The organism is Streptomyces sp. JJ36 (assembly GCF_021696945.1).
Lineage (GTDB): Bacteria > Actinomycetota > Actinomycetes > Streptomycetales > Streptomycetaceae > Streptomyces.
On sequence record NZ_JACYHE010000009.1, the window covers coordinates 1 to 114,809 of the forward strand.

Sequence of the window (114,809 nt, forward strand, 5' to 3'; positions counted from 1 at the left end):
ACCCGGCCGGCGTCGCCTGGGCGCTGCACGCCGGCGGCGCCCCGGGCGGCGGCACCGGTGCGGGCGGACCCGGGCCGGGAGGCCCCGGTGCGGGCGGACCCGGTCCGGGCGGTCAAGGTGCGGGCGGCCATGGTGCGGGCGGCCATGGTGCGGGAGGCCCCGCTCCGGGAGGCCCCGGTCCGGCGGGCCACGGGCGAGGCCCCGCCGGAGGCGCGCAGGGCGCCGAGGGGGCGGACGGTCCGTATGGTGCCCCCGGCCCGGACGCCCCGCACGATGCCGGCGCACCGTACGCCCCCGCCGCCCCGGACGAGGCGGACGAGGTGGTCGCCACCCTGGTCTCGCTGGGCTGGCTGGAGGAGGACGCCGGCCGGCTGACCGTCGCCCACGACGTGGTGGCCGACCAGCTCGTGGAGTCCGTGATGCTGCCCGAGCGCGGCCGGGAACCGGACGCCGCGGGTACGGCGGCACTGCTCGCCGGCGGGCTCACCACGCCCCGCACCTTCGGCCGCTTCGCGGTCAACCTGGGCCGTCTCGTCTACGACCTGACGCTGGCGCAGCGCGCCGGGCCGGTCTCGCCGCTGCTGGACGCCTGGTTCGGGGAGCACGCAGCGGAGCTGGGCAGCCTGGTCGTCGGGGGCGAGCCGGACACCGGCGGCTACGCGCTCGGGGCGGTGTGCAGCGGTCCGCCCTGGTCCGGGGCCGCGGTGCGGCACTGGCACGCGGTGGTCACCCCCTGGCTGACGGAGCACGGCTCCGACGCGAGCGCCCGCCACCTGCTCTACCGCGGCCTGCGCCACCTCTCCGACGAGGGCGCCGCCCGGCTGGTCCCCACCGCGCTGCACTGGCTGGCCCGCCATGTGGGGGCGCTGGACGCCAGCTTCGTGCTGGGTCCGCTGCTGCAACGTACGGAACTGACGGCCGAGCAGGCCGAGGTGGCCGTGGACGCCGCGCTGACGTGGCTGGAGGGGCACGGGCGGGCTGTGGTGGCGCAGTTCGTGCTGGGGCCGGTCCTGCAGCGTGCCCAAACGGAGCGTCAGTCCCGCGAGGCCGTACGGGCCGCGGTCGACTGGCTGACCGAGCACGACACCACGGACGCGGCACAGTACGTCCTCGGACCGCTGCTGTACCGCCCGGAGCTGGCGGGCGAGCAGTACGCCGTGGTGGTGCGTGCCGCCCTCGCCTGGCTCCGCGGACGCGCGGGGATGGCGACGGCCGGTCATGTGCTGGGCCCGCTGCTGCTGCGCGCCGACCTGTCCCCGGAGCAGACGCGCGAGGCGACCGGGGCGACGCTGCGGTGGCTGGCGGATCACGCCCCGCAGAGCGCCGCGCGCTACGTCCTCGGCCCGCTGCTGCAACGCGCGCTACCGTCCGCGGCGGCGGCGGAGGCCGTACGGGCGGCCCTGTGCTGGACGGCCGAGCACGAGGGCGAGGTGGCGGCGCAGTTCGTGCTCGGGCCGCTGCTGGGCCGGGACGACCTGCCGCCCGAGCCGGCGCGGGAGGCCGCGGCCCTGGCCTTCCGCTGGTGCGCCGAACACGGGACGCTCGCCACCGCCGACTTCGTGCTCATCCCGCTGCTGCAGCGGCCCGAACTGCCGGCGGCGGAGGCGTCCGAGGCGCTGGAGCGCGCGCTGCGCTGGCTCGCCGCCCACCGGGACTCGGTGCAGGCGCAGTTCATGCTCGGGCGACTGCTCGGGCACCAGGGGCTCACCCCGGAGCAGGGACGGCGCACCGTCCGGGAGGCGTTGCGCTGGCTCCAGGAGCACGGCGGCACCATGGACGCCAGCTTCGTGCTGCCGCCGCTGCTCGGCCGCCCGGACCTGACCGCGACTCAGGAGGAGCAGGCCGTCGAGACCGCACTGGCCTGGCTGCGGGCCGACCCGGCGCGGCAGGACGCCGACTTCGTGCTGGGATCCCTCATCAAGCGGCTGCCCCGGGAACGCATACCGGAGGACGCCACCGCGCTCGCCGACGCCTGGATCGGCAGCCACTCCACCACCCGGGACTTCACCTACCTGGGCAAGTGGATCCTGCGCAAACGGCTGATGAGCGAGACGATCTTCGGCGCGCTGATGGAGTGGGCGCGGGCGAACCCGCACGACGAGGACCTGCACTTCCGGCTGGCTGCCGCCGCGCCCCAGGTCTTCGCGCACGTCCTGGACGCGGCGAACGCCGACCGCTGGCTGGACTGCGTCGAGCGTGCCGTGGCCCGCGCGGAGCAGGAGGGGGAGTCCTGCAACGTCAACGGTTCCCTGGACGTGCTGGTCTCCGAGCTGCCGGTGCAGTTCCGTACGGGCGTGGCCGCCGCCCGCGCCGACGACCTGATCCAGCGCTGGGCGGTGCTGCCCTGCGCGATGAACCCGGAGGCCTTCCGCTACCGCGAGGCCGTCATCCCGCGCTGCCTGGCGCTGGCGCTCTCCGGACGCTTCGGGCGGGCGGAGGCGCGGGAGATCGCCGACCGGCTGGCGGCCTGGGTGGAGGCATGGGACTCCCCGGAGCGGCTGGCCCGTGCCCAGGCCCTGCTCGCGGACTTCCGGGCACGGATCGGGGAGTTGCCGGAGCGGGCGGGGGAGGCGGGTTCCCGGCCGGGGGCCTCTCCGGAGGCGGGGGCCGGTCCGAGGTCGGGGGGCTCTCCGAGGCCCGGAGCCGGTCCGAGGCCGGGGCCTCCGAAGCCGGAGCCTCCTCCGAGGCCGGAGCGCTCACCGCGTCTCGGGCCCTCTTCGAGGCCGGGGGCCGGTCGGCCCGCGGGGCCGGATTCCGCGTCGGGGCCCGGGCCGGGATCCGGGGAGGCCACGGGGCCCGTACCCGGGCCGCGCCCGGGGGCCGCTTCGGGGCGGCCACCCCGGCCGGGGCCACCGCCGGACCCGCGGCGGGACGCGCGGTCGGGCCCCGCACCGGGGGCGGACGCGGTTCCCGGGCCGCGCCCCGCTGCGGCTCCTCGGCCGGGAGCGGCGCCTGCGCCTGCTGCCCGTCCGGACGCGGGAGCGACGTCCCCGCCGGCGCCGGGGCCGGCTCCCCGGCCCGGGCCACCGTTGCCGGGGCCGCCATGCGGGTCCTCCGGACGCCCGCGGCCTCGGCCGTAAGGCGCTTACGGTCGCGGGCAGCAGCACAGCAGCACAGCAGCACAGCAGCACAGCAGCACAACAGCACGGCAGCACGCGAGCGGGTGCCCGGGCCCGGACCGGGTGCCCGGAGGCGCGGCACGCGGCCCGCCGGGCGGAATGCAGTGGGCGGCCCGGGCGGCTTGCTGGCAGACTCGGGTGCCATGACCACGCTCAAGTCCCGGCTGCAGGACGACCTGACCGCAGCGATCAGGGAGCGCGACGAACTGCGCTCCGCCACCCTCCGGATGACCCTCTCCGCGATCACCAAGGAGGAGGTCGCCGGCACCGCCGCGCGCGAACTCTCCGACGACGAGGTGCAGAAGGTGATCACGCGCGAGGCGAAGAAGCGGCGGGAGGCCGCCGACGCCTTCGCCAAGGGTGGTCGTACGGAGCAGGCCGAGCGCGAGCGCGCCGAGGGCGAGGTGCTCGCGGACTACCTGCCGCGGCAGCTCACGGACGAGGAGCTGGAGGCGCTGGTCGCCGAGGCGGTGGCGGAGGCGCGGGAGACGGGCGCCGAGGGCCCCAGGGCCATGGGCGCCGTGATGAAGCTGGTGAACCCGAAGGTCGCGGGCCGCGCCGAGGGCGGCCGGGTCGCCGCGGCCGTGAAGAAGCGCCTGGCGCAGGGCTGAGGCTCCTGCGGTGCCCGGGGTGGCCGGGGATCCGCCCGGCCACCCCGGGTACGGGGCCGGGCCGTCTCGGGGCTGCCCCCGCCCTACGCCGGGCTCCGCGCCCCGGGTGCCGGAGCAGCGGGAACGCCGTTCCGCAGCTTCGGCCCGGGCCCCTGGTGCGAAAGCTGCAGCGTGAGAGGGGCGTCACTCGGCGGTGACCCCCCGGGGTCACCAGGCGCGACGCCGTACGTGTCTCCCCGGCAGTCCGGCGTGCCGCCTCCGCGGAGGGCACGACGGGGGCGTCCTGAGCGGTCGTCAGACCCGCGGACGCGGGGCCGGTGCCGGCCGTGCCCGGGTCATTCGCGGCGGCCCCAGTCGCCGCCGTCGCCCCAGCCGCCGTTGCCCCCGCCTCCGTTGCCGTCGCCGCCGCTGCCGCCGTTACCGGTACCGCCGTTCTCACCGCCGCCGATGAGGTCCGGCGGGATGGAGATCTCGGGCCAGGGCTCGCCGCCTCCGTTGCCGCCGGGCCGGCCCTCGTCCTCGTCGCGGTCCTCGTCCTCCTTCTTGTCCTTCTCCTTGTCGGTGTCGCCGCGCGGCACCTGCACGTCCTGGAAGGGTGTGGGCGGCACGCCGCTCAGGGCGCCGGTCATCACGTCCCGCCAGATCGGGCCGGGGAGACAGCCACCGCAGACCTTGGGGTAGTACTGGCCGCCGACGGTGATGTCGTACATCGACACCTTCTCGGCGCCGTCGCCGCCGACCCAGACGGCCGTCGCGACGTCCGGGGTGTAGCCGACGAACCAGGCGTTGTGCAGTTCGTCCGTGGTGCCGGTCTTGCCCGCGTTGTCCCGGTCGGTGAGGCCGGCTCGCTTGCCGGTGCCGTCCTCGACGACGCCGGAGAGCATCGTGTTGAGGCTGTCCGCGGTGTGCTCGTCCATGGCCCGCTCGCACCGGGTCTCCGGCACCTTCATCTTCTTGCCCTTGGCATCGGTGACCGACTCGATCGCGATGGGCGTGCAGTGCACGCCGCGGTTGGCGAAGGCGGCGTAGGCGCTTGCCATGGTGAGCGGGGTCATCTCCAGCGACCCGAGGGTCATGGAGGGGGTGGCGGGGAGCGGCTTGCCGTTGCCGTGGCGCATCTTCAGCTTCTTCGCCATGGCCGCCGTCTCGCAGATGCCGGCCTTCTCCTCCAGCAGGACGAAGTAGGTGTTGATCGACTTGGCGAGGGCGCTGGACATGTCCCAGGTGCCCTTCTCGCTCTCCAGCTCGTTCTGCACGTCCCAGGGCTCCTCGCCGTACGTGCCGCCGTCGCAGGTGCGGAACCGGTCCTGGTCGATCGTCATCTTGTAGTCGGTCGAGAAGGTCTGCGCCGGGCTGATGCCCTTCTCCATGGCCGCCGCCGCGGTGACGGGCTTGAAGGTGGAGCCGACCTGGAAGCCGTAGGTGGAGCCGCTCATCTTCTTGCCGACCGACAGGTTGATGGTCGTCTGGTTCTTGCCGAAGCCGTACGGGCGGGACTGGCCCATGCCGAGGATGCGGCCGGTGCCGGGCTCGACGACGGTGACGGCGGTGGCGACCGAGTCCGTCTCGTGGACATGGGTCTGCACGGCCTTGCCCAGGGACTCCTGGGTCTTCGGGTCCAGGGTGGTGCGGATGGTCATGCCGCCCTGGTCCCAGCGCTCGGCGCGCTCCTTCGGGGTCTTGCCGAAGGCCGGGCTGGCGTGGAAGACCTCCTTGACGTAGTCGCAGAAGAAGGCTGCGCCGTCGACGGCGGTGATGCAGCCGTTCTGCGGCTGGCTCACGTTCAGCCCGAGGGGCTTGGCCCGGGCCTTCTCGGCCTCCTCCCGGCTGATGTCGCCGACGTCGGCCATGCGGTCCAGCACCACGTTCCGCCGCTTCTCGGCGGTCTTCGGGTTGCGCACGGGGTCGTAGCGGCTGGGGGACTGCACGAGGCCGGCGAGCAGGGCGGCCTGCTCGAGGCTGAGTTCCTTGGCCGGGATGGAGAAGTACCGCTGGGAGGCGGCCTCGATGCCGTACGCCGCCTGCCCGAAATAGGTGATGTTGAGGTAGTTCTCCAGGATCTGCTTCTTGGAGAGCTCCTCCTCGACCTTGATGGCGTACTTCAGTTCGCGGATCTTCCGGCCGACGCTCTGCCGGATGGCGGCGGCGATCTTCTCCTGGTCGTTGCGCGCCTCCTCCACGAAGACGTTCTTGACGTACTGCTGGGTCAGCGTGGAGGCGCCCTGGGTGACCTCGCCGGACTGCGCGTTGCGGTTCAGGGCCCGGAGCACGCCCTTGAGGTCGATGGCGCCGTGCTCGTAGAAGCGGGAGTCCTCGATGGCCACGATGGCCTGTTGCATCACCGGCGCGATGTCCTCGAGGTCCACCACCGTGCGGTCCCGGGAGTAGACCTTGGCGATCTCGTTGCCGTCGGCGTCCAGGATGAGGGTGCGCTGGCTCAGCGGGGGCCGCTTGAGATTGGTGGGGAGTTCGTCGAAGCCCTCCACCGAGCCCTTGGCGGCGAGGCCGAGCAGCCCGGCGGCCGGCAGCGCCAGGCCGGCCAGTACCGCTCCGGCGAGAACGCTCACCCCGAGGAACCGGGCGACCTGTTGTGTGGTCGAGAGCCCACCGCCCGCGCGCTTCGTAGCCATGAGGGGAAGCCTAGCCCGCGTCCCGGCAATGCCCGAAGGCCCGGGGGCGCGTACGAGCCGGGTGGCCGGTGCGGCGCCGAGCGCCCGGCGGGTGCGTACGGCTCGCCCGCACGCGGCCTCGGGCTCGGTCTCCGGCGCGGTGCGGGCCCCGGGTGCGCCGGGCGTTCGCCGGGGCGCGGGCCGCGCCGGCGGTGCTCACATGGCGCAGCCCTGGCTGTCGACCTGGCGCTCGGCGCCCCGCCCGCGCCGTATGTCCTGCCGCACCTCGTCGGCGGTCAGGGCGTACCCCGTGCGGTCGTCCTCCAGGGACTTGGCGAAGATCACCCCGTAGACCTCCCCCTGGGGGGTCAGCAGCGGGCCGCCGGAGTTGCCCTGCCGGATCATGGTGTAGAGGGAGTAGACGTCCCGGGAGACGGTCCCGCGGTGGTAGATGTCCGGCCCGTTGGCCTCGAGACGGCCGCGCACCCGGGCGGCCCGTACGTCGAACGCGCCGTTCTCCGGGAAGCCGGCGACGATCGCGCTGTCGCCGCTGGAGGCGTCGGAGTCCGCGAACTCCAGAGCCGGGGCGTCCAGGCCCGGCACCTCCAGTACGGCGATGTCCCGCTCCCAGTCGTAGAGCACCACCTCGGCGTCGTGCAGCGGGCCCTCGCCGCCGACCTGCACGGTCGGCTCGTCGACGCCGCCGACCACGTGCGCGTTGGTCATCACCCGCTCGTCGGCGAAGACGAACCCGGTGCCCTCCAGCACCTTGCCGCAGCTCGGCGCGGTGCCCACCACCTTCACGATGGACCTCTTCGCCTGCGTCACCACGGGGCTGTTGGTCAGCTCCGGGTCGGGGGGCGGCACGGAGGTGATGGGCTCCTTGGAGAACGGCGAGAAGACCTGCGGCAGGCCGTTCTGCGCGAGGACCGAGGAGAAGTCGGTGAACCAGGTGTCCGCCCCCGCCGGCAGCGCCCGGGACACCCCGAGCAGCACCTGCGAGTTGCGGACCTCCTTGCTGAGGGTGGGCAGCGCCGTGCCGGCCAGCGCGGAGCCGATCAGCCAGGCGACCAGCAGCATCGCCAGGACGTTGACCAGGGCGCCGCCGGTGGCGTCCAGCACCCGTGCCGGGGACCAGGTGATGTGCTGACGCAGCCGGTTGCCCAGGTGGGTGGTGAAGGCCTGGCCGACCGAGGCGCAGACGATCACGACGGCGACCGCCGCCACCACACCGACGGTGCCGGGCGAGGCACCGTCCGTGAGCTCGTTCCAGAGCACCGGCAGCACGAAGATGGCGGCGAGCCCGCCGCCGAGGAAGCCGATCACCGACAGGATGCCGACCACGAAGCCCTGGCGGTACCCCACGAAGGCGAACCACACGGCCGCGACCAGGAGCAGGATGTCGAGCACGTTCACCGGGTCACCGTCTCATGCGCGCCAGTCGAGGGTGACGAGCTTTCCCCGGTCCCAGGGGCGCTCCCAGCCCGCGTGGTGCAGGATGCGGTCGATCACGCCGGCGGTGAAACCCCAGACCAGCGCGTCCCCGACGGTGAACGCCGGGCCGCGGTAACCGCTGGGGTGGACCGTGGTCGCGCGGTGTGCGGGGTCCGTGAGGTCGGCCACCGGCACCGTGAAGACCCGGGCCGTCTCGGCCGGGTCCACCGGCGCCACCGGGCTCGGCCGGTGCCACCAGCCGAGCACCGGGGTGACCACGAAGTCGCTCACCGGGATGTAGAGCGCGGGCAGGGTGGCGAAGAGCTGCACGCCCCCGGGGTCGAGCCCGGTCTCCTCCTCCGCCTCGCGGAGCGCGGCACGCAGCGGCCCGTCGCCCTCCGGATCGCCGTCCTCCGGGTCCAGCGCGCCGCCGGGGAAGGAGGGCTGCCCGGCGTGCGAGCGCAGACTGCCGGCGCGCTCCATCAGCAGCAGCTCCGGGCCGCGGGTGCCCTCGCCGAAGAGGATCAGCACCGCCGACGGGCGGCCCCCGTCGGGCGGCGGCAGGAAGCGGCTGAGCTGCTCGGGAGCGACCGTCCGCGCGGCCCGCGCCACCGGGGCGAGCCAGTCCGGCAGGTCCCGGTCGCTGACGGTGACGGGCGGCGGCGTCCCCGTCGTGTCGCCGTGCCGGGGGTTCGTACGGGTCACGCCGGCCTCCCGCGATACGTACGGGACACGCCGGGGCCGGGAACGCCGCGGGCGGAGCCGCCGGGGCCGGAGGCCCGGCGGCCGGCCGCCCTGCACGGGAACGCCGCCGGGAGGCGGACGGGGACGCCGCGGGTGCCGGGGGCGGGCGCCGCGCCCGCCGGGGCGCCGCTCACGAGGCGCCCAGCGGGGGAGCGGGCTCGCCCGGATAACCGGCCGGGGGTTTCAGACGCTGCCCCGGGGCACCGCCCATCTCGTACTTGAGCAGCTTCTTCGCCTTCTCCGGGTCCAGCTCCCCCTCGCCGTAGGAAGGGCAGAGCGCGGCGACCGGGCAGGCGCCGCACGCGGGCTTGCGGGAGTGGCAGACCCGGCGGCCGTGGAAGATCAGCCGGTGCGAGAGCATCGTCCACTCGCTGCGCGGGAAGAGATCGGCGATCTCCGCCTCGACCTTCTCCGGGTCCTGCTGCTCGGTCCAGCCGAAGCGGCGGACCAGGCGGCCGAAGTGGGTGTCCACGGTCAGGCCGGGGACGCCGAAGGCGTTGCCGAGGACGACGTTGGCCGTCTTCCGGCCGACGCCCGGGAGCGTCACCAGGTCCTCCAGGCGTCCGGGGACCTCGCCGCCGAAGCGGTCCCGCAGCGCCGCCGAGAGGCCGAGCAGCGACTTCGCCTTCGCCCGGAAGAAGCCGGTGGGTCGGATCAGCTCCTCCAGGGCCTCGGGCTCGGCGGCCGCCATGTCCTCCGGAGCCGGATAGGCGGCGAAGAGGGCGGGGGTCGTCTGGTTGACCCGGAGGTCGGTGGTCTGTGCGGAGAGCACCGTGGCGACCAGCAATTCGAATGGATTCTCGAAATCCAGCTCGGGGTGGGCGTACGGATACACCTCGGCCAGTTCGCGGTTCATCCGGCGGGCCCGGCGCACCAGCGCGAGCCGCGACTCCGGCTTGCCCGCTCTCCGCGACCGCGACCGTGTGGTCTGCGCCGGTTTCGCGGCACCCGCTCGTGGCGCGGGCGTGTGTTCGCCCACAGCGGAATTCTCCGACGCCGTCACCCGCCCGGCCCCCTTTCTCCGTGCTCTACCGGGGTATTGGACACACGGGCAGCCTAAAGGGGACGGCCGACATTCGCCCCGCTCGTGGGCAATCGCCGGGCCAATCGGCCCCCTGCCGTAGGGACAGCCGGGTGGGTACGTCAAACTTGTGACTGATCGCACTGCTTTACCGTCCGGCATCATGGGGGCCACGGTCCCCATGGGCAGGTCGACAAGGAGAGAACTCGTGGACGACGTTCTGCGGCGCGCCCCGCTCTTCGCGGCGCTCGATGAGGAGCAGGCCGCTGAGCTGCGCGCCTCCATGACCGAGACGACGCTCGCCCGCGGCGATGCCCTCTTCCACGAAGGAGACCCCGGCGACCGCCTCTACGTGGTCACCGAGGGCAAGGTGAAGCTGCACCGCACCTCGCCCGACGGCCGGGAGAACATGCTGGCGGTGCTCGGGCCGGGCGAGCTCATCGGCGAGCTCTCCCTCTTCGACCCGGGCCCCCGTACGGCCACCGCCTCCGCGCTCACCGAGGTGAAGCTGCTGGGCCTGGGCCACGGCGATCTCCAGCCCTGGCTGAACGTCCGCCCCGAGGTCGCCTCCGCGCTGCTGCGGGCCATCGCGCGCCGGCTGCGGCGCACCAACGACTCGATGTCCGACCTGGTCTTCTCCGATGTGCCGGGCCGTGTCGCCAAGCAGCTCCTGGACCTCTCGCGCCGCTTCGGCGTGCAGTCCGAGGAGGGCATCCATGTCGTGCACGACCTCACGCAGGAGGAGCTCGCCCAGCTCGTCGGCGCCTCCCGGGAGACGGTCAACAAGGCGCTGGCCGACTTCGCGGGCCGCGGCTGGCTCCGCCTGGAGGCGCGGGCGGTGATCCTGCTGGACATCGAGCGGCTGGCCAAGCGCAGCCGCTGACCTCGGGGTCGCGCGCCCGCGCCCGTGGCCGGGCCGGGGGCGCGTCCTGCCGGCCCTGGGGCGGGTGCCCAGGCGAGGCGCGGGTGCCGTCGCATGGTGTGCGGCGGCGCAGGGTGCGGGCAGCGTGCGCCGGGCGCACGCCGTCGGTGCGCCGCAGCCGGGCGCACACTCCGTGACGCGCGCGAGCCCGGGCGCCCCTCGGTCGGCCCGTGGCCCCTGCGCCGGCCCGTGACGCCTAGACCAGCCCGTGCTCGCCCAGATAGTCGAGCTGCGCCCGCACCGAGAGCTCCGCCGCCGGCCAGAGCGTCCGGTCCACGTCCGCGTACACCTGGGCGACCACCTCCGGCGCCGTGCGGTACCCCGCCTCCACGGCCGTCTCCACCTGGGCCAGCCGGTGCGCCCGGTGCGCCAGATAGAAGTCGATCGCCCCCTGGGCGTCCGCCAGCACCGGCCCGTGGCCCGGCAGCACCGTGCCCACGCCGTCGTCCACCGTCAGCGAGCGCAGCCGCCGCAGCGAGTCCAGATAGTCGCCGAGCCGTCCGTCGGGATGGGCCACGACCGTCGTGCCGCGCCCGATCACGGTGTCCCCGGTGAGCACCGCGCGGTCCGCGGGGAGGTGGAAGGAGAGCGAGTCCGCGGTGTGCCCCGGGGTGGGCACCACCCGCAGCTCCAGCCCGCCGGTGGTGACCACGTCGCCGGCCCCCAGCCCCTCGTCACCCAGCCGCAGGGCGGGGTCCAGCGCGCGGACCGGCGTACGGGTCAGTTCGGCGAAGCGGGCCGCGCCCTCCGCGTGGTCCGGATGGCCGTGGGTGAGCAGGGTGAGGCCGACCCGCTTCCCCAGGCGCTCGGCGACGGAGACGACGTGCCGCAGATGGGTCTCGTCCAGCGGGCCCGGGTCGATCACCACGGCCTGCTCGGCGTCCGGCTCGGCGACGATCCAGGTGTTGGTGCCGTCCAGGGTCATCGGGGACGGGTTCGGGGCCAGCACGCAGTGGGCGCGCGCGGTGCCCGTACCGTCGATCGCGCCGCCGCGCGGCCGGCCGGGGAGGGCTGCGGCGTCGGTCACGGCGCCACCCGCTTGGTGAATTCGTCGTGGCCCGGCCAGCTCAGCACGATCGCGCCGTTCTCGTCGAGGTCCGCACGGGCCAGCACCGGGTCCAGGTCGCGGTCGGCGGCGTCCGCCAGCGCGGCGGCGGTGTCCGGGTACGGCTGGAGCTGACGCAGCGTGGCGATGGTGGGCGGCATCATCAGCAGCTCCCCGCGGTCGTAGCCCGCGGCGGCCTCGGCGGGGCGGGTCCAGACCGTGCGGTCCGCCTCGGAGGAGGCGTTGCGGGTGCGCTGGCCCTCCGGCAGGGCGGCGACGAAGAACCAGGTGTCGTAGCGGCGTGCCTCGAACTCGGGGGTGATCCAGCGGGTCCAGGCCGCCAGCAGATCGCTGCGGAGCAGCAGCCCGCGGCGGGCCAGGAAGTCGGCGAAGGACAGCTCGCGCTCGACCAGTGCGGCCCGGTCCGCCTCCCAGTCCTCGCCGGTGGTGTCGGCGACGACGGTGTCCGGGCCGGGACCGGCGAGCAGTACGCCCGCCTCCTCGAAGGTCTCCCGGACGGCGGCGCAGACGATGCCCTGCGCCCCGGCCTCGTCGGTGCCGAGCCGTGCGGCCCAGGCGGCACGGGAGGGGCCCGCCCAGCCGGGGGCGTCCTCCGTCCGCTCGTCCCGGGGGTCGACCGAGCCGCCGGGGTAGGCGTAGGCGCCGCCGGCGAACGCCATGGAGGCCCGGCGGCGCAGCATGTGCACGGCGGGGCCGTCGGCGGTGTCGCGGAGCAGCATCACGGTGGCCGCCCGGCGCGGGGCGACCGGGGTGAGTTCGCCGGCGGCGAGCGCACGGATGCGCTCCGGCCACTCCGGCGGGTACCACTGGCCGTTCGTGGTGGTCATGTGCGGGATGCTACGGGCCGCCGCGCGGATGTTCGAGGGGGCCCCGTGCGGCGGCGGGGCACCCGGCGTCCGCGGCGGCCCCGGGGCCCGGTGGCCGGGCCCCGGGCGGCGTCCCGCGGGGCGGCCGCCGTACGGGCCGAACCGGCCGGGCCCGCCGGAACGGGGCTCAGCTCTCCAGCTCGACCTGGAGCTCCACCTCGACCGGCGCGTCCAGCGGCAGCACCGCCACGCCGACCGCGCTGCGCGCGTGGGTCCCCTTCTCGCCCAGCGCCTTGCCGAGCAGCTCGCTCGCGCCGTTGACGACGCCGGGCTGCCCGGTGAAGCCGGGGTCGGAGGCGACAAAGCCGGTCACCTTGACCACCCGGGCGATCCGGTCCAGGTCGCCGGCGACGGACTCGACCGCGGCCAGCGCGTTGAGCGCGCAGATCCCCGCGAGCTCCTTGGCCTGCTCCGGGTCCACCTCGGCGCCGACCTTGCCGGCCACCGGCAGCGCACCGTCGACGAACGGCACCTGACCGGCCGTGTAGACGTACGGCCCGGAGCGCACCGCGGGCACGTACGCACCCGCCGGGGCGGCGACCTCGGGCAGCGTGAAGCCGAGTTCGGCGAGCCGCGTGCGTACGGCCCCGCTCACTGCTTCTCCCGCTTCATGTACGCCACGAGCTGCTCGGCGTTGGGGCCGGGGACGACCTGGACGAGCTCCCAGCCGTCCTCGCCCCAGGTGTCCAGGATCTGCTTGGTCGCGTGCACGAGGAGCGGCACGGTCGCGTATTCCCACTTCGTCATGGCACGACCCTAATCCCTCGCCGGCCCTCCGCCGGGGCGGCCCTGCGCGTAGCGCGGGGCGGGGCTGGTTACGCTCGCCTGTGTGAGCAGGCTGCACGTAGTCACCGGCAAGGGCGGGACCGGCAAGACGACGGTCGCCGCCGCACTCGCGCTCGCGCTGGCGGACGAGGGGAGGCGGACGCTGCTGGTCGAGGTCGAAGGACGACAGGGCATCGCACAGCTCTTCGAGACGGAGGCGTTGCCGTACGAGGAACGCAAGATCGCCGTCGCTCACGGCGGCGGCGAGGTCTTCGCGCTGGCGATCGACGCCGAACGGGCGCTTCTGGACTACCTCCAGATGTTCTACAAACTGGGCGGCGCGGGCCGGGCGCTGCGCCGGATAGGAGCCATCGACTTCGCCACCACCATCGCCCCCGGGCTCCGGGACGTGCTGCTGACCGGCAAGGCGTGCGAGGCCGTGCGGCGCCGGGACCGGGACGGCCGGCCGGTCTACGACGCGGTGGTGATGGACGCGCCGCCGACCGGGCGCATCGCCCGCTTCCTCGGGGTCAACGACGAGGTGGCCGGGCTCGCCAAGGTCGGCCCGGTGCACCGGCAGGCGCAGGCCGTGATGCGGGTGCTGAAGTCCGCCGAGACCGCGGTGCACCTGGTGACGCTGCTGGAGGAGATGCCGGTGCAGGAGACCGTCGACGGCGTTGCGGAACTGCGGGCGGCCGGGCTGCCGGTGGGCGGCGTGGTGATCAACATGGTGCGGTCGCCGGTGCTCGACGGCGGGCTCGACGCGACCGATGTGGCGGCGGCCGAGGAGAACCGCACGGAGCTGGCGCGGGCGCTCTCCCGGGCCGGGCTGGGCGGGGCGCGGCGTGGCGGCCGGGCCGGGCAGCTCGTCGCGCCGCTGCTGCGGCAGGGCCGCGAGCACGCCGAGCGGCTGGCGCTGGAGCAGGCCCAGCGGGCCGAGGTCGACGCGCTGGGGCTTCCGGTGTACGAGCTGGAGTTGCTGACCGAAGGGGCGGATCTGGCGGGCGTCTACGGCCTGTCGATGGAACTGCGGGATCAGGGGGTGCACAAGTGAGCGACAAGCCGTCCGGCACGGAGTCCGGCATCGCATCCGGTACTGCGTCCGGCGCGCAGTCCGGCACGCAGTCCGGCACCCGGCCCGGCGCCCGGCACGCCGAGCCGGCCGGGCACGCGGCGCTGGAGGACGTGCCGGTGCTGGAGATCGACCCGCTGCTCGACGACCCCGGCACCCGGATCGTGGTCTGCTGCGGCGCGGGCGGCGTCGGCAAGACGACCACCGCGGCGGCGCTGGGGCTGCGGGCGGCCGAACGCGGGCGCCGCGTCGTGGTGCTCACCATCGACCCGGCCCGGCGGCTGGCGCAGTCGATGGGCCTCACCGAACTGGACAACACCCCGCGCCGGGTACCGGGCGCGGGGCACGGGGCCGGTGAACTGCACGCCATGATGCTCGACATGAAGCGCACCTTCGACGAGATCGTCGAGGCGCACGCGGACCCGGAGCGGGCCCGCGCCATCCTGGAGAACCCCTTCTACCAGTCGCTCTCCGCGGGCTTCGCCGGCACCCAGGAGTACATGGCGATGGAGAAGCTGGGGCAGTTGCGGGCGCGCGACGAGTGGGACCTGATCATCGTCGACACGCCGCCCAGCCGGTCCGCGCTGGACTTCCTGGACGCGCCCAAGCGGCTGGGCTCCTTCCTGGACGGGAGGCTGATCCGGATGCTCACCGCCCCGGCCAAGGTCGGGGCGCGGACCGGCATGAGGTTCGTGAACATGGGCATGGCCGGGCTGTCCCTCTTCACGGGCGCGCTGGACAAGCTGCTGGGCGCCGGGCTGCTGCGGGACGTGCAGACCTTCGTGGCGGCCATGGACACCACCTTCGGCGGCTTCCGCACCCGGGCGGACGCCACCTACCGGCTGCTCCAGGCCCCCGGCACCGCCTTCCTGGTGGTCGCGGCGCCGGAGCGGGACGCGCTGCGCGAGGCGGCCTACTTCGTGGAGCGGCTGGGCGCCGACCGGATGCCGCTGGCGGGGCTGGTGCTGAACCGGGTGCACGGGAGCGACGCGGTGGCGCTCAGCGCGGAACGTGCGCTGGCGGCCGCGGAAAATCTTGTGGAGAACGGCATGGCGGATCGTCGTACCGGGAAAGGAGAGGAGGAGAACGACCCCACCGGTCCCTCTCCCACGCTGGCCCCTGCCGAATCCGAGGCCCCCCAGGACGGCGACACCACACCGGAGAGCGCGTCCGGCACCTCCCGTGCACCGGACGACGGCCACGACGACGGACATGTCGAGCGGCTGGCGGCCGGTCTGCTGCGGCTGCATGCCGAGCGTATGCGGGTGCTGGCGCGGGAGCGCCGTACGCGGGATCGTTTCGCCACGCTGCATCCGGAGGTGCCGGTCGCCGAGATCGGGGCGCTCGCCGGGGACGTACACGACCTCGCGGGGCTGCGCGCCATCGGCGAGCTGCTGGCGGCGCAGAGGGAGTCGGCGACGTCCCGCGGGTGACGGCCGCGGGCGTCCCGGAGGCCGTACGTGCGCCCGCGGCGTCCGTACGGACCCGGCGGCCTGCGACCCTGCGGGCCGGCCGGTGTTCCGGTGGGGGTGACGTGGGGGGTTGGTGTGCGAGGAGACGCCGGGTCAGCTCGCGGCGGCGGCGTACCCCTCGTAGCCCTCGTACTGCCCCTCCGCCGGCGACGGGACCGGACCCGTGTCGAGTGCCGCCGGGAGCGCCCCGGTGCTGCGCTCGTACTCGGTCCGCGCCGTCTCCAGCAGGCGGCGCCAGGAGGTGACCGTCGGGCGGCGGCGCAGCAAGGCCCTGCGCTCCCGCTCCGTCATGCCGCCCCAGACGCCGAACTCCACCCTGTTGTCCAGGGCGTCGGCGAGGCACTCCGTCCGCACCGGGCAACCGGTGCAGACCGCTTTGGCGCGGTTCTGCGCCGCACCCTGTACGAACAGTTCGTCCGGATCGGTCGTGCGACAGGCTGCCTGTGCACTCCAGTCGGTAACCCAGCTCATAGCCGGTGCCGTCCTCTCCCGAATCGAGGCTCCCCCACGGCGGCAGCGGCATATTCACCGTTGCCAGTTGAGGACGTTACGGAAGCGTGGCCAGCGCGCAACACCCCCTGCGGGTCCAATCTTGCATGGCCCGAACGGACTATGGGTGCGCGGCAGATCACCCAACGGAGTGAGGGGTGGGGCCTGTGTCACCGGCGCGCCGGCCGGCAGCCGTGCACCCGGCGGCGGGGGAGCAGCGCAGGGGAACGGCGGGACGAACACCCGGCCCGGAGGCCGGCGCCGTGTCGATGCCGGTGTCGACGCCGGTCCGCCGGTGTCGATGCCGGGAGAGGGGAGGCTCCCGGCGCTCTCCGCAAACCCTTGGCCCAGGCTAAGCGAAGACCCGGGCCCCTGTCCGGCGAATACGTACGTCTGCACGCGGGGAGGCGGGGGCGCGCGCCGAGGTGCGGTGGTGGCGGTTCGGGCGCACCCCGCGTACGGGCGCGGCAAACGGGGGCGCGCGGGAGGCGCGAGCGAAGCACGTGTGCGCCCTGCGGGAGTCCGCGTGCCGTGGGGGCCCGCGGTGAAATCCGGTGTCTGCGCCGAGCGGGGTGCCGCCGGTGTGCCGGGCGAGCCGCCGGCCGGTCGGACGGTCAGCCGGTCAGCCGCGCGGATGGCGCAGCCGCGCGCCCACCCAGCGGGCGCGGCGGCCCAGAATGCGGGGAATGCCCAGTTCGTGGGAGGGATGCCGCAGCAGCAGCCGCTCCGCGCGCCGCGCGGCGAGCCGCTCCCTCGGACCGATGCGCTCACGTGTCACGTCACGAACGTCGTGCGTCCAGCCCATACCCCGGACTCTGCCCCCCGCACATGGTCGGTAACCGTGCCGGAGGCAACCGTTCGGGGCCGCCGCGCACGGCTGTGGACACGGCAGCGCACGGCTCCCGGCCACCGCGACCGGCGCCCGCAGGCGGGCCGGGCGGGCCCGCAGCGGATGTCCGGGGGCGTGCCGAGCGGGCGCCCCCGCCCTCAGCGGTCCGGCTCCGGATCCCGCAGCCACTCGACCAGCTCGCCCGAGAAGCCCTCCGGGTCCTCCTCGTGCGGGAAGTGCCCCAGCCCGTCGAAGAGCCGCCAGCGGTACGGCGCCTCCACGTAGATCCCGGAGCCCGCCGCGCTGCGGGTGCGCAGCACCGGGTCCAGCGAGCCGTGCAGATGCAGCGTCGGCACCCGCACCGGCCGCTTCATCCGCCGGTTGAACTGGAAGCCGTCGGGACGCGCCATCGAGCGCACCAGCCAGCGGTACGGCTCGACCGCGCAGTGCGCCGTCGACGGGATGCACATGGCGCGCCGGTAGTGCCGTAGCGCCTCCTCGTCCAGAGCGCCGGCCATCCGCGGGCCGGACCAGTCCCGGATCAGCCGCTCCACCAGCGCGCCCTCGTCGGCGACCAGCCGCCGTTCGGGGATCCAGGGCCGCTGGAACCCCCAGACGTACCCGCCGGCCGCGGTCTGCCGCGGATCGCCCAGCATCGCCGCTCGCCAGCGGCGCGGGTGCGGCATCGACACCACCGCCAGCCGGCGGATCAGCTTGGGCCGCATCACCGCCGCCGTCCATGCCAGGTAGCCGCCCAGATCGTGGCCGACCAGCGCGGCGTCCGGCTCGCCGAGGGAGCGGATCACCCCGGTGACGTCCAGCGCCAGGTTCGCCGGGTCGTAGCCGCGGGGCGTACGGTCGCTGCCGCCCACGCCGCGCAGGTCCATCGCGACCGCCCGGTAGCCCGCGGCGGCCAGGGCGGTGAGCTGGTGGCGCCAGGCCCACCAGTACTGCGGAAAGCCGTGCACCAGCAGCACCAGCGGGCCCTCGCCGGTCTCCGCGATGTGGAAGCGCGCGCCGTTCGCGGCCACGTCCCGGTGCACCCAGGGACCTTCCGGGCGTACGACCGCGAAGGAGTCGGGAAGCGTCATACCGACGAGCGTGTCACAGCCGGGGGCTTCTCCATGGCGACGCCGGACTGCGGGGACGCCCCGTTCGGGTAAGGACGGGGATGCGGCTTGACGTTCTGCAGCAGGGCGGCGGTCTGCTTCGCCGAGGCCATCGACTTCTTCGGCGGCTCGATCCGCTTCAGCGCCGCCTTCGCCGCCAGTCCGAGGGCTCCCGCGAGCACCAGGAAGGCGCCGCCCACGATGAGGAACGACCAGGCGAGCCCGAGCCCCAGGTTGTGGATGCCGTAGGCCGCGGCGAAGCTCAGCACCGGCAGCGAGAACAGCACCAGCACCAGGGCGACGACCGCGGCGCCGCTGCCGATCGCGCCGCGTTTGACGTCCTGCCGGATCTCCGCCTTGGCCAGGGCGATCTCGTCGTGCACCAGTGCGGACAGCTCGGTCGTGGCCGCGGCGACCAGCTGGCCGAGGCTGCGGCCGTCGTCGGCTGCGCTCATCGGTGTCTCCCTACTCCCCTGCTGCGACGCGGGGTGGCTACTCGTCAGTTACCGGCCCGTCAGATGATGCCGGACCCTCATCCTCCTGCGTGTACCCCCGCGCGGCCACTTCGGCGAGCCGACGGTGTTCGGCGGCCTTCTCGTCGTGCAGCGCGGCCATGCGGAGGTGGAAGTCCGGGTTGTGCCGCTCGTAGACGTCCGGGATGCCGTCACCGTCCTCGTCCCGGTCCTCCTCCTCGCACAGCCGGCGGTAGCGCCGGGCCCGCATCTTGAGCAGGACGCCCGCCAGCACCGCCGCCAGCAACGAGCCGGTGAGCACGGCGGCCTTGGCGGAGGAGGTCAGCTCCGCGTCGCCCTCGAAGGCCAGCTCACCGATGAGCAGCGAGACGGTGAAACCGATGCCGGAGAGGGCGGCGATGGCGAACACGTCCGCCCACTCCAGCTCCTCGTTGAGTTCCGCCCGGGTGAAGCGGGCGGTGAGAAAGGCGCCGCCGAAGACGCCGAGCGTCTTGCCCGCCAGCAGCCCGAGCACCACACCCAGCGTCTCCGGCTGGGTGAACACCTCGCCGATCTCCCGGCCGGAGACCGGCACACCGGCCGCGAACAGGGCGAACAGCGGCACCGCCAGGCCGGCCGAGAGCGGGCGCACCCGGTGCTCGATGCGCTCGGCGGGCGACTCGCCGCCCGGGTCGCCGGAACGCCGCGTACAGCGCAGCATCAGCCCCATCGCGACGCCGGCCACCGTGGCGTGCACCCCGCTGGCGTGCATCAGGCCCCAGATCACCAGGGCCAGCGGGACGTAGACGTACCAGACGCGCACCCCCTTGCGGTGGAGGAACCAGAACAGCGCCAGCCCGGCGAGCGAGCCCGCCAGCGCCCCGAGGCTGATGGCGGAGGTGAAGAACACCGCGATGATCACGATGGCGCCGAGGTCGTCGACCACGGCCAGGGTGAGCAGGAAGGCCCGGAGCGCGGAGGGCAGCCCGGTGCCGAGCACCGCCAGCACGCCCAGCGCGAAGGCGATGTCGGTGGCCATGGGGATCGCCCAGCCGCTGAGGTCGCCGCCGCCCGACGCGGCGCTCACCACGTACACCAGGGCGGGCACGGCCATGCCGCAGAGCGCCGAGACGATCGGCAGCGCGGCGGCCCGCGGGTCGCGCAGCTCGCCCGCCACCAGCTCGCGCTTCAGCTCGATCCCGGCGACGAAGAAGAAGAGGGTGAGCAGGCCGTCCTTGGCCCACTCGGCGACCGTCAGGTCGAGATGGAGCGCGTGCGGGCCGAAGGTGAAGTCCTTGACGTCGGAGTAGACGTCGCTCAGGCCCGTGTTGGCCAGCAGCAGCGCGAGAACGGCGGCGAGCAGCAGCAGGACGCCGCCGACGGTCTCGGTGCGCAGGGCGTCAGCGAGGAAGTTGCGTTCGGGGAGGGAGGGACGGCTGAGGAACTCGGAACCGTCGGGGGCGTCGGGTGCGTCGGATGTGCCGGGCGTGTGGTGCGGCGCGGGCAAGGCGAACCTCCGGGTACGCGGGGTACGGGGCGGTTGCGTACGCCCGCCGTCCGGCTGCCGCCGTGCGGGGCGTACGCCTGCTGCTGTGTGCCGACCAGACTTCCCGGCGCGCCCTGTGGTGTGTCCTGCCGATCCGCCGTCCTTCCCGGGGTGACCTGGTGACCTGGGCGCCAGCCTATCCAATGCGCGTGCGGGGCACCCGGCGGCCACCGGGTGCCCCGCACGCGGCCGGGCCCGCGCCGGGCCTGCGCGCACTCCGCCGTGCGGCGCTCAGTCCTCGCTGGGCGCGCTCGGCAGCTTCGCCTGGATGAGCTCCATCACCGAGGAGTCGGTCAGCGTCTGGGTGTCGCCCAGCGTGCGGTTCTCCGCGACGTCGCGGAGGAGACGGCGCATGATCTTGCCCGAGCGGGTCTTGGGCAGCTCCGCCACCGGCAGGATGCGCTTCGGCTTGGCGATCGGGCCGAGTTGCTGGGCCACATGGCCGCGCAGCTCCTCCACCAGGCCCTCCTCCTCGGCGGCGTTGCCGCGGAGGATGACGAAGGCGCAGATGGCCTGGGTCGTCTGCGGGTCCGTGGCGCCGACCACGGCTGCCTCGGCCACCTTCGGGTGCGAGACGAGGGCGGACTCGACCTCCGTGGTGGAGATGTTGTGCCCGGACACCAGCATCACGTCGTCCACCCGGCCGAGCAGCCAGATGTCGCCGTCCTCGTCCTTCTTGGCGCCGTCACCGGCGAAGTAGCGGCCCTCGAAGCGCGACCAGTAGGTGTCCAGGAAGCGCTGGTCGTCGCCCCAGATGGTGCGCAGCATGGACGGCCACGGCTCGGTGAGCACCAGATAGCCGCCCCCGCCGTCCGGCACCTCCTGACCCTCGTCGTCCACCACGGTCGCCGCGATGCCCGGCAGCGGCACCTGCGCGGATCCCGGCTTGGCCTCGGTCACGCCCGGCAGCGGGCTGATCATGACGCCGCCGGTCTCGGTCTGCCACCAGGTGTCCACCACGGGGGTGCGGTCGCCGCCGATGTGGTGCCGGTACCAGATCCACGCCTCCGGGTTGATGGGCTCGCCCACCGAGCCCAGGATGCGGAGCGAGGAGAGGTCGTACTTGGCCGGGATGTCGTCGCCCCACTTCATGCAGGCGCGGATCGCGGTCGGAGCCGTGTAGAGGAGGGTGACGCGGTACTTCTCCACGATCTCCCACCAGCGGCCCTTGTGCGGCGAGTCCGGGGTGCCCTCGTAGAGCACCTCGGTGGCGCCGTTGGCCAGCGGTCCGTAGACGATGTAGGAGTGCCCCGTCACCCAGCCGACGTCGGCCGTGCACCAGAAGACGTCGGTCTCCGGCTTCAGGTCGAACACGGCGTGGTGGGTGTAGGCCACCTGGGTCAGGTAGCCGCCGGTGGTGTGCAGGATGCCCTTCGGCTTCCCGGTGGTTCCGGAGGTGTAGAGGATGAAGAGCGGGTGCTCGGCGTCGAAGTCCCGGGGGGTGTGCTCCGGCGACTGGCGGTCGACGACGTCGTGCCACCACACGTCCCGGCCCTCGGTCCAGGAGATGTCCTCCTGACCGGTGCGGCGCACCACCAGCACCGACCGCACGTTCTCCGTACCGGGGCGGGTCAGGGCCTCGTCGACGGCGGGCTTGAGCGCGCTGGCGCCGCCCTTGCGGAAACCGCCGTCCGCGGTGATCACGACCCGGGCGTCGGCGTCCTCGATGCGGGTGGCGAGGGCGTCGGCGGAGAAACCGCCGAAGACCACCGAGTGCGGGGCGCCGATGCGGGCGCAGGCCAGCATCGCGACCACCGTCTCCGGGATCATCGGCATGTAGAGGGCGACCCGGTCGCCGGCCTGCACGCCCAGCTCGGTGAGGGCGTTCGCCGCGCGGCAGACGTCCTGCTGGAGGTCGGCGTAGCTGACGGTGCGGGTGTCGCCGGGCTCGCCCTCGAAGTGGAGGGCGACGCGGTCGCCGTGGCCGGCCTCCACATGGCGGTCCACGCAGTTGTAGGCGACGTTCAGCCGGCCGTCGGCGAACCACTTGGCGAACGGCGGTTTCGACCAGTCCAGGGTCTGCGTCGGCTCGGTGCCCCAGGACAGCCGGCGCGCCTGCTCGGCCCAGAAGCCCAGCCGGTCGTCCCGCGCCTGCTCGTACGCCGCCTCCTGCACGTTGGCGCCGGCGGCCAGCTCGGCGGGCGGCGCGAACCGGCGCTCTTCCCTGAGCATGTTGGCGATGGAAGGACGCTTGTCCATGTCTCGGCTCCCGGTACGTCGCGTGGTGTAGACCAATAACTGCATGCTCGTGAACAGAGAAGGCGGGGTCAAGGGTCGGCCCCTAGCGATCCTGGCACTAACCACGCGGCGGGTACAGAACGGTGTCTTCCGGCGGGGCGATTCGTCGCCGGAGGGCGCCGACGCGCGACGAACGGACGCCCGCGGCCGCTCGGCGGCGGCCCGGTACCCGGTGGTGCGCGCCAGGCCGGGGCCGACCGCACCGGGCGCGCCGTAACGCTGCCCGGCGCTTCCGCCAAGTACGGGAAAGGCCGGACGACGACGGGAGGGCGACCGGTGAGCGACGAGGAACGGAACCGCGGCGGGCCCGCCGCGGCGGTGCGGGACCCCGGACTCTTCGCGGAGTTCTACCGCCGGCACATCGACGGGGTGACGCGCTTCGTGGCGCGTCGTGTGGCGGATCCGCACACGGTGGCGGACCTGACCGCCGAGGTGTTCCTGGCGGTGATCGACTCGGCGGACTCGTACCGCCCCGGCCGGGGCAGCGAGGCGGCCTGGCTCTACGGGATCGCCCGCAACGTGGTGTCGACGGAGCACCGCCGCACCTCCCGGGAGGCCGCGCTGACCGGGCGCATCGCCGGGCGGCGGCTGCTGGAACGGGACGACATCGCCCGGCTCGAGGACCGGCTCGACGCGGAGGCGGCCGGTCGCCGCGCACTCGCCGCGATGCGCCGGCTCCCCGCGGGCGAGCGGGCCGTGCTGGAACTCGTCGCCGTCGACCAGCTCACCGTCGGCGAGGCGGCCGCCGCACTCGGCATACGACAGGTGACCGCGCGGGTGCGGCTGCACCGGGCCCGTAGGGCGCTGCGGGACGTCGCGGAACCGGCGGGGGCGCCGGGCGCGGCGGAGCAGCGGGCCGGAGGGAACGGCTCCGCGGCGCACGGCTCTGCGAGGGAGGGCTCCAGGGGGGAGGACGCCGTGCGGGACGGCCTCGCGGTGCACGGCCCCGCGGGGACGCGAGGTGCCCGGTCGGCGGGAGAGGCGAGGTCCCGGCCGGAGGCCCGAACCGCGCGGCGCGCGGAGCCCTCCCGTGGGCCGGCCACCGTGGGGGCGGCGCCGGTCCGGTTCTCCGGCACACGGGCGATCACCAGGGGAGAGGCTTGACGAGGATGAACGGCATGAACGGCATGAACGGCGTTCCCGGCGCCCGCGGCGCCGGCGGCAGGGACGGCACCACCGGCACGGGCCGTACGGACCGGGGGGACCGCGGCACCGCAGGCGGCCTGGCGGCGGCAGGGGTGTCCGGCGCGGGCAGCGCTCGGCGGCGGCCCGGTGCCGAGGGGGACGCGGACCCGGCGTGCGGGTCCTTCGAGGACCGGTTGCTGGCGGAGCTCCAGCAGGAGCTCGGGCGCGGCCGGGACGGCCGGTCGGTGGCCGCCCCCGGCGCCCCGCTCCGTCGCCGCCCGGTCGTGCGCCGGACGGCGATGGGTCTGGCCGCCTGCGCCGCGGCGGGAGCCGCCGTGGTCGCCGTCCCCGGCAGCCCGGCCGAGTCCCCGGCCTATGCGGTGGAGCAGAACCCGGACGGCTCCGTGGAGTTGCAGATCTCCGACTTCACGCTGGATCGCGACGAGCAGCGCGAGCTGGCGGCCACGCTCCGGGAGATGGGCATCGACGCGGTCGTCGACACGCCACCCCCCGGAACGGTCTGCCAGTACCCGCGGGGCGAGGACCAGTCCCCGCGCACCGGGATGATGCTGGTCTCGCCCGGGGCGCCGGAGTCCGGGAAGCACCCCGGACCGGGCCCCACGGCGCCGGAAGACGCCGGGGAGAGCCTGGCCTGGTCGGTCGAGCAGGCCGAGGGGCTGGGGATCACCGATCACCAGCTCTGGGGACAGACCCTGAACCGCGGCGACACGCTGATCATCGAGAACTACGCGTCCTCCGGAGGGGCGGAGATCCGCCAGACCGTGTTCTCCTACGTCACCGGTGAGGTCGCGCCCTGCGATCCGCAGGAGGCGTCGCGCTCCTGAGGAGGGCCCGGGATCACCTCCTCCGGCCGTACGGGCGTGAAGAGCGCAGGCGTCGCGCCGGGCTCGTCCCCCGGAGACACACCGGGGAGCGTGCGGCCGGAGGCCGGCGGGTCGAGCACATAGGCCTGGGCCTCGCCCACGTCGAAGTACATGCCGTGCAGCTCCAGCCCGCCCTCTGCGATCCGGCGCGCCACACAGGGGTGGGCCCGCAGATTCTCGAGCTGCTGGACCACATTGGCGAGGCAGAGCGTCTCCAGGGCGTCCGAGGACCGGGTGACGATCCGGGGCGGCGCCCCCTCCGGGGCCGCCGCCCGGTGGAGGCTCGGTGCGGCGTGGCGCAGCCACCGCCCCAGGGAGGTGTCGGCGGCGACGCCCTCCTCGCCGGCGCTCCGCAGCGCCTGCATCGCGCCGCAGCCGGAGTGCCCGCACACGGTGATGGACTCCACCTTCAGCACGTCGACCGCATACTCGATGGCGGCCGCGACCGACTCGTCCGTGGTCGCCGTACCCGGCAGCGGCACCAGATTGCCCACGTTGCGCACGGTGAAGAGGTCTCCCGGCCCGCTGGAGGTGATCATGCTGGTGACCAGCCGGGAGTCGGCGCAGGTCAGGAAGAGCTGAGAGGGGCGCTGGCCCTCCCGGGCCAGCCGCGCCAGCTCCTCCCGGACCAGGGGTGCGGTGGTGCGCTGGAAGTTCCGCACCCCGCCGAGGAGCTGACCGTGCCGGGGCGTGTGGGACGCGGGCTCCGGCTGCCGCGGCCGGATGCACTGGTGGTTCCGCCAGGGCATCCACGGCGAGCAGGTGTGCGAGGTGCGGGGCTCGGCGATCTGCCGGCCCGCGCGGCCTTGCACCTCCACCGTGCCGCCCTGCGTCCGGTGGGTGGTCTGCCACTCGTGCAGCGTCTCGTAGGCCGCGTGGTCCATGAAGGAGCCGTCCAGGACCACCACGACGTCCGCCCCCTCGGGCATCTGTGCCAGGGCACGGCTCAGCCGGGGCACGGCCAGGAAGGTGAGCTGCCCCCGTACCACCAGGCGGTGGGTGCCGTCCTCCCGGACCTCGGTGGTGAAGCGCGTGCGGGTGAGCCGGTGCAGGGCGACGGACACCGCGACACCGATGCCGATGCCCACCCCCTCGAGCACCCCCAGGAAGACCACACCGGCCGCGGTCGCGGCGTACACCACCACCTCGCGGTGGCGGGTCACGGTGCGGATGTGGGTGATGCTCACCATCTGGATGCCCACCACCATCACCAGGGCCGCCAGCGACGCCAGTGGGATCAGCTCGATCACGGACACCAGCAGCAGGGCCGCGAGCAGCACCCAGACGCCGTGCAGGATCGCGGAGTTACGGCTGACGGCGCCCGCGGAGACGTTCGCCGAGCTGCGGACGGCCACCCCGGCGACGGGCAGCCCGCCGAGCGATCCGGAGACCATGTTGGACACGCCGAGCCCGCGAAGCTCCCGGTCGAGATCCGCGCGGGGCACGGGGGACCCGCCCGGCCGCCGGGCCGCCAGCTTGTCGATCGCCACCGCCGACAGCAGGGTCTGCACGCCGGACACCAGGGTGACGGCGAGCACCGCGGCGATCAGCCCCAGCACCGGGCCGTCCGGCAGCTCCGGAAGCGCGTGACTGCGCCAGGACGGCAGATCCACCCGGGGCAGCCGCATGCCTGCGGCGGCGGCGAGGGTCGTGGCCGCCACGACCGCTGCCAGCGCCGCCGGCAGCCGGGCGGCGATCCGGCCGTACCGCCCGCGCTGCTGCCGGAGCCGCGGCCAGAGGAGGAGCACCGCCACCGTCACCCCGCTGACCGAGAGGGCGGCCGGGTGCGGGTCGGTGAGCTGGCCGGGGAGCGCCAGGACGTTGGCCACCGCGGAGCTCTCCGGGCTGCCGCCGAGCATGATGTGGAGCTGGGCGAGGGCGATGGTGGCGCCGATCCCGGCCAGCATGCCGTGCACGATGGCGGGGCTCACCACCAGTGCTGAGCGCGCCACCCGCAGGAAGCCGAGGAGGAGTTGACCGGCCCCGGCCGCGACCGTGATGGCGCAGGTCACCCGCCAGCCGTACATCTGGATGAGGTCGGCCGTGACGACGGTGAGACCGGCGGCGGGCCCTCCGATCTGCAGCGGTGCGCCGCCCAGTCTGCCGCCGACGATGCCCCCCACGGCCGCTGCGACGAGCCCGGCCTGCAGGGGGGCGCCTGCGGTGAGCGCGATGCCGAGGGAGAGCGGAAGGGCGATCAGAAAGACCGTCACGGACGCCGACAGATCGGCCGCGTGGCGTCCGCGCCACCGCCGGACACCGTGATCGCCCGTCCCCGCGCGTTCTTCCCCGTCCCCACCTTCTTGCGGCACACGCACCAGACCACAGCTGGACATCGGGCAGGTCACCTCCTCGATGTCACATGACGTGACGTAGTCGCTACTCCAAGCATTGGTAAACAGATCGTAATGGACCGTAAAGACTTGGAGAAGTCGGCGAGGTCGATCTTGACCCAGGTTCCGTCCAACGGGTGAAACGCGTCGCGGAACCGCTTGTCATACCGGTGCCTCTTCTGGGACATGCGACGTTGGACCGGCGTAAGTCCGTTTGTCATACGTATGAAGAATGAGGTGAGCCGATGACAGGCACTCGGCGTGGCGCCGGGGGCATGGCGGCGCTGACGGCGTTGACCCTGCTGCTCGGCGGCTGCTCCGACGCCGGCCCGGAGCCCGGCGTGGGCGGCGAGAAGACCTCGGCCCCGGGCCCGGACGACGAGAACGCGCACGAAGGAGGCCAGAAGCCGGAGGAGAAGACCCGCATCCTCGGGGACGGCTCCACCTCCGTCACCGGCCCGCAGCCGCACCAGCCGACCCCGCGGAGACTCCCACCGGGCGAGAAACCCCCGCAGTTCGTGGTCTTCTCCTGGGACGGCGCCGGCGAGGACGGCAACCGGCTCTTCTCCCACTTCCGCAAGGTCGCCAAGGAGAACGACGCCGCGATGACCTACTTCCTCAGCGGCCTCTATCTGCTCCCCGAGGACGAGGCGGAGCGCTACCACGGGCCCGGGCACGAGCCGGGCGCCTCGGACATCGGCTTTCTCCGCGACGAGAACATCCGCGCCACGCTCGAGCAGCTACGGCTGGCCTGGCTCGACGGCAGCGAGATCGGCACCCACTTCAACGGTCACTTCTGCGGCCCGACCGGCGTGGACACCTGGTCCGTGGACCAGTGGAAGAGCGAGATCCGCCAGGCCAAGTGGTTCGTCGAGCACTGGAAGACCACCACCGGCTGGAAGGACATGGAGCCGCTGCCGTTCGACTACGACGAGGAGCTGATCGGCGGCCGCACACCCTGCCTGGAGGGCCGCGACAACCTGCTGCCGGCCGCCGCGGAGATGGGTTTCCGCTACGACTCCAGTGGCAACGGCACCCAGGTCTGGCCGGACAAGGAGGGCGGCCTCTGGGACCTTCCGCTCCAGCAGATCCCGATGCCGGGCCGTTCCTTCGAGACGCTCTCCATGGACTACAACTTCCTCGCCAACCAGTCGAAGACCGTCGACGGGCCGGTGGCCATGCGGCCCGAGTACCGGAAGCAGTGGCACGACGGCCTGATGCAGGGATTCGAGCGGGCGTACGAGGGCAACCGGGCGCCCTACATCATCGGCAACCACTTCGAGCAGTGGAACGGCGGCATCTACATGGAGGCCGTCGAGAACGTCATCAGGGAGATCTGTCCCAAGGAGGACGTCCGCTGCGTCTCCTTCCGGCAACTCGTCGAGTGGCTGGACGTACAGGACCCGAAGCTGCTGGCCCGGCTGCGCACCCTGGGCGTGGGGGAGAGGCCGGAGGGCGGATGGCAGGAGTTCCTCGCTCCGCCGGAACGGCGGGAGGCCGCGGGCACCGGGGCGCCCTCCCCCGGCTCGGAGGGGGCCGCCACCGGCTGACGTCACGGTGCCCCGCCGCAGCCGGAAGGCCGCGCCGACCCGGGGTGCGGCGGGGCGGCCCGCACCGGGCGCGGCCGGCCTCCTCAGGCCGGCTGCGGCGCCGCGCCCAGCACGAAGCCGGGATCGACCTGGGCGGCGAGGTCCGCGCCCGTCCGGGCGTTCCCCCAGCTCTCGGCGTTGCGCAGATGGAAGTGGATCATCTGCCGCATGTAGCGCTCCGGGTCCCGGTGTGCGTACGCGGCGTCCGCCGCGGCGTGCAGGACGTCCAGGGCGGCCCGGTCGGCCTCCTCGAGCTCCGCGAAGGGCGGGGTGCGGCCCTTCTCCAGCGCGCGCACCCAGTCGGAGTGCCCGAAGGCCACCAGCAGGTCGTCGCCGGCCGCGTCCTGCAGGAACTCCAGGTCGTCCGGGCCCTGCACCTTGTTCCCCACCACCTTGAGGGCGATCCCGAAGTCCCGGGCGTACTCCTTGTACTGCCGGTAGACCGCGACGCCCTTCCGCGTCGGCTCGGCCACCAGGAAGGTCATGTCGAACCGGGTGAACATCCCGGAGGCGAAGGAGTCGCTGCCCGCCGTCATGTCGACGACCAGGAACTCGCCGCGCCCGTCGACGAGATGATTGAGGAACAGCTCCACCGCTCCCACCTTGGAGTGGTAGCAGGCGACCCCGAGGTCCGACTCGGTGAAGGGGCCGGTCGCCAGCAGCCGCACGTCGCCGCCCTCCAGCGGAACGGTGCGGGCGCAGGCGTCGTAGACCGGGTTGTCCTCCGTGATCCGCAGCAGCCGGGAGCCCTCGCCGGGAGGCGTGGTCTTGATCATCGTCTCCGCGGAGGTGATCCGCGGGTTCGCACCACGCAGGTACTCCTTGATGAGCGGCAGCCGCCCGCCCATGGAAGGCAGCTCGGCTGCCTCCGCCTCGTCCAGCCCCAGCGCGACGCCCAGATGCTGGTTGATGTCGGCGTCGACGGCGATGACAGGGGTGCCGTGGGCGGCCAGCCGGCGGACGAACAGCGAGGACAGCGTCGTCTTGCCGCTGCCTCCCTTCCCAACGAAAGCGATCTTCATGTTCGTTAGCGTAATCGCATCCGTGCGGTGTGTGGCGAACGTGAGTGAAGAAGACCACTCGATCGGGGGGCTTGGACCGCGCCGGTGGGTGCGTAGGGTCATACGCATGAGTAACGCCGCTGACTCCCGGACCTCCGATCCGCTGGCCGGTCTGGCGGACCTGACCGGGGTCGCCGAGACCGTCGAGTCCGTACGGAAAGCCGTGGACCGGATCTACGGCCACCGGGTGATGCGGCGTCGCAGCAGCGAGGTGAGCTCCGAGGCCGCGCTCCGCGGGGCGCGGGGCTCCGCCGCCCTCGACGGTGCCGACTGGGCGCTGGAGGAGGTGCGGCGGCGCAGCGACTTCGGCGTCGCGGGCGAGACCCGCACGGTGGGTGCCGCGCTCCGCGTCACCGCCGAGACCGGCCAGTTGCTGGACGTGTGGCGGCAGTCGCCGCTGCGGGTGCTGGCCCGGCTGCACCTCGTCGCCGCCGGCGGCGACGCACCGGACGAGACCGTCGGGCGCCCCCGGCTGGCGGGCGAGCAGGTGACCGGTCCGGAGCAGGGGCCGGAGGCCGGGCTGCCGCTGCCCGGCGCGGACGAGGTGTCGGGCCGGCTGGACGGGCTGGCGCGGCTGCTGGTGGCGGGCACCTCCGCGCCCGCACTGGTCACCGCGGCGGTGGTGCACGGGGAGCTGGTGGCGCTGCGCCCCTTCCGCAGCCACAACGGCCTGGTGGCGCGCGCCGCGGAGCGCATCGTGCTGGTCGCCGGCGGACTGGATCCGAAGTCGGTCTGCCCCGCCGAGGTCGGGCACGCGGAGCTGGGCACGGAGGCTTACGGGCGGGCGCTGGAGGGCTATGCCGCCGGGACGCCGGAGGGCATGGCGGAATGGATCCGCCACTGCGGACGGGCCGTGGAGCTGGGCGCCCGGGAGAGCACGGCCGTCTGCGAGGCGCTGCAGCGCGGGGCCGCCTGAAGGGCGGGAAGGGTCCACGGAAGGGAACCGCCCGGGGAGGCGGCGGAGGCGGCGCATCCGGGGGAAACGCGGGACGGGGCCGTACACGGGCTGCGGCGGCACCGTCGGGGCGGTACCGCCGCTGGCATGTCCACCGGGGTACCAGTGCGTGCACCTCATAGCGTCCATCAGGTCGGGACTTCGCCCGTCACCTGGTGCGACTGGCCCGTATCGCGGGTCGGCTGCGCGTGGGTTCCCGGTATTCATGCGAACGGTCCGTGGGGCCGTGCGTGCAACGGGATCCTCTCGGATGCCGCCGGTCTCGCGGGCCGCTGATTCCTTTCTACTCCCGCGACGGTGGCAAGCGGAACCCTCCCCCACAGATCTTTACGTTCGTTGTGGAAAAGTTCAAAAAGGGCCGAAACGGGCCCGTCGCCGGCTCGTGTACCAGACGAGTCCGGCCGTCGCGGCGGCCGCCACCACGGCGGCCCCGGTCACCGCCAGGGCGGACCGCGAGGGCATCGACAGCGACGGCAGGCGCTGCTTGAGTCGTACCGGCCGGGAGAAGGTGAGCACGGGCCAGTCGCGGGCGGCCGCCTCCTTGCGCAGGGCCCGGTCCGGGTTGACCGCGTGCGGACGGCCCACCGCCTCCAGCATGGGTACGTCGGTGGCCGAGTCGCTGTACGCGTAGCAGCGGTCCAGGTCGTACCCCTCGGAGCGGGCGAGTTCCCGGACCGCCTCCGCCTTGGTCGGCCCGTAGGCGTAGTACTCGACCTCACCGGTGAAGCAGCCGTCCTCCACCACCATGCGCGTCGCCACGACGCGGTCGGCGCCGAGCATCTCGCCGATCGGCTCGACCACCTCCGCGCCCGAGGTGGACACGATCACCACGTCCCGGCCGGCCAGATGGTGCTCCTCGATCAGCGAGGCGGCCTCGTCGTAGATGATCGGGTCGATGAGCTCGTGCAGCGTCTCGGCGACGATCTCCCGCACCTGCTGGACGTTCCATCCACGGCAGAGGGCGGACAGATACTGCCGCATCCGTTCCATCTGGTCGTGGTCCGCTCCGCCGAGCAGAAAGACGAACTGGGCGTAGGCGGTGCGGAGCACCGCTCTCCGATTGATCAAGCCACCCTGGTAGAAGGACTTGCCGAAGGTCAGCGTGCTCGACTTCGCAATGACCGTCTTGTCCAGGTCGAAGAAGGCGGCGGTCCGGGGAAGCGACTGGATTTCCACGAGGGTGAGCATAGGCGCCCACCATTCGGCGTAAGGTGGGGCGCGTGGGTTTGCCTGAGAAGCCTCTCGGGTACACCATGGAAGTCACGGATCGTTCGCGACCGTGCTAACCCGGCCCGACTCCTCCCCCCCGAGTCGGCCGCGGAGACGACCCCCGCTCTCCCCCCCGGCGGGGGTCGTCGCATGTCCGGCCGTCTTGACGCGGCCTCCTCCCCTCGTTCCGCGTGGCTGCCGGCTGCGTCTGCCGTACCCCTCGTACGCAGAGACGTGTAACTGAGGGTAATCGTTGAGTTCCTCTCCGGAAGTCACCGGTTCGGGCGACCGAGTTATTCACAACCGCCGAGTTGTCCACCGTTTCAGAGCATGATCCCCAAATTCCTTCGGATCGCTGCACGGTGTTTCCCGAAGGCGCTCGCCGAGTTTGCGGGCGCGATGCAGCGATGTGCGAAGGGGCTCTGGATCATGGCCGAAACCATCCTGATCGTCACCGAGGACGCCGCCCTCCTCGACGACCTGCTGCGGCTCTGCGCGGCCGCCGGCGCCGAGGCGGAGGTGGCGCACGGGGCGCCGCCGGACCACGGGGCCTGGCACGGCTGGAGCGGCGCCGCCGCCTGGGAACGCGCCCCGCTGGTGCTCGTGGGGGACGACTGCGCCGGCATCGCCACCGGCCTCGGGGGCGGAGGCTCCGGTCCGCCCGCCGCCGTGCGCCGGACGGGAGTGCTGCTCGTGGGCCGGGATCTGGACGACTCCGGCGTGTGGGAGCGCGGAGTACGCATCGGTGCCGAGGGCGTGGTGATGCTGCCGGACGCCGAGACCTGGCTGACCGGCCGGATCGCCGACGCGGCGGAGGGCGTGGGCCCGCCCGCCCTCACCGTGGGCGTGGTCGGCGGGCGGGGCGGTGCCGGTGCGTCCACTCTCGCCTGCGCCCTGGCGGTGACGGCCGCGCGGTCCGGGACGCGGACGATGCTGATCGACGCCGATCCGCTGGGCGGCGGGCTCGACGTGCTGCTGGGCGGCGAGCGCACGGAGGGGCTGCGCTGGCCGGCCTTCGCCGAGTCGCGTGGCCGGGTGGGCGGGGTGGCGCTGGAGGAGTCGCTGCCCCGGCTGCACGACCTGAGCGTGCTGAGCTGGGACCGCGGGGACTCGGTCACCATCTCCGGCGACGCCATGCGAGCCGTGCTCACCGCGGCCCGGCGGCGCGGCGGTGTGGTCGTCGTGGACCTGCCGCGCCGGATGGACGAGGCGGTGGCGGAGGCGCTGGCCCAGATCGACGTCGCCTTGCTGCTCGTGCCCGCCGAACTGCGTGCCGTCGCGGCCGCGCACCGGATCGCCGCCCGCACCCGGATGGTGCTGCGCGACCTGCGGGCCGTGGTACGGCCCCCGCACGGGCCGTACGGCGCGCGCGGATACCGCTCGGGCCTGGACGAGCAGGAGACCGCCCGCCTGCTGGGGCTGCCGCTCGCCGGGGAGCTGCCCTGGGAGCCCGGGCTGCTCGAGGGGGTGGAGCACGGCCGGCCGCCCGGCTCCCACGAGCACGGAGCGTTGGCCCGCTTCTCCCGCGCGTTCTGGTCGCGCACGCGGGCCGCGCCGGCCGGCGAGGAGGTCCCCGGCGGCCGGACGCCGGGCGCCGCCGTGCCCCCCGCCCGTTCCGGACCGCCGGGCGCACCGGACCGGGCTCCGGCAGCCGGGCGGGCGGCCGGCGAGGGCGGCCTGCCCGCCCGTGGCACCGACAGTCGTGACGGAGATCTTCGGGACCGCGGCGCGGAGGACGGGGGCTGGTCCGTATGAACGCCGCCGTGCACGCCACGCACCCCGGCCCCACCGCACCGGCGGCCACGGCCGGGCACCCGGCCGGAGCCGGGGCGGCTCCGGCCGTCCCCTCCCGCCTCCGGGCCGCTGAGGCCACTGTGCGCCCCGGCTCCGGCGCCGGCTCCCTGCCGGGTGGCGAGGCACTTCTCGACGCCGTCCGTGCCCGGCTGGCGGAGACGGGAGCCGAACCCACCCCCGCCCGGGTCGCCGCCGCTCTGCGCGCCCAGGGGCGCCTGCTCGGCGACAGCGCCGTCCTCCAGGTGGTGGAGGCGCTCCGCTCGGAGATGGTGGGCAGCGGCCCGCTGGAGCCGTTGCTGGCGGATCCCGCGGTCACGGATGTGCTGGTCACCGCACCGGACGCGGTCTGGGTGGACCGCGGAGCCGGACTGGAGCGCACCCCGGTCCGCTTCCCGGACGCGGCCGCCGTCCGCCGGCTCGCCCAGCGCCTCGCCACCTCGGCCGGGCGACGGCTCGACGACGCCCGCCCCTGGGTGGACGCCGGGCTGCCGGACGGCACCCGCATGCACGCGGTGCTGCCGCCGGTCGCAGTCGGCTGCACCTGCCTCTCCCTGCGCGTCGTCCGGCACCGGGCCTTCGACCTGGCGGAGCTGACCGCCGCGGGCACGGTGCCGCCCGGCGGCGACCGGCTGCTCCGGGCCCTGCTGGACGCGCGGCTCTCCTTCCTGGTCACCGGAGGCACCGGCAGCGGGAAGACCACCCTGCTCAGCACCTTGCTGGGCCTGGTCGGGCCCCGGGAACGCCTGGTCCTCGCGGAGGACTCCGCCGAGCTGCGGCCGGACCACCCCCATGTGGTCCGGCTGGAGGGCCGGCCGCCGAACCAGGAGGGCGTCGGCCGGGTCGGCTTGCGGGAGCTGGTGCGCCAGGCACTGCGGATGCGCCCGGACCGGCTGGTCGTCGGGGAGGTCCGCGGCTCCGAGGTGACGGAGCTCCTGACCGCGCTGAACACCGGGCACGAGGGTGGTTGCGGCACGCTGCACGCCAACGCCGCGGCCGACGTGCCCGCACGGCTGGAGGCGCTCGCGGCCACCGCGGGACTCGACCGTGCCGCCCTGCACAGTCAGCTCGCGGCCGCCCTGGACGTGGTGCTGCACCTGGTGCGGGACCGGACCGGTCGCCGGAGGATCGCCGAGATCCATGTGCTGGAGCGGGACCAGCGGGGACTCGTCACCACGGTCCCGGCAGCGATCTGGAGCCCGGGCGGCTTCCAGGCCGGCCCCGGCGCCGCCCGGCTGGAAGAGCGTTGCGCCCGTACGGGAGGCGGACGGTGACCGGGGCGGGGGCCCCGGGAGGGCCGCTGCTTGCCGTGGTGCTCTGCGTGGGCGCCGTCCTCTGCCTCACCCGCGGCCGGGACGGCCCGGACCGGGCGAGACTGCTGCTCGCCGCGAGCGCCGCCACACCGGCCTCCGGTCTCGCCCTGGCGGGCGACCGGACGCGCCGTGGGCGCAGCGGCCTGTTGCGTGGCCTTCCCGGTGGCGGCCGCCTCCCCCGCTGGGCGCGGCGGGCCGGTCCGGGACCGCACTGGTGGTGCCTGCCCGCCGGTGCCGCCTTGGCCCTGCTTGCGGAATCGGTGCTGCCCGTGGTCGCGGGGCTCGCCGCCGTGCCGGCCGCGGGCCGGTGGCTCCGTGCGCGCCGGGAGGCCGCCCGGGTGCGCCGCCGGGAGACCGCGGTCATGGAGCTGTGCGCCGCCGTCGCCGGCGAGTTGCGTGCCGGCCGGCTGCCCGCCGCGGCGCTGCTGGCGGGCGGGACCGAGGCACTGGGGCCGGAGGGGGCCGGGGTGGCGGCCGCCGCCCGGTACGGCGGGGACATTCCCGAGGCGCTGCGCCGGGCCTCCCTGACGCCCGGCGCCGAGGGCCTGCGCGGCGCCGCCGCGTGCTGGCAGGTGGCCACCGACGGCGGTGCGGGCCTCGCGGAGGGACTGGACCGGGTGGCGCGCGCCCTTCGCGCCGACCGCGAGCAGCACGAGGAGCTGCGGACCCAGCTGGCGGGCCCGCGTTCCACGGCCGCTCTGCTCGCCCTTCTCCCGGCCTTCGGGTTGCTCCTCGGAGGCGCGATGGGTGCCCGGCCGCTTCAGGTGCTCTTCCACACCGCTCCCGGGCTCGGCTGCCTGGTGCTGGGCGGACTGCTCGAGTGGGCGGGGCTCGCCTGGGTGGCGCGGCTGGTCCGGACGGCGGAGGACGGAGGTGCGGCATGACGGGGCTGCCCGTCCCCAGCCTGTGGACCACTGGGGTGCTCGTCGCGGCGGCCGGTCTGCTCGCGGCCCTGCTCGCACGGCAGCGGGGCCGGGGGCTGCAGGAGAGGGCCCGCCTGCTGACGAAGGGCCAGGCGGTGGGGCTCAGCCGCGGGCGGCCCCGGCAGGTAGCCGTCCGGTGGCTGCGGCGTGCAGCCGGGCCGCGGTGGCGGGCGGAGCGGGCGCGGGACGCAGCGCTCGCCTTCGCCGCCGGTGTGGGCGGGGGCGGCCTCCTCGGCGGACCCCTCGGCTGGGCGGGCGGTGCGGTGGGGGCGTACGGCCTCTGGCGGGTGCTGCGGCGCCGGACCCGGCTGCGGGCCGGGAGCGGGCCGGAGCGGGCCGTGCAGGGCCGGGTCGAACGCGAGCTGCCCCTGGCGGCGGAGCTGCTGGCCGCCTGCCTGGCCGCAGGCTCCGCTCCCGCCGGGGCCGCGGAGGCGGTCGGGCGCTCCTTCGGCGGCCCGCTGGGCGCCCGGCTGCGGCGTGCCGCGGCAGAACTGCGGCTCGGGGGAGCACCGGAGGCTGCCTGGGCACGCTTCGGGGCCCTGCCCGGCTGCGCGGACCTGGCCCGCTGCATGGAGCGGGCCGGCACCACGGGGGTGCCGGCGGTGGAGGAGGTCTCGCGGCTGGCCACGGAGTGCCGGGCGCGCCGGAGCCGGGCGGCGACGGCCCGTACGCGTCGCGCGGCGGTCCACGTCACCGGTCCGCTGGGGCTCTGCTTCCTGCCCGCGTTCCTGGCAGTCGGCGTGGCGCCGGTAGTGCTGGGCCTCGCCGGGAGCCTGCGGTGACCCGCCGGGCCGCCCCCGCGCGGACGGTCGCGCCGCGGTGTCGAGAGGTCCGGTGGCAGACCGCCCGGACGGCCGCCGGGGCGGCGGCCTCGACGAACGCCCTCCATGACGCCGCTCATGACAACGCACACGACAACACGGACAGCCACAAGGACATCCGGACGGACGACACCGACGACGACCGGGGCGCCGCCACCGGCGTCACCGGCGCCGGCTCGGGCGGCGCCGGGCCGCGCGGCAGCGGCAGTGCTGCGCGGCGGTGTCACAGCGACAGCGACAGGGAGAGAGGGCGATGTGCGATGAAGGACAGGTGGCGGCGCGCGCAGCGCGCCGTTCGCGGACGGGGTGCCCGGTACCGGGACCGGCTGTGGCGTGCCCTGCGCCGTGGCGATTGCGGTATGAGCACCGCCGAGTACGCCGTCGGGACGATCGCGGCCTGTGGCTTCGCCGCGGTGCTCTACAAAATCGTGAACAGCGGAGCGGTCAGCGAGGGCCTGCAGAAGATCATCGAGAAGGCCCTCGATGCGGCCGGCTGACGGGGCCGGGGGACGGGCGACGCGGGTGGGCCGGCGGGGTGGTGCTGCCCGGCCGGCCCGGCCGCGGTCCCCGGGACCGGGGCTTCGTGACTGCGGAGACCGCCGTGGTGATGCCCACGCTGGTCTTCCTGACGGCCCTGCTGGTCTGGGGCGGCGCGGCCGTCGTGGCGCAGGTCCAGTGCGTGGACGCGGCCCGGGTGGGTGCCCGGGCCGCGGCCCGGGGGGAGGAGCGGCAGCTCGTGCTCCGGGCCGCGCGGTCCGCCGCGCCCGAGGATGCCGAGGTGTCGCTCGCCCGGGAAGGCGACCTGCTGCGGGTGCGGGTCCGGGCACGCTCGTCCGGCCCGGGTCCGCTGACACTGCCGGTCCGGGCCGAGGCGGTGGCCCGTGCGGAGGGCGCGCCTGCCCGGCTGCCGGGGGCGTCCGGCGACTCCTCGGGAGGCGCGGCTGCGCGGGAGCGGTGAGGCACCGGCCGGGAGCCGACCGCGGTTCCGCCACGGTGTGGGTGGCGGGGAGCACGGCAGTGCTGGGCCTGGTGCTGGGGGGTCTCCTTCTGCTGGGTCAGGCGGTGACCGCCCGTCACCGGGCGGCTGCGGCCGCGGATCTCGCCGCCCTCGCTGCCGCCGGCACTGCCCTGAGCGGCGCGGAGACGGCCTGCGCCACGGCTCGGCGGGTAGCGGCCGCGCAGGGAGCCGGTCTGGTGCGCTGCACCCTGCTCGGTGAGGTCGCCGATGTCACGGTGCGCAGTACGGCCGGTCCGTACGACGCCCGGGTGCGCTCCCGGGCCGGTCCGGCCGCCTCCTTCGCCTCCGCGCCGCAGGCCCGTTCCCTGCGGGCACGGCCCGTCGGCGGACCTGGGGACGCGGTCTCAGCCGTCGGCCGCCGGCGGGTCCTCCGCGGAGGCGGACAGCAGCCGGGTGAGCAGCCGGACGGCGCCGGCCTTGTGCAGCGGGTCGTTGCCGTTGCCGCACTTGGGCGACTGGATGCAGGAGGGACAGCCGGACTCGCACTCGCAGGAGGCGATGGCGTCCCGGGTGGCGGTGAGCCAGTTCCGGGCGGTGCGGAAGGCGCGCTCGGCGAAGCCGGCGCCGCCCGGGTGGCCGTCGTAGACGAAGACCGTCGGAAGGAGGGTGTCGGGGTGCAGCGGCACGGAGACGCCGCCGATGTCCCACCGGTCGCAGGTCGCGAAGAGTGGCAGCAGGCCGATGGAGGCGTGCTCGGCGGCGTGCAGGGCACCGGCGAGGATCTCCGGCGTGATCCGCGCGGCGTCGAGCTGGTCCTCGGTCACGGTCCACCAGACGGCGCGGGTGCGCAGCGTACGCGGCGGCAGGTCCAGCTTGGTCTCGCCGAGCACCTCCCCGGTCACGAGCTTCCGCCGCAGATAGGAGACGACCTGATGGGTGACCTCGACGGCCCCGAAGTGCAACCGGGCCTCGCCCCACGGCACCTCGGCGTCGGTCTCCAGGACGGAGACGGAGGTGGTGTCGCGGGCCATCGTCGTCCACGGCGGGTCCGACTCCTCGACGAGGGCCACGGAGTCCTCCAGGTCCAGGCGCTGCACGACATAGGTACGGCCCTGGTGGAGGTGGACGGCGCCCTCGTGCACCGTGGAGTGTGCCGCGGCGGCGTCGACCGTTCCCAGCAGCCGCCCGGTCGCGGCCTCCACCACCTGGACGGGCGGACCGCCGCTACCGCGGATGTCGGTCAGCTCGGCGGCCCGTTCCCGCCGGGTCCAGTACCACGTGGAGCCCCGCCGCCGCAGCAGCCTTCGCCGCTCGAGCCCGCCCATGACCTCGGGCGACTCCGGTCCGAAGAGCTCCGTGTCGGCCTCGGTCAGCGGCAGCTCGGCGGCCGCCGCACACAGGTGCGGAGCGAGGACGTACGGGTTGTCCGGGTCGAGCACGGTGGACTCGACGGGGTGCCGGAACACCGCTTCGGGGTGGTGCACCAGATAGGTGTCCAGCGGGTCGTCGCGGGCCACGAGCACGGCCAGCGCGCCCTGTCCGGTGCGCCCGGCGCGCCCCGCCTGCTGCCAGAGCGAGGCCCGGGTGCCGGGATAGCCGGTGAGGAGGACGGCGTCCAGCCCGGACACGTCCACGCCGAGTTCGAGGGCCGTGGTGGCGGCCAGCCCCAGCAGGTCGCCGCTGTGCAGGGCCTGTTCCAGGGCTCTCCGTTCCTCGGGGAGATAGCCGCCCCGGTAGGCGGCGATCCGCCCGGGCAGCGAGCGGTCGACGTCGCCGAGGCGGTCCTGGGCGATCAGCGAGATCAGCTCGGCGCCACGCCGGGACCGTACGAACGCCACGGTGCGTACACCCTGCACGGCCAGGTCGGTGAGCAGCTCGGCGGCCTCCGCGGTGGCCGTCCGCCGGACCGGCGCGCCGCGTTCCCCGGACAGTTCGGTGAGCGGCGGCTCCCAGAGGGCGAAGACGAGTTCTCCGCGGGGCGACATGTCCTCGGTGACGGCGGTGACCGGACGGCCGGTGAGCCGTCCGGCGGCCTCCGCCGGGTCGGCCGAGGTCGCGGAGGCGAGCAGGAAGACCGGCTCGGAGCCGTAGCGGGCGCAGAGCCGCCGCAGCCGGCGGAGCACCTGGGCGACGTGCGAGCCGAAGACGCCCCGGTAGGTGTGGCACTCGTCGACGACGACATAGCGCAGCGCGCGGAGGAAGGAGGACCAGCGGGCGTGCCCCGGAAGCATCCCGCGGTGCAGCATGTCCGGGTTGGTGAGCACGTAGTTGGCGTGGAGCCGCACCCACTCCCGCTCCTCCATCGGGGTGTCCCCGTCGTACACGGCGGGGCGCACCGCCGTGCCCAGCGGTGCGGCCAGGGCGGCGACGGCGCGTCGCTGGTCGGCGGCGAGGGCCTTGGTGGGAGCGAGGTAGAGCGCGGTGGCGCCGCGTCCGTTCGGCGCCTCGGAGCCGTCCAGCAGGCTGCTCAGTACCGGCACCAGATAGGACAGCGACTTGCCGGAGGCGGTGCCCGTCGCCACGACGGTGGAGGTGCCGGCCAGCGCGTGGGCGGCCGCCTCCGCCTGGTGTGCCCAGGGACGGCCGATGCCCGCCTCCCGCACGGCGTCGACCACTTCCGGACGGATCTGATCAGGCCAGTCTGCATGGCGGCCGACACGCGAGGGCACATGCTCCGTATGGGTGATGCGCGCAGCCCGGCCCGGGCCCCGGGCGAGATGCTCGAGGATCGTCCGTGGGTGAGGATTGGTGGCCATCGACACTGAGTCTGTCACCGGCGCGACGGACAATGGCCGCAAGGCGTCGTGCGCGACTGCCGGTAAGTGATTGAATGCTGCTGCGGCTGCCGATCCGTCCCCTGTCGTACCGCCCTCAGGCGGGGCGGCCCGGAGGGGAGGCCCCGATGGGGGAGCCCCCCGGGGGCGGACCGCTCGATAGCAAGGTGCTGGAGGATCCGTGGACCTGTCCCTGTCGACCCGTACTGTTGGCGATCGCACGATCGTCGAGGTCGGTGGCGAGATTGATGTATACACCGCGCCCAAGTTGCGCGAGCAGCTGGTCGAGCTCGTGAACGACGGCAGCTACCACCTCGTCGTGGACATGGAAGGTGTCGACTTCCTCGACTCCACCGGTCTCGGTGTGCTCGTCGGCGGGCTGAAGCGTGTGCGTGCCCATGAGGGCTCTCTGCGTCTGGTGTGCAACCAGGAGCGCATTCTCAAGATCTTCCGTATCACCGGTCTGACCAAGGTCTTCCCGATTCACGGCTCGGTGGACGAGGCCGTCTCGGCCACCGACTGAGGGATGTCCTCCCCGTGCCCGGCGCCGTCGCGGCGGGGCACGCCGGAGCGGCCGGCCGGACGCCGGACCGCGTATGCCGAAGAGACGAGATCGAAGGCAGGTATGCCGGGCCCGCCGCGGGCCCGGTTCCTGCCGACGCACAGCTGTAGACCGAGGGGAATCGCATGGCCACCGTCGAACTCCGATTCAGCGCGCTTCCCGAGCACGTGCGGACGGCGCGCCTGGTGGCCGCCGCCGTCGCCCGGCGGGCCGGGGTCGACGAGGCGGTGCTCGACGAGGTGCGACTCGCCGTGGGTGAGGCCTGCACCCGTGCCGTCGGGCTGCACATGAGCAACGGTGTGGGCACGCCCGTGCGGGTGGCCCTCATCGAGGACGAGAAGAAGTTCTCCATCGAGGTCGGTGACGACGCGCCGGGCAACTCCGGAGCCCTGGTGCCCGGGGCCCGCGACGAGATCCCCGAGCCGGCCGGCGAGGACGACGAGGACGAGAGCGAGATGGGCCTCGCGGTGATCAGCGGCCTCGTCGACGATGTGGAGATCACCACGGACGACAAGGGCGGCACCATCCGCATGAGCTGGCCGACGACGCCTGCCCCCGCCCTGCCCTGACAGCCGGGCCTGCTCCCGCGCACTGCCCCTCACCCCTGCACTGCCGCCTCCCGGCCGACTGACCCGGCTGCCCGGTCCGGCTTGCTACCGGCTGCTTCCGGTCTGCTCGGACCGGCTTCCGGCCTGCTCGGACCGGCTGCCGGTCCCTCATCAGCTCCTCTTCCGGGTGCCTACCCGGCTCCCCGTGCGTCCTCTCCCGGATCCCCCGAATGATCGAATAAAAAAGATCGTCGGCCGGTCGCATAAAGATCAATTTCTGCCCGGCGTCAATTATCCGGCGACCTCGCACGGGGGAATTTTGCGAGCGCTCGCCATTCGATCTTCGCTGCTGACGGCGAATTGCTGCTGCTGCGCCCTGTTTTGATCTCGGGGCGCTCCCTAGAATCCGTCCACCATCTTTGCAGCAGGACGCCTGAGCGTGCTTGCGCGCGCCCATGTGCCAAACGTCAAGGAGGACGAATGGCGGGGCATCTCACCCCACTCCAGAACCATCACCACCTCGCCGACGCCGTGCTGACGACGGGCAACCGCGGACTCGTGTTCGTGATCGCGCTGATCGCCCTCGCCGCCCTCGGTGTCGCCGTGGTGCTGGTGCGGCAAGTGCTCGCCGCCGGCGAGGGCACCGAGAGCATGAAGAAGATCGCGGCAGCCGTCCAGGAGGGCGCGAACGCATATCTCGCGCGGCAGTTGCGCACCCTCGGCGTCTTCGCCGTGGTGGTGTTCTTCCTGCTCATGCTGCTGCCCGCCGACGATATGTCGCAGCGGCTCGGCCGGTCGTTGTTCTTCCTGGTGGGAGCGGGTTTCTCGGCGGCCACCGGGTATATCGGCATGTGGCTCGCGGTGCGCAGCAACGTCCGGGTGGCCGCCGCGGCCCGCGCGGCGACGCCCGAGGGCGGCGACGACGCCCCGGCCGCGGATCTCACCGCCGTGGCGCACCGGGCCACGAAGATCGCCTTCCGTACGGGCGGTGTCGTCGGCATGTTCACCGTCGGCCTCGGCCTGCTCGGCGCCGCGGTCGTGGTGCTGGTCTACGCGGCGGACGCCCCCAAGGTGCTGGAGGGCTTCGGTCTGGGCGCCGCCCTGATCGCCATGTTCATGCGTGTCGGTGGCGGCATCTTCACCAAGGCCGCGGACGTCGGCGCCGACCTCGTCGGCAAGGTCGAGCAGGGCATCCCGGAGGACGACCCGCGGAACGCGGCGACCATCGCCGACAACGTGGGCGACAACGTGGGCGACTGCGCCGGGATGGCCGCCGACCTCTTCGAGTCCTACGCGGTGACCCTGGTCGCCGCGCTCATCCTCGGCACCGCGGTGTTCGGCGACGCGGGGCTCGCCTTCCCGCTGCTCGTCCCGGCGATCGGGGTGATCACCGCGGTGATCGGTGTCTTCGCGGTGGCACCGCGTCGCTCCGACCGCAGCGGGATGACGGCGATCAACCGCGGCTTCTTCCTCTCCGCGGTGATCTCGCTGGTCCTCGTCGCGCTGGCCGCGTTCACCTATCTGCCGTCCAGCTACGGCGATCTGGAGAACATCCCGCTGGGCCTGGCCGACAAGGAGGGCAACCCGCAGGTCCTCGCCATCGTGTCGGTCGCCATCGGCATCGTGCTGGCCGCGGTCATCCAGCAGCTCACCGGGTACTTCACGGAGACCAGCCGGAAGCCGGTGCGGGACATCGGCAGGACCTCCCTCACCGGCCCCGCCACCGTCGTGCTGTCCGGCATCTCCATCGGCCTGGAGTCCGCCGTCTACACCGCGCTGCTGATCGGCCTCGGCGTGTACGGCGCGTTCCTGCTGGGCGGCGGCACGCTGATGCTGGCGCTGTTCGCGGTCGCGCTGGCCGGTACCGGCCTGCTGACCACCGTCGGCGTGATCGTCGCCATGGACACCTTCGGGCCGGTCTCGGACAACGCCCAGGGCATCGCCGAGATGTCCGGCGACGTGGAGGGCGCGGGCGCCCAGGTGCTCACCGACCTGGACGCCGTCGGCAACACCACCAAGGCCATCACCAAGGGCATCGCCATCGCCACGGCGGTACTGGCCGCCGCGGCGCTCTTCGGCTCGTACCGGATCGAGCTGTCGGAGGCGCTCGCCGAGGCCGGCGAGGGCGCCGGGGAGATGCTCGACGTGCTGGACATCGCCCAGCCCTCCACATTGGTGGGCCTGATGCTGGGGGCCAGCGTCGTCTTCCTCTTCTCGGGGCTGGCGATCAACGCGGTGTCCCGTTCGGCGGGGTCGGTGGTGTTCGAGGTGCGGCGCCAGTTCCGGGAGAAGCCCGGGATCATGGATTACACCGAGAAGCCGGAGTACGGCCGGGTGGTGGACATCTGCACCAAGGACGCCCTGCGGGAACTGTCCACGCCGGGCCTGCTGGCCGTCTTCGCGCCGATCGTCGTCGGCTTCACTCTCGGCGTCGGCGCCCTGGCGGCCTTCCTGGCGGGAGCCATCGGCGCGGGCACCCTGATGGCGGTCTTCCTGGCGAACTCGGGCGGCGCCTGGGACAACGCCAAGAAGCTCGTCGAGGACGGTCACCACGGCGGCAAGGGCAGCGAGGCCCACGCGGCCACGGTGATCGGCGACACCGTCGGCGACCCCTTCAAGGACACCGCGGGCCCGGCGATCAACCCGCTGCTCAAGGTGATGAACCTGGTCGCGCTGCTGATCGCGCCGGCCGTGGTGCAGTTCAGCTACGGCGACGACGAGTCCGCGGCGGTGCGGGCCCTGGTCGCGGTGCTGGCCGGACTGATCATCGTGGGTGCGGTCTACCTCTCCAAGCGTCGCGGCATCGCGGTGAGCGACGGCAACAGTGAGGAAGACAACAGCACGGGCCAGGCCACCAGCCAGGACGCGGTCGCCGCCTCCTGAGGAGGCCCGGCCGACCTGCTGGAACACCCTTGCGGGCGGGGCGCGTCGGCGCCCCGCCCGTGTGCCGTACGGGCCTCGCCGGCGGCCCGCGGGCTCCGCGCCCTCCTGGTGCAAATGGCGCAATCCGGGACGGAAGACCCGTCCGACTCGCCGTGGATGCCTGCTTGGCGTGTAAGTTCCGGGCCGGAAGACCCCACGAAGGGACCGATCCGGTGAACAAGAAGCTCGCGGCTGCGCTGGCCGGCGGTGCGGCGCTCGCACTCGCCCTGACCGGCTGTGGCGACGACAAGGGCAAGGAGACCGAGGCCTGGGCCAAGGACGTCTGCCAGGACGTGAAGCCGCAGGTCCGCAAGATCCAGCAGGCCAACGAGTCGATCAACCAGGCCTCGGAGGAGAAGCAGTCCCCGAAGGAGGTCCAGAAGGCCGACTCCGCCGCCTTCCAGGACATCTCGGAGGCCTACAAGGCGCTCGCCAAGGCCGTCGACGCGGCCGGCGACCCGCCCGTGGACGACGGGGCCACGCTGCGCAAGAACGCGGTCAAGGAACTCAACGGCCTCTCCACCGAGTACGGCGAGCTGAAGAAGACCGTCGACGAGATGGACACCGGCGACCAGTCGAAGTTCGCGGACGGCCTGCAGGACCTCGCCGAACGGCTCGGCAAGCTCGGCAAGAGCGGCGACAAGTCCCTGCAGAAGCTCCAGTCCGGGGAGCTGGGCGCGGCAATGGCCGAGCAGCCGGGCTGCAAGAAGCCCTCGTCGGCCGGGACGCCCAGCGCCTGAGGCGAGCGCGCCGCCCGTCCCCCGTCCCCCGTCCGGGCGTCACAATGGGGCGCGTGACGACGCACCCCCTCCCCACGCCCGCGCCCGAAGCCGTCGACCGTCTGCGTACGGCACTGCTCGCCGCCCGGTTCACCCCGGACGGCCTGCTGGAGCTGCTCGGCGCCACCGCCTACGCCGCGCTGGCCCGCAGCGAGATCGTGCCCGCGCTGCGCGTGACGCGGGACGGGGGGCCGCCGGCGGCGCTGGTCCGGCTCTTCCTGCTGCGGCAGGCCGTGCCGCGCGCGGAGGCCGCGGCCGCTCTGCCCGTGGCGGAGGCGCTGGCCGACGGCTGGCTGGTTCCCGCCGACCCGGACGATCCGCAGGCCGCTCCGGACGTCCCGGCCGTGTCCGGGCACCGGGCGGACGCCCGGACGGAAGGCGCCGGGGCCGTGCGGGCCACCGTGGACATCCGCCCGTACGCCGGTCCCGAGGGGCAGGACTGGTGGATCGTCTCCGACCTCGGCTGCGCCGTCGGCGGCGCCGGCGGCATCCGCGCCCGGCACGAGGACGTCGTCCTCGGGGTGGGCGGCGCCTCCACCACGCTGGCCGGGCTGACCGTGCGGAAGCCCGTGGGGCGCGCCCTCGACCTGGGCACCGGTTCCGGCATCCAGGCGCTGCACGCCGCGCAGCACGCCTCCCGGGTCACCGCCACCGACCTCAATCCGCGCGCCCTCGGCTTCGCCCGGCTGACCCTGGCCCTCTCCGGCGCGCCGGAGCCCGACCTGCGCCAGGGCTCGCTCTTCGAGCCGGTCGCCGGCGGCGGCCCGTACGACCTGATCGTCTCCAACCCGCCCCTGGTGATCTCGCCGGACACCCGCTTCGAGTACCGGGACAGCGGCATGCGCGGCGACGGGCTCTGCCGCACCCTGGTGCAGCAGGCGGGCGATCACCTGGCCGAGGGCGGCTACTGCCAGCTCCTGGCGAACTGGGAGCACCGCGCGGGCGAGGACTGGCGCGAGCGGGTGGCCGGCTGGGTGCCGCAGGGCTGTGACGCCTGGATCATCCAGCGGGACGTGCAGGACATCACCCAGTACACCGAGCTGTGGCTGCGCGACGCCGGGGACCACCACGCCTCCGAGGAGGCGTACGCAGCGCGCTACGACGCCTGGCTGGACGCCTTCGAGGCGCGGGGCACCGAGGCCGTGGGCTTTGGCTGGATCGTGCTCCGCGCCACCTCCTCCGGCAGCCCCTCGGTGCTGACCGAGGAGTGGCCACATCCCGTCGAACAACCGCTCGGGGACGCCGTCCGCGGGTACTTCGAACGGCGGGACTTCCTGCGCCGTACGGACGACGCCGCGCTGCTCGGCGCCCACTTCCGGCTGGCCGAGGGCGTCGTCCAGGAGCAGGTGGGGATGCCCGGGGCGGAGGACCCGGAGCACGTGGTGCTGCGGCAGCGGCACGGCCTGCGGCGCGCCACCCAGGTCGACACGGTCGGCGCGGGATTCGCCGGTGTGTGCGACGGATCACTCCCCGCCGGGCGGATTCTGGACGCCATCGCGCAGCTCCTCGGGGAGGATCCGGTGCGCCTGCGCGACCGCACCCCGGAGTCGATCCGCCTCCTGGTCGAGCAGGGCTTCCTGGAACCCGTCGCGGGACCGGCGTAGCGTTCATCCCGAGTTCGTACGGACGTCAGAACCCGGTGACAGGGTGCGCGGCATGGAAGCTTCGGGCGGCATCTCGGGCGGACCGGTGGCGGCCGCGGTCAGCACGGAGAACGGGCCGGCGCTCTTCGCGGGAGCGGCCTTCGCGGCTTTCGGGGCGGCCCTGCTCCTGTGGTCCTCCCGGCGCGTCCTGCTGCGCCGCCCCGTCGCGGAGGGGGCGCACCCTGTGGTGGCGGCCACGGTCGCCCTCGCGGCGGGTGCGGTGTCGCTCGGCACCGGGCTGTGGCTGCTCCAGGCAGGCTGAGCCTGCCGGGCGCACCGGAGCCGCCGGGCGCGGGGCGGCAGGAATACCGGTTGTCGGGTTACCGTTCGAGTGGCGTTGCGGACTTTTCCCGTTTGACATGGCGGCGGGAGGTACCGTCACACTCCGCACCGATACCTATGCCGACCGGAGAGAAGAGCAGACGTTGTCCCCGAGCAGCGAGACCACACAGGGCGGGCGCCGACTCGTGATCGTCGAGTCGCCCGCCAAGGCCAAGACGATCAAGGGCTATCTGGGCCCTGACTACGTGGTCGAGGCCAGCGTGGGACACATCCGCGATCTCCCGAACGGCGCGGCCGAGGTCCCGGCGAAGTACAAGGGCGAGTCCTGGGCCCGTCTCGGGGTGAACGTCGATCACGACTTCGAGCCGCTCTACGTCGTGAACAGCGACAAGAAGGATCAGGTCAAAAAGCTCAAGTCGCTGCTCGCCGAATCCGACGAGCTCTATCTCGCCACCGATGAGGACCGCGAGGGCGAGGCGATCGCCTGGCACCTCAAGGAGGTGCTCAAGCCCAAGGTCCCGGTGCGCCGCATGGTCTTCCACGAGATCACCAAGGACGCCATCCGGTCGGCCGTGAACAACCCCCGTGATCTCGACCAGAAGCTGGTCGACGCGCAGGAGACCCGGCGCATCCTGGACCGGCTCTACGGCTACGAAGTCTCCCCGGTGCTGTGGAAGAAGGTCATGCCCCGGCTTTCCGCGGGACGGGTCCAGTCCGTCGCCACCCGGCTCGTCGTCGAGCGGGAGCGGGAGCGCATGGCGTTCCGCCCGGCCGAGTACTGGGACCTCACCGCGACCTTCGAGACCCGGGCCGAGGCCGGCGCCGCCGAGCAGGGCACCTTCGGCGCCCGGCTGACCACCGTCGACGGGCGGCGCGTCGCCCAGGGCCGGGACTTCGGCCCGGACGGGCAGCTCAAGGCGGCGAGCGCGTCGGCGCAGGTCCTCCAGCTCGACGAGTCCGCCGCGCGGGCGCTGGCGGAGGCGCTGGCGGACACCGAGTTCGCGGTGCGCTCGGTCGACTCCAAGCCGTACCGTCGCTCGCCGTACGCCCCGTTCCGCACCACCACCCTCCAGCAGGAGGCCAGCCGCAAGCTGGGCTTCGGCGCGAAGGTGACCATGCAGGTGGCGCAGAAGCTGTACGAGAACGGCTTCATCACGTACATGCGTACGGACTCCACCACGCTCTCCGACACCGCGATCGCCGCCGCCCGCTCCCAGGTCACGCAGCTCTACGGCGCCGACTACCTGCCGGAGAAGCCGCGCAGCTACGCCGGGAAGGTGAAGAACGCGCAGGAGGCGCACGAGGCGATCCGCCCGTCCGGCGACCGCTTCCGCACCCCCGCGGAGACCGGCCTCACCGGCGACCAGTTCAAGCTCTACGAGCTCATCTGGAAGCGGACGGTCGCCTCCCAGATGAAGGACGCCGTCGGCCGGTCCGTCACCGTCCGGGTCGGCGGGCGCAGCGCGGACGGCCGGGACGCGGAGTTCAGCGCGACCGGCAAGATCATCACCTTCCACGGCTTCCTCAAGGCGTACGTGGAGGGCGCGGACGACCCGGACGCCGAGCTCGACGACCGCGAGCGCCGGCTGCCCCAGGTCGACGAGGGCGATCCGCTGGGCGCCCGCGAGCTGACCGCCGACGGCCACTCCACCAAGCCGCCGGCCCGCTACACCGAGGCCACGCTGGTCAAGGAGCTGGAGGAGCGGGAGATCGGCCGGCCCTCCACCTACGCGTCGATCATCTCGACCATCCTGGACCGCCGGTACGTCTTCAAGAAGGGCACCGCTCTGGTGCCCTCGTTCCTCTCCTTCGCCGTGGTCGGGCTGCTGGAGAAGCACTTCGGCCGGCTGGTGGACTACGACTTCACCGCCCGGATGGAGGACGACCTCGACCGCATCGCGGCCGGCGACGCCGAGTCCGTGCCCTGGCTGCGCCGCTTCTACTACGGCGAGAACGGCACGGCGGAGCCCGTCCCGGGCTCCGCCGCGGACTCCGGCAACGGCGACGGCGACCACCTGGGCGGGCTCAAGGAGCTGGTCTCCGACCTGGGCGCCATCGACGCCAAGGGCGTCTCCTCCTTCCCGGTCGGCGAGGGGATCGTGCTGCGCGTCGGCCGCTACGGGCCGTATGTCGAGGAGCCGTCCGAGGACCCGGAGAAGCCCGGCCGCCGCGCCGACGTGCCGGACGAGCTGCCGCCGGACGAGCTGACCGCGGCGTACGCCCGGGAGCTGCTGGACCAGCCCAGCGGCGAGCGGGAGTTGGGCACCGACCCGGAGACCGGCCGTCCGGTGGTGGCCAAGACCGGCCGCTACGGCCCGTATGTCACCGAGGTGCTGCCCGAGGGCACTCCGAAGACCGGCAAGAACGCCGTCAAGCCGCGCACCGCCTCGCTCTTCACCTCCATGTCGCTGGACACGGTGACTCTCGAGGACGCCCTGCGGCTGCTCTCCCAGCCGCGCGTGGTCGGGACCGACCCGGAGTCGGGCGAGGAGATCACCGCGCAGAACGGGCGCTACGGCCCCTACATGAAGAGGGGAACCGACTCGCGGTCACTGGAGACCGAGGAGCAGATCTTCAGCATCACGCTGGAGCAGGCGCTGGAGATCTACTCCAAGCCCAAGCAGCGCGGGCGCGCGGCGGCGAAGCCCCCGCTGAAGGAGCTGGGGACCGACCCGACCACGGAGAAGCCCGTGGTGGTCAAGGACGGCCGCTTCGGCCCGTACGTCACCGACGGCGAGACCAACGCGACCCTGCGCCGGGACGACGAGGTGGAGAGCATCACCGCCGAGCGTGCGTACGAGCTGCTGGCGGAGAAGCGGGCCAAGGGCCCGGCGAAGAAGAAGGCGCCCGCGAAGAAGGCGGCCGCCAAGAAGTCCACGGCGAAGAAGACGGCGGCGAAGAAGACCACCGCCAAGAAGACGGCTGCCAAGGCGCCGGCGAAGAAGACGACGGCCAAGAAGACCGCCACGAAGAAGACGGCCACCTCGAAGGGGTCCGCCTCCGCGGAGTGACCCGGGGCCCGGGCCGGGCCCCGCGGGCCGGCGGTCGCGGCCTTCCGGGCCCCCGGCCTTCCGGCCCCTGCGGCAGGGGCCCGGGTCTCGCCGGGCCGGCCTCGGCGGACCGGGCCGTGCGTATGTGACGGTGTTCGTGCGCCCGCCCCCGGACCAGGCGCGTGTCTGCCTCGCGCTGCGGGCGCTGCGGGGGCGGGCCCCGCCGTCCCCGGGCCGGGCGCACCTCTCCACCGCCCCGCGCGGGACGGCCCGCGCCGTCCCGGCCTGTGCGGAGGCGGGCACCGGCGTTCCCGTGCTGCCCAATTGTTCGGGCGGCGACACTCCCTGTCACCCGCTCCCTATACGCTGGCAGGATGACGCGTGCAGAGCAGCAGCCAACGGGCGCGGGCCAGGCCGGCCCGGCCGCAGACGACGCACTCGCCGCCGATTCCCGTGAGCGCGCCGTAGGGGCGCTTCTGCGCCACCCGCCGCTGCGGCGGCTGTGGAGCGCCCAGTTCACCTCCGGTGCCGGCGACGCACTGGCGCTCTTCGCCCTGCTGCTGCTCGCCCTGCAGGCCGCCGCCACCCCCGCGGTGCCGGGCGGCGACCTGGTCTTCGGCGGCGGGTACAGCGGGCTGGCGTTCGCCACCGCCGCCGTCTTCGGCGCCCGGCTGCTGGCGACGTTCCTCTTCGGCGCCCTGCTGCTCGGCCCGCTGTCGGCGCTCGTCGCTCCCGGCGGGGCCCTCGACCGGGGCTGGACGATGATGGGCGCGGACACGCTGCGCGCCGTGGCCCTGGTGCTGGCACCGCTGTGGATCACCTGGACGCCGCACGAGGCGTTCGCCGTGCTGCTGGTCACCGTCTTCGTCACCGGTGTCGCCGAGCGGGTCTGGACGGTGGCGCGGGACAGCGCCGCACCGGCGTTGCTGCCCGCGCCCCCGCCGGAGGGCGCCGCCGTGCGCCCCCTGCCCGACCACCACGAGTCGCTGCGCCGGATGTGGCTGCGCACCGGCTTCCTCGCGTTCCCGCTGGCGGCCGCTCTCCTGGTCGTCGCCACCCTGGTCAGCAACCTGCTGGCCACCGGGGTCTCCTGGTTCGGCGCGCACCAGGCGGCCCTCGCCGCGTACGTCGCCGCCGGTCTCTTCGCCGCCGCGACGGCGCTGCTCTACTTCGTCCATCTCCCCGCCACCGAGACGCCCCGCCCGCGCTCCCCGCTGGAGGGCCTGCGTCGCCCGCGGGGCGCCGACGGCCCCGACAAGGGCCGCACCGGCGCGGTCCCGCTGCTGGTGCTCGCCTGCGCGGCCACCGCCGCGGCCGTGGCGGCGGCCGTGGCGCTCGCCGCGCTCCGCGCGGCCGACCTGGGCGGCGGTCCGGTGACCTTCGGCCTGCTGGTGCTCGGCCTCACCGGCGGCACCGCCGCCGGCATCCGGACGGCGCCGCGGGTGCTGCGCGGCCTCTCCCGGCGGCGGCTGCTGGCGCTGGCCGTCGGCGTCACCGGCCTCCTGCTGCTCGCGGCCGGTCTCACCCCGGACACCGCCACGGTCCTCGGCCTGACGCTGCTCGCCGGTCTCGCCGCGGGCGTCGCCGCGCACACCGGCCACACGCTCCTCGACCAGGAGACCGAGGAGTCCCGCCGGGTCCGCCTCACCGCCCACCTGCACGCCGTGGTCCGCCTCGGCCTGGGCCTGGCCGCCCTCGCCGCCCCGCTGCTGGCCGCGCTGATCGGGCCGCACCGGGTGGTCAGCGGCGACTTCGTCTTCGACCACGGCGGTGCGGCGTTCGCGCTGATGCTGGTCGGTGCCCTGCTGCTGCCGGTCGCGGCGCTGGTGCTGGTCCGTACGGACGACCGGCACGGGGTGCCGCTCCGGCGCGACCTGCGGGAGGCGTTCGGCGGCGGTGCGCCCGTCGAGGGACCGGCGGAGACCGGCTTCTTCCTCGTCGTCGAGGGCGGTGACGGCGCCGGCAAGTCCACGCAGGTGGAGGCGCTGGCCGAGTGGATCCGCGGCAAGGGCCACGAGGTGGTGGTCACCCGCGAGCCGGGCGCGACCCCCATCGGCAAGCGGCTGCGGTCGATCCTGCTCGATGTCTCCTCCGCGGGCCTCTCCGGCCGTGCCGAGGCGCTGCTCTACGCCGCCGACCGCGCCGAGCACGTCGACACGGTCGTCCGTCCGGCGCTGGCCCGCGGCGCCGTGGTGATCTCCGACCGCTACATCGACTCCTCCGTCGCCTACCAGGGCGCCGGACGTGAACTCTCGCCCACCGAGGTCGCGCGCATCTCCCGCTGGGCCACCGACGGGCTGGTCCCGCACCTCACCGTGCTGCTGGACATCTCCCCGGAGACGGCCCGCGAGCGCTTCACGGAGGCGCCCGACCGGCTGGAGTCCGAGTCCGCGGAGTTCCACCAGCGGGTGCGCTCCGGTTTCCTCTCCCTCGCCGCGGCGGACCCGGCGCGCTACCTGGTGGTCGACGCCGGTCAGGAGCCGGAAGCGGTCACCACGGTCGTACGGCACCGTCTGGACCAGGTGCTTCCGCTCTCCGAGGCGGAGATCACCGCCCGCGAGGAGGCCCGCCGCCAGGCCGAGGAGGAGGCCCGCCGCCGCGCCGAGGAGGAGGCAGCGCGCAAGGCCGAGGAGGAGCGCAAGGAGCGCGAGCGCCAGGAGCAGCTCGAACGCCTGCGGGCCGAGGAGGAGGAGCGCAAGCGCCGCGAGGCGGAGCTGGAGCGGCAGCGGGAGGAGGCCCGCAGGGCCGAGGAGGCCCGGCTGCGCGCGGAGGAGGAACGCCGCAGGGCCGAGGAGGAGCGCGAGCGGCGCGAGGCGGAGGAGCAGGCGCGCCGCGAGGAGGAGGACCGGCGGCGCCGGCTCGCCGAGGAGGAGGCCCGGCTGCGGACCGAGGCCGAGGAGCGGCGCCGGGAGAAGCAGCGCAAGGCGGAGGAGGCGCTGCTCCGGGCGGAGCAGGCGCGGGCGGCCCAGGCCGCCCCGCCCGCCCCCGCGGAGCCTGCCGCCGAGCCGCCCGCCGGGGCCGCCGCCCCGCCGGAGCAGGAAGCGCCGCCCGAGGAGCAGACGGTGCAGCTCCCGCAGCCCGGGGAGCGGACGGGGCCCTCGCCGGACGCGGAGGAGACCACCAAGCTGCCGCAGTACGGCGGGCGGGACGCCGAGGACGAGACGGCGGTGCTGCCGTCCGTACCGCCGCCGGGCCAGGGCCGGCCGGGCCGGGAGCAGACCGGCCGGGAGCAGACCGGCGGGGAGCAGGCGGGCCCGGTGCCGCCGGGGCCGTACCGCGACGCGCAGGAGCGGGAGGTCGAGCGCACCCGGGAGCTGCCGCAGGTCCCGGAGGAGAACGGCCGTTCCGGCCGGCGCCGGCGCCCGGAGTGGGCAGAGGAGACGCCGCTGGACGACATGCCGACCCTCGCCGACGAGCTGCTCGGCCCGCGCGAGGGCGGCGACGACGACCCCCCGAGCGACCTGGACCGCCCCGGCGCCTGAGCGTGCCGCCGGGCCGGGAGCCGTATGCGCCCTGCGGGCAGCCGACCCGGGCCGGAGCCTGCGCGGCGGGGCCTCGGCGGCCCATCGTGACGGCGCCTGTGCGCCGCCCGTGCCGTAGCCCCGGCGGGTGACCCCTCCCGTCGCGCGTGCCGTAGCCCTGGCGGGTGATGCCGCCCCGCCGCGCGGGACTGCGCCCGCCGGGAGGGGAAACCCGCACCCGCTGGAGTCCGCATCAGGCACCGACGGGACGGAGAGCGACCGATGGCGACCACCACGGGCGAGGCGCGCGCGGACGACGCCCCGGCGAGCCTGCAACTGCCGGGGATCGTGCTGGGTGTGGGGCTCGGCGGGTTCGTCGACGGCATCCTCCTGCACCAGCTCCTGCAGTGGCACCACATGCTCTCCAGCACCGACACGGACAACGTCGGGGTGAAGTACTACAGCCCGGAGACCGTCCCGGGGCTGGAGATGAACACGGTGTGGGACGGTGTCTTCCACACCGTCTGCTGGCTCTCCGTCCTGCTGGGCCTGGCCGTCCTCTACTCCCGGGTCACCCACGACCGCCGCCGGGTGTGGGCCTCCCGGGTGCTGTGGGGCTGGATCCTCGCCGGCTGGGGCCTCTTCAACCTCGTCGAGGGCGTACTGGACCATCACGTCCTGGGCATCCATCACGTCCACGCCGGGGACGACCGGCTCTGGTGGGATCTCGGCTTCCTCGCCCTGGGGGCGCTGTTGCTGGCCGGTGGCTGGCTGCTCCAGCGCAGCGGACAGCCGTTCGAGCCCGGCGCCTCCTCCGCCCGGCAGGCGCGGCGGTCCGCCTGATGGGCCACGGCACGCACCCGGCCCCGGCGGCAGGAGACGGCGTCCTGGAGGCACTGCTGCCCGCCCTCGCCCTCGTCGCGGCCGCCGCCGGGTACCTCCGCCTGGTCCGCCGGGCACGGCGGCGCAACCCCGTGCGGGGCTGGAGCCCATGGCGCACGGCGAGCTTCACCACGGGCATCGCCCTGCTGGCGGTGGCGCTCCTGCCACCGCTGGCGCCCTTCGCGCACACCGACTTCCGCGGCCACATGGCGCAGCACCTGCTGATCGGCATGTACGCGCCGCTCGCCCTGGTGCTCGGCGCGCCCGTGACCCTGCTGCTGCGCACGCTGCCGGTGTCGCGCGGGCGGCAGCTCACTGCGCTGCTGCACAGCCGTCCCGCCCGGTTCCTGACCCGTCCGGCGACCGCCTGGCTGCTGTCCACCGGCAGCCTGGCGGTGCTCTACTTCACCCCGCTCCACCACGTCCTGACGTCCCGTCCCGCCGGGCACTGGTTGCTGCACGCGCACTTCCTGCTGGCCGGCTGCCTGTTCGCCCATGTGGTGGCCGGACCCGACCCCGCACCCGCCCGGCCCGGCGTCCGCACCCGCCTGGTCTGGCTCGGGTGCGCCGTCGCCGTGCACGCCGTCGTCTCACAACTGCTGTACGGCGGCTTCCGGACGGACGTCCACGCCCCCGTCGCCGAGGTGCGGGGTGGCGCGGAGCTCATGTACTACGGCGGCGATCTCGCCGAGCTGCTGCTCGCCGCGGCGCTGGTCGCCACCTGGCGTCCCGCCTCCCGGTCCCGCACCGCCACCGCGGCACGCCGCTCCTTCCGCCCGGCGCGTGCGTGAATTTTGCGGTCGCCCGCGGCCGGCCCCGCCCCCACGGAGGCTGTCGGCGGCGTCGGCGACAATGGGCGGTGCGCAGGCGCGCGTACCCCGCAGCATCCGCACCGTCCGCACAGAGAAGGGCAGCGCCCGTGACCGTATGGGACGACGTGGTCGGCCAGGACCGCGTCACCGCGCAGCTCTCCGCCGCCGCCCGCGACGCCGACGCCTATGTCACCGCCGAGGCCGCCGGAGAGCCCGTCGCGCTCTCCGGCTCCGCGATGACGCACGCCTGGCTCTTCACCGGGCCGCCCGGCTCCGGCCGCTCCACCGCCGCCCGCGCCTTCGCCGCCGCCCTCCAGTGCGTCAGCCCGGACCGGGCGCTGGGCGGCGCCCCCGGCTGCGGCTTCTGCGACGGCTGCCACACGGCGCTGGTCGGCACCCACGCCGACGTCGAGGTGGTGCGTACGGACCTGCTGTCCATCGGCGTCAAGGAGACCCGGGACCTGGTCCGCCGCGCCCAGCTCTCCCCGGCCGGCGGCCGCTGGCAGGTGATCGTGCTGGAGGACGCCGACCGGCTCACCGAGGGCGCGGGCAACGTCCTGCTGAAGGCCGTCGAGGAGCCCGCCCCGCGCACCGTGTGGCTGCTCTGTGCCCCCTCCACGGAGGACGTGCTGCCGACGATCCGTTCCCGCTGCCGCACCCTCGGCCTGCGGACGCCGCCGGTGGACGCGGTCGCGGACGTGCTCGTCCGCCGGGACGGCATCGAGCCCGGTCCCGCGGCCGCCGCCGCCCGCGCCACCCAGGGGCACATCGGCCGCGCCCGCCGGCTGGCCACCGACGAGCGGGCCCGCGCCCGGCGGGCCGCAGTGCTGCGGCTGCCGCAGCGGGTCGCGGACATCGGCGACGCGCTGCGCGCCGCCCAGGAGCTGATCGACGCGGCCGCGGAGGACGCCAAGCAGGTCGCCGAGGAGACCGACGCCCGGGAGACCGAGGAGCTGCGCGCCGCCCTCGGCGCCGCGGAGGGCAAGCGGCTGCCCCGTGGCACGGCGGGGGCGATGAAGGAGCTGGAGGACCGGCAGAAGCGCCGGGCCACCCGCACCCAGCGCGACTCCCTCGACCTGGCCCTCACCGACCTCACCGGCTTCTACCGCGACGTGCTCGCCCGCCAGCTCGGCTCCGGCGTCGCCCTGGCGAACGAGGAGGTGCGGGACGCCGTCGAGCAGCTCGCCGCGCAGTCCCGCCCGGAGCAGACCCTGCGCCGGATGGAGGCGATCCTCGCCTGCCGGGAGGCCCTGGACCGCAATGTCGCGCCGCTGCTCGCGGTGGAGGCCATGGCGATGTCGTTGCGCGCCGGGTGACCTCGGCTCCCGATACGCTCCAGACACCCGCCGCTGACCGAAGGAAATGCTCCATGCACGGCTCCTCGCCGCTCAGGCGCCCGCTCCGCACCGTCCCGGCCGCACTGCTGGCCGGCGTCCTGCTGCTGGCGGGCTGCTCCTCCGGGGACGGCTCCGGGGAGGACGGCCAGGGCGATCCGTCGGCCTCGCCCAGCAGCACCCGGCCGCCCGGCGGCGACGCCGAGCGGCTGAAGCCGCTGCCCGCCGCGATCCCGGCGGAGCTGAAGCCGTACTACGAGCAGAAGCTGACCTGGCGGGAGTGCGGGGTGATCGGCTTCGAGTGCACCACGCTGCGGGTGCCGCTCGACTACGACGAGCCGAGCCCGGAGACCGAGCTCAAGCTCGCCGTCTCCCGCAAGAAGGCGGAGGGCGACGGCGAGCCGATCGGCTCCCTGATGGTCAATCCGGGCGGTCCCGGCGGCTCGGCCATCGAGTATCTCCAGCAGGCCGCCGCCATCGGCTACCCGGCCGAGCTGCGGGAGCGCTACGACATCGTCGGCATGGACCCGCGCGGCGTGGCCCGCAGCGAGCCGGTCGAGTGCCTCTCGGACCGGGAGATGGACTCCTACACCCGCACCGACCAGACCCCGGACGACCCGCGGGAGGTCGACAAGCTGGTCGCCGCGTACAAGTCCTTCGCCAAGGGCTGCGCCCAGCGCTCCAGCGGTCTGCTGGAGCACGTCTCCACGGTCGAGGCGGCCCGCGACATGGACGTGCTGCGCGCGGCGCTCGGCGACGACAAGCTGCACTACTACGGCGCCTCGTACGGCACCTACCTCGGCGCCACCTACGCCGGGCTCTACCCGCAGCGCACCGGCCGGCTGGTGCTGGACGGCGCCATGGACCCGTCGCTGACCGCCCTGGAGCTCAACCGGCAGCAGACCGGCGGCTTCGCCACCGCCTTCACCGCGTTCGCCGAGGACTGCGTGGAGCGGAAGGACTGCCCGCTCGGCACGGAGAGCCCCGAGGACGCCGGGAAGAAGCTCAGCGCCTTCTTCCGGGAGGTGGACGCCGAGCCCCTGAAGACGGGCGAGCGCCGCACCCTCACCGAGTCGCTGGCCACCACCGGGGTGATCCAGGCCATGTACACCGAGGTCTACTGGCCGCGGCTGCGCCAGGCGCTCACCGACGCCATGAAGGACGGCGACGGCGCCGGGCTGCTCGCCCTCGCGGACGCCTACTTCGAGCGGGGCGCCGACGGCAGCTACGGCAACATCATGTTCGCCAACCCCGCCGTGAACTGCCTGGACCTGCCGTCGGCCTTCTCCGGCCCGCAGGACGTCCGCAAGGCCGTGCCCTCCTTCGAGAAGGTCTCCCCGGTCTTCGGCCGCGGCTTCGCCTGGGCCGCGCTGAACTGCACCTACTGGCAGGAGCAGGCCACCGGCGAGCCGCACCGGATCGTCGCCGAGGACGCCGCCCCGGTGGTCGTGGTCGGCACCACCCGCGACCCGGCCACCCCCTACCCCTGGGCGCAGGCGCTGGCCGGCCAGATGGCCACCGCCCGGCTGCTCACGTACGAGTCCGACGGGCACACCGCCTTCATGCAGGGCAGCGAGTGCATCGACGACACGATCACCGGCTACTTCGTGGACGGGGACGTGCCCGAGGAGGGCAAGCGCTGCTCCTGACCGCCCGCCGTACGGGCTCCGGGGCGGCCCCGGCCGACCCGGCCCGCAGGTGCCCGGCCCCTGGACGGGGCACCCCGGGAAACCCTGTAGACTTATCGCCGCTGCTGCCGCCACCATGGCGTACGGCAGCGCTGCCGCCTTAGCTCAGTCGGCCAGAGCGACGCACTCGTAATGCGTAGGTCAAGGGTTCGATTCCCTTAGGCGGCTCCGAAAAGGCCCAGGACAGATAGCCTCTGACCTGGGCCTTTGTGCTTTTCATGATCCATTTGTGTGGGTAGTGCTGCCCGCCTGGCGCCTCGTGATCGCCCCCGGTGGACAACCGGTGGACAGGCGTGCAGCGGGCGTGCAAACCGGTGGACAGGCGGGGGGTGGTCGCCGAGGGATGGAACCGCGATTCGAGGAGTCCGTCCGCGGTCCACAGGCCGTGCGCCGTTGCGAGCGCTCTTGGGGGGTTCCTATAAACAGGCGGTGTCACGGCGCCGCCTGGTAGAGAATCGGTCGGTCGGAAGATCACGGTGGAGGGGTCGGTCGTGAACGTGATGCGCTTCGACGCGGAGGCCGGCGAATTCGTCCTCGGCGTCCGGGAGGAGAGCGTCCAGCTCCTGCGGGGCATGGGCACGATCTGTCTCCAGGTGGTGCTGGATGTGAAGGCGCCAGGCGCGACGAAGGCCGGCAGGGTCCTGGCGCTACAGACCGACCTGTACGGGATCGCGAACCCCTACCAGCGGACGCTCGTCGGACGGGGCACGGAATTGCTCGCGTTCACGCCTGAGACCGGGTTGGAGCGTCCGGTCTTCAAGTTCCTCCTCACCTCGGCCCAGCTCCACGCCATCAACGAGGCCCGCGACGGTGACCTGCGAATGGAACTGGAGGTCACCGGCACGCTTCCACAAGCTCCCGGCTTCCCCGGCAGCACGACGGAGGTCCTGCACTTCAGCGTGGCAAAGAGCCGCTGGATCGAACAGGTCACCGCCCTCGGACCCGCGGTCGCGTTCGAGATGCAGGTCCCGTTCCCGCTGGAGGACGACCCCCGCGCGACGCCCGCCCGGTTCCTACGGGCAGCCCAGCGCCGACTTCTGGACGACGACATCGACGGCGCGATCTTGGAGGCCCGTCGCGCGCTTGAATGGATCAAGGACCACAGCGGCTGGAAGTGGCCCGGCGGCAAGGACAGGTCGCAGCGCACGCAAGACGAACGCTGGGCCTGGATCCGTCTCGCGGTCGAGGACCAGACGAGCGCAGCGGTTCACAAGGACGCGGTGACGTCGGCGTTCATCTACAGCCGGGACGAGGCGAAAGCCCTGATCGCCATCGCCGCAGCGCTGTTGACGGTCGTGGACGACCATCTGAGCAGCCCAGCGGGCCCGTGAAACGGCTTCGCACACAGACTGGAGCCCCGGTCAGCTTCCCTCTGACCGGGGCTCCTTCTCCGTCCGCCGTTAGGCGGAACGATTCTCCTGCGATGCGTCGTCCTTACGTGGCGGCGCCATCCTCGGTAGCTGAGTAGCCGGGTCTGCCTGCGGCACGACGTCGGGAACAGCCGCCAGCGCCTTGCGCGCATGGGGTACGAGCTGCACGACCTTCTCGGCGGCGTCGAGCGCCAGGTCGTCGAGGACGGACTGGTAGATGTCCCGGGTGATCCGCGTGTCCGAATGGCCGAGGGTCTCCGAGACGACCTTGATGTCGACGCCCGCCGCGAGCATCAGCGTCGCGGCGACGTGCCGGAGGTCATGAAGGCGGATCGGTGGAAGACGGGCCGCCTCCGTGAGACGCTCGAACAGATCGCTGACCTTGCCCGGGTGGAGGAGGGAGCCGTCCTCCTGGGTGAAGATGCGACCGGTGTCCTGCCAGCCCTCACCCCACGCCTCGCGCTCCCTCTGCTGGCGACCCTTGTGCGTCAGGAAGCCCTCGTTGGTCTCGCCGTCCAGGGCAATCAGCCGGAGGCCGCTGTCCGTCTTAGGCGCACCCTCGTGGACCTCCCAGCCGTCTTGCACGAGCTGCGTGGCGATGGCCAGCGAGCAGTGCTTGGCGGAGTAGTCCTCCCAGCGGACACCGCAGGCTTCTCCTCGGCGGGTGCCTCGAAAGGCGATGAGCCGCCAGAGCAAGTACAGCCGGTCTCCCGCGACGAAGTCGAGGAAGACGGCGGTCTGCTCCGGGGTCCAGACCATGACCGGCGACGGCTTCTTGCCGGTCTCCTGCCAGCGGGCGATGCGCTCCTCGGTCCAGACCAGGGCCTTCGGCTTCGTTCCCGGGAGCAGCTGGACGTGAGCGGCCGGGTTGAAGGCAGGCATGACCTGCTGGGCGATGGCGACGTTCAGGGCGGCCCGGAGCGTGTCGCGAATGTGGGGCTGGGTGTTCAGGCCGGTGACGCGACGGAACGGGGGCATCGCGTCGAGCTGGGCGCGGAACCACTTCCGGCGTGCTCGATTCTCGGCCCCCTTGTTCGGAGTGGCCTTCAGCTCGTCGGCGACCGCGCGGCGTTGGGCGTTCTGTTCTTGGATCTCGATGTTCCGCTCGTTGATGGCGTCGAACATCTTGTCGATGTGGTGGACCCGGAGCTTGTCGAGGCGAAGGTGCCCGAGGTGCGGCTTGAGATGGACGCGGATATCGCACTCGTAGCGCGACGCGCCGCCACGGCGCAGACGCTTCCGCCCCGCCAGCCAGGTGTCGAGCCACTCCCCGACGGTGGTCTTCGAGTTAAGCGACTGACCCGTCTGGAACCGACGACGGGTCTCGTCGTAGTCCGGCAGAGGGGTCTTCTCCTTGACGCAGTCCTCCAGCAGATCGCTGATCTGTGTCCTGCCCCAGGCATCGTCCTCTTCGGGAATCGCCATGAGGGCCCGGACCTTGCCCAGCTCCTCCTGGGCCTTGGTGGAGGTCTCGAAGCCACCACGACGAAACCGCCGTCGGCGGCCATCCTGGGCGGGGTCCAGCTCCTGGAACACCCCGAAGGTCCCGTGCCGTCGCGACTGGAGCTTCGGGCACGACGCCCCGAGGTCCTTGCCGGTCTCGGGGTCAGTGCACCGGCACCGTCGCGTGATGGTGCCGTTGTTCATTCACGCTCCTCGGCCTCGGGGTGTATGTCGGTCTCGTCGACGAAGGCGAGTCGGTCAGGCAGGGCCGGAGGGGTAAGGCCGCGCTGTCGCATCCGCTCTCGGTACGTGCGCAGCTCTTGGGCGTCCTCGAAGGCGTGCGCCTCATACCCTTCGGCCCGCTGAAGAAGCGTGGTTCGGCGACTGCGGTCCAGAGTGGTGCTGGCCACCCGTCGCCGCTCCTGCGCCAGGTCGTACGAGGACATCGACGCGGCGACGAGGTCGCCGTGGTGTCGGAAGGTGTCGAGAACGTCCCGGGGCGAGCCCTCGGGTGCAGCATCATCCAGAGGTGTCTCTCCGGTGAACCATGCGACCGCGTCCCAGGTGGACAGCTCGCGGCCCGGCAGAACCTCGACCGCCGCCGAAGAACCGAGCGGAAACAGCAGGGTGACCGGCGGGACGCCCAGGACGTCGGCAAGCATGACGACGTCCGCCACGCTGACGCTGGTCTTGCGACCGGACTCCAGATTCTTGATGGAGTGCTCGGTGAGTTCCTGCATGCCGCGGGCCGCGCAGCCCTGCGCGACCTCGGCCATCGTGAGGCCGGCGGCCCGGCGCGAGTCTCGTAGGCGCTGAGCGATCCGACCGGTGAACGCTATCGACTATTGATCAGGCGTCATGGTGACACCCTAAGAAGTAGAATGGTGCTGCCGCAACTCCGTGATACATCTTTCGCGTCACTACGGCACGTGTAGGCGTTAGGAGAGCATCATGGCGGCACCAAAGAGGTCGGGGGTGGCGCGGGGATTGACGAGCGACGAGCTGCTCGCTCTTCCGGCGGTGATCGATCTCGACACCTCGAATAAGGCGCTGATGATCGGACGGTCAACCGGGTACGGACTCGCCAAGCAGGGGGAGTACCCGGTCAAGGTGCTGCGCCTCGGGAACGCCTACCGGGTGGTCACGGCCGATCTGCTGAAGTTGCTGGGCCTTGAACGCCAGCAGTCTGGCGGCGGTCGGGAGTCTGAGGGCAGCGAGCGGCACGACCTCGCCGCCTAGGGGTGCTCTGCGAACCCCTCGGGGGCGAGCTGCCTGGTCCAATGGGCCCAAAAGTCCGGAGGGTGCGTTCGGCCCGGATCCTGGCGACCAGCGCTTGTCGGCTGCGTCAACCCTCTGGGTAGGGTCGCGGTAACCGAGCTGGAGAGGTAGCCGCATGGACCCCGAGATCGTGATCGCGCAGACGACGAGTGACGACGAGGAGCAGGCAAAGACCCTCGCCAGAGGCGCTGTTGAGAGCAAACTGGCGGCGGGCGTTCACATCGATGCGCCCATCACCGCGTTCTACTGGTGGCAGGGAAAGGTCGAAGCGGCGCAGGAGTGGCGGATCTCCTACATGACGTCGTCGGATCGCCTCCCTGCGTTGGAGGCATGGCTGCACGAGAAGCACCCGTACGACGTCCCCCAGTGGATCACGCTGCCTGTGACCGGAGGGTCGGAGGCGTACTTGTCCTGGGTCGTCGACGAGACGCGCCCGCAGTAGAGGTCACCACTGCAGCGCCTCGCTCTCACCGAGCCTGTGCGCTTGGACGCTTCAAAGCGTCGCGAACGTCAGCAGGTGGCTGGCCAGGTCATGCTCAGTGTCGGGGAGCCCGGCAGCGATGGCCTGCGCCCGCTGGCGGCCCATGGTGTTGGGCTTCGACTCCGCCGCTGCTGCGAACTGGTGCGCGACGTAGGCTCCGCGGTCTACGTCGCCGCCGCGCAGAAGGGCGGATGCCAGGTCCCCCAGGACGACCACACCGGACTCGGGTAGTTCACCGCCGAGGCGCTCGACTGCGGAGTCGGCCGTGGCCGTCAGCTCCTGACGCTTGAGTTCGCCGTAGACCGAGAGGGTTAAGGAGTCCATCCTGTACGGCGTCACGAAGCGGACCCACGCCTGCTCGCTCGTATGGTCGGCGAAGTCATAGGCGAATCTGGCCTGGTCCAGCGCGCGAAGGGCGGCAGCATCATCGCCTGACTGAGCGGCCTCCTCCGCGTACCGGCCCAGGGCCCATGCTGCGGCGGTTGCATTGCCACGTCCGCGTACGTCCTGAGCTGCCTGCGAGAGCATCTCCAGCGCCTTCGCAGGGCTGGGGGCACCGTAGCTCGCATAGCCCAGAGCCAGGGCGCGCAGAGGGGGGTGTCCAGCCTTCTTCGCGCACTCCGAGGTCACTCCGTAATAGGAGGTGGCCTTGTCGTGCTCGCCGAGGTCCCAGGCAACCCATCCGGCAAGAGCTGCGGTCTCTCCCGCCGCGATGGTCAGCGCTCGCTCGTGGGTTCCGGCGCGGGGAAGGGCTGCGGTGATCGCGTCCAAGTGTGCCTCGACCCGAGACTGCAGGCTGAGCGCGCTCTCGTTCAGCTCGTCCACGTGCAACCGGGCCGCATGATCAATAAGCACGCCCGCTGACTCAGGGTCGATCTTGGAACCCTTGCTGAGTGCATAGGCCAGCCGGCCCCACGGCTCGGCAGCCGCAGTCGCACCGATGGCTGCGCCTCCCAGCAGCGTTCGGCGTTTCACGTCGTCCAGGTCCTCCGCCTCGGCCTTGTTCTTCTCTCGCCGCCTGGCGCGGGCGGCTTTCGCCTCGCGCAGCAGCGGCTCCAGCGGGACGCCGCAAGCCAAAGCGATGTTCCCCAGGGTGTGGTCCGTCGGAACGTTGGCACCGTTCTCGTACCGATTGACCTCTCGGCGGGTCATCGTTGCCCGGCCGGAAGCGGCGTTGATCGCACCGGCCTGCTCGTCCTGCGTCCGATTCGCGTTACGCCGCAGGTGACGGAGCAGCTCGGCAAATGGATCCACTGCCATGAGTCTGACCCCTCTCCGTGGGAGAAAGCCAATACTCCCCTCAACTCCCCCCTGGTCTTCCCCCCTTGACAAAGATTTTCCCCCTCCGGTTTCCCCTGTTCCGGATCGCGCAGCCACGGTGCGATGTGCGCATGACCACGCACCGGACAGCAACGCCACCCCCACCTGGGAGCGACGACGGTGGCGCCCACGTCGTTGGCGCCGCGACCGCTCGGTGTCCGCTGGCCTCTCACGTCTTCGAGATGGCCGTGGAGCCGATGGATGTGCACGTCGCTCAAGCACGACGAACCACGGCCACCGTGCTGAAGCAGTGGTCGTTGCCGGAGGCGCCGGCAGAGGACGCCCGGCTCGTCGTCTCGGAGTTGGTGTCCAACGCGATCATCCACGGTTCCGGGGATGTCCGACTGCGACTGCGACACGACGACCACGAGCTTCGAATTCGAGTCACCGACGACAGCACCGCACCGGCGAGGCGACGACGTGCAAGTGCCGCCGGCCTCGGTGGTCGAGGGCTGCACCTCGTCGCCTGCCTGTCACTTCGATGGGGCGTCGCGGACGGCGGCCGAACTACGTACGCGGTCATCCCCACTCTCACGGAGGCACCTCATGTCGCCGCACAACGCAGTCAAGCACGGAGCCGACGTGTTGAGCCTCGTTGCCTTTGATCGGGGGCGAGAGAAGCACACGGGCGGTGGGTCGCCGATTGCCGGCAATGACCACCCGAGATGGCCTCGCATCTCTCCCCGGATGAAGCGCCAGTCCCGAGCTGGCCAACTCCGAGGCGTCCGTGAGCACTTCTACCGACGGGCCGTCGACACGCAGGACGATCAACCGCTGCGCGTGCTGGCGTACAGCTTGGTACCGAGTCCGAGGGCCCGACCTGACGAGGACTGGGGGACGCTGCAGGCTGAGGCCGACCAGCTCGGTTACGCGGTCGCTGCCCGGCTCCACGATGTGGCTGTCCCGGTGACCACGACGTACTTCCCGGCATCCAGTGCGAGCCAGGGCGTCTACACACCACCTTGGGATCGACCTGGTTGGCGGGAAGCCGAGCGGCAGCTCCGAGAGGGCTTGGCCGACGGCGTGATCGTCCTCGACCGGCACAACATCAGCTCCGATGACGACGAGTACCACGCCGTGATCAAACATCTGGGCGAGCACTGCCGAGCTTTTCTCCACCTCGTGGTCTCCGAGGAGCCCATCGCGCCGACTTGAAGGCGTCCACTGCGTTGGATGGACAGGAAGGGCTGGGGCTGGCGGCAGGTCAGCGCCCAGATCGCCCTGATCGCCACCGTGAGCGTCGCGCTCGCCTTCACCTTCAAATACACCTGACCGAGGGCTGACCATGACTTTCGAGGGACACGCCGATCGTGCGCCGCGCCTCCTGCCGCACCGCGAGCAGGGCAAAGCGCTCCTCGCCATCCGGGAGGCCGCCCCGGCGGCGCCCAGCGAAGAGGGCATCGACCTCTTCGCCGTGCCCGCCGGTGAGGTTCATGGGCGTGGCTTCAACCTCTCGCGCTTTCACCGCCTCTCGCGCCTGCCGGCCAGGCCGAACGGATCGGTCTCGCCTTCGGCTGACGGCCCGCCGGACGCGGCCTGACTCTCCTCAAGCGAGCACGACGCCGAGCACCGCTGCCCCGGTGCCGTCGTCGATTGCCCTACACCGTCCCGTCCATCCTTGAGCAAAGGTCACAGATGAACCGTCCCGTTCTCGCTCTGGCCACCACCATCGCCCTCGCATCCGCGGTGCACATCGCCCAGCGTCACCTGCAGCACCGCCAGTCCCTGGAGTTGGCGGTGCACCAGGCACAACGGCCGCATGCTCGAAATCGCCACCACGCAGCCGGACTTGGACCCGGTCTGGGTGCGCAACCATCCCGATCACGTCAATGACGACGAATCTGGTCCGCTCCTGATGTGCCAGTGGTGGCTCGAGTTCTGGCGCACCGGCCTCAACCTCCGGGTGTTCACCCCCGCTGTCCTGCGGCAGAACGCGCGGAACTTCATGCAGGACCCGACGGCCCTCAAGGCATGGGCGCTGACCCGCCACGGGCGTGCTCTGCAGTCCCGGGGGCGGTCGGACCGCATGCACGTGGCGTTGCTCAACGCGGCGTTCGAGGAGGCCGGCGGTCCGGCCCAGTACCCCGAGTTGGAACTTGCCCCGGCCTCGGCCCTCTGAGGCACGACGACACCCTGGCGAGAGGATGATCATGACCGTTCCCGCTTACGGAGCGCCACCGGCTCCGGTCGCGCCGAGCGACCACAGGTCGCGCGCTCTTTTCCTCGACCTCGACGGCGTCCTGCTGGACACGCGTCCGGTGATGCGGGAGGCGTGGCAGAGGGTTCAGGAGATCCATGGCGTCGTGCTCCCCTTCCGCGACTACGAGCGCCACCTGGGCCGCGAGTTCGGGGACATCATGCAGCGACTGGGCGTGACCGACGCCGAAGCGGTCCGCCGGACGTACGAGGCGGAGTCCGTGGCCACCGCGCACCTCGCGCGGGAGTTCGCCGGCATCGTCGAGACGCTCCACGCCTTCGTGGCCGCCGACTGGCGGCTGGGCGTCGTGACGTCCAAGCACGTCGACCGGGCGGCCCCGCTCCTTGCGCGCCTCGGGTGTCCCTTCGCGACCATCCGCACGCCCGCGGGAGCGGGACGGACGAAGCCGGCCCCGGACCCGCTCCTGCTGGCGCTGGTCGACCTGGGAGTCGACCCCGCCGCCGCGGTCTACGTGGGTGACATGGCGGTCGACCAGGAGTCGGCCGCACGCGCCGGCGTCCCCTATGTGCACGCTGGCTGGGGCTACGGGCGGCCGACGGCTCCCACCCCCGAGACGGCCGCGTCGCCCAAGGAACTGCTGAGCCTCCTCCCCGCCAAGCAGCTCGTCGAGGGGAGCACGGTGTGAGTCCCCGCACGACTGGCGGCCTCGGCCTGGTCCGCTCCTCCAACGCCGGAAAGCCGACATGGGCTCTCGTCGGAACGGGCGCCCTGGCGCACGCGCGAACCGACCACGTCCACACCACGGACCTGGAAGCGACGACCGTCGACAAGCAGGTACTGCGCGCCGGCGTCGAAGACGTCATGGCCGCCCTCGACCACTACAGCGCCACACTGGCCTCCACCCCGGGCGGAGCTGGCTGGCTCCACGTCCAGCACGTCCCCGTGCGACGCTTCGTCGCCGAGATCGTGCGCAAGCTCCTGGCCCTGAACTCCTGGGCACCGTTCGCCTCCACCCCAGGGCCCCTGACCCTGGCCCCGTACGAAGGACTCGTGGGACTGCGTTCGAGCAGCTCGCGTGAGTACCTGGCCTACACCGTGACGTGGTCCGGCGTCGCGTACGTGCTCGGTGCTGCGGCACCGCACAACCCGACCCGCTCCGCTCAGCTCCGCAACCGCGCCCGGACGAGTACGGCGAACACGGAGCCGAGTCCGCTCCCCTCGGATCTCGGACGGCAGGACCTTCTGGCGCTGTCGTGGACCTCCCGCCACGCTGCCACACTGACCCCGGTTCTCGCCGAACTGGCGCGCGACGGGCAGAGGAGTCTCCTGCTCGATCTCGCCACTGATGCCGCCGAGCGGTGCAGCGCGGGATCGGTCACGGGTATCGAGCTGCGCTCGGCTCCGAGCGACCTCTTCACCCTCTCCGGCACCGCCGAGGGCCTCCACCGTCCCGACGACGAGCACGTCGTCCAAGTGGAAGGCCACGGTGTCCAACTTGCGCGGCTCGTACGGCTCGTGTCCGTGCTGTTGGAGACCAGCGGGGGCTGCACCCAGCCGTCGTGGCGGACGGTCGTGCGGGCGGAGAGCTGGCTCGACGACATGCTGTCGACCACCCGGCCGCACACCGTCCTGCTGAGCAACGACACCAGCCCCCTGGGTGTGCTGGCCGCGCACGCCGCCGAGCGGCACGGGGCGAACTCGGTGCACGTCCAGCACGGGGCGTGGACGGCAGGGTCGGTCGCCTGGCCGGCCCTGCACAGCCGCGACATCGTCGTCATGGGCGAGCGGGACCTCGCCCTGGGCCGAGAGTGGGCGCGCCACCCCGAGGCCGAGGTGCACGTACTTGGGCAGCCCCGCTTCGACGTCCTCACCAGCCTGAGCCGCCAGACACAACGGCGGTACCTGGAGAACCTGCTCGCTCCGGGGGGGCCGACGCGCGCCGACCCGGATCGCGGTGTGGGCCTGCCAGCCCTTCAACCCCGATCACCTCAAGTCCCACGTGGACCTCCTCCTGGACGGGCTTGCCGAGGCGGACGGCGACTGGGGGCTCGTCATCGCTCCACACCCGGCGCAGGGAGCCGACGCCTTCACCGCTCTGGTGAAGCGGGACGCCGGGCCGCCCATCGCGGTGGTCGATCCCCGAGTCGGAGCCCGAGGCTGCCTCGCCGGCGCGGACGTCCTGGCGAGCGCGTACTCGACGTGCGGGATCGAAGCCGCGCTGCTCGGCATCCCGGTCCTCGAAATCGGCCCGCCGGGCGAACGCACCCTGGGCCTGACCAGTCACGGACTGGCGACCCGGTGCGAGGCCGCCGATGAGGTCGCCGAAGCACTTTCCGGCTTGCGCGCGGGCCCTGCGCCGATCCCGCGGGCGGCCCTGGACGCGGTCTGCCGGTGGCGCGGCGACAGCGCCACTCGGATCGCCCGGCTCATCACCGACCGCGCCACCTCCGGCCCGAGGGCCGACGACTCCACCCACCACCACCACCCGGGCGCCGCTGCGTCGCCCAAGGACGAAGGAGCATCCGTCCGATGACATCCCTCACGGCCGACAGCATCGCCGAGCTGTTCTCCGGCGCCGTCACGCTGGCCAAGTCCGGCGAGAAGATCAGCCCCCGGGGCATGGCCACCCACGAAGTCCGCGATGTGCACCTGCTGCTCACCCAGCCGCGTGCCCGCCTGCTCTACGCCCCGCCCGCCCGCATCGTGAATCCGGCCTTCGCCGTGGCCGAGACGGTCTGGCACCTGTCTGGCTCCGACGCCCCGTGGATCTTCGACTACAACAACCGGCTGCGGCAGTTCGCCGACGAAGGCGTCCTCCTGGGGGCGTACGGCCCCAGGATGCGGAACTGGGGTGGCAAGGTCGACCAGCTCGCCCGCGTCGTCGAGATCCTCCAAGCCGACCCCGACTCCCGGCGAGCCCTGATCCAGCTCTACGACCCGGCCCAGGACGCCGCAGGGCACAAGGACGTGCCGTGCACCCTCGGGTTCCGGTTCCACCTGCGCGCCGGCCGCCTGCACATGGCGACCATGATGCGCGGCCAGGACGTATGGATCGGCATGCCGTACGACGTGTTCTTCTACACCGTGCTGCACGAGCTGGTCGCCGGATGGCTCGACGCCGAACTCGGCGAGTTTCACCTGCACATCGGCTCGCTGCACATCTACGACGAGCACATCGAACAGGCCGACACGCTCACCTCGCTCCCGGCGAGCGGGATCATGCCCGACCTGCGAACACCCTGGAACGGCTTCGACGGCCTGCTCGACCAGGTCGAGGCCCGTGACGTGACCGGCCACCCCGGCTGGGATGCGATGGCCGAGACGCTGCGCAGCTACCGGTTGTGGAAGGACGGCAAGCGCGAGCAGGCGTGGCGGGCGGCCGACACGATCGACGGGCCCCTCGGCCAAGCCCTCACCGCCTGGTACGGAGAGCTGGAGCGGCGCTCGACCAATCGCGCCGCGACGGCAGGGGCAAGGTGACCGCCGCCATGAAGCGCACCCCCTCCGTCGTCCTCGGCCTGTGCTCGTACACCCACGACTCCTCGGCCGCCCTTCTCGTCGACGGTGAACTCGTCGGCTTCGTCGAGGAGGAACGCCTCTCCGAGCAGAAGCACACCAAGCTCTACCCGGCTCGCGCCGTGGGCTGGCTCCTCGACCAGGCCAAGCTGAGCGCCGGCGACGTGGACGCCGTCGCTTACAACTTCCAGCCCGCCCGCTACCTCGCCGAGTCGCCCGTCGCCCTGTGTATGGCGCTCTCGTCGGCCACGCGCGACCGCAGCCTGGCTCGCGCCCACGGGTTCGCCAAGGTCGCCCTGCGCACCCGGCGGCGGCTGCGCGTCCTCGGCAGCCAGTTCCCCTCGGCCCGCGTCACATCGGTCCTGCACCACCGCGCCCACCAGCTCACGGCCTACACCGCCTCCGGCTGGGAGGAAGCGGCCGTGCTCGTCGTCGACAGCCTCGGCGAGCGGCAGACCACCACGATCGCCCACGGCCACGGCGTTCAGCACCCCCGCGTCCACACCCTGGAAGCGATCAACGACCCGGCCTCCCTCGGCTACGTGTACGGCGCCGTCACCGAGCACCTGGGCTGGCGGCGGGGCGACGAGGAAGGCACCGTCATGGCGCTGGCCGCCCTCGGCGACCCAGCCCGCTTCCGGCACCTGTTCACCACGGCCGTCCGCACGACGGCCACGGGCTTTCGCATCCACCCCGACTACTTCCCGACGCGCACCCTCACCTCGGGATACCCGAGAACATCCCGGCGGTTCGTCGCCGAGACCTGCCCCGAGCGGCACCCGAGCGAGCCGCTCACGGACGTCCACCGAGCCCTGGCGGCTGCCCTTCAGGAGCGGACCGAGCAGGTGATGGTTCACCTTGCCCGCCGCGCCCGTGTGCTCACCGGCTCCCGGCGCCTGTGCGTGGGCGGCGGCGTCGCCACGAACTGCGTGAGCATCGGGAAGATCATCGAGGCTGACATCTTCGACGAGGTGTTCGTCCCGCCGGCACCGGGCGACGCCGGAACCGCGATCGGGGCCGCGCTCGCCGTCCACGTCGACGCGCGCACGCCTCGCCCGGTCGCCGGCATCGCACGCCACTGTTACCTGGGCCCCTCCTACGAGGACCAGCCCCTCGACCTGACCCCCTGGCCCGGCCTCCACCAGAAGACCCTCGGCATCGAGACCGCCGAGTTCCTCGCCGACCAGCTCGCCCACGGCGTGATCGCCGGACTCTTCCAGGGAGGGGTCGAAGCCGGGCCGCGTGCCCTGGGCAACCGCTCGATCCTCGCCTCCCCGCTGGAGCCCGGCGTCGTCGAGCGGCTCAACGCCACCGTGAAGTTCCGCGAGCCGTTCCGGCCCTTCGCCCCCATGGTCCCCGCCGAGCGAGCCGCCGAGTTCTTCACCCTCGGCCAGCCGGCCCCATACATGTCCATGGCCTCCGGGGTGACAGACCTGACGCGCGAGCGGGTGCCGGCCATCGTGCACGCCAACGGCACCTCCCGCCTGCAGACCGTCACCCGGTCGCAGAACCCGTTCATGCACGCGGTGCTGACCGCTTTCGGCCGCCGAACCGGCATCCCCGTGCTGATCAACACCTCCCTCAACGTCAAGGGGAAACCGATCTGCGGGACGCCCGAGATGGCCCTGGACTGCCTGGCCAACTCCGGCCTCGACGCCCTGCTCCTCGAAGGGCGGTGGATCACCAAATGAAGATCGGGTACAGCTTCTGGGGCTTCCTCGGCAACGGCGTCACCGACACCCCTGACGGAGGCCGCAGCCACCGCCGCCCCTTCATCGACGCCCTCCTTGCCCGCGGTCACGAAATCGTCTTCCTCCAGCCCGACCGCGACCGCCTCGAAGCCGACGACGACCTCGGCGGTGCGTACACGTTCGACGACGGCCTGCCCAGCATCGACGTCCTGTTCCTCGAGTGGCGCTGGGCCATCCCCGGCCGCAACACCACCGTGTGCGGCAGTGAGGGGCACACCTGCGACCTACACCGGCAGGCCCAGCTCATCAACCACTACACGGCCCGGTCTCGTACGCCCACCGTCATCTGGGACAAGGACCGCACCCTGCGCGCCGAGAGCGTGTGGCGCCGTACGGCCCACACCCGCGTCTGCGAGGCCGCGCTCGCGCCAACCCCCGGAGCGCACTCGCTGCTCTTCCCCGTCGCCGAGGACCTCCTCGCCCAGGCCGATCCCCTCACCCTGGCGGCGCGACCTCGGGATCTCGCGCTCGGCTACGTGGGCAACCAGTACGACCGCGACGAGTCCTTCGACCGTTTCTTCGCCCCGGCCGCTGCCCGCGTTGAGCACCTGGTCGCCGGGAAGTGGACGAAGACCAGCCGCTGGCCGCACGTCCGATTCGCGGGCCGGATCCCGTTCGAGGACGCTGCTGGCGTCTACGGCCGGTCCCTGGCCATGGTGCTCATGTTGCCCGAGCGGTACGCCGCCGTCGGGCAGATGACCCAGCGCATCTTCGAGGCCGTGCTCGCCGGCTGCCTGCCGCTGGCCCCGGCGGACATCCGCTTCGCCGACCGGTTCGTCCCGAAGGAGCTGGTCGTGCGCTCCGGCAGCGACGTGCTCGAACGCCTCCCCTATCTGCGCGAGATCGCCGGCACCGAGCAGCACGCCGCCCTGATCGCCGCGTGCGTGGACCGGCTGCGTCTATTCGGCCTGTGTAAGCAGGTCAACACCCTGGAGTCCGTCCTGCACAGCCTCCTCCAGGCCACCGCGACCGAGCGGGGGGTTGCCTGATGCAGACCGCTCGATCGACCACGGCGCGCGGATCCTCCGGGCGCGTCCCGGAGGATGGGCTCGCCGGACACCCGAACCTCTCTACGCTGGAGCACCATGAAGAAGGTCGCCATCGTCGGCTGCGGAGGCAGCGGCAAATCCCACGTGGCCCGCGAACTGGGCAGGATCCTCGACGCCCCGGTGACACACCTGGACGCCGCGTTCTACGACGACGAGTGGAACGCGTTGCCGATGGACAAGTTCACCGACGTCCAGCGCGAGCTGGTCGCGCAGCCGCGGTGGGTGATCGACGGCAACTACAACTCGACGCTGCAGGTACGGCTCGAAGCCTGCGACACGGTGGTCCTGATGGACGTGTCGACCGTGGCGGCGCTGTACGGGATCTTCTCCCGGCAGATCCGGCACGGGGCCGGGCACAAGGGCAACGGAGTACACAACCGCATCCACTGGGGCGTGATCAAGTACGTCGCCACGTACCGGCGCAAGATGCGGCCCCGCGTGATGGCGAAGATCGAGGAGTTCGGCTCCGGCACCGACGTAGTGCTGCTGGCCAACCGGCGTCAGACGCGCCGCTGGCTGCGGAAGGTCGCCGCCGAGCAGTCCTGACCGGCCCGCGCCCCCGGCCAGGGGGTGCGGCATGAACGAGCCCAACCCGTTCCTGGACCCCGCCCGACAGTCGGAGCTGTACGGACACGCCTCTCGGCTGGCCGGGCGCACCAGCGCCCTGATGCGCGCCAAGACCGCCGGCCACCCGGTGCCCGAGACGATCGTCAGCCTGGTGCAGACCCATCACGCCCGGCCCGACCGGCTCGGCGTGGTGCTCGACATCGGCTGCGGTCGTGGCACGAGCAGCCGCGTCATCGCCGAGCAGCTCCGGCCCGAGCGCCTCGTGGGGCTGGACGCCGCCCCCTCCCTGCTCGCCCAGGCACGCGAGCGCGCCAAGGACTTGCCCGACAGCACGGTGGACTTCGTCGAAGGCGACTTCCACGACCTTCCTCTGCCAGACGGGTCGAGCGACATCGTCGTCGCGGCGTTCTGCCTCTACCACTCGCCGCGCCCCCAGGACGTCGTCGGACAGATTGCCAGGGTCCTCGCCCCCGGTGGTGTGGCCGTGCTCGTCACCAAGGGCCTCGACAGCTACCGGGAGATGGACCAGCTGGTCGCCGCCGCCGGCCTCGATCCGCGTGCCGCCCAGCACGAGAGCCTCTACACCGCAGCCCACAGCGGCAACCTCGCCGACGTGGCCGCCTCCTCGCTCGACGTGATCGCCGTCCTGGACGAGGAGCACGTCTTCACCTTCGACGGCCACGACCACACGGCGCAGTACCTGGCCACCAACCCCAAGTACGACCTGGCGCCCGGCCTGTACGGCAACCCCGGTGCCCTGGCGGCGACCCTGCACGAGTTCCTTCCCGACCAGCCGCTGACCACCCGGTCCCGGATCACCTTCGTCGTCGCCCAGCCGAAGGAGGGAGGAGAGCCGGCATGAGCCCCGCCTCGTTCACCAAGCACTACGCGGAACCGGAGCGCGCGGCGGGGGCGGTGCGCCACTACCGGTGGCTCACCGCGCACGCCAAGCGGCTGCGGCAGCCGGTCCTCCACACTGCCGGACCGCGGTTCCTGACGTTCGAACGGATCGAGGGCCGCCCCGTACGTCCCGAGGACCTCCCGCGCGTGGCAGAACTGCTCGGCCACGCCCACGGTGCCGCCTGGGCCAGCGACCTGCACTCCGCGTCGCTGGACACCCCGCACCACTTCGAGGACGGCACGCAGTTTGACGACTACCTAGGTCCCCGGGAGGTCGCTCTACGGCGACGCCACGAGCAGGGCTACCTGCCCAACAAGACGGCCCTACACGCGATGCTCGGCCTGCTGCAGGCGACCGCCGAGGGCCCGTGCGCCTTCTACAAGGACAGCAACCCGCGGAACTTCATCATCACCGCACAAGACATCGTCGCCGTCGACACCGACGACCTGTCCCTCGCCCCGCTGGGCTACGACCTCGCCAAGCTCGTCGCGACGCTCCACCTGACCTACGGGCCGCTCACGGACCAAGCCATCACTACCGCCCTGCTCGCGTACAACTCGGCAGCCCGACGCTACGACGCCCGGCTGGGCACGACGGACCGGGGCCAGCTCGACAGCTTCCTGGGCCTGCACGCCGTGCTCACCGCCCCGTACGTCGGCCGCAACGGCTACCACTACAGCCTGCCCCTCCGTTTCACGCACCGAGGAGCCTCATGATCACCACCGAACTCGTCTTCGTCCGGCACGGCCAGGCCCAGTGCAACGCCGACGGCCTGGTCGGGGGCCCGCGCACCTGCTCCGGCCTGACCGACCTCGGCTACGCCCAAGCCGAACAGGCCGCACGCCGCCTGGCCACCGAGCACCTGAAGAAGCCCTTCGACGTCATCTACACCGGCCCGCGGATTCGCCTCGTCCAGACCGGCGAGATCATCGCCCAGACGCTCCAGATCCCCGTGCTCCACGACGAGCGACTCGACGGCCCGGTCCACGGCGACGCCGACGGCCAGCCCTGGGACGCGGTCAAGACGGCCGCCGACGGCGGGCCGCACGCCCACCCCGACACGCCCTGGGCAAACGGCTCCGACACCTGGAACGGGTTCCTGAAGCGCGCCAGCAGGAACCTGAGCCAGCTCATCGAGGAGAACCACGGCAAGCGCGTCGTCTTCGCCGCCCACGGGGAGACGGTGATCACCGCACACACCCTGCTGCTCGGCATCCCGATCGGCTCGCCCGCCGGATTCACCCACAACCACGCCTCGATCACCCGCTGGCAGCACCACCGCAACCGCCTGGGCCAGACCCGCTGGATGCTCGACCGGCACAACGACACCGAGCACCTCAGCCTCCTCACGCCGGAGCCGACCCCGTGATCGCGACCTCGCGCGACCCCCGGATACAACTGGCGCACCTCCGCCTCGGCACAGTCGACATCGCTGCGGACCCCGCGCTCCCGCCCCGCGTCGTACGCCTGGTGGCCGGTGACGGGCGTCAGTACATCGCGAAGCAGCACGCGGAGCGAGACCGGTACGCCGGAGAACTCCACGCCTACGTGGCGTGGGCCGCCCATCTGACCGGTCACGCGCCGGAGTTGGTCGGTCGGGACGACGCCACCCGCACCCTGCTGCTCACCGCACTTGCAGGTGACCGGGCGGACGCCTTCGCTCCGGGCTCGCCGGAGGAGGAGCTGGCCCACCACGAGGCCGGCCACGTGCTGGGCAAGCTGCACCGAGCCACGGCCATGCCCCAGGGCGGTGCCGTCGGCGCCTCACTCGCCGAGCGGTTCCAGGGGTGGATCGACCGGGCCGTCCACGCCGATCTGCTCGACGCGGCCGAGGAGAACCTGTTGAAGCACCACGCGGTCATCCTGGGCACCAGCCACATGGACAGCGCGATCTGCCACCTCGACTACCAGCCGCGCAACTGGCTGCTCGGCGACACCTTCGGCATCTACGACTTCGAGCACATGCGACGCGACGCCAGGGTCCGCGACTTCGCCCGGCTCGAATTCCGACGCTGGCAGGCCGCCCCCCACCTCCGCACCGCCTTCTTCGACGGCTACGGACGCTCACCCAACGACCTCGAACGACGCCTCCTGGAGTCCTTCGGCGCCATCGAGGCGGCCACAGCCCTGGTCAAGGGCCACCAGGAGAACGACGCCGCGCTCAGCGCGCACGGCAGAACCGTCCTGTCGCGGCTCGCCTGACCAGCCCCTTAGACGACACCACTCTGGAGATCTCCGTGCCACAGCACGAGCAGCCCCCGACCAACGCTTCCCCCCGACGGGCCGTGGTGACCGGCTCCGCCGGATTCATCGGCTCCCACCTCGCCCACGCCCTCGTCCAGGCCGGCACCACCGTGATCGGCGTGGACCGCCGAGACCCGTCTACCGACCCGACGGCCGCCGCCAACCTCGCCGCGCTGCGGGGGCGCCCGGGATACCACCACGTCACGGCCGACCTCCTCCACTGCGCGATCGACCCGATCCTGATCGACGCCGACACCGTCTTCCACCTCGCCGGCATCCCCGGCGTACGGCCCTCGTGGGGACCGCAGTTCGGCGACTACCTCGCGTCCAACGTGCTGGCCACCCACCGCGTCCTCGAAGCCTCCACCCGGATCGGCGTATCCCGGCTAGTCGTAGCCTCCTCCTCCAGCGTCTACGGCCCGACCGACGGCGACGCGAGTCGCGAGACCGACCGCCCCAACCCCGCCTCCCCGTACGCCGTGACCAAGCTGGCTGAGGAGCAGCTCTGCCTCGCCTACGCCGAGCGCCCCGTCGGCCCCAGCGTCGTCGCCCTGCGGTACTTCACCGTCTACGGCCCCCGGCAGCGCGCCGACATGTTCACCCACCGCGCCCTGTACGCCGCCCTGACCGGACAGCCCCTGCGCCTGTACGGAGACGGCCACCAGCGCCGCGACTTCACCTATGTCGACGACGTGGTCGCCGCCACGATCGCCGCCGGCATCGTTCCGAACGCGCACGGCCCCATCAACGTCGGCGGCGGCTCGAACGCATCGCTGCTGGACGTGATCAACATCGCCACCAGCCTCACCGGCCGCGAGATCCAGCTTCACCAGGACCACGTGCGCAATGGGGACGTCCTCCTCACGCGTGCCGACCCCGGCCGTGCGGGAGAGGTCCTCGGCTGGCAGCCGCGCGTCGACCTCAACAGCGGACTGCGCGCCCACATGCAGGCTCTGGCCGCCCCGGTGCCGGACTACAGCCGTGCCGCCTAGGCGTACCCGTCGGATCATGAGAGGAGTGCTCATGGAAACCCCCGAGCGAGCACGGCTGGACGCCTTCTTCCGGAGGATCACCACGCAGTTCCCCGCCGGTCAGGCGATCACGACGCTGGTCATCACCCACCTCCTCCCGGAACGACCTGCGTTCTTGCGCGCCATGACCGCGGTGTCCACGATCGGCGCCGTCCTTCCCAAGCCCCGGTCGATCCACCAGCCGACCCTCGACACCGTCCGCCGCGCCCTGCCGGTCCACGACCTGAGCCGGGAGCGGTTCACCGACGAGACCCAGGCCCTGCACTACCTGGAGGACACGGCCGGTGGCCAGGACGTCGTCCTGGTCGACATCGGCGGGTACTTCGCGGCCAGCCTCGACACCCTCGTGAACAAGTTCTCCGGCCGCATCCTCGGCGTCGTCGAGGACACCGAAAATGGACACCAGCGGTACGCGGCTCTTGGCTCGCTGCCGTGCCCGGTCGTGTCCGTGGCCCGCTCACCGCTCAAGGACTGCGAGGACCACCTCGTCGGCCGGTCCATCGTGTTCTCCACCGACGCCCTCGTCCGCGCCCGCGGGGACATCCTCACGAGCCGCAGCGCCTGCGTCATCGGCTTCGGCAAGATCGGCCGCTCGATTGCGCAGACCCTGCGCGCCCAGGACCTGCGCGTCACCGTGTACGACAACGACGCGGTCAAGCGGGTACAGGCGCACGCCCTCGGCTTCCGCACCAGCGCGTCCACTACCGAGGCCGTCCACGACGCGGAACTCGTCCTGTGCGCCACCGGCAATCTCGCCCTCCGGCACGAGGATTTCGCCGCCCTGCGCAACGGCGCGTACCTCGGATCGGTGACTTCCTCCGAGGACGAACTCGAACTCGGCAGTCTCGACGACCTCTACGAACGCCAGTCTGTCGGACCCCAGTTGACCCGATACGAGGTCACCGGCCATTACTTCTACGTTCTCGCCGACGGCGGTGCCGTCAACTTCGTGCACGGCGCCGCCGTCGGCATCTACATCCACCTCGTCCAGGCCGAGATACTCGCCGCCACCGCCGCACTCAGCCACGCGCGATTCCAACCCGGACTGCACGAGATGCCGGCGGCTGACCGCGACACCATCGCCAGAACCTGGCTCCGCCACTTCGAAAGGTGACCTCGTTGCCCCCCTCCACCGAACACATCCGCGCCGTCACCGAGGCGTACCTCGGCCGCCACCCGGACGAACGCGGCACCCTGAAGATGCTGTTCGCAGCCCTCACCGGCGGGGACGATCCCACCAGCCGCAAGACCTTCCCCGCCCACGTGACCTGCAGCGCCATCCTCATCAACGATCAACGGCATGTGCTCCACATCGCGCACAAGGCGTCCGGGAAACTGCTGGCGCCCGGCGGGCACAACGAACCATCCGACCAGCACCTGCGTGACGCCGCCCTGCGCGAACTGCACGAGGAGGCCGGCATCCCGCCCAGCGCCGTTGTCCCCCTCGCCGGCCACGAGGACATCCCCTTCGACATCGACGTGCACGCGATCGACGCGAACCCGTCGAAGAAGGAGCCGGCCCACCACCACGTGGACTTCCGCTGGGCCTTCCACCTCGGGGCCGATCACGCGGTGACGCTGCAGCAGGAGGAGGTCGACGGTTACCAGTGGCAGCCGTTCGCAACCACCGCCTCACCCACCATCCGCGCCAAGCTCGCCCAACTCCCCTGAAGCCACCCGACCCCGACCACCAGGAGGACGCCGTGGCCGCCACCACAGCCCGACCGACCGCCGCCGAACGGCGTCGGCACATCGCCGTCATACCCTGCCGCTGGGGTGCCTCCCGCTTCCCCGGCAAGCCACTGGCTCTCCTCGGCGGCAAGCCGCTGCTCTGGCACGTCCACCAGCGCTGCCTGGAGGCCAAACGCCTCGACGGAGCCATCGTCGCGACGGACGACGAACGCATTGAAGCGGCGTGCCGCGAACTCGGCATCGACTGCATCCGCACCGGGGAGCACCTCACCGGCACCGACCGCGTCGCCGAGGTCGCCGAACGCCTGCCGGCCGACGGGTACATCAACGTCCAGGGCGACGAGCCGTTCATCTCGCCGACCGCCATCAACGACGTCTCCGAGGCCCTGGAGTATTCGCCGCCGGACACCTTCGCCGTGAACGCCTACACCGAGCTGGTCGACGTCGGCGCCGTCCTGGACCACTCTCGGCCGCGATCAGCCCGGCGCAACATGACTTCCGGCGCCGCTACACGCGGGCGATCGAGGAAGAGGACAAGGTCACGCTCCAGGCGCTCGACCAATTCCGCAAGGACGTCTCCACCTACGTACGTCTCTATGACTTCATGTCCCAGATCGTCGACTACGGCGACCCCTACATGGAGATGCTCTCGATCTTCCTGCGCCTGCTGGAGAAGGTCATCGCCGAGTCCGCCTGGTCTGCCGACGTAGACCTCTCCGACGTGGTGCTGATCGGGGTCAAGCACAACAAGGCGAACCCGGTCGACATCTCACTCGTGGGCGACGGGCAACTGAAGGGCATCAGCGCCGCCGGCACGGGCACGAAGAAGGACCCGAAGTACGTCGCGCTCCAACTCGTCATAGACAAGATGAACGACCTCTTCGGCGCCGAATCGTTCGCCGAATACCAGATCCGGGAGTTCGTACAGGGGCTCGTACAGCGGCTGCTCGCCGACCAGAACCTGATCAACCAGACCAGGGTGAACTCCAAGAAGCAGTTCCTGGAGTCACCCGACTTCCAAGCCGCCGTCACGGAGGCGGTTGCAGACAACCAGGACGCCCATAACACGATGGCTGACTATTTCTTCACCGACGGGCCAGCCATCAACTCGATCATCGTCGCCCTCGCGGATGCCTTCTACGAAGCAGCGGCCGATCAGCAGGTAGATACTTAGGTTTCTGCCGTTGGTCTTTCCCGGAATCTGCTGTTTGGTCTGTGGTATCGGTTCGTGCCACGAGTTGGTGTTCTCGCCGGTGAGGCGATGGCCCATGAGGTCGGTCCTGGGAGGGTGCGGATCACGGCTTCGGAGCGTTGGGACAGCGGCTCGTGTTGTGGGCCAGACGGCGGTGGAGCGTCAGCCAGACATAGGTCTGCTCGACCGCCCACCGCTCCGGGGGTCAGGGTGAACTTCCTGGGCCCCAGAGGCGCCAGCGGTGATCTTCATGTTGATGCCGAGTGTGGAGGCATGACGCCTTTGGGTGCTGGAAAGCCATTGCAGCGTCAGGCCGCCTCGAAGACACGCCGGATGAGCGGGGCCGCCTTCTCCAGGTCGGCCGCCGAGACGAGGCGCACCTCCAGATCTCCGGTCCCCAGGTGCCCGATGCCGCGCATGTCCCGGGTGAAGCCCTCCTCCAGCTCGACCGAGTCCGGGTCGAGCCTGAGGTACACCAGGATCGCTTCGTGCTTCGGACGGAAGATCACCGATGCCACGTTCACCAGCCGCCGGTAGGCGATGTAGTGCCGCAGGGCCGCGACCTCCACCTCGCCCCACGCTGTGAGTGCGTCGTCGAGCTCCGCGTACAGGTCCCGCAGGCACTCCGGGACGAGGCCGAAGCCCGTCGGCGAAGGTGCCACCGGTGCCGCCGGCGCGCTGTCGACCGCCGTGCCCCGATCCCGGTTCCGCCGAGACGAAGCGACGGTCGGCGAGCCGGGCGAGGAGTCGACGAGCAGCAGGCTCAGCAGGCCGCCCTCGAAGACGCGGTAGCGCACAAGGTCGATCCGCTCGGGCAGCCGCTGCACGGCTACGCGGTCGTGGTGGGAGAAGCCAGCCGCGATGCAGACCATCCGTGGACGACGCCAGTCGATTGCCTCGGCGACATCCGCGCCCAGCACCCTCCGGACGAGCGCCGCGAACTCGTGGTGCGCCGAGTCCAGCCAGGACAGGTACGAGATGCCCTGCGACAGCATCCCGTTGTCTGAGCCCTTCTTGAACTCGATCACCACCGGGCTGCCGTTCTCGTCCAACCCCAGGGTGTCGATCCGCCCCCGGTGCCACGGCCCGGTCGGGTACTCGGACGCGAGGAAGCGGATGCCAAGCATGGCCTCCATGCTGGCCTCAATCCGGCGCTGCAGCTCGACCTCCCACGCCACCGTCGAACCGTGTAGCTCGACGTCCCGGCCGGCGGCGTCGAGCCGGAACAGCTTCAGGTCGCTCACCAGCGGTCCCCCTGTTGCGCGCGAATCAACTACAGGACAATCCGTCAGGGAAGCGATCTATTCCTGCGGGCACGGAACCGGTGGCTGATCCTGCCAGCGTTCCCTGGTAGAACGTCGGAGTCGATCCGTCCTTGATTCACCCGCTTGAGCAGCATCTCGTGGGACCCGTTGCCCGAGGGCTGTCACTGGGCTGCCGTAGCCTGACTGGCATGCTGCTACGCCGCCCCCGCGCGGCCCGAAAGGCGGCGTGGGGGCGGTTGATTTCGGCATGGCTCTGGGGCGTAGGTACATCGCCTGGGTGCTGCCAGCCACTGGGGTGGTCGCCGGACGATGGCTCTGCGTGTGATGCACCCTGCGGAAGAGGGCCGACGCGATGTGGGATGGTCTGAATAGCCGTCAGCGTAGCTACCTGCTCGCATGCTTTCGTGAGGACCAGGAAGCGGAGCGCCGAGCCAGGGCGGCTCGGTCCACTTATCAGGACCCAGGACCAGCCTCCGTATGGCGCAAGCTGCCGTTCTCGATCAAAACCGAGCTTCCGTTCGCGGAGTACACCACGATTCAGAGACGCCTTCGCGACGACGGCCGCCTCGACGCCGGAGCCGGAGCCACCCTGCACGCTCTCGCCCGCAGAGGACTTCTGAAGATCACAGAAGATCGGATCGACGTTCCGGGAGTCGGTCTCGTTCCCCGCGTCCTGGTGGAACTGACCCGTGCGGGCCGAGCATGTGCGCGTGCCGGACTAGGCATCGCCCCTGCGCCGCGCCGTCCCAGGCACCTGCTGTCGGAGTGGCTTTGGGGCAACCTGGTCAGGGTCGCCGCCGCCGGGCCAGACGGGCTGCCCGAGGACGTGATGGGAGGCAAGGCCAAGTACTACCTCGGTACCGACTACCGCCCCAACGGCAAGCCGAGTCGGGGCTACATCGATTGTTTCACCGTTCGTACCGAGAAGGGGCGAGGGACGTTCGTCTTGGAGTACCGGTGGCGGATCACCGAGGCTGGAAGGCGGCACATCAACACGTACCGCGCCGCCTATCAGACTGCGTATCCAAATGTCCAGGTCAACGTCCCGGATCCGCTGTAACGGCGCCAACCCCCGCTCGATTGTCAGACCCTTGGTCTATGTTGCCGAGCGTGATGTTCACTTCCATGACCGAGCCGATCAGTCATGACGTAATCCGGCAGACGGTGATGCGGGCGGCGGCCATGTCGGCCGAGGCCTTCACGAACTCCGAGCAGTCTCCCGAAGGCCGCCTGCGCGCTCTGATGGAGGGCCACGGGGAGGTCCTCGCCGCCCGTGGCCCCGGCCAGCCGCTCCCCTTCGACACCTTCCTGCAGATGCTGACCGGCGAGCTCGCTCTCCTCCTCCCTGACGGGGTGCCACCGGAGGAGATGAGCGGCGTTCATCTCATCAATGATGACGGTCTGTTCGAAGAGGACCTGTTCGACCTGGACCATGAACAGAGGGAGGTCGCGCGAGCCGTCCACAACGCGACTCGGGACGGCCGGTCCACCTCCCTCGCGGAACTTGAACAAGAGATGGATCAGGTCACCGTCTATGAGGGGTTGCGGAAACGAGGCACCCAAGAGGCATACGTCAAGGGCCGTTCCGACCTGTCTCGTATGCCGGCCGGGACTGAGACGGAGGTGCGGCGACTAAACCTCCCCAGCATCGTCGGTCAGTTCTACCGACCCATCAGCTTCGGCGCGCTCTACGAGCAGTGGTGGTTCGCCTGCCCCGTGTGCCGCTGGCCGATGAAGGTCACCCAACACCGTTCCCGCAAAACGGTCACGGGCAGGGTCCGCTGCTTCTACCGGCCGCACGCGGAGCTGATGGGAGCCTCCTACACCTTCAAGATCCCCGGTGCCGGGAAGTCGCCGTCGCTGATCCCCGGCGCCCCGCCCCCGGCCTCCACCGGAGCGGCGTCCGTCCTGGCCCCCAACCTGCGCGGGCCCGTGCCGCAGCCGCTGCCAGCCGCCGGATATCTCGCGCTGACGCGTGGACCGTGGCGTTACACCACCGTTCCTGGCCTCGTCGAGATCGCCTTGTACGACGCGCTGCGCTCACGCGGTTTCGTCGCCGCTCCGGAGCCCTACATGAACCCCGCCGCCCTGGGCGTCGGGGCAGATTGTCCCGGCACGATCACCGTGTGGCCCTACCAAGATGCCTATGACCTGCACGTGGATGTGTGGCACCGCGACGGCGAGACGGAGTCCTACTTACTCGACATCAAGGACTTCACCTCGGAGAAGCTGTTGGCGAAGAAGATCCAGGCTGACGGCGGCGATGCTGGTGGGGCGGAGTGGATTGTCGTCCCCGACCACCGTGAAGCCTCTCTTCCCCTGCTGCGCGGGGTGTGCGCGGAGTTCGGCCTGAATGTGGCTACCGCAGGTGACATGGGCGAGAAGATCTGCAGGAGGGCGGGAGTCCGATGGGCCTGACGAGCAAGCTCCGCAAGGACGACGCGGCGGTCCTCTGCGCGCTGGCGCTCGCCGCCCACTACTTTCCCGGCCCGCCTGACGAGCACGGGCAGCCCACCGCGAAGTTCAGGCATGCAGCGTTCCTCCTGTCCGGCCAGTACGACAAGTGGTCGGCCTGGGCGAGCCTGCCGCACGAGGAGAAGCAACGACTCGCGGACGTTCTCGTCAACGCTCCGGGTGAGTTCGCCAGCGCTCCGGCCTTCGCGCAGGCCGCCCGCAAACGACTGGCCACGCCTCCCGCCGGGCAGGCCCCCCAGTTCGTTCCAATCGGTGAATCGGCCGTGGCGGAAGCGGCCTCGCCCCGGGTCGGAGACGCTCTCATGGGCTATGTGGACCGCACCCTGAAACGGGTCCACAAGGATCACCCCCGCTCGAAGCCTGCATCGCCCGCCGGGGCCGGGGTGTGGATGACCCGCAAGCTCTACGCCGGGGGCATCGGGGAGATCCAGGGCCGCGCCGTCCTCCCCACGTTCGCAGGCAGCTCCGAAACTGACCCGTGCCAGAGCCCGCCGCAGGTGTACACCGCCGCCCACACCCCCAACGTCGAGATCCCTACCAGCGGCCTTCTCGACCTCGCCCGGCGGCTGGATCAGCGACTCAAGCCCGAAGGTCGGCACCTGCACCAGGTCCTCAAGGCGCTCTTCGGACAGCTCAACACCACGGATTCCATCTCTCCAAAGGAGATGATCCGCCTTTGCGCCGGTGCGACCGAGGTCTTCAACGCCCCCACCGGTACCGGGAAGAGCGTCCTCGTCCGCGTCATGGCCTCGTGGTTCGCCATCAACAGGCTGACCCTCGCGATCGTCCTGCCCACCGTCGAGGCGACACTCGCGGCAGCTTGGGACATCAGCCAGGACCTCGCATACCTTGGCCATCACGAGACGTGCACGCCCCTGATGTCTCCGTACGGACTGCACGAGCGGGCCATGAAGGTGGCCTCCCGCATCGGGGGCTCGATCGCCGAGCAACCGGGCAAGATCCGGTGGAAGGTCAGCCAGCTCTCCTACGGCTGCTCGCTGAACCGCTTCACCGAGTCCACGCACCCCTACCCGGTCGGCTCGGAATCCTGCATGAGCCTCTACCCGCTGCCTCCAGCTAAGGGAACCCGCCGCTGCCCGTTCGTGCCGGTGTGCGGCAAGTACCAACAACACCACAACGCGTGCACCGCCTCCGTCGTGGTGACCAACCACCACAACTTCATGATGGGCCGAATGCCTATCGGCATCGACCTCGACGGTCGGCCCACCGACGGCCTGAGCGTGGCCGAGTTCCTGCTGCGCCGGTGCCATGCCACCCTCATCGACGAGATCGACCAGTTCCAGTCAACGGCCATCGGGAAGTGCTCCAGTGAGTTGGTACTGGACTCCCGCCTCGACAAGAAGATCCCGCTCCAGCAGCTCCACGACGAGCTGGGCAAACAGCCGCCCGCCACGGTCAAGGAACTCGTCCCACCAGTCACCTACGCCCGCTACCTGACCGAGTTCCTGCTGGCCGCCGTATGCGAAGGTCAGCTCCACCTGCGGCACTACGAGGGCGACGGCGGCCCCGTCGGAGACCGCGCGGGTATGAACAGCACCGGATGGCACATCTCCGGAGGCCGGGACCGCCGCCTGATCCACCTGCTGTTTCCCGAGTCAGGCATCAACAGCGAACAGGAGGTCCCGCAGGAGCTGTTCGACAAGCTCAACGCGCTCAGACCGCCCAAGCCCGGCCAGGACTCGCTCGCTGACCCGTCCAGCACCGTGGAGCTGGAAGACCACTACCGTGAGGTTCGCAGCGTTCTCGGTGACCTTCTCGGCCACCGCGGTACGGATCTGCTTACCCATGCACAGCACCAACTGGACGACGTCCTCAGTGGCGTCGTCAAGAACGAGCACGACCGCGCCGAGGCCGTCGAACTGCTCATCGTTCGCACCTGGCTGTCCGAGTTGGACGACACCCTCAACGACCTCATGGGCAAGACGGCCCAACTTCGCTCCAGCGGTCTGGCCTCGGCCCGCGCCCTCGCCGAACGCCTCGAACGAGGCATCGGAGCCAACATCCTCCCGTTCGGCATGCTCGGCCGCGCCCTGTTCGGCTACCGCGTCACCGGCCTGGACGACCCGGCCAAGACCGGCGAGCTCACCTCCCAGAGCATCACCGGAGACCCGCATACCTACACCGCCCAGCTGGGCAGCATCGTCTCCCTCGCTCTCGCCGGTGTGGAGCGGCCCGTCATGGGCCTGTCCGCGACCGCGTACTTCCCCCAAGCCGTCCGCGAGCACATCCACAGCACCGTGAAGTGGTGGATGACCGATGCCGCGCCGGACAGCATCCGCGCGAAGAAGCACACCATCACCGACTCCCTCAACAACCCCATCCAAATTTCCGGGCTCCCCCAGAACCTCAAGGCCGCCGCCCTCAAAGCGCTCGGCGAGAGCCTGTACGACACCCGCATCCACCCCGAGCTCGAACGCTTGGCGAAGGAGGACAAGGACCGCGCCCACGCCGCCGTGGTGGTCAACTCCTACCTGCACTGCCGCTACATCGCCCTGGGCATCTACAACTCCGGCAACTACAGCGGCGGCCTGTGCGTCGCCGTCCCACCGGACAAGGAACGCCGCAGCGACCTGCCGCCGCTGCCCGCCGGCATCGTCGAGCTGACACCCGAGGAGTTCGAGACCTTCCCCACCAAGGGAAAGATCCTCGTCGTCCCCATGGCACGCATCGCCCGCGGCCTGAACATCGTCATCGGCACCAAGTCAGCGATCACCCCCGTCTACCTGTGCACCCGCCCCTTGGCGCTCTTGAGCGATCCTCCGGAGATGTACGCCTCGGTCAACGCCGCCGGCCTCAACAGCCTGCCGAAGGAGCCCAGTGACGACCCCGTCGCCGCTCTCACAGCAGCACGCACCGAGGCGTGGAGACGCCTCAGCCTGATCATGCGCTCCGCGCCCGGCTTCGGGTCGACCCACAAGGTCCTGCAGGAGGAGATCGTCGCAGGCATGGTCGTGGACATGATCCAGCTCGCTGGACGAGCACGGCGCGGCGGAACGGACATGACCCTGCACCTCGTGGACTACGCCTTCCACCGTGACTCGTGGCAGGCCGACCTCGCCAGCATCCTCAAGCGGATGCACGACAACTGGGACGAGGACGAACGCCGCCGCATGAGCGACATCTACCGCGAAGCCCTCGCCGCTTTCCTTGCCTACGCCGGAATCGACCCGGCCGCATGACCTCCGAAGGAGAACCCGTCCCCATGTCCTCCCGCCCGCCCAAGGCGACCCAGCGTCTCGATCTCCTCGCCGTCCGGGTCACGCGCGGCCTCCTCTCGGACGCCTCTGTCCACGTCCGCGACTGCGGCCCGGCCGGTGTCAAGCTGTGGAACATCTTCGACAACGCCTACCGTCGACGGGCCGGGCGGAACGAGGTCCAGGCCCCGCACTCCGTCGCGACGACGGCCCTTCGCGCCCTCACCGGCGGGTACGTCTGGCTCGACGCCAAACAGGCCGTCCTGGCCAGCCGGGACCCCATCGACGACGACACGGTCCGCGACGTCTTCACCCTGCTGTACGGGCTGGCGACGGGCGAAGACATCGACGACATCGACCTGAACCAGCCGGTCAGCATCGCAGAGAAGTTCGCCTCCACCCCCCAGGAGGAGCGTGCGCTGGCCGACTATCTGCGAACCTCGCCGAGCAGGCAGCCAGATGCCCCCAACTGGGTGTACGAGACGGTCGCCTGGGATCTCGCCCGCCGGATCGCGGCCGAACCGTGGGCGATCGACGGCCTGTCCGTCCGGCTCCGCCCCGACACGGCGGGCGGCCTCGTCGCATGGGACGATCCGTGGCCGGACGAGACCGGAACCCGGTTCGCCCTGCCACGGATCCGGCTGCAGATGAAGACCGAGCCCAACGTGAAGGACCCCCTGATCCTCGTTTCCGCCTCGGCGACCCGTATCAGCAGCTCCATGGACTTCGCCCGCACCGTCCTTGCCGAGCAGGACCGTGCAGACCGGCCTCTGGTCGAGATCGAACTCGACGGCCGGGGACGCATGCGCAACGTCAACAGGCTCGCCCTCCAGGCGCTCTCCCGGCTCGGCATGGGCCGTTCCGTTCTCCACGAAATCGACCGGCAGGTCCAGGCCGACAGGCTGGCCCGCCAGCAAGCCCAGGAGAATGGTGAGGAGAAGCCGACTCCGCAGCCACTGGGCACCGTGCGGCCCATCATGGCCAAGAACTTCTACTTCCCCGTCGGCTCCGGTGTCGGCATGGACTACTACCGGGGGCTGTACGACCACATCCGGACCACCCTTGGCGACAACTGCCAGCCGCTGTACGGCTCCTTCGAAGGCGGCAACTTCAAGCAGGCCAAGAAGGACGAAGTCCTCATGGAGCCGCTGGACATCACCCGCTCCCTGGACGCCATGGGCCTCCAGCACCTGCGCATCGTGTGCCTGTGGGCGACCGACGAAATCCGCCAGCGGATGATCAACGCACTCGCCCGCGCCTACGGATTCGACCCCGCCGGCCTCAACCCCGCCGAAGGCAAGAGCGTCACGCTGCACGGCACCCGGGTCAGCGTCGTCTTCCACCACGTTCCCGAATTCCTCCAGCACGGACCCGCAGCCGGCAGGTCCGCGCACACGGCCGACTTGGTCTCCTTGAAGGCGGCGTCGGGGGAGATCGTCGGTGTGTGGGCGGAGACCGAGTACGGCGACGGGAAGAAGGGCTCCCCGCAGAGGCCGAAGGACAGCGAAGACGCCAAGCACCAGACCCACCGCGTACTGGCCAAAATGGACCTGGTCGTCCAGTACATCGACAGGGCCGTCCAGACCGGCATCGACAAGTCCACCGGCATGGACCACCAGAGCCTGTCCTGCCTCATGGATCTCTACCGCAACCTCGGGTTCATCGACCGGCGGATCTCCCGTGTGCTGACCAAGCCCATCGGTGAGCTCCCGGCCGACGGCGTCGCGCACTGCGGCGTTCATGTCCGCAGGCAGTCACGCCGCCAAGGCGAGAGGGACGCCAGGATCTCTGTCTCCGCGAGCGTCCTCAAGCCCCCCACCGTGCCGGACGGTGCGTGGACGCTCCACGGATGGTCCTACACCGACCGCACCTGGAGGCCCTACCACCTGGCCGAAGCCGCCTTCCACGCCGCCGACTACCCGGCCGGGAAGATGACGGAGTTCATGGACAACTTCGCCGGCTACTCCAGCACGGCCAAGGTCATCGACCAGGCGCTGGAAGATCTCGCCGACTACCTGGGCGGCATCCCGTACACGGTCACGGTCGACGGCGTCCGCTGCAGGAGGCTGTGGAAGGGCCTGAACAACAGGACCCAGGGCCAGCCACCTGAGCCCAACACCACCTGGCTCCCGGGCTCCACGATCGCCCCCAGGTACCGGCCAGTCGCCGTGATCCGCCTCAACACTACCGACGACGAGGTCCCGCGCCCGGTGCAGGTGACCATCACCGACGAGGACGACAGCGAGATCAAGACCAAGGAACGCACCACGCAGGTCTTCCGGATCGACCCGGATCCGGATCTCGGAGAGCAGTGCACCTGGCTGCTGGTCAACACCACCCACCAGTTCGACGGCAACGGTGCCGGCAGGCAGGGCTCCAAGAAGACCCGTTACGGCGCACTGCCGTGGAACAAGGGGAAGAACGAGATCAAGGCGAACTACTACGCCATGACCGCAACCGAGATCTTCCCGATCGCCGTGAACACCGACCACCGCCGAGAACTGATGATGGTGACGGCCAGGCTCTGCCACCAGGCCCTCGCTTGGAAGCACCGCACCCGCTACCCGGTCCCCCTCCACGCGGCTCTCCAGATGGACATGGACCACCCGCAGTACCGACGCACCATCGCTCCCGAGGACCTCGACGGCGACACGAACGGTGAGGACGAGTAGCCCCGTCTCCGCCTCTGGCAGCGCAGTTTGTATGGGACTGACAAGGCATCCCAGCCGTGCTACCGGCCTTCTGAACGGCTAGGCTTCTCGCACCGAGCGGTCCTTTCGGCGGCTCCGGTGTGACTTCGCCGGTGGACAGCCGGTGGACAGACGCCTTTGGACCGTGCATCACGGGGCGGCACAGGTTAACCCGCCGCATGTGTTCTGATCAGGCAAAACGTCACCGGGCAGCATGACGGGGCACCGCGCAGCACGATCGCTCGTGGTCTCGTAATGCGTAGGTCAAGGGTTCGATTCCCTTAGGCGGCTCCACCTGAAGCCCAGGTCACACCCCGTGTGACCTGGGCTTTTCGCTGCCCGGTGCGGGGTGGGTCACCCGGCCGGGCGGGTGGGGTCGGAGATCGGCACCACCGCGGCGACGGCCACCTCGGGCACCCGCCCGGTGCTGCACTGGCGCTGCATACGACCGCATCCTCGCGAGCTCCGCCACCCGCCGGCCCCGGCAGGCCGGCTCCGGGAACTCGAGCCCGCCGGTACCGATTGTGCGGAGCACGGGTCGCGGACCGCCCCGGCGCCTACGCGGTGTTCACCGGGCGGGAGTCATGACGGCGGTGGCTGGTGCAGGCTTGCGGAACGTGCGGAAGGAGGATCGCGGGGCTCCGCTCTGGAGGAAATCTGTGATCGCGACAGTAGACATGGGGGCGGGCCGGGTGTAGAGTCCTTCCTGTACTCGCAGAGATCAGAGAGGCGGGGCAGAGGACGAACTGCCCCGCATGCAGTCGGCAAGATCGAGCAGTGCAGGACAGATCAGTAGAGAAGGAGGAGAGCGGCGCCATCAGGATCGCCCGGGCGGGAAAGGTCCGCCCGGGTACCGCAGACCCCGGATGGGAAGGTGGTCCACGGTCACGCAGCTGCGATCCCCGCACCCGTCTTCCCGGACGGTGGTGCGGACAAAGGAAGCCGGCACACACGGCCGGTAGATGGTGTTGATCCCCCTCGGGGTCCTGGTGCCGCACGGCACCAGGACCCCTCGACGCGTTTCCCGAGAGGTGCCAGTGGCCGCAGACAAACCCTCCACCTTGTCGAGCAATCTCGACGACGACGACTACCCCGCCTACACCATGGGCACGGCCGCCGACATGCTCGGCACCACGCCGGCCTTCCTGCGGGCCATCGGTGAGGCGCGGCTGATCGTGCCGCTCCGGTCGGAGGGCGGGCACCGCCGCTACTCCCGCTACCAGCTGCGGCTCGCCGCGCGGGCCCGCGAACTGGTCGACCAGGGCACCTCGGTGGAGGCCGCCTGCCGCATCATCATCCTGGAGGACCAGCTCGAAGAGGCCAAGCGCATCAACGAAGAGCTGCGCCGCCAGGGGGCCTCTGCGCACCCCTCCGCCGAGGGCTGACGGTTTCCTGCCACGCACGTCCCTGGCGAGGCCGGTGTGTCCGCCGCCTGCCCGTGGAGGCTGGGGGAAGGCCAAGCCCCGCTCTGCCGGGCGATACCGAGGGTGGCGTGCCCCGGCGCCGCCCCCGTGGGGGGAACATGGGCCGGCGCCCACCGGAGGCGGTACCCGGTCGGCCGAGCACCGGCGGTGGCGCCGCGAAGGAATTCCGGAATCGGCCCGGCGAGTGAAATCTGATTTCGCCGCTGTAGATACACGGGTGATCCGCGAGGAGAATCTCTCCGCCGGTGGATCCGGAACGGGAAAAGAGTCGCACCCTCCTGATGCCCGTGTTACGGTTGCCCGAGTTGCAGTTGTGGTTTCCCAGACTTCAGGCGTTCCTGCCAGGTCCCACTGGTGGGCGTCTTGTGTATTTCGGTGTTTCCGGACGGGTGATCATCGCGGCAGCTCCGGTCCCCGCGCAGTGCGGGCTCCGGGTACCGCCCCGTGAGGAGATGCATTTTGGCTACTGGCACCGTGAAGTGGTTCAACTCGGAAAAGGGCTTCGGCTTCATCGAGCAGGAGGGTGGCGGCGCCGACGTCTTCGCCCACTACTCGAACATCAACGCCACCGGCTTCCGTGAGCTGCTCGAAGGCCAGAAGGTGAACTTCGACGTCACGCAGGGCCAGAAGGGCCCGCAGGCGGAGAACATCGTTCCCGCCTGACGCTGACGCGTACGACGAGCTGGGGCACGCACCCGCGTGCGGCCCCAGCTCGTTTGCGTTGTGTTTTCCCGGACGGGTCGGCGGGCCATGGGTGGCCCGGCTTGTTCCGTCTTTTCTTCGGCTCGGTCTTGCGAATCCCCCTGCGGCCCCGGAATTGCCGCGGTGCATTCCTCGATACGCGCCGCATCGAGGAAGGTTCTGCATGAACCACACTGCTCGCAGCACAAACCGCTTCTCCCCGTCGCGCGGCGGCGCTGCCGGCTCCGGTCGCCGCCGTCCGCAGGGGGCCGCCCGCCGGGGCGGGCCGTCCGGTGCGGCGACGTCCCGGCGTCCGGGGCAGGGACGCCCCGCGGGTCCCCCGAAGGAGTTCGCGCTGCCGCGCACGCACACCCCGCCCCTGCCGGCCGTCGAGACGTTCGCCGGCCTCGACATGCCCGACCGGCTGAAGGCCACGCTCCGTGCCGAGGGCATGAGCGCCCCGTTCCCGATCCAGGCCGCGACGCTGCCCAACGCGCTGGCCGGCCGGGACGTGCTGGGCCGCGGCCGTACGGGCTCGGGCAAGACCCTCGCCTTCGGCCTCGCGCTGCTGGCCCGTACCGCAGGGCAGCGCGCCGAGCCCGGGCGTCCGCTGGCGCTCGTCCTCGTCCCCACCCGGGAGCTGGCTCAGCAGGTGACCGCGGCCCTCACCCCCTACGCCCGGGCGGTGCGGCTGCGGCTCACCACCGTGGTCGGCGGCATGTCGATCGGCCGTCAGGCGCGTGACCTGCAGGCCGGCAGCGAGGTGGTCGTCGCGACACCGGGCCGGCTCAGGGACCTCGTCGCACGCGGCGACTGCCGGCTGGACCGGGTGGCCGTCACGGTCCTCGACGAAGCGGACCAGATGGCCGACATGGGCTTCATGCCGCAGGTGACCCACCTGCTCGACCAGGTACGCCCGGACGGGCAACGGCTGCTCTTCTCCGCCACGCTGGACCGGAACGTCGACCTCCTGGTCCGCCGCTACCTGACCGACCCGGTGGTGCACTCCGTCGACCCCTCCGCGGGCGCGGTCACCTCCATGGAGCACCACCTGCTGCACGTCAGCGGGGACGACAAGCACGCGACGGTCACCCGGATCGCTGCCCGTGACGAACGGGTGATCATGTTCCTGGACACCAAGCACGCGGTGGACCGGCTGGTCAGGGACCTGCTGAGGGTCGGGGTGCGCGCCGCGGCCCTGCACGGTGGGAAGTCGCAGTCCCAGCGCACCCGCACCCTCGCCGGTTTCCAGTCCGGTCATGCGCGTGTGCTGGTGGCCACCAACGTCGCGGCGCGCGGCATCCACGTCGACAACCTCGATCTCGTCGTCAACGTCGACCCGCCGACGGACCACAAGGACTACCTGCACCGCGGCGGCCGCACCGCCCGCGCCGGCGAGTCCGGCACCGTCGTCACCCTCGTCCTGCCCGGACAGCGCCGGGAGATGAGCCGCCTGATGTCGCACGCCGGCATCACCGCCCAGGAGACCCGGGTCCACCTCGGCGAAGCCGACCTCGGCCGCATCACCGGAGCCCGGACGCCCTCGGGCGTGCCGCTCACCGCCGCGGACGTCCAGCCCCCGAAGCGCACCGGCCCCCCGCAGCAGGCACGGCGCAGCCGCCCTGGCCGGCGGCGGCGCCGTTCCGCCGCCGGCACGGCCGCATGAACGTGGTCACCGGTCTCCCGGCACGTCCTGTTCGGCCCAGATGACCTTCCCCTCGGCCGTGTAGCGGGTGCCCCAGCGGCGGGTGAGCTGTGCGACGAGGAAGAGCCCGCGCCCGCCTTCGTCCATGGTGCGGGCGTGCCGCAGCCGGGGAGAGGTGTTGCTGGAGTCGGACACCTCGCAGATCAGTCCGGCGTGGCGCAGCAGCCGTAGCCGTACCGGCCCGGCCGCGTGCCGCAGGGCGTTGGTCACCAGCTCACTGACGATCAGTTCCGTCGTCACCGTGAGCTCCGGGAGGCCCCACTGGTCGAGGTGCCGGGTGGCCCACGCCCGGGCGTCGGCGACCGCTGCCGGGTCGAAGGGGATGTCCCGGGCCACCACGCGGTCGGCGCCGAGCGCGTGCGTACGGGCCAGCAGTAGGGCGACGTCGTCGCGCTGCGGTCCCGTCCGCAGTCCGTCGACCGCCCGTGCGCAGAGCCGTTCCAGGGGGAGGTCGGGCCGGGCCACGGCACGCCGCAGCCGGGTCATGCCGTCTTCGGCGTCCCGGGCGTCGTTCTCGAGGAGCCCGTCGGTGTAGAGGCCGAGCAGGCTGCCCTCGGGCAGGTCGAACGAGGCCGTCTCGAAGGGCAGTCCGCCCAGGCCGAGCGGCGGGCCCGGGGGGAGTTCGGGGAAGCTGACGTCGCCGTCCGGCGAGACCACGACCGGGGGCGGATGCCCGGCGCGGGCCATCGTGCAGCGCCGGGTGACCGGGTCGTAGACCGCGTACAGGCAGGTGGCGCCCAGTACGGCCGTGCTCGTGGTCTCGTCGGTCTCCGTCTCCTCCGTGAGGCGGATGACGAGGTCGTCGAGGTGGGCCAGCAACTCGTCCGGCGCCAGGTCCAGATCCGCCAGCGTGTGCACGGCGGTGCGCAACCGGCCCATCGTGGCCGCGGAGGTGAGGCCGTGCCCCACGACGTCGCCGACGACCAGCGCCACCCGTGTCCCGGAGAGCGGGATGACGTCGAACCAGTCGCCGCCCACCCCGCCCTGGGCGTCCGACGGCAGGTAGGCGGACGCCACCTCCAGCGCCGTCCCGCCGGCCAGCGTGTGCGGCAGCAGACTGCGCTGCAGTGCCAGCGCGGTGGTGTGCTCACGGGTGTAGCGACGGGCGTTGTCCACGCTCACCGCGGCCCGCGCCACCAGGTCCTGAGCGAGCAGCAGGTCGTCCGGCTCGAAGGACGCCGGGTTCTGCGACCGTACGAAGGTCACCAGGCCGAGCACCGTGTTCCGCGCCCGCATGGGGGCCGAGATGAGGGAGTGGAGGCCGAACTTCCGCACGGTCGCCGCCCGCTCCGGCTGCCGGATCGCCCAGAGGTGGTCGGCGGGGTCGAGGACGGGGATCAGCACTGCATCGCCCTCGACCAGGAAGTTGACGTCGTGCGGTGGAGGCACGAAGTCGACCCGTTCCCCGACGCGTGCCACCGCTTCCGGGCAGCCTGCCCGCACCGACTGCATCCCGGCCCGGCGCATCGCCGGCTTGGTGCCGGGCGGCTGGGGCACCGGTTCCACCGTGCTGAGCACCGACTCCAGCAGGTCGACGATCACGAAGTCGGCGAAGCCCGGCACCGCGACGTCGGCGAGCTCCTGGGCGGTGCGCTGGACGTCCAGGGTGCTGCCGATCCGGGCGCTCGCCTCGTTGACCAGGGTGAGACGGTGCCGGGCGGTCCACCGGTCGGTGACGTCGAGGACCATGTAGCAGACCCCGGCGACGACGTCGTCGGCGGAGACCAGGGGGAAGAAGGACGTGGAGTACGCGTGCTGCCGGTGGGGGTCGGCCCAGCTCCAGCCGGTGTACTCGTGGTCGAGTACCGGGGTGCCGGTCTCCAGGACGTCGCGCATCAGGGCTTCCAGCGACTCGCCCCGCAGCCCGGGCAGCACCTCGCTCAGGCGGCGTCCGAGCCGCTGCTCGCGGGGCACGCCGCCGAACTGCTCCAGGGTGTCGTTCAGCCAGACGTAGCGCAGCTCCGTGTCCATCACCGCCATGCCGATGGGTGAACGGGTCAGGAAACCGTCCAGCACCGAACGGTCGATGGTCCACTCGGGGTGCCGTTCCCGGCCGGAGACCAGGAAGCACTCCCGGCCGGCGAGCTGGAACGCCGGGGAGACCCGCAGATCCACCTCGACAGCCCGGCCGTCCCGGTGGCGTACGGTGACCAGGCCGTTCCAGCCGGTGCCCCCGCGGCACCGTTCGGCGATCCGCGCGGCCCGTACGGGGGAGCCGGAGGCGGCCAGCAGCGCGGCCGCGGACCGCTCCACCACGGCGTCCGCGGGGTAGCCGAGCAGCGCCTCGGCGCCGCGGGTCCAGCCGGTGATCGTGCCGTCCCCGCCGAGCACCGCCACCGCGTCGGCCGCCACATCGAGCGGGGCGGGGGCGCTGCCGGCCGGCGCCTCCGCACCCGGGGTGGAACGGGACCGTGCGGAATGCATCGCACTCACATCCTTCTGGCCTCCATCATGGCGCGGCGGGGAGGAACGGGGCCAACCACCGCGGCGGAGGGGGTGGTGCGGCGCGCCCTGCCGCGCGGGGTGCACCGTGTGGTCCGGCTCCGTCACGGTCGGCTGCCGGTCGGCCGCCGGGCAGCCGCCGGGTGGTCCCACGGCGGGACGACCGGGCCGCCGGCGTGCGTCCCGACGCCGGGCCCGGCCATCCCCGTACGGCCGGGGCCCGGCGGGCCCGCCGCGCCCCGCTCCCCGGGAACCGGCCCGGGCCCGCCGACGGGTCCGCAGGCGGGGGAATGGCGGCGGCCCACACTCCCGCGGGTTCGGTGTGGTGGTCGTCGCCGTAGCGGCCCGGAGTGGCCGAACTTAACGTCTGCGGCACATCGGCGTCCGCCGGTGACATCCCCGCGCAGCCGAGGTCGTCATGAGCCAATCGCGCGCCACGCTGGTCACGCACGGACTGTCCAAGGAGTTCCAGGGCTTCCGTGCCGTGCACCAGGTGGACCTGAGCGTCGCCGAGGGCACCGTGCACGCCCTCGTCGGTCCCAACGGGGCCGGTAAGACCACCCTGTTCAATCTGCTCACCGGGTTCCTCAAACCCTCCGGCGGGCGCATCACCCTCGCCGGACGCGACGTCACCGGGCAGCCGCCGGAGCGCATCGCCCGCCTCGGCGTGGCCCGCTCCTTCCAGGTCACCAGCCTCTTTCCGGACATGACCGCCCGGGAGCACATGGAGCTGGCCCTGCAGTCCGGGACCGGGCTGGGCGGCTGCTTCTGGCGCAGTGACCGCGTGATGCGGCGGTTCTCCGAGCGGGCCGTCGCCCTGCTGGACGAGGTGGGGCTCGCGCACCTGGCCGAGCGGCCGACGGCGAGCCTCCCGTACGGGCAGAAGCGTGCCCTGGAGCTCGCCCTGGCGCTGGCCCTCGACCCGAAGCTGCTGCTGCTGGACGAGCCCACGGCCGGCATGGGGCTGGAGGACGTGGACCGCACCGTGGCCCTCATCGGCCGCATCCGTGAGGGCCGGACCGTGGTGATGGTCGAGCACAACATGACGGTCGTCGGGTCGCTCGCGGACACCGTCACGGTGCTGCAGCGCGGGGAGGTCCTGGTCGAGGGCCCGTACGCGCAGGTCAAGGCGGACCCGCAGGTCATCGAGGCGTATCTGGGAGCAGACGTTGCTTGAGGTGGAGGACGTCACCGCGGCGTACGGCGAGGCGCGGGTGCTGGAGGGGGTGTCGCTGCGCGTCGGCGCGGGCGAGGTGGTGACGCTGGTGGGCCGCAACGGTGCCGGCAAGACCACGCTGCTGCGCTGCGCGATGGGCCTGCACCCGCGGATGACGGGCCGCGTGACCCTGGACGGCAGGGACGTCACGCAGGCGCCGCCGCACCGCCGGGCGCGCCTCGGGCTGGGCTACGTGCCGGACGACCGCGGGATCTACGCGGGGCTGAGCGTCGAGGAGAACCTCACGCTGCCCCCGGTCAAGGGCGGGTCGGAGTGGCCGCTGAGCCGGGTCTACGAGACCTTCCCGGTCCTCGCCGACCGGCGCCGGGCCCCGGGCGGCAAGCTCTCCGGCGGCGAGCAGCAGATGCTGGCGCTCGCCCGGGTGCTGCGGGCCGGGGCACGGGTGCTGTTGTGCGACGAGCCGACCGAGGGGCTCGCGCCGGTGGTGGTGCAGCGCATCGCGGAGATCCTCCGGGTGGCCACCGGCCTGGGCGTCGCGGTGCTCCTCGTCGAGCAGAACCTGCGGTTCGCCACCACGGTCGCCGACCGCCACTACCTCCTGGCCCAGGGCCGCATCGAGCTGTCCCTGGACAACGCCGCGGTGCGGGAGCGCGAGGAGGAACTGCTCACCCATCTCGGCCTCTGACCCGGCGGGCCCGCTTCCCGGCGAGCCCGGCCCCCCTTCTCACGACCGTCCCCGAACCGGAAGGCACCACAGATGAAGCGCAGATGGGCAACGAGTGCGGCGATGATCTCGGCGGGCGCGCTGCTCGCCGCCTGCGGAGGCGGCGGCCCGGGCTCCGGCGGCGGGAAGATCAGCGGCGACAAGATCACCCTCGGGGTGCTCACCGACCTGTCCGGGGTCTACGCCGACCTGGCCGGGCCGCACTCCGTCGAGGCGGTCGAGATGGCGGTGGAGGACTTCCGGAAGAAGCACGGCGAGGACGCGGTCACGCAGGAGATCGAGGTCGTCGAGGCGGACCACCAGAACAAGCCGGAGCTCGCCAACACCCTGGCCCGGGAGATGTACGACCGCAAGGGTGCGGACGCCCTGTTCGACGTGCCGACCTCGTCGGCGGCGCTGGCGGTGGCGAACGTCGCGAAGAACTCCGGCAAGCTCTACTTCAACACCGCCGCCGCCACCACGGAGCTCACCGGGGAGGCGTGCAACGCCTACACCTACTCCTGGGCCTACAACACGTACATGCTGGCCAACGGCACCGGGACCGCGGTGACCGAGCAGGGCGGCGAGAACTGGTACATGATCTACCCGGACTACGCCTTCGGCCAGGACCTGCAGGAGAAGTTCCAGACGGCCATCGAGTCGGCGGGCGGAAAGGTGGTCGCCAAGGACCCGACGCCCTTCCCGCACGACAACTTCTCCACCTTCCTCCTGAAGGCCCCGGGCCTGAAGCCGAAGCCGGACGTGCTCGCCGCGCTCCAGGCCGGTGGCGACCTGGTCAACGTCGTCAAGCAGTACAACCAGTTCAAGCTGGAGAAGAAGGGCGTGGACCTGGCCGTGGGCCTGCTCTTCGACACCGACGTCAAGTCCATCGGGGCGAAGAAGCTCGCCGGGACCCTGTTCACCACCGCCTGGTTCTGGAACCTGGACGACGCGTCCCGGAAGTGGGCGGACCGGTTCAAGGAACGCACCGGGTCGCGGCCCACCTTCGTGCACGCGGCGGACTACTCGGCGGCCATGAACTACCTGGAGGCCGTGCAGAAGGCCGGCACGGACAAGGCCGAGGACGTCTCGGACGTGCTGGACGGCATGGAGTTCGAGGACATGTTCGCGCGCAACGGCATGGTGCGCGCCGAGGACCACCGGGTCGTGCACGACGCCTACCTGGCCGAGGTCAAGGACCCGGCGAAGGCGTCGGAGCCGGAGGACTTCACCGAGCTCGTCGAGACCATCCCCGCGGACCAGGCGTTCCGCAGCGAGCCCGCGCCCGCATGCCGGATGAAGTGACCACGACCGCCGAACCGGCGGCGGCCCGCCCCGCGACGGCGGCGGGCCGCCGCTCGACGAAGGACCGCTCATGACGTCGTTCCTGCAACAGCTCTTCAACGGTCTGGTCAGCGGCAGCTTCTACGCACTGCTCGCCCTCGGTCTCTCCGTGATCTTCGGCATGCTGCGGGTGGTGAACTTCGCCCACGGGGCGATCTACACCCTCGGCGCGTTCGGCGCGGTCGTCCTGGCCGACGTCGCGGGGCTCGGCTTCTGGTGGGCGCTGGTGCTGATCCCGCTCGCCCTCGTCCTCGCCGGGGCGCTGCTGGAGCGCCTGCTGATCCACCGGCTGATGGCCCTCGACCCGCTCTACAACTTCCTGCTCACCTTCGGCATCGCCCTGGTCTGCCAGGACCTGCTGCGCATGCGGTACGGGTCGCACTCCCAGCCGTACGAGCACGCGCCGTTCACCGGCATGCTGGACTTCGGGCTGTTCGACTTCCCCACGTACCAGGTCTTCGCCCTGGGGCTGTCGCTCGCGGTCTGTACGGGCGTGTGGCTGCTGCTGACCCGCACCCGGATCGGGACCATCGTCCGGGCCTCCACCGAGCGCCCCGAACTGACCCGGGCGTTCGGCATCGACACCGCCCGCTGGGTCACCCCCGTCTTCGGCTTCGGCGTCGGTCTGGCCGGCCTGGCCGGCGTCCTCGCCACCCCGATGCGCGCGGTCAACTCCGCCATGGGCGCCGACCTGATCGTCACGGTCTTCGCCGTCGTGGTCATCGGCGGGCTCGGCTCCGTCTTCGGCTCGGTGCTGGCCGGCTTCCTCATCGGCATGCTCCAGGCCCTCGGCAGCCTCTATCTGCCCACCCTCTCCCAGACCCTGGTCTTCCTGCTGATGGCCGTGGTCCTGCTGGTCCGCCCGGCGGGACTGTTCGGCAAGGAGGAAACAGCATGATCCTCGCCCTCGTCGACAAGCTGCAGCCGCACCCGGCCTGGGTCCGCTGGGGCCTGCTCACCACCGGCCTGCTCTTCGCCCTCGCCCTGCCCTGGACGCTGTACCCGCCGGTGGCCACCGACATCCTGTGCTGGGCGCTGTTCGCCGTCGCCTTCGACCTGCTGCTCGGCCACGCCGGGCAGCTCTCCTTCGGGCACGCCGCCTTCTGGGGCACCTCGGCCTACACCACCGGCCTCATCGCCATCCACAGCGGGCTGCCGTTCTTCGTCGCCGTGTTCGGCGGAGCCGTCGCCGCCGGGGTGCTCGCCCTGCCGATCGGCTATCTCGCGGTCCGCACCACCGGCATCTACTTCGCCATGGTCACCCTGGCCTTCGCGCAGATGGTGTACTTCATCGCCAACCAGTGGGGCAGCGTGACCGGCGGCGAGAACGGGCTCCAGGGCATCCCCCGCACCATGCCGGGCGCCGACCTGTCCGACCCGTTCCTCTACTACTACGCCGCCCTGCCCTTCATCCTGCTCGGCCTCTTCGCGGCCTGGCGGATCGTGCACTCGCCCTTCGGGAGGGTGATCGCCGGCGTGCGGGAGAACCCCGCACGGGTGCGGGCGCTGGGCTACTCCGCCGACCGGGGCAAGCTGGTGGTCTTCACCGTCTCCGCGTTCCTGTCCGGGCTCGCCGGCGGGCTGTACGCGATCAACCACGGCTTCGCCTCCCTGCAGGAGGTGTACTGGACCACCTCCGGGAAGGTCGTCGTCATGACCGTGCTGGGCGGCATCGGCACCCTCTGGGGCAGCGTGCTCGGTGCCGGCATCGTCGTCCGGCTCGAGGACTGGCTGTCCACCTCCGGGTTCGAGGCGACCCAGCTCGTCACGGGGTCGCTCTTCATCGTCGTGGTGCTGCTCTTCCGGCGGGGTCTGTGGGGCACCGTGCAGCACGCGCTGCGGGCTCGCCGCACGGCCGGGGCCCCGGAGCGGGAACCGCGCCGGGAGGAGGACCGCGAGGACCACGAAGACGCCGCGGAGCGCGTCCCGTCGTAGCCGCTCGTGGTCAGCCGTGCACGGCCTGCCGCCCGTGCACGGCCTGCCGCCCGTGCACGGTCTGCCGCCCGCGCGCAGGAGCGCCGCCACCGCGCGCAGGTGCCACGGACGTCTGTCGCCCGCCATACGGGCCGCCGCGCAGGCGCCGGGCCGCCGCCTGCGCGGCGGCCCGGCCGGGTCCACCGGCCGGAATCCCCGGCCTTCCGGGGCTGCGCACGCCGTACACTGGCCGCCGCACCGGTACACGCGATTCGAGGAGAGACAGGACCGTGACCGCCATCGTCGACGAGCTCAGGTGGCGTGGGCTGCTCGCCCAGTCCACCGACGAGGACGCCCTGCGCAAGGCCCTCGCGGATGGCCCCGTCACGTTCTATTGCGGCTTCGACCCGACCGCGGCCAGCCTGCACGTCGGTCACCTGGTGCAGGTGCTCACCCTGCGCCGGCTCCAGCAGGCCGGGCACCGGCCGCTGGCGCTGGTGGGCGGTGCGACCGGCCACATCGGCGACCCGCGGCCGACGGCCGAGCGCACCCTGAACGACCCGGAGGTCATCGCCGAGTGGGTGACCCGGCTGCGGGCGCAGATCGAGCCGTTCCTCTCCTTCGAGGGTGACAACGGGGCGGTCATGGTCAACAACCTGGACTGGACCGCGGGCCTGTCCGTGATCGAGTTCCTGCGGGACATCGGCAAGCACTTCCGGGTGAACAGGATGCTCACCAAGGACTCGGTCGCCCAGCGCCTCGCGTCCGACCAGGGCATCAGCTACACGGAGTTCAGCTACCAGCTCCTCCAGGCCATGGACTTCCTCCAGCTCTACCGGCGGTACGGCTGCACCCTCCAGACCGGCGGCAGCGACCAGTGGGGCAACCTCACGGCCGGGCTGGACCTGATCCACCGCCTGGAGCCGCACGCCGAGGTGCACGCCCTCGCCACGCCCCTGATGACGAAGGCGGACGGCACCAAGTTCGGCAAGACCGAGACGGGCACGCTCTGGCTCGACCCGGAGATGACCACGCCGTACGCGTTCTACCAGTTCTGGCTGAACACGGACGACCGGGACATCTCGCGCTACATGCGCATCCTCTCCTTCAAGTCCCGCGAGGAGCTGGAGGAGCTGGAGAAGGTGACGGAGGAGCGCCCGCAGGCCCGTACGGCGCAGCGTGCGCTCGCCGAGGAGCTGACCACGCTGGCGCACGGCGCCGACCAGTGCGCCGCCGTGATCGCCGCCTCGAAGGCGCTGTTCGGGCAGGGCGAGCTCGCCGCGCTCGACGAGGCGACGCTGGCCGCCGCGGTCTCCGAGCTGCCGTACGCCAAGGTGAGCGAGGTGGGCCTGGTCACCGACCTCTTCGCGGAGGTCGGCCTGGTGCCGAGCAAGTCCGCCGCCCGCCGCACCGTGAAGGAGGGCGGCGCCTACGTGAACAACGTGAAGGTGACCGCCGAGGACGCGGTGGCCACGGCCGGCGACCTGCTGCACGGGCGGTGGCTGGTGCTGCGCCGCGGCAAGAAGAACCTGGCGGCCATCGAGGTCACCGGAGCCTGACCTTCCGCACGGCTCGTCCGGAGCCCCGGTCACCCCGTGACCGGGGCTTCCGCGTCCCCGGTGGCATCCGCAGGCCGTACGGCGCGGGATCAGCGCTCGCGGTAGAGCTCCAGGGCGAGTGCGACGGCGGCGTGGGTGGCGGGGTGCGGGTCCTGGCCGCGCCAGATGAGATGGACGGGGACGGGGTCGGCGTCGCGCAGCGCGCGGTAGGTGATGCCGTCGCGGCGGTACTGGGCGGCGGTGGCCTGGGGCGTGAGGCCGACGCAGCGGCCGGTGGCGATGGCGGCGAGCCAGTCGTCGACGTCCTGGGTGTACTCGACGCCGGGCTGTGCGCCCTCGGGCCACAGGGCCGGCGTGGTGGTGCCGGTGCGGCGGTCGAGGGCGAGCGTACGGCCGGGCAGTTCGTCCAGCCGGATGCTGCGCCGGCGGGCCCAGGGGTCGTCGGAGGCGAGGGCGAGGCAGCGGGGCTCATGGCCGACGAGCGCGTGCGACCAGGGCCTGAGGTCGAGCGGGGCGCGGATGATCGCGAGGTCGCACAGCCCTTCGGCGAGGCCGCCGGTGGGCGTGTTGTGGCGGATGAGCCGGAGCTCCGTCCCGGGGTGGGCACGGCGCCAGCGGCGCTGGAACGCGGTGGTGTGGCGGCCGAAGGCGGACCAGGCGTGACCGATGTGCAGCCGGGCCCGGCCGGCGGACGCCTCGGCGACGAGGTCCTCGGCCCCGGAGAGCAGCAGGCGGGCACGGGCGAGGACCTGCCCGCCCGCGGGCGTCGGGGCGACGCTGCGGCTGGTGCGGTGCAGCAGCCGCACCCCGAGGAGCTTCTCCAGGGCGAGCAGGTTGCGCGAGACGGCGGCCTGGGAGATGCCGAGCTCCAGAGCCGCGTCGGTGAAGCTGCCGGTGTCGGCGATGGCGACCAGGCAGCGCAGGTGCTTCAGCTCCAGCCCGGCGGAGGGGTCACGGGAGTCGCCGCGACGGGTGTCCATGCGACCAGCGTACCGGCGTCCATACGCTCAGCGTATGGACGGCGCACGCATGCATTTTGCGCATCCGTGCCGGGGCCGGACCGTGGGCACATGGTGCTGGAGACCTCACGGGACGCCGCCGCGCATGTGCCCGCCGCCGACGCCGCTTCCCCCGGCCGCCGGGGCGGCGAACGCCTGGGCGGGGTGGCGCTGATGCTGGGCAGCGGGCTGTCCAACCAGTTCGGGGCGTCGGTGGCGGCGCTGGCCTTCCCGGTGATCGGGCCGGTGGGCGTGGTGGCGGTCCGCCAGTGGATGGCCGCCGGGGTGCTGTGGGCGGTCGGCAGGCCGCGGCTGCGGTCGTTCACCGCCGCGCAGTGGCGCCCGGTGCTGGGGCTGGCCCTGGTGTTCGCGGCGATGAACACCTCTCTCTACCAGGCCGTCGACCGCATCGGGCTCGGCCTGGCGGTCACCCTGGAGTTCCTCGGCCCGCTGACGGTGGCGCTCACCACCTCCCGCCGCCGGATCGACGCGCTGTGCGCGCTCGCCGCCGCGGGCGCGGTCGCGGTGCTCGCCCGCCCCTCGCCGTCCACCGACTACCTCGGCATCGGTCTGGCGCTGCTGGCCGCCGCGAGTTGGGGCTGCTACGTCCTGCTCAACCGCGCCGTCGGACGGCGCCTGCCCGGCCTGGAGGGCTCCGCCGCCGCCGCGGCCGTCTCCGGCGCCCTCTACCTCCCCGTCGGCGCCCTGGTGCTCTGGCACCATCCCCCGACCGCGGTCGCCCTCGCCTGTGCCCTGGCCGCCGGGGTGCTCTCCTCCGCGGTGCCGTTCCTCTCCGACCTGCTGGCCCTGCGGCGCGTCCCGGCGCACTTCTTCGGGGTGTTCATGAGCGTCAACCCGGTCTTCGCCGGGCTGGTCGGGATGCTCGTACTCGGCGAGCACCTGGACGCGCTCTCCTGGGCGGCCGTCCTGGTGATCGTCGCCGCCAACGCCGTCGTCGTCACCGCGCCGTACCCCGCCCGGTCCCGCTGACCGTGCGGCTCCGGCCGCCCCACGCGGGGCCCTTCAGACCTCGGCCACGTGCACGCGAGGGCCGCACAGCGTGCGGAGGTCACCGGGGTCCGAGGTCAGGACGGTCACAGGGGCGGGACCGAGCAGGGCGGCCAGCCCCTGCTGGCCGCCGGGCAACGGGACGGGTCCGCCCGAGTCCGCCGCCTGCCGTAGCAGCCAGGCGGCGAGCCGGGCCTCGGTGGGGAGCGTGGCGGTGGCCGCCCACCGTTCCTGCTGGCTGCGCGCCTGCTCGGCGAGGACGCGCAGGACGTGTCGTCGCACCGGGGCGGCGCCGTCCAGCAGCTCCAGGAACCGCTCGCGCGGCAGGCTCCGCACGAGGCAGGGGGATTCCGCGGTCAGCGTGGCGGTGTGGCCGCGGCCGTCGATCACGGCGACCTTGTCCAGCGCGCAGGGGCCCGCCCACTCCCCGAAGCGCACCTCCCGGCCGGTGGTCGTCGTGGCCGTGGCCGAGACCCGGCCGTGCAGCAGAAGCAGCAGGTGGGTGGCCGGGTCGCCGAACACCCGCAGCACCTCCCCCGGCCGGTGGCTCCGGCGGACGGAGCCCTCCCGCACGGCGCGCAGCCGCTCGTCCGGCAGTGCCGCGAGCAGGGGCACGGTCTTGAGCACGGATGTATCGCGTGATACGGAACCGCTCACGCCCCGACCGTACGGTCAGCCCATGCTGATCGTCGAACTCGCCTTCACCGAGACCCCGGAACGTCTCGCCGCCCGGCCGGCCCACCGCGCGGCCCTGACCCGGCTGCACGAGGAGGGCCGCCTGCTGGGCGCGGGGCCCTGGTCGGACGACTCCGGGGCCCTGCTGGTGTTCTGTGTCGGGCGCCCGGAGCTGGAGGCCCTCCTGGACGAGGACCCCTACTACCGGACGCCGGGCGTCGAGGTGACCGCTGTGCGTGAATGGTGGCCCGTGGTCGGGCCCTGAGCCGGCCGGTACGCCGGCGACCGCCGCGCCAGGGCCGGCGGCTCTCCTGGGCCGGTCTCAGACCTTGGCGATCTCGACGCCGGGTCCGCAGAGCAGACCGAGGTCCTCCGGATCGGAGGTGAGGACCGTGACGGGGCCGGGCGAGGCACGGGCCACGGCGGCCAGCACGGCGTCGATGGCGTAGCGGTGGCCGTGCAGGTGGTGCTCACGGAGCAGGGCGGTCGCCCGGTCCGCCGTCGCTCGTGTGACGTCGTGGACGTCGATGCGGGAGAGCACCCACCGGACGCGGGCGGGGTGGAGGCGAGCGTGGTCCGCTTCGATGGTGGTCAAGGCCGTGGTGGCCACGCGCACGCCTTCTTCCCGCGCGGCTTGGACGAGGGCCAGGGTGCGGCGGTCCTTGCGGTAGAGCGTCGACAGGCCCTCGCTGTCCAGGAGGAGGGTGCCCGCCATCAGGCGGCGGCCCCGTCCGTGCCGCGGTGATCGTGCCGTAGCAGCGCGCGGGCTGTCTCCACCTCCTCCCGGGAGAGCGGATCATGGTCGGTCTCGAAGTCGGTGACGAGTTCCCGCAGCTTGTCCATGGCCACCCGGTGCTCCAGGGCCTCGGCCACATAGGCGGAGAAGCCGCCGGGGCCGACCTGCGCGCGAACGGTCTCGGCGAGGTCCTCGGGGAGACTGATCGAGTACTTCTTACTACCTGCCATGGTCCTCATCCTACCGCTGGTGGCAACTCGGGGCGGAGTGGCATGTGCGCGGCACCGTGCGGGCGGCCACGGGCCGGGCGCCGTCCGGAGCCCGGCCCGTGACCGATGCGGTCAGGCCCGGCGGCCGGGCAGCTCCGCGCGCACCGTGCGGGCGGCGGCGACCAGGTTCTCCAGCGACGCCCGGGTCTCCGGCCAGCCGCGGGTCTTCAGGCCGCAGTCCGGGTTGACCCACAGCCGCTCGGCGGGGAGGGCCTCCAGCCCCTTGCGCAGCAGGGCGGTGATCTCCTCCGGGCCGGGGACGCGCGGCGCGTGGATGTCGTACACGCCCGGCCCGGCCTCCCGCGGGTAGCCGTGTCCGGCCAGCTCGTGCGCGATCCGCATGTGCGACCGGGCGGCCTCCAGGCTGATCACGTCGGCGTCGATGTCCTCGATGGCCTGGATGATGTCGCCGAACTCGGCGTAGCACATGTGGGTGTGGATCTGGGTCTCCGGGCGCACCCCGGCCGTGGTGAGGCGGAACGCCTCGGTGGCCCAGGCGAGATAGGCGTCCCGGGCCTCGGCCCGCAGCGGCAGGGTCTCGCGCAGCGCCGGCTCGTCCACCTGGATGACGGAGGTGCCCGCCGCCTCCAGGTCCGCCACCTCGTCGCGCAGCGCGAGGGCGACCTGCCGGGCGGTGTCCCCGAGCGGCTGGTCGTCGCGGACGAAGGACCAGGCCAGCATGGTGACCGGCCCCGTCAGCATGCCCTTCACCGGCCGCTCCGTCTGCGCCTGCGCGTACGCCGTCCAGCGCACCGTCATCGGCCCGGGCCGGGAGACGTCGCCGGCCAGGATCGGCGGGCGGACGTACCGGGTGCCGTACGACTGCACCCAGCCGTGCCGGGTGGCGAGGTAGCCGGAGAGCTGCTCGGCGAAGTACTGCACCATGTCGTTCCGCTCGGGCTCGCCGTGCACCAGGACGTCCAGGCCCGCCTGCTCCTGGAAGCCGAGGACGTCCCGGATCTCGGCCTCGATCCGCTCCTCGTACTGCCCGGTGCCGATCCGTCCGGCCCGCAGGTCGGCGCGGGCCGTCCGCAGCGCGGGGGTCTGCGGGAACGAGCCGATGGTGGTGGTCGGCAGCAGCGGGAGGCCGAGCCGGGCGCGCTGGGCCGCGGCGCGTTCGGCGTACGGCTGCGCGCGCCGGGCGTCCGCGGCGGTCACGGCGGCCGCGCGGGTGCGTACGGTCGGGGCGCGGGTGAGTGACGAGGCCGCGCGGGAGGCCAGGTCGGCGCGGTTGGCGGCGAGTTCGGCGGCGATGGCGCCGGTGCCCTCCGCCAGGCCCCTGGCGAGGGTGACCAGCTCCGCGGTCTTCTGCCGGGCGAAGGCCAGCCAGCGCAGCACCTCGGGGTCGATGTCGTGCTCGGCGCGGGCGTCCAGCGGCACGTGCAGCAGCGAGCAGGAGGCGGAGACGTCGACCCGGTCGGCGAGGCCCAGCAGGGTGCCGAGGGTGGACAGCGACCGCTCCAGGTCGTTGATCCAGACGTTCCGCCCGTCGACCACGCCGGCGACCAATCGCTTTCCGGGCAGCCCGCCGGCGGCGGCGAGCGCGTCCAGGTTCGCGGCGGCGGCCCCGGTGAAGTCCACGGCCAGCCCCTCGACCGGGGTCCTGGCCAGCACGGGGAGGGCGTCACCGAGGCGGTCGAAGTAGGAGGCGACCAGCAGCCGGGGGCGGTCGGTGAGCGCGCCGAGCTCCCGGTAGGCGCGGGAGGCCGCGTTCAGCTCCGCCGGGGTGCGGTCCTCGACCAGGGCGGGCTCGTCGAGCTGCACCCACCCGGCGCCCGCGGCCCGCAGGTCGGCGAGCACCTCGGCGTAGACCGGCAGCAGCCGGTCGAGCAGGGTCAACGGCTCGAAGTCCTCGGCGACGCCGGGGGCGGGCTTGGCGAGCAGCAGGTAGGTGACGGGGCCCACCAGGACCGGCCGGGCGGTGTGCCCGAGCGTCAGCGCCTCCCGCAGCTCCGCGACCTGCTTGCCGGAGTCGGCGGTGAAGACGGTGTCCGGGCCCAGTTCCGGCACCAGATAGTGGTAGTTGGTGTCGAACCACTTGGTCATCTCCAGCGGCGCCACCGCGTGCGTGCCGCGGGCCATCGCGAAGTAGCCCTCCAGGGCGTCGGCCGCCACCGCCGCGCGGTGCCGCTCCGGGACCGCGCCGACCATCACGCTGGTGTCGAGCATGTGGTCGTAGTACGAGAAGTCGCCGGTCGGGACCTCGTCGATACCGGCCTCGGCGAGCTGCCGCCAGACCGAGCGGCGCAGGTCCTTCGCCGTCTCCCGGAGGGCGCCGGCGGTGACGCGGCCCTTCCAGTACCCCTCGACGGCCTTCTTCAGCTCCCGGTCCGGCCCCTGCCGGGGGTAGCCGTACACGGTGGCCCGTGCTGCCGCGGCTGCGGACTTCGCTGTCACGGAACTCTCCTTCGCGAGTCGTCTGCACGTCCCGGGGACCGGGACGAGGGCGCGAAGGGGTGGGGGTACCAGGGGATCCCGGGTGGCATGTGTACGCCGTGTGGCGCGCATGCACCGGTCCGTTCTGGTGGTACGCCGACCCGCCCTCGAGGTCACCGGGACAACCGCACGCGGAATCGTCCGCGCACGGGCGACGGGCAGGTCTTCGGACTCGCGGGCACGCCTGCCGGTCTCCCGGCGGGCACCTACTGGCCGTCGCTTCCCAGACCCTGCGGTCCAGTGCGTGTGACGGCGGTCGTTCCCGCTCACCGCTGCGGGGCAGTCCCGGATTCGCACCGGGTTCCCTCTCACGTCGCACCCGCCTGGCGGACGGGGCGAACCAGTCGCCTTCCCAGACTAGACGGACCGGGTCGCGCCGGGACAGGGCGCCGGGGGCTCAGGCGTCGCGGAGCGTCGTGAGGAAGGCGGACCAGGCGGCCCGGGGGATGAGGAGGGCGGGGCCCTCGGGGCGCTTGCTGTCGCGTACGGGGACGCCCTCCGGGTGGCCGTCCACCACCTCCAGGCAGCTTCCGCCGTCGCTGTTGCTGTACGACGACCGGCGCCAGTCGTAGCCACTCCCCATAGATGTTGCTCACCGTCAGCTCCCGTGTGACAGGCGCTTCGTCACGCCGAATCCCCTGGTCAGCGTAGACCGAGCCCTCTCACTCTGTGAGGGAATCGCTACACAGCGGTCATGCGCGTTGCCGCGCGATCCCCCTTCTCTGCGAACGGAGCTGATCCCGTGCTGCCTTCTCTCCTCCGCCTGTGCGAGCCGCTGTTCCGGCGGTGGTGGCCCGGTTCGGGGCGTCACCGGGCGGCGTCCTCCGTTCGTCCGCCCTGCGTGAAGCCGCCGCTGCCGGAAGCGGAGCGGGCCCCGGCCCGGCCTCCCCGGCACGGTGCCGGGGTGGTGCGGGGCGAGGACACGGTTCTCGTCCGCCCGTACCTGGTCGCCCACGAGCGGGAGGAGGAGGCCCGGCTGCGGCGGGCCCGGCGGCGTGCGCTGTGGCTCGCCGTGCACGGTGTCGACGTCGGGCCTCGGCTGATCCACGGCGTGGAGGTGACGGCGTGACGGACCGCGTGCCGGACCGGGTGGTGGACGAGCCCGGTGAGCCGGCGAGGTTGCTGCCGTGGTGCCGTCCGGACGGGAAGCCCTGCTACCTGGTCGGTGACGGCACCGGGTACCTCTCGCGGGTGGCGGACAACATCGAGAGCGTCCAGCTCGGCATGGCCGACGACCTCCTGGGTCATGTCTCCGACCTGCTTGCGGACCGGCGGGCGACACCCGAGCAGTTGCGGTACGCCGTTGCGCGGCTGGCCGAGTCGCTGCGGGACGTGCACCGGGTCGCGCGGAGCAGGGGCGACCGGCTGCTCGCCCGGGACGGACCGCGCCGCGAGGGCACAGGCACGTGACTCTCCCGGCCCGGGGCCGGGAGAGTCACGGTCGGGGTCAGAGGCCGGGGCGGGTCTCGTAGCGCGGGCCCATGTCGGGGCTGTCGGTGCCCTGGAGCTCGGTGACCAGGCCGTGCTCGGTGGTCAGGTCGTGCAGCAGGGTGCGGGTCTCGTCCTGGGGCAGCCCGGCGTCACGCGCCAGCTCCTGGAGGTGGACCCCCTCGCCGCCGTGCGACCGCTCGGCGTCGGTGAGCACGCGGAAGACCCGTTCGTGCTGCTCGGTGTAGCCGGGGCGGCCGCGCCCGCGGTAGGTGGGCTCTTCCGTGCCGCCGCCCGCGGCGCCGGCCCGGGAGCCGCCGGACGTCTCCTGCCGGTGGGGGCCCTGCTTCTTGCCCTCGTGCAGGTGGGCCGTCTTCTCCTGGTGGCTGAGGGAGCTGGTGTCCGGCACATGGGTCCGCTGCCGCGAGGCCCCGGTGGTGGCCTTCCGCTCGGAGGCGGTCTCGCCGGCCCGTGCGGCCTCGTGGGCGGCGGCCCGCTTCTGGTCCTCGTCGCCCTCGATCTTCTTGCGCGTCATGGGGCTGTCCTCCCTCGGTGATCGGCTGGGCCGTGCGGCCGGGAGGGGCCGGCCGCGGGGGCTCCGGGCGCGCGTCCGGCGCGCCCGTCCGGGGTCACCGGTCGAGCTCCTCCTCGATCGGGGTCCTGGGCACCTCGCGGAGGTGCTGTGACTGCCCCGGTTTGCCGCCCAGCCGCGCCTGCTGTGCGCGCTGCGCGGCGGTGTGCGGGATGTCCGAGTCCGGTTCGGTGCGTACCGAGCGGGCCACGTCCTGGCGGTTGCCGTACTCCTCCGGCGGGATGCCGCGCAGAGCCGTCAGCACCTCCTCGGAGGCGCCTTCCCGCTCCGCCTCGCGGAGCAGCTGCTCCTTGTCCGCGGGGAAGTCGACGTTCTGCAGGGCGCCCAGCACCTCGTCGACATCGGTGTGCGCCATGGGTTACTCCCTGCGTGCGCTTGGCTTGCTTGGCTTCCTAGCAGGTCGGCGGGTACCCGGGGGTGTCCGCGGCCATGCCCGCCGGGGCGCCGGGGCGACCGGCCCGGGCAACCTCCGCCAGGAGGAGCGGGGCGGTCACGCTCCGTGGGCGGCCGCCCGGCGGAGCAGCTCCGGCGGGACCGCGTGGGCCGTACGGCCGCCGGGGCCGGTGGTGGTGACGGCGGCGCAGAGCGCGTTGAGCACCGCCTCCTCGACGGCCTCCAGGGTCGCGGCGAAGAGCGGGTCGAGGTGCGCGTCGGGGAGCGGGGCCGGGGCGGTGCCGCGCACCGGGCGGGCGGTGCTGAGGGCGAGGGCGTAGTCGCCGCTGCCGTGGGCGAAGGCGGCGCCGACGCGGGCCAGCGCGAAGACGGCGCGGCGGGCGATCCGGGTGAGCCGCCGGGAGTCCAGCGGGGCGTCCGTCGCCACGACCAGCATGCAGGAGCCGTCCTCGCCGGAGGACGTGCGCACGGCGCCCGGGGTGCCCGGGCCGGCCGGGGGAACGACGGGCGTCCCGCCGGTCCGGAGCGTCCCGCCGAAATTGGCCTGCACCAGCACTCCGAGCGTGACCGGCGCCGCGCACTCCGGCGTCACGCGCCGGGAGGCGGTGCCGATCCCCGCCTTGAAGCCCAGCGCACAGGTGCCGGTCCCGGCGCCCACACAGCCTTCGGCCACCGGGCCGTCCGTCGCGCCGCGCAGCGCGGCGCGCACGTGCTCCCCGCGGACCGGCCGGGACCGGATGTCGGAGAGCAGGCCGTCGTTGCACTCGCCGACGACCGGGTTGAAGGAGCGCACCCCGGTGCAGTCCGGCCGCTCCAGCATCCAGTCGACCAGGGCGTCGGCCGCGCGGAAGGCGGAGAGGGTGGAGGTGAGCACGACCGGCGACTCCAGCTCGCCGAGCTCGGCGAGCTGGGTGGCGCCGATCAGCTTGCCGTAGCCGTTCCCGGCGTGGAGCCCGGCCGGCAGGCGCCCGCCGGGTACCGGCCCCACGCCGTCCGGGACGATCGCGGTCACCCCCGTGTGCACGTCCGGTGGACGCAGCAGCGTGGTGTGGCCGACAGCGACGCCCGGCACGTCGGTGAGCGCGTTGTACGGGCCCGGGGTGCCGCCCGGCGGTACCAGGCCGAGCTCCCGGGCGCGGGGCGCCCGGTGGCCGCCCGGCTCCGTCCGCCGTACCGGCCCGCCGTCCTCGCCCGGTGGCTGCCCGTGGGCGCCGGGGGCCTCCGGCGTATCCGCGGCCCGTGTCCGCCCACCGGACCTCTCCGGCTGTGCCGGCCGCCCCTCCGCCATGCGCCGCTCCCTTCCGCCGCCCCGCTCCCGGACCGGCGCGGGGAGCGGTCAGCATCTCACCCGCCGGGGGCCCGGTCGTGCCGGTCCTGCGGGGCGTCCGGTGCGTCCGGGTCGTCGCGGGCGGCCCGGTACACCAGGTCGTGCCGCAGGCGGCGGGCCCGGCGCTGCCCGGCCGGGCCCGCCTCGGTGATGTCCAGGAACACGTTGTCGACGTCCGGCCAGTGCCGGGTGATCTCCTGCTTGATGCGTACGGCGGCCTCCTCGACGTCCTCGCTGTCGGTGCCGGGCACCAGGTCGACGCGGGCGGCCAGCAGCGCCGAGTGCTGGCCGATCCGCATGGTCAGCAGGTCGGTGATGGCGTCGATCTCCGGCTGCCGCTCCAGGAAGGCGTGCACCTCCTGCTGGAGGCCGGGCGGCACGGCCTCGCCCACGAGCTGGTCCCGGGCGTCCCGCCCCAGCCGGTAGGCGACGTAGATCAGCAGGGCGCTGATGCCCAGCGAGGCCGCGGCCTCCCACAGGTTGCTGCCGGTGATCAGGTGCAGGGCGATGCCGGTGAGGGCGAGCAGCACGCCGGTGACGGCGGCGCCGTCCTCGCCCAGCACGGTACGCAGGGCCGGGTCGTCGCTGTGCCGGAACTGGCGGCGGAAGGGGCGGCCCGCGGCGCGTGCCTCGTGCCGTACCTGCCGCAGCGCCTTCGCCAGCGAGACGCCCTCCGCGATCCCCGCACCGACCAGCACGGCCAGCGCCACCACATAGCCGCCGGCGGGTTCCGGCGCCGGCACGCGCACGGCCTGGACGGCCTGGTAGAAGGAGAAGCAGCCGCCCATCACGAAGATCCCGACCGCCGCGAGCAGCGACCAGAAGAACCGCTCCTTGCCGTAGCCGAACGGGTGCCGGGCGTCGGGCCGGCGCCGGCTCCGGCGCAGCGAGGCGAGCAGGAAGAGTTCGTTGAGGCTGTCGGCGACGGAGTGTGCGGCCTCCGAGAGCAGCGCCGCGGACCCGCTGACGACGCCGCCGGCCACCTTGGCCGCGGCGATCACCAGGTTGGCGCCGAGCGCGAGGTGGACGGTGCCGCGGGTCTCGCCGTCCCGGTCGGTGCCGCTGCCGCGGGGAGGTGCCGGTCCGGGCCCTTCCGCCGGCCCTTCCCCGGGGGCCGCGGCGGACGTGTCGTCCCGGGGAGCGGGGTGCCGGGGCGCGGTCTCCCCGGCCTGCCCGGGCTGCCCGGACTCTTCGGGCCGGGTGTCCTCCCCGGCGGGTGGGCGGTGCTGGTCGCCGGCCATGCGGGCTCCCGTTCTCCTTCGTCTCTCGAAATGCCGGTCCGCCGGTCCGTGGCCCGGCGCCGCGCCGCCCGGTCGCCGGAGCGCGGACGACAGAACCCACCGGTGCGGCGGGCCGTCCGGTCCACCGGGTTCCGCCGTCCGGGTACCCGTCCGGCGGTGTGACTCTCCTGCCGCCGGCCCCCGGCGTCACCGGCCTCCGAAGGATCGCCGGGCGCCCCCGGACGGCGTCCGCGCGCGAGTGTCAGTGCCCGGTGGGACGCTGGTTCGTGTCAGGGATCTCCGAAGGGAACACATCATGATCACCACTGATTTCGCCCTGGGCTCACCCTGCTGGATCGACCTCGGCGTACCCGACTCGGCCACGGCCAAGTCCTTCTACGGCGCGGTCCTCGGCTGGACCTTCCAGCCCTTCGGCTCCGGGGAGGAGGAGTTCGGCTCCTTCCAGGTCGACGGCAAGACCGTCGCCGCCCTCGGCCCGCTCACGGAGGAGGGCGCCCGTTCCGCCTGGATGATCTACTTCCGGACGGCCGACGCCGAGGCGGCGGCCCGTGCGGTGCGGGAGGCCGGGGGGACGGTCCGGGTGGAGCCGTTCGACATCGACGACTACGGGCGGATGGCGCAGTTCAGCGACCCGCAGGGCGGTCAGTTCGCGGTCTGGCAGCCGGGGAAGAGCCCGGGTCTGGAGGCGGTCGACGAGCCGGGCAGCCTGATGTGGGTGGAGCTCTACACCACCGACGCCGCCGCGGCGAAGGGCTTCTACGGCGGCCTGCTCGGCTGGGACTTCCAGGACATGCCGATGCCGGGCGACGGCGGGACCTACACCCTGCTCGGTCCGGCCGGTGCGGGGCAGGAGCGCCAGCACGGCGGGCTGATGGAGATGCCCGCCGCGGACCTCACCCCCACCGGCGGGCGGCCGTACTGGCACCCGGTCTTCCACACCACGGACGCCGACGCCGCCCTGGCCAAGGTGACGGAGCACGGTGGCAGTGTGCAGATGGGGCCGGCGGACATGGAGGGCGTCGGGCGCCTCGCCGTCTGCACGGACCCGTTCGGCGCGGACTTCGTGCTGCTGAAGCCCGTGGACATGTGAGCCGCACGCCCCGGCGCCCTCGGGCG

Annotated in this window: 100 protein-coding genes, 1 tRNA gene, 2 pseudogenes and 1 riboswitch; of the genes and pseudogenes, 69 read left to right on the forward strand and 34 right to left on the reverse strand. The window is 72.5% G+C overall.

From position 1 onward, the window contains the following. Positions 1-320: 320 nt before the first annotated feature. On the forward strand, positions 321-3,080 hold the full coding sequence (locus HOY81_RS27285; RefSeq protein WP_272892405.1) for a hypothetical protein: 2,760 nt from the start codon (positions 321-323) through the stop codon (positions 3,078-3,080). Positions 3,081-3,262: 182 nt separating this feature from the next. Continuing rightward, positions 3,263-3,730, forward strand: a complete 468-nt coding sequence (locus HOY81_RS05545; RefSeq protein ID WP_237318784.1) for a GatB/YqeY domain-containing protein — start codon at positions 3,263-3,265, stop codon at positions 3,728-3,730. 335 nt (positions 3,731-4,065) lie between these two features. Here the strand turns inward: HOY81_RS05545 and HOY81_RS05550 are convergent, their stop codons facing one another. The 4 genes from HOY81_RS05550 to nth all read right to left on the reverse strand — a co-directional run bounded on the left by HOY81_RS05550 (position 4,066) and on the right by nth (position 9,496). Then, the gene (locus HOY81_RS05550; RefSeq protein WP_237318786.1) at positions 4,066-6,360 is read right to left on the reverse strand and encodes a transglycosylase domain-containing protein; all 2,295 of its coding nucleotides are present in this window, start codon (positions 6,358-6,360) and stop codon (positions 4,066-4,068) included. A gap of 195 nt (positions 6,361-6,555) precedes the next feature. After that, the gene (locus HOY81_RS05555; RefSeq protein WP_237318789.1) at positions 6,556-7,755 is read right to left on the reverse strand and encodes a MarP family serine protease; all 1,200 of its coding nucleotides are present in this window, start codon (positions 7,753-7,755) and stop codon (positions 6,556-6,558) included. Positions 7,756-7,767: 12 nt separating this feature from the next. After that, positions 7,768-8,478 carry a CoA pyrophosphatase gene (locus tag HOY81_RS05560; RefSeq protein ID WP_237318791.1) on the reverse strand — a complete coding sequence of 237 codons (711 nt, stop codon included), beginning with the start codon at positions 8,476-8,478 and terminating at the stop codon, positions 7,768-7,770. A gap of 169 nt (positions 8,479-8,647) precedes the next feature. Continuing rightward, a complete protein-coding gene (nth, locus tag HOY81_RS05565; protein WP_237318792.1) occupies positions 8,648-9,496 on the reverse strand; it encodes an endonuclease III in 849 nt (282 codons plus the stop codon). Positions 9,497-9,746: 250 nt separating this feature from the next. Here nth and HOY81_RS05570 point away from each other — a divergent pair, with 250 nt between their 5' ends. After that, positions 9,747-10,421, forward strand: a complete 675-nt coding sequence (locus tag HOY81_RS05570) for a Crp/Fnr family transcriptional regulator (protein ID WP_237318794.1) — start codon at positions 9,747-9,749, stop codon at positions 10,419-10,421. Positions 10,422-10,656: 235 nt separating this feature from the next. On the opposite strand, the gene HOY81_RS05575 is transcribed toward HOY81_RS05570, so the two are convergent. From HOY81_RS05575 to HOY81_RS05590, 4 genes are all read right to left on the reverse strand, one after another. Continuing rightward, positions 10,657-11,487: an MBL fold metallo-hydrolase gene (locus tag HOY81_RS05575; protein ID WP_237318795.1), complete on the reverse strand. Its 831-nt coding sequence runs from the start codon at positions 11,485-11,487 to the stop codon at positions 10,657-10,659. Continuing rightward, complete coding sequence (locus tag HOY81_RS05580; protein WP_237318797.1) at positions 11,484-12,353, reverse strand: NUDIX hydrolase; 870 nt, start codon at positions 12,351-12,353, stop codon at positions 11,484-11,486. Before HOY81_RS05580 ends, HOY81_RS05575 begins: the two co-directional genes overlap by 4 nt. 166 nt (positions 12,354-12,519) lie before the next feature. Continuing rightward, a complete protein-coding gene (locus HOY81_RS05585; RefSeq protein ID WP_237318799.1) occupies positions 12,520-12,987 on the reverse strand; it encodes a RidA family protein in 468 nt (155 codons plus the stop codon). After that, complete coding sequence (locus HOY81_RS05590; protein WP_237318801.1) at positions 12,984-13,139, reverse strand: DUF4177 domain-containing protein; 156 nt, start codon at positions 13,137-13,139, stop codon at positions 12,984-12,986. The genes HOY81_RS05585 and HOY81_RS05590 overlap by 4 nt, the downstream gene beginning before the upstream one ends. Positions 13,140-13,221: 82 nt before the next feature. Between HOY81_RS05590 and HOY81_RS05595 the strand changes: the two genes are divergently transcribed. Then, entirely contained in the window at positions 13,222-14,211 is a 990-nt protein-coding gene (locus tag HOY81_RS05595) for an ArsA-related P-loop ATPase (protein ID WP_237318803.1), read from the forward strand. 137 nt (positions 14,212-14,348) lie between these two features. Beyond that, the gene (locus HOY81_RS05600) at positions 14,349-15,662 is read left to right on the forward strand and encodes an ArsA family ATPase (protein WP_237319013.1); all 1,314 of its coding nucleotides are present in this window, start codon (positions 14,349-14,351) and stop codon (positions 15,660-15,662) included. 132 nt (positions 15,663-15,794) lie between these two features. On the opposite strand, the gene HOY81_RS05605 is transcribed toward HOY81_RS05600, so the two are convergent. From HOY81_RS05605 to acs, 6 genes are all read right to left on the reverse strand, one after another. Then, positions 15,795-16,172 (reverse strand): WhiB family transcriptional regulator, encoded by a 378-nt coding sequence (locus HOY81_RS05605; protein ID WP_237318805.1) that lies wholly within the window; start codon positions 16,170-16,172, stop codon positions 15,795-15,797. A gap of 640 nt (positions 16,173-16,812) precedes the next feature. Further along, a complete protein-coding gene (locus tag HOY81_RS05610) occupies positions 16,813-16,995 on the reverse strand; it encodes a hypothetical protein (protein ID WP_237318825.1) in 183 nt (60 codons plus the stop codon). A 182-nt stretch (positions 16,996-17,177) separates the two neighbouring features. After that, complete coding sequence (locus HOY81_RS05615; RefSeq protein ID WP_237318827.1) at positions 17,178-18,110, reverse strand: alpha/beta fold hydrolase; 933 nt, start codon at positions 18,108-18,110, stop codon at positions 17,178-17,180. Next, positions 18,107-18,583, reverse strand: a complete 477-nt coding sequence (locus HOY81_RS05620) for a phage holin family protein (protein WP_237318829.1) — start codon at positions 18,581-18,583, stop codon at positions 18,107-18,109. The genes HOY81_RS05615 and HOY81_RS05620 overlap by 4 nt, the downstream gene beginning before the upstream one ends. A 37-nt stretch (positions 18,584-18,620) precedes the next feature. Then, positions 18,621-20,087: a Na+/H+ antiporter NhaA gene (gene nhaA, locus HOY81_RS05625; protein ID WP_237318831.1), complete on the reverse strand. Its 1,467-nt coding sequence runs from the start codon at positions 20,085-20,087 to the stop codon at positions 18,621-18,623. Between the two features lie 270 nt (positions 20,088-20,357). Then, on the reverse strand, positions 20,358-22,325 hold the full coding sequence (gene acs / locus HOY81_RS05630; RefSeq protein ID WP_237318833.1) for an acetate--CoA ligase: 1,968 nt from the start codon (positions 22,323-22,325) through the stop codon (positions 20,358-20,360). 315 nt (positions 22,326-22,640) lie between these two features. Here acs and HOY81_RS05635 point away from each other — a divergent pair. Both HOY81_RS05635 and HOY81_RS05640 read left to right on the forward strand, forming a co-directional pair. Beyond that, a pseudogene (locus HOY81_RS05635) lies at positions 22,641-23,174 on the forward strand (RNA polymerase sigma factor); the annotation flags it as partial. 308 nt (positions 23,175-23,482) lie between these two features. Then, entirely contained in the window at positions 23,483-24,334 is an 852-nt protein-coding gene (locus tag HOY81_RS05640; protein WP_237318834.1) for a hypothetical protein, read from the forward strand. Here the strand turns inward: HOY81_RS05640 and HOY81_RS05645 are convergent. Further along, positions 24,280-26,598, reverse strand: a complete 2,319-nt coding sequence (locus HOY81_RS05645) for a SulP family inorganic anion transporter (protein ID WP_237319015.1) — start codon at positions 26,596-26,598, stop codon at positions 24,280-24,282. The two genes, HOY81_RS05640 and HOY81_RS05645, sit on opposite strands and share 55 nt — an antisense overlap. A gap of 353 nt (positions 26,599-26,951) precedes the next feature. Here HOY81_RS05645 and HOY81_RS05650 point away from each other — a divergent pair, with 353 nt between their 5' ends. Then, positions 26,952-28,256: a hypothetical protein gene (locus HOY81_RS05650; protein ID WP_237318835.1), complete on the forward strand. Its 1,305-nt coding sequence runs from the start codon at positions 26,952-26,954 to the stop codon at positions 28,254-28,256. Positions 28,257-28,339: 83 nt separating this feature from the next. On the opposite strand, the gene HOY81_RS05655 is transcribed toward HOY81_RS05650, so the two are convergent. Next, complete coding sequence (locus tag HOY81_RS05655; RefSeq protein ID WP_237318838.1) at positions 28,340-29,317, reverse strand: ATP-binding protein; 978 nt, start codon at positions 29,315-29,317, stop codon at positions 28,340-28,342. Between the two features lie 106 nt (positions 29,318-29,423). Here HOY81_RS05655 and HOY81_RS05660 point away from each other — a divergent pair, with 106 nt between their 5' ends. Continuing rightward, positions 29,424-30,272: an oxidoreductase gene (locus HOY81_RS05660; RefSeq protein WP_237318840.1), complete on the forward strand. Its 849-nt coding sequence runs from the start codon at positions 29,424-29,426 to the stop codon at positions 30,270-30,272. A gap of 387 nt (positions 30,273-30,659) precedes the next feature. Here HOY81_RS05660 and HOY81_RS05665 read toward each other — a convergent pair whose 3' ends face one another. Next, a complete protein-coding gene (locus tag HOY81_RS05665) occupies positions 30,660-31,499 on the reverse strand; it encodes an HAD family phosphatase (protein WP_237318842.1) in 840 nt (279 codons plus the stop codon). A 450-nt stretch (positions 31,500-31,949) separates the two neighbouring features. Here HOY81_RS05665 and ssd point away from each other — a divergent pair, with 450 nt between their 5' ends. The 7 genes and pseudogenes from ssd to HOY81_RS05700 form a co-directional block, all read left to right on the forward strand. Then, a complete protein-coding gene (gene ssd, locus HOY81_RS05670; RefSeq protein ID WP_237318844.1) occupies positions 31,950-33,275 on the forward strand; it encodes a septum site-determining protein Ssd in 1,326 nt (441 codons plus the stop codon). A 119-nt stretch (positions 33,276-33,394) separates the two neighbouring features. Then, on the forward strand, positions 33,395-34,585 hold the full coding sequence (locus HOY81_RS05675; RefSeq protein WP_237319017.1) for a TadA family conjugal transfer-associated ATPase: 1,191 nt from the start codon (positions 33,395-33,397) through the stop codon (positions 34,583-34,585). Next, positions 34,582-35,508, forward strand: a complete 927-nt coding sequence (locus HOY81_RS05680; protein WP_237318846.1) for a type II secretion system F family protein — start codon at positions 34,582-34,584, stop codon at positions 35,506-35,508. Before HOY81_RS05675 ends, HOY81_RS05680 begins: the two co-directional genes overlap by 4 nt. Beyond that, a complete protein-coding gene (locus tag HOY81_RS05685; RefSeq protein ID WP_237318848.1) occupies positions 35,505-36,329 on the forward strand; it encodes a type II secretion system F family protein in 825 nt (274 codons plus the stop codon). The genes HOY81_RS05680 and HOY81_RS05685 overlap by 4 nt, the downstream gene beginning before the upstream one ends. Then, the gene (locus tag HOY81_RS27660) at positions 36,326-36,865 is read left to right on the forward strand and encodes a DUF4244 domain-containing protein (RefSeq protein WP_237318850.1); all 540 of its coding nucleotides are present in this window, start codon (positions 36,326-36,328) and stop codon (positions 36,863-36,865) included. Before HOY81_RS05685 ends, HOY81_RS27660 begins: the two co-directional genes overlap by 4 nt. 86 nt (positions 36,866-36,951) lie before the next feature. Further along, a complete protein-coding gene (locus tag HOY81_RS05695) occupies positions 36,952-37,326 on the forward strand; it encodes a TadE family type IV pilus minor pilin (protein WP_237318853.1) in 375 nt (124 codons plus the stop codon). Next, positions 37,323-37,643, forward strand: a pseudogene (locus tag HOY81_RS05700) (Rv3654c family TadE-like protein); the annotation flags it as partial. The gene HOY81_RS05695 and the pseudogene HOY81_RS05700, both read left to right, overlap by 4 nt. Positions 37,644-37,730: 87 nt before the next feature. On the opposite strand, the gene HOY81_RS05705 reads toward HOY81_RS05700, so the two are convergent. Further along, complete coding sequence (locus HOY81_RS05705; protein WP_237318855.1) at positions 37,731-40,082, reverse strand: DEAD/DEAH box helicase; 2,352 nt, start codon at positions 40,080-40,082, stop codon at positions 37,731-37,733. A gap of 199 nt (positions 40,083-40,281) precedes the next feature. Between HOY81_RS05705 and bldG the strand changes: the two genes are divergently transcribed. The 14 genes from bldG to HOY81_RS05775 all read left to right on the forward strand — a co-directional run bounded on the left by bldG (position 40,282) and on the right by HOY81_RS05775 (position 59,334). Next, the gene (gene bldG, locus HOY81_RS05710) at positions 40,282-40,623 is read left to right on the forward strand and encodes an anti-sigma factor antagonist BldG (RefSeq protein WP_237318857.1); all 342 of its coding nucleotides are present in this window, start codon (positions 40,282-40,284) and stop codon (positions 40,621-40,623) included. Positions 40,624-40,787: 164 nt separating this feature from the next. Further along, positions 40,788-41,231: an ATP-binding protein gene (locus HOY81_RS05715; protein ID WP_237318859.1), complete on the forward strand. Its 444-nt coding sequence runs from the start codon at positions 40,788-40,790 to the stop codon at positions 41,229-41,231. A gap of 459 nt (positions 41,232-41,690) precedes the next feature. Beyond that, positions 41,691-44,093: a sodium-translocating pyrophosphatase gene (locus HOY81_RS05720; RefSeq protein ID WP_237318861.1), complete on the forward strand. Its 2,403-nt coding sequence runs from the start codon at positions 41,691-41,693 to the stop codon at positions 44,091-44,093. A gap of 212 nt (positions 44,094-44,305) precedes the next feature. Continuing rightward, positions 44,306-44,872 (forward strand): small secreted protein, encoded by a 567-nt coding sequence (locus HOY81_RS05725; protein ID WP_237318863.1) that lies wholly within the window; start codon positions 44,306-44,308, stop codon positions 44,870-44,872. A gap of 44 nt (positions 44,873-44,916) precedes the next feature. Next, positions 44,917-46,515 carry a methyltransferase gene (locus HOY81_RS05730; RefSeq protein ID WP_237318865.1) on the forward strand — a complete coding sequence of 533 codons (1,599 nt, stop codon included), beginning with the start codon at positions 44,917-44,919 and terminating at the stop codon, positions 46,513-46,515. A gap of 52 nt (positions 46,516-46,567) precedes the next feature. After that, entirely contained in the window at positions 46,568-46,816 is a 249-nt protein-coding gene (locus HOY81_RS05735) for a hypothetical protein (RefSeq protein WP_237318867.1), read from the forward strand. 163 nt (positions 46,817-46,979) lie between these two features. Next, positions 46,980-49,847: a type I DNA topoisomerase gene (topA, locus tag HOY81_RS05740; protein WP_237318870.1), complete on the forward strand. Its 2,868-nt coding sequence runs from the start codon at positions 46,980-46,982 to the stop codon at positions 49,845-49,847. Between the two features lie 353 nt (positions 49,848-50,200). Then, positions 50,201-53,308 (forward strand): dTMP kinase, encoded by a 3,108-nt coding sequence (gene tmk / locus HOY81_RS05745; protein ID WP_237318872.1) that lies wholly within the window; start codon positions 50,201-50,203, stop codon positions 53,306-53,308. A gap of 261 nt (positions 53,309-53,569) precedes the next feature. Continuing rightward, a complete protein-coding gene (locus HOY81_RS05750; RefSeq protein ID WP_237318876.1) occupies positions 53,570-54,130 on the forward strand; it encodes a DUF2243 domain-containing protein in 561 nt (186 codons plus the stop codon). After that, positions 54,130-54,960, forward strand: a complete 831-nt coding sequence (locus HOY81_RS05755; RefSeq protein WP_237318878.1) for a cytochrome c oxidase assembly protein — start codon at positions 54,130-54,132, stop codon at positions 54,958-54,960. The genes HOY81_RS05750 and HOY81_RS05755 overlap by 1 nt, the downstream gene beginning before the upstream one ends. Positions 54,961-55,088: 128 nt before the next feature. Then, a complete protein-coding gene (locus HOY81_RS05760; protein WP_237318880.1) occupies positions 55,089-56,297 on the forward strand; it encodes a DNA polymerase III subunit delta' in 1,209 nt (402 codons plus the stop codon). A gap of 53 nt (positions 56,298-56,350) precedes the next feature. Beyond that, complete coding sequence (locus HOY81_RS05765; RefSeq protein ID WP_237318882.1) at positions 56,351-57,964, forward strand: alpha/beta hydrolase; 1,614 nt, start codon at positions 56,351-56,353, stop codon at positions 57,962-57,964. Positions 57,965-58,097: 133 nt separating this feature from the next. Continuing rightward, a tRNA-Thr gene (locus tag HOY81_RS05770) sits at positions 58,098-58,171 on the forward strand. Between the two features lie 323 nt (positions 58,172-58,494). After that, complete coding sequence (locus HOY81_RS05775; RefSeq protein ID WP_237318884.1) at positions 58,495-59,334, forward strand: hypothetical protein; 840 nt, start codon at positions 58,495-58,497, stop codon at positions 59,332-59,334. 69 nt (positions 59,335-59,403) lie between these two features. Here HOY81_RS05775 and HOY81_RS05780 read toward each other — a convergent pair whose 3' ends face one another. Both HOY81_RS05780 and HOY81_RS05785 read right to left on the reverse strand, forming a co-directional pair. Continuing rightward, the gene (locus HOY81_RS05780) at positions 59,404-61,020 is read right to left on the reverse strand and encodes a site-specific integrase (RefSeq protein WP_237318886.1); all 1,617 of its coding nucleotides are present in this window, start codon (positions 61,018-61,020) and stop codon (positions 59,404-59,406) included. Beyond that, positions 61,017-61,655 carry a helix-turn-helix domain-containing protein gene (locus HOY81_RS05785; RefSeq protein ID WP_237319020.1) on the reverse strand — a complete coding sequence of 213 codons (639 nt, stop codon included), beginning with the start codon at positions 61,653-61,655 and terminating at the stop codon, positions 61,017-61,019. The genes HOY81_RS05780 and HOY81_RS05785 overlap by 4 nt, the downstream gene beginning before the upstream one ends. 112 nt (positions 61,656-61,767) lie before the next feature. Between HOY81_RS05785 and HOY81_RS05790 the strand changes: the two genes are divergently transcribed. Beyond that, complete coding sequence (locus HOY81_RS05790) at positions 61,768-62,055, forward strand: hypothetical protein (protein ID WP_237318888.1); 288 nt, start codon at positions 61,768-61,770, stop codon at positions 62,053-62,055. A gap of 154 nt (positions 62,056-62,209) precedes the next feature. After that, complete coding sequence (gene cutA / locus HOY81_RS05795; RefSeq protein ID WP_237318890.1) at positions 62,210-62,536, forward strand: divalent-cation tolerance protein CutA; 327 nt, start codon at positions 62,210-62,212, stop codon at positions 62,534-62,536. 51 nt (positions 62,537-62,587) lie between these two features. On the opposite strand, the gene HOY81_RS05800 is transcribed toward cutA, so the two are convergent. After that, positions 62,588-63,835: a helix-turn-helix domain-containing protein gene (locus tag HOY81_RS05800; protein WP_237318892.1), complete on the reverse strand. Its 1,248-nt coding sequence runs from the start codon at positions 63,833-63,835 to the stop codon at positions 62,588-62,590. A gap of 257 nt (positions 63,836-64,092) precedes the next feature. Here HOY81_RS05800 and HOY81_RS05805 point away from each other — a divergent pair, with 257 nt between their 5' ends. The 3 genes from HOY81_RS05805 (at position 64,093) to HOY81_RS05815 (ending at position 65,435) form a co-directional block, all read left to right on the forward strand. After that, the gene (locus tag HOY81_RS05805) at positions 64,093-64,500 is read left to right on the forward strand and encodes an ATP-binding protein (RefSeq protein WP_237319022.1); all 408 of its coding nucleotides are present in this window, start codon (positions 64,093-64,095) and stop codon (positions 64,498-64,500) included. Beyond that, on the forward strand, positions 64,442-65,050 hold the full coding sequence (locus HOY81_RS05810; protein ID WP_237318894.1) for a hypothetical protein: 609 nt from the start codon (positions 64,442-64,444) through the stop codon (positions 65,048-65,050). The genes HOY81_RS05805 and HOY81_RS05810 overlap by 59 nt, the downstream gene beginning before the upstream one ends. Positions 65,051-65,180: 130 nt before the next feature. Beyond that, the gene (locus HOY81_RS05815; protein WP_237318896.1) at positions 65,181-65,435 is read left to right on the forward strand and encodes a hypothetical protein; all 255 of its coding nucleotides are present in this window, start codon (positions 65,181-65,183) and stop codon (positions 65,433-65,435) included. 89 nt (positions 65,436-65,524) lie between these two features. Here HOY81_RS05815 and HOY81_RS27295 read toward each other — a convergent pair whose 3' ends face one another. Further along, a complete protein-coding gene (locus HOY81_RS27295; RefSeq protein WP_272892407.1) occupies positions 65,525-65,656 on the reverse strand; it encodes a hypothetical protein in 132 nt (43 codons plus the stop codon). Here HOY81_RS27295 and HOY81_RS05820 point away from each other — a divergent pair. From HOY81_RS05820 to HOY81_RS05895, 16 genes are all read left to right on the forward strand, one after another. Beyond that, positions 65,655-66,014, forward strand: a complete 360-nt coding sequence (locus HOY81_RS05820; protein WP_237318898.1) for a DUF6082 family protein — start codon at positions 65,655-65,657, stop codon at positions 66,012-66,014. The genes HOY81_RS27295 and HOY81_RS05820 overlap by 2 nt on opposite strands. Before the next feature lie 31 nt (positions 66,015-66,045). Next, complete coding sequence (locus HOY81_RS05825) at positions 66,046-66,738, forward strand: HAD family hydrolase (RefSeq protein WP_237318900.1); 693 nt, start codon at positions 66,046-66,048, stop codon at positions 66,736-66,738. Between the two features lie 1,314 nt (positions 66,739-68,052). Beyond that, positions 68,053-68,586 (forward strand): hypothetical protein, encoded by a 534-nt coding sequence (locus tag HOY81_RS05830; protein WP_237318902.1) that lies wholly within the window; start codon positions 68,053-68,055, stop codon positions 68,584-68,586. Beyond that, positions 68,583-69,533, forward strand: a complete 951-nt coding sequence (locus tag HOY81_RS05835; RefSeq protein ID WP_096624679.1) for a thymidylate synthase — start codon at positions 68,583-68,585, stop codon at positions 69,531-69,533. Before HOY81_RS05830 ends, HOY81_RS05835 begins: the two co-directional genes overlap by 4 nt. Before the next feature lie 8 nt (positions 69,534-69,541). Further along, positions 69,542-71,260: a carbamoyltransferase C-terminal domain-containing protein gene (locus HOY81_RS05840; protein ID WP_237318904.1), complete on the forward strand. Its 1,719-nt coding sequence runs from the start codon at positions 69,542-69,544 to the stop codon at positions 71,258-71,260. Next, positions 71,257-72,309: a hypothetical protein gene (locus tag HOY81_RS05845; protein ID WP_237318906.1), complete on the forward strand. Its 1,053-nt coding sequence runs from the start codon at positions 71,257-71,259 to the stop codon at positions 72,307-72,309. The genes HOY81_RS05840 and HOY81_RS05845 overlap by 4 nt, the downstream gene beginning before the upstream one ends. Positions 72,310-72,405: 96 nt before the next feature. Continuing rightward, a complete protein-coding gene (locus HOY81_RS05850; protein ID WP_156207602.1) occupies positions 72,406-72,915 on the forward strand; it encodes a topology modulation protein in 510 nt (169 codons plus the stop codon). A 31-nt stretch (positions 72,916-72,946) separates the two neighbouring features. Further along, positions 72,947-73,798: a class I SAM-dependent methyltransferase gene (locus HOY81_RS05855; RefSeq protein ID WP_237318908.1), complete on the forward strand. Its 852-nt coding sequence runs from the start codon at positions 72,947-72,949 to the stop codon at positions 73,796-73,798. After that, on the forward strand, positions 73,795-74,553 hold the full coding sequence (locus HOY81_RS05860; protein ID WP_237318910.1) for a phosphotransferase: 759 nt from the start codon (positions 73,795-73,797) through the stop codon (positions 74,551-74,553). The genes HOY81_RS05855 and HOY81_RS05860 overlap by 4 nt, the downstream gene beginning before the upstream one ends. Continuing rightward, a complete protein-coding gene (locus HOY81_RS05865) occupies positions 74,550-75,206 on the forward strand; it encodes a histidine phosphatase family protein (RefSeq protein ID WP_237318912.1) in 657 nt (218 codons plus the stop codon). Before HOY81_RS05860 ends, HOY81_RS05865 begins: the two co-directional genes overlap by 4 nt. Next, positions 75,203-76,039, forward strand: a complete 837-nt coding sequence (locus HOY81_RS05870; protein WP_237318914.1) for an aminoglycoside phosphotransferase family protein — start codon at positions 75,203-75,205, stop codon at positions 76,037-76,039. Before HOY81_RS05865 ends, HOY81_RS05870 begins: the two co-directional genes overlap by 4 nt. Before the next feature lie 35 nt (positions 76,040-76,074). Further along, complete coding sequence (locus HOY81_RS05875; RefSeq protein ID WP_237318915.1) at positions 76,075-77,073, forward strand: NAD(P)-dependent oxidoreductase; 999 nt, start codon at positions 76,075-76,077, stop codon at positions 77,071-77,073. Between the two features lie 31 nt (positions 77,074-77,104). Then, a complete protein-coding gene (locus HOY81_RS05880; protein WP_237318917.1) occupies positions 77,105-78,226 on the forward strand; it encodes an adenosylhomocysteinase in 1,122 nt (373 codons plus the stop codon). Continuing rightward, positions 78,223-78,783, forward strand: coding sequence for an NUDIX hydrolase (locus HOY81_RS05885; protein WP_237318919.1), 561 nt, complete (start codon positions 78,223-78,225; stop codon positions 78,781-78,783). Before HOY81_RS05880 ends, HOY81_RS05885 begins: the two co-directional genes overlap by 4 nt. Positions 78,784-78,815: 32 nt before the next feature. Next, a complete protein-coding gene (locus tag HOY81_RS05890; protein WP_237318922.1) occupies positions 78,816-79,514 on the forward strand; it encodes an NTP transferase domain-containing protein in 699 nt (232 codons plus the stop codon). Further along, on the forward strand, positions 79,409-79,978 hold the full coding sequence (locus tag HOY81_RS05895; protein WP_237319030.1) for a hypothetical protein: 570 nt from the start codon (positions 79,409-79,411) through the stop codon (positions 79,976-79,978). The genes HOY81_RS05890 and HOY81_RS05895 overlap by 106 nt, the downstream gene beginning before the upstream one ends. A 326-nt stretch (positions 79,979-80,304) precedes the next feature. Here HOY81_RS05895 and HOY81_RS05900 read toward each other — a convergent pair whose 3' ends face one another. Further along, positions 80,305-81,240 carry a DUF5655 domain-containing protein gene (locus HOY81_RS05900; protein ID WP_237318924.1) on the reverse strand — a complete coding sequence of 312 codons (936 nt, stop codon included), beginning with the start codon at positions 81,238-81,240 and terminating at the stop codon, positions 80,305-80,307. 373 nt (positions 81,241-81,613) lie between these two features. Here HOY81_RS05900 and HOY81_RS05905 point away from each other — a divergent pair, with 373 nt between their 5' ends. The 7 genes from HOY81_RS05905 to HOY81_RS05935 all read left to right on the forward strand — a co-directional run bounded on the left by HOY81_RS05905 (position 81,614) and on the right by HOY81_RS05935 (position 93,412). Beyond that, positions 81,614-82,321, forward strand: a complete 708-nt coding sequence (locus tag HOY81_RS05905; RefSeq protein ID WP_237318926.1) for a hypothetical protein — start codon at positions 81,614-81,616, stop codon at positions 82,319-82,321. Between the two features lie 65 nt (positions 82,322-82,386). Further along, the gene (locus HOY81_RS05910) at positions 82,387-83,679 is read left to right on the forward strand and encodes a hypothetical protein (protein ID WP_237318928.1); all 1,293 of its coding nucleotides are present in this window, start codon (positions 82,387-82,389) and stop codon (positions 83,677-83,679) included. Further along, on the forward strand, positions 83,670-86,936 hold the full coding sequence (locus HOY81_RS05915; protein WP_237318930.1) for a hypothetical protein: 3,267 nt from the start codon (positions 83,670-83,672) through the stop codon (positions 86,934-86,936). Before HOY81_RS05910 ends, HOY81_RS05915 begins: the two co-directional genes overlap by 10 nt. 23 nt (positions 86,937-86,959) lie before the next feature. Beyond that, a complete protein-coding gene (locus HOY81_RS05920) occupies positions 86,960-89,623 on the forward strand; it encodes an RNaseH domain-containing protein (protein ID WP_237318933.1) in 2,664 nt (887 codons plus the stop codon). Between the two features lie 1,121 nt (positions 89,624-90,744). Then, entirely contained in the window at positions 90,745-91,026 is a 282-nt protein-coding gene (locus HOY81_RS05925; protein ID WP_237319024.1) for a MerR family transcriptional regulator, read from the forward strand. 498 nt (positions 91,027-91,524) lie between these two features. Next, entirely contained in the window at positions 91,525-91,728 is a 204-nt protein-coding gene (locus tag HOY81_RS05930; protein WP_237318935.1) for a cold-shock protein, read from the forward strand. A 202-nt stretch (positions 91,729-91,930) separates the two neighbouring features. Then, entirely contained in the window at positions 91,931-93,412 is a 1,482-nt protein-coding gene (locus tag HOY81_RS05935) for a DEAD/DEAH box helicase (RefSeq protein WP_237318937.1), read from the forward strand. A gap of 6 nt (positions 93,413-93,418) precedes the next feature. Here HOY81_RS05935 and HOY81_RS05940 read toward each other — a convergent pair whose 3' ends face one another. Beyond that, positions 93,419-95,875: a SpoIIE family protein phosphatase gene (locus HOY81_RS05940; RefSeq protein ID WP_237318939.1), complete on the reverse strand. Its 2,457-nt coding sequence runs from the start codon at positions 95,873-95,875 to the stop codon at positions 93,419-93,421. A 436-nt stretch (positions 95,876-96,311) separates the two neighbouring features. On the opposite strand from HOY81_RS05940, the gene HOY81_RS05945 reads away from it, so the two are divergent. The 6 genes from HOY81_RS05945 (at position 96,312) to tyrS (ending at position 102,590) form a co-directional block, all read left to right on the forward strand. Continuing rightward, the gene (locus HOY81_RS05945; protein WP_237318941.1) at positions 96,312-97,070 is read left to right on the forward strand and encodes an ABC transporter ATP-binding protein; all 759 of its coding nucleotides are present in this window, start codon (positions 96,312-96,314) and stop codon (positions 97,068-97,070) included. A gap of 1 nt (position 97,071) precedes the next feature. After that, positions 97,072-97,755, forward strand: coding sequence for an ABC transporter ATP-binding protein (locus HOY81_RS05950; protein WP_237319026.1), 684 nt, complete (start codon positions 97,072-97,074; stop codon positions 97,753-97,755). Positions 97,756-97,827: 72 nt separating this feature from the next. Next, positions 97,828-99,078 carry an ABC transporter substrate-binding protein gene (locus HOY81_RS05955; RefSeq protein ID WP_237318943.1) on the forward strand — a complete coding sequence of 417 codons (1,251 nt, stop codon included), beginning with the start codon at positions 97,828-97,830 and terminating at the stop codon, positions 99,076-99,078. A 70-nt stretch (positions 99,079-99,148) separates the two neighbouring features. Further along, positions 99,149-100,015, forward strand: coding sequence for a branched-chain amino acid ABC transporter permease (locus tag HOY81_RS05960; protein WP_237318945.1), 867 nt, complete (start codon positions 99,149-99,151; stop codon positions 100,013-100,015). After that, complete coding sequence (locus HOY81_RS05965; protein ID WP_237318947.1) at positions 100,012-101,052, forward strand: branched-chain amino acid ABC transporter permease; 1,041 nt, start codon at positions 100,012-100,014, stop codon at positions 101,050-101,052. Before HOY81_RS05960 ends, HOY81_RS05965 begins: the two co-directional genes overlap by 4 nt. A 269-nt stretch (positions 101,053-101,321) precedes the next feature. Continuing rightward, complete coding sequence (gene tyrS, locus HOY81_RS05970; protein ID WP_237318949.1) at positions 101,322-102,590, forward strand: tyrosine--tRNA ligase; 1,269 nt, start codon at positions 101,322-101,324, stop codon at positions 102,588-102,590. 89 nt (positions 102,591-102,679) lie between these two features. On the opposite strand, the gene HOY81_RS05975 is transcribed toward tyrS, so the two are convergent. Further along, positions 102,680-103,570, reverse strand: coding sequence for a LysR family transcriptional regulator (locus tag HOY81_RS05975; RefSeq protein WP_237318951.1), 891 nt, complete (start codon positions 103,568-103,570; stop codon positions 102,680-102,682). A 96-nt stretch (positions 103,571-103,666) separates the two neighbouring features. On the opposite strand from HOY81_RS05975, the gene HOY81_RS05980 reads away from it, so the two are divergent. Beyond that, positions 103,667-104,578 (forward strand): DMT family transporter, encoded by a 912-nt coding sequence (locus HOY81_RS05980; RefSeq protein WP_237319029.1) that lies wholly within the window; start codon positions 103,667-103,669, stop codon positions 104,576-104,578. Positions 104,579-104,611: 33 nt separating this feature from the next. Here the strand turns inward: HOY81_RS05980 and HOY81_RS05985 are convergent, their stop codons facing one another. Then, positions 104,612-105,253: a Crp/Fnr family transcriptional regulator gene (locus tag HOY81_RS05985; RefSeq protein WP_237318953.1), complete on the reverse strand. Its 642-nt coding sequence runs from the start codon at positions 105,251-105,253 to the stop codon at positions 104,612-104,614. 22 nt (positions 105,254-105,275) lie between these two features. Here HOY81_RS05985 and HOY81_RS05990 point away from each other — a divergent pair, with 22 nt between their 5' ends. Continuing rightward, positions 105,276-105,536, forward strand: coding sequence for a YciI family protein (locus HOY81_RS05990; protein ID WP_237318955.1), 261 nt, complete (start codon positions 105,276-105,278; stop codon positions 105,534-105,536). 57 nt (positions 105,537-105,593) lie between these two features. On the opposite strand, the gene HOY81_RS05995 is transcribed toward HOY81_RS05990, so the two are convergent. From HOY81_RS05995 to HOY81_RS06010, 4 genes are all read right to left on the reverse strand, one after another. Next, positions 105,594-105,986 (reverse strand): DNA-binding protein, encoded by a 393-nt coding sequence (locus HOY81_RS05995; RefSeq protein WP_237318957.1) that lies wholly within the window; start codon positions 105,984-105,986, stop codon positions 105,594-105,596. Continuing rightward, complete coding sequence (locus HOY81_RS06000) at positions 105,986-106,237, reverse strand: hypothetical protein (RefSeq protein WP_237318959.1); 252 nt, start codon at positions 106,235-106,237, stop codon at positions 105,986-105,988. The genes HOY81_RS05995 and HOY81_RS06000 overlap by 1 nt, the downstream gene beginning before the upstream one ends. A gap of 111 nt (positions 106,238-106,348) precedes the next feature. Then, positions 106,349-108,673: a 5-methyltetrahydropteroyltriglutamate--homocysteine S-methyltransferase gene (gene metE / locus HOY81_RS06005; protein WP_237318961.1), complete on the reverse strand. Its 2,325-nt coding sequence runs from the start codon at positions 108,671-108,673 to the stop codon at positions 106,349-106,351. 178 nt (positions 108,674-108,851) lie between these two features. Beyond that, positions 108,852-109,072: riboswitch (cobalamin riboswitch) on the reverse strand. Positions 109,073-109,109: 37 nt separating this feature from the next. After that, the gene (locus HOY81_RS06010) at positions 109,110-109,295 is read right to left on the reverse strand and encodes a DUF397 domain-containing protein (RefSeq protein WP_237318963.1); all 186 of its coding nucleotides are present in this window, start codon (positions 109,293-109,295) and stop codon (positions 109,110-109,112) included. 321 nt (positions 109,296-109,616) lie between these two features. Here HOY81_RS06010 and HOY81_RS27560 point away from each other — a divergent pair, with 321 nt between their 5' ends. Continuing rightward, positions 109,617-109,781, forward strand: coding sequence for a hypothetical protein (locus tag HOY81_RS27560; protein ID WP_306423450.1), 165 nt, complete (start codon positions 109,617-109,619; stop codon positions 109,779-109,781). Further along, on the forward strand, positions 109,778-110,122 hold the full coding sequence (locus tag HOY81_RS06020) for a hypothetical protein (protein WP_237318967.1): 345 nt from the start codon (positions 109,778-109,780) through the stop codon (positions 110,120-110,122). The genes HOY81_RS27560 and HOY81_RS06020 overlap by 4 nt, the downstream gene beginning before the upstream one ends. 37 nt (positions 110,123-110,159) lie before the next feature. Here the strand turns inward: HOY81_RS06020 and HOY81_RS06025 are convergent, their stop codons facing one another. From HOY81_RS06025 to HOY81_RS06040, 4 genes are all read right to left on the reverse strand, one after another. Beyond that, positions 110,160-110,675, reverse strand: coding sequence for a hypothetical protein (locus HOY81_RS06025; protein ID WP_237318970.1), 516 nt, complete (start codon positions 110,673-110,675; stop codon positions 110,160-110,162). 94 nt (positions 110,676-110,769) lie between these two features. Continuing rightward, positions 110,770-111,087, reverse strand: a complete 318-nt coding sequence (locus tag HOY81_RS06030; protein ID WP_237318972.1) for a DUF2795 domain-containing protein — start codon at positions 111,085-111,087, stop codon at positions 110,770-110,772. Positions 111,088-111,222: 135 nt separating this feature from the next. Beyond that, positions 111,223-112,413 carry a P1 family peptidase gene (locus HOY81_RS06035; RefSeq protein WP_237318974.1) on the reverse strand — a complete coding sequence of 397 codons (1,191 nt, stop codon included), beginning with the start codon at positions 112,411-112,413 and terminating at the stop codon, positions 111,223-111,225. Positions 112,414-112,469: 56 nt separating this feature from the next. Then, on the reverse strand, positions 112,470-113,693 hold the full coding sequence (locus HOY81_RS06040) for a cation diffusion facilitator family transporter (RefSeq protein WP_237318976.1): 1,224 nt from the start codon (positions 113,691-113,693) through the stop codon (positions 112,470-112,472). Positions 113,694-113,988: 295 nt separating this feature from the next. Between HOY81_RS06040 and HOY81_RS06045 the strand changes: the two genes are divergently transcribed. Further along, positions 113,989-114,783, forward strand: coding sequence for a VOC family protein (locus HOY81_RS06045; RefSeq protein ID WP_237318977.1), 795 nt, complete (start codon positions 113,989-113,991; stop codon positions 114,781-114,783). Positions 114,784-114,809: the final 26 nt, after the last annotated feature.

Excerpts from the sequence above, each read along its gene's own strand:
- HOY81_RS05910 (WP_237318928.1), top strand. The coding sequence starts at position 82,387 with ATGACCGAGCCGATCAGTCATGACGTAATCCGGCAGACGGTGATGCGG.
- HOY81_RS05790 (WP_237318888.1), top strand. The coding sequence starts at position 61,768 with ATGGCGGCACCAAAGAGGTCGGGGGTGGCGCGGGGATTGACGAGCGAC.
- HOY81_RS05975 (WP_237318951.1), bottom strand. The coding sequence starts at position 103,570 with ATGGACACCCGTCGCGGCGACTCCCGTGACCCCTCCGCCGGGCTGGAG.
- HOY81_RS05665 (WP_237318842.1), bottom strand. The coding sequence starts at position 31,499 with ATGCTCACCCTCGTGGAAATCCAGTCGCTTCCCCGGACCGCCGCCTTC.
- HOY81_RS05960 (WP_237318945.1), top strand. The coding sequence starts at position 99,149 with ATGACGTCGTTCCTGCAACAGCTCTTCAACGGTCTGGTCAGCGGCAGC.
- HOY81_RS05915 (WP_237318930.1), top strand. The coding sequence starts at position 83,670 with ATGGGCCTGACGAGCAAGCTCCGCAAGGACGACGCGGCGGTCCTCTGC.
- tmk (WP_237318872.1), top strand. The coding sequence starts at position 50,201 with ATGACGCGTGCAGAGCAGCAGCCAACGGGCGCGGGCCAGGCCGGCCCG.
- HOY81_RS06030 (WP_237318972.1), bottom strand. The coding sequence starts at position 111,087 with ATGGCGCACACCGATGTCGACGAGGTGCTGGGCGCCCTGCAGAACGTC.
- HOY81_RS05850 (WP_156207602.1), top strand. The coding sequence starts at position 72,406 with ATGAAGAAGGTCGCCATCGTCGGCTGCGGAGGCAGCGGCAAATCCCAC.
- HOY81_RS05730 (WP_237318865.1), top strand. The coding sequence starts at position 44,917 with ATGGGGCGCGTGACGACGCACCCCCTCCCCACGCCCGCGCCCGAAGCC.
- HOY81_RS06040 (WP_237318976.1), bottom strand. The coding sequence starts at position 113,693 with ATGGCCGGCGACCAGCACCGCCCACCCGCCGGGGAGGACACCCGGCCC.
- HOY81_RS05995 (WP_237318957.1), bottom strand. The coding sequence starts at position 105,986 with ATGGCGGGCACCCTCCTCCTGGACAGCGAGGGCCTGTCGACGCTCTAC.
- HOY81_RS06025 (WP_237318970.1), bottom strand. The coding sequence starts at position 110,675 with ATGACGCGCAAGAAGATCGAGGGCGACGAGGACCAGAAGCGGGCCGCC.
- HOY81_RS05820 (WP_237318898.1), top strand. The coding sequence starts at position 65,655 with ATGCTCGAAATCGCCACCACGCAGCCGGACTTGGACCCGGTCTGGGTG.
- HOY81_RS06010 (WP_237318963.1), bottom strand. The coding sequence starts at position 109,295 with ATGGGGAGTGGCTACGACTGGCGCCGGTCGTCGTACAGCAACAGCGAC.
- ssd (WP_237318844.1), top strand. The coding sequence starts at position 31,950 with ATGGCCGAAACCATCCTGATCGTCACCGAGGACGCCGCCCTCCTCGAC.
- HOY81_RS06045 (WP_237318977.1), top strand. The coding sequence starts at position 113,989 with ATGATCACCACTGATTTCGCCCTGGGCTCACCCTGCTGGATCGACCTC.
- HOY81_RS05620 (WP_237318829.1), bottom strand. The coding sequence starts at position 18,583 with ATGAGCGCAGCCGACGACGGCCGCAGCCTCGGCCAGCTGGTCGCCGCG.
- HOY81_RS05590 (WP_237318801.1), bottom strand. The coding sequence starts at position 13,139 with ATGACGAAGTGGGAATACGCGACCGTGCCGCTCCTCGTGCACGCGACC.
- HOY81_RS06000 (WP_237318959.1), bottom strand. The coding sequence starts at position 106,237 with ATGGCAGGTAGTAAGAAGTACTCGATCAGTCTCCCCGAGGACCTCGCC.
- HOY81_RS05545 (WP_237318784.1), top strand. The coding sequence starts at position 3,263 with ATGACCACGCTCAAGTCCCGGCTGCAGGACGACCTGACCGCAGCGATC.
- HOY81_RS05955 (WP_237318943.1), top strand. The coding sequence starts at position 97,828 with ATGAAGCGCAGATGGGCAACGAGTGCGGCGATGATCTCGGCGGGCGCG.
- HOY81_RS05865 (WP_237318912.1), top strand. The coding sequence starts at position 74,550 with ATGATCACCACCGAACTCGTCTTCGTCCGGCACGGCCAGGCCCAGTGC.
- cutA (WP_237318890.1), top strand. The coding sequence starts at position 62,210 with ATGGACCCCGAGATCGTGATCGCGCAGACGACGAGTGACGACGAGGAG.
- acs (WP_237318833.1), bottom strand. The coding sequence starts at position 22,325 with ATGGACAAGCGTCCTTCCATCGCCAACATGCTCAGGGAAGAGCGCCGG.
- HOY81_RS05705 (WP_237318855.1), bottom strand. The coding sequence starts at position 40,082 with ATGGCCACCAATCCTCACCCACGGACGATCCTCGAGCATCTCGCCCGG.
- HOY81_RS05845 (WP_237318906.1), top strand. The coding sequence starts at position 71,257 with ATGAAGATCGGGTACAGCTTCTGGGGCTTCCTCGGCAACGGCGTCACC.
- HOY81_RS05880 (WP_237318917.1), top strand. The coding sequence starts at position 77,105 with ATGGAAACCCCCGAGCGAGCACGGCTGGACGCCTTCTTCCGGAGGATC.
- HOY81_RS05580 (WP_237318797.1), bottom strand. The coding sequence starts at position 12,353 with ATGACCACCACGAACGGCCAGTGGTACCCGCCGGAGTGGCCGGAGCGC.
- HOY81_RS05965 (WP_237318947.1), top strand. The coding sequence starts at position 100,012 with ATGATCCTCGCCCTCGTCGACAAGCTGCAGCCGCACCCGGCCTGGGTC.
- HOY81_RS27295 (WP_272892407.1), bottom strand. The coding sequence starts at position 65,656 with ATGCGGCCGTTGTGCCTGGTGCACCGCCAACTCCAGGGACTGGCGGTG.
- HOY81_RS05780 (WP_237318886.1), bottom strand. The coding sequence starts at position 61,020 with ATGAACAACGGCACCATCACGCGACGGTGCCGGTGCACTGACCCCGAG.
- HOY81_RS05715 (WP_237318859.1), top strand. The coding sequence starts at position 40,788 with ATGGCCACCGTCGAACTCCGATTCAGCGCGCTTCCCGAGCACGTGCGG.
- HOY81_RS05610 (WP_237318825.1), bottom strand. The coding sequence starts at position 16,995 with ATGGGCTGGACGCACGACGTTCGTGACGTGACACGTGAGCGCATCGGT.
- HOY81_RS05945 (WP_237318941.1), top strand. The coding sequence starts at position 96,312 with ATGAGCCAATCGCGCGCCACGCTGGTCACGCACGGACTGTCCAAGGAG.
- HOY81_RS05650 (WP_237318835.1), top strand. The coding sequence starts at position 26,952 with ATGACAGGCACTCGGCGTGGCGCCGGGGGCATGGCGGCGCTGACGGCG.
- HOY81_RS05860 (WP_237318910.1), top strand. The coding sequence starts at position 73,795 with ATGAGCCCCGCCTCGTTCACCAAGCACTACGCGGAACCGGAGCGCGCG.
- HOY81_RS05805 (WP_237319022.1), top strand. The coding sequence starts at position 64,093 with ATGGATGTGCACGTCGCTCAAGCACGACGAACCACGGCCACCGTGCTG.
- HOY81_RS05905 (WP_237318926.1), top strand. The coding sequence starts at position 81,614 with ATGTGGGATGGTCTGAATAGCCGTCAGCGTAGCTACCTGCTCGCATGC.
- HOY81_RS05825 (WP_237318900.1), top strand. The coding sequence starts at position 66,046 with ATGACCGTTCCCGCTTACGGAGCGCCACCGGCTCCGGTCGCGCCGAGC.
- HOY81_RS05810 (WP_237318894.1), top strand. The coding sequence starts at position 64,442 with ATGTCGCCGCACAACGCAGTCAAGCACGGAGCCGACGTGTTGAGCCTC.
- HOY81_RS06035 (WP_237318974.1), bottom strand. The coding sequence starts at position 112,413 with ATGGCGGAGGGGCGGCCGGCACAGCCGGAGAGGTCCGGTGGGCGGACA.
- HOY81_RS05765 (WP_237318882.1), top strand. The coding sequence starts at position 56,351 with ATGCACGGCTCCTCGCCGCTCAGGCGCCCGCTCCGCACCGTCCCGGCC.
- HOY81_RS05615 (WP_237318827.1), bottom strand. The coding sequence starts at position 18,110 with ATGACGCTTCCCGACTCCTTCGCGGTCGTACGCCCGGAAGGTCCCTGG.
- HOY81_RS05720 (WP_237318861.1), top strand. The coding sequence starts at position 41,691 with ATGGCGGGGCATCTCACCCCACTCCAGAACCATCACCACCTCGCCGAC.
- HOY81_RS05920 (WP_237318933.1), top strand. The coding sequence starts at position 86,960 with ATGTCCTCCCGCCCGCCCAAGGCGACCCAGCGTCTCGATCTCCTCGCC.
- HOY81_RS05735 (WP_237318867.1), top strand. The coding sequence starts at position 46,568 with ATGGAAGCTTCGGGCGGCATCTCGGGCGGACCGGTGGCGGCCGCGGTC.
- HOY81_RS05940 (WP_237318939.1), bottom strand. The coding sequence starts at position 95,875 with ATGCATTCCGCACGGTCCCGTTCCACCCCGGGTGCGGAGGCGCCGGCC.
- HOY81_RS05895 (WP_237319030.1), top strand. The coding sequence starts at position 79,409 with ATGTCCCAGATCGTCGACTACGGCGACCCCTACATGGAGATGCTCTCG.
- HOY81_RS05605 (WP_237318805.1), bottom strand. The coding sequence starts at position 16,172 with ATGAGCTGGGTTACCGACTGGAGTGCACAGGCAGCCTGTCGCACGACC.
- HOY81_RS05550 (WP_237318786.1), bottom strand. The coding sequence starts at position 6,360 with ATGGCTACGAAGCGCGCGGGCGGTGGGCTCTCGACCACACAACAGGTC.
- HOY81_RS05835 (WP_096624679.1), top strand. The coding sequence starts at position 68,583 with ATGACATCCCTCACGGCCGACAGCATCGCCGAGCTGTTCTCCGGCGCC.
- HOY81_RS05755 (WP_237318878.1), top strand. The coding sequence starts at position 54,130 with ATGGGCCACGGCACGCACCCGGCCCCGGCGGCAGGAGACGGCGTCCTG.
- HOY81_RS05855 (WP_237318908.1), top strand. The coding sequence starts at position 72,947 with ATGAACGAGCCCAACCCGTTCCTGGACCCCGCCCGACAGTCGGAGCTG.
- HOY81_RS05660 (WP_237318840.1), top strand. The coding sequence starts at position 29,424 with ATGAGTAACGCCGCTGACTCCCGGACCTCCGATCCGCTGGCCGGTCTG.
- HOY81_RS05815 (WP_237318896.1), top strand. The coding sequence starts at position 65,181 with ATGACTTTCGAGGGACACGCCGATCGTGCGCCGCGCCTCCTGCCGCAC.
- HOY81_RS05655 (WP_237318838.1), bottom strand. The coding sequence starts at position 29,317 with ATGAAGATCGCTTTCGTTGGGAAGGGAGGCAGCGGCAAGACGACGCTG.
- HOY81_RS05840 (WP_237318904.1), top strand. The coding sequence starts at position 69,542 with ATGAAGCGCACCCCCTCCGTCGTCCTCGGCCTGTGCTCGTACACCCAC.
- HOY81_RS05935 (WP_237318937.1), top strand. The coding sequence starts at position 91,931 with ATGAACCACACTGCTCGCAGCACAAACCGCTTCTCCCCGTCGCGCGGC.
- HOY81_RS05685 (WP_237318848.1), top strand. The coding sequence starts at position 35,505 with ATGACGGGGCTGCCCGTCCCCAGCCTGTGGACCACTGGGGTGCTCGTC.
- HOY81_RS05925 (WP_237319024.1), top strand. The coding sequence starts at position 90,745 with ATGGGCACGGCCGCCGACATGCTCGGCACCACGCCGGCCTTCCTGCGG.
- HOY81_RS05800 (WP_237318892.1), bottom strand. The coding sequence starts at position 63,835 with ATGGCAGTGGATCCATTTGCCGAGCTGCTCCGTCACCTGCGGCGTAAC.
- HOY81_RS05750 (WP_237318876.1), top strand. The coding sequence starts at position 53,570 with ATGGCGACCACCACGGGCGAGGCGCGCGCGGACGACGCCCCGGCGAGC.
- HOY81_RS05990 (WP_237318955.1), top strand. The coding sequence starts at position 105,276 with ATGCTGATCGTCGAACTCGCCTTCACCGAGACCCCGGAACGTCTCGCC.
- HOY81_RS05640 (WP_237318834.1), top strand. The coding sequence starts at position 23,483 with ATGAACGGCATGAACGGCGTTCCCGGCGCCCGCGGCGCCGGCGGCAGG.